This window comes from Sphingomonas hominis (assembly GCF_013328205.1).
Classification (GTDB): Bacteria; Pseudomonadota; Alphaproteobacteria; order Sphingomonadales; family Sphingomonadaceae; genus Sphingomonas; species Sphingomonas hominis.
Window position 1 is genome coordinate 514,523 of the sequence record NZ_JABULH010000002.1, and the last position, 111,448, is coordinate 625,970.

Here is a 111,448-nt window from a genome sequence, read left to right on the forward strand (position 1 = left end):
TCGGTGTCAGCGCGGTGGGTGCGGACGGTGCGGAGAGCCTAGTGACCTTCGCCGGGCGCGATCGCGGGTGAACCTGGGAGATCAGGCTGCCGCGTTTCGCGGGTTTGGTTGGGTTGGCGGCTCTGGACCTCACGGTGTGGAGCGGGCCGGATAGCTGAGGCGGGCGCGTGTACGATAGCATTCGGTGGTCTGTTGGTCCGGCACCGTAGTTGATCCGGTGTGCTGCAGCCATCTCGTTCGGCCCACGAAAGCAGCGGGATCCCGGATCAAGTCCGGGATGACGGGTAAGATGATGTTGCGCGCCGACCGCCAGCGTCGTTCGGTGCAGGGCCCCACAAATGACAACGCCGCCCGGCCGGTGATCGGCGGGGCGGCGTTGCGGTTGCGTCAGGCAGTGCGCGTCAGCAGTTGCACTTGCCCTTGTAGCGATAGCCTTTGGCGTGGCCGGAGGAGGCGTCCTCATACACTTCTTCCTCGACCACGCTCGATCCGGCGCCGCCCGAGACGGTGACGGTGGTGATCGTGGTGCCGGGATAATACCAGCCGTTGGCGTAATAGCCGGCCGATCCGGCGGTGCTCGACGTGGTCACGACGGCGCCGTTGCCCGCCACCACGGCGGAGCCGGGATAGGCGATGCGCGGGCCCGGTGCAGGAACGGGACCAGGGCCGTAGCCCTGCGGCGCGTAACCGGCACCGTCGGTGCTGTAGCGCGTGACGCCCGAGTAGGTGGTCCCGGCATAATCGCCGCCGTAGCGACCTTCCTGATAAGCGACCACGGGTGCGCCCTGGGCGGGGTAACCGCCTTGAGTTACGTAGCTGCCACCCTGCGCGGCGTAGCCGGCGCCGGGTGCCGCATAGGGTGCGCCGTAGCGCGGGCCGCCCGGCGGCGCGACCGGCACGCGGCCGGCGCGATCGTTGCGGTCGATCTCGCGTCCGACCAGCGCACCTGCACCCGCACCGATCGCGGTGCCGAGCAGGCGGTTGCCGCGCCCGGCGATGACGTTGCCGGCCACCCCGCCCGCAACGCCGCCGATCACCGCGCCACCCAGGCCACCGTCGCGGTCGCGCCTCGGACCGTCATAGCCGCGCCCGTCGACGTAGCCGTTGTCGTATTGACCGTCGGCGTAGCCGTTGTTGTACCGGCCATCGGCATAGCCGTTGCCGGCGTAACCGGCGGCATAATCGCCCTCGCGGTAGGTGTAGTCGACGCCCTGGCCGTCGAACTGATCCCAGCCGATCCCGCCGACGCTGTCGTACACCGACCCGCGACCGTCGACGAGCACCGCGTCGTCATAGTAGCGCGACCAGCTATAGCCCGCCGGCGGCGTGTAGAGGCCGTAGCCCGACCAGTCGTTGACGAAGAAGTTGGGCGACACCCAGTAGCTCGGCAGCACGTAACCGCGCACCGGACGACGATAAGCAGCGTAACCGCCCGGTGCGCGCATCCCGCCCCACCAGCGATTGTTGATGTGACCGCCCCAGCGCGGACGATTGACCGGGTGCGTACCATTCCAGCCACCCGGCCGCGGCGTGTTCCAGTGGCCGGCCGGGCGCGGCATATTCCAGCCACCGGGGCGCGGCACGTTCACGCCGCCTGGGTGAGGCATGTTCATGCCACCCGGACGCATCGGCCCCACGCCGCCGCGCGGGCCGGCCTGGGCGGGTACCGCGACGATGGCGGCGGTGGTGGCGGCGATCATCAGCAAGCGCATGGCCGTTCATTCCCTGTCAAGGTGATGCGCTGTCGAACGCGCTTCACGTTTACCGGTTGCTTACCAAGACGCAGATCGTCTCGCCACTGCAACGACCGTCCCGGATCGGGGCAGCCGAGCGCGGGGCATCAACCAGTTCTGTTAGGGAGTCTGGAAGGGCTCATGCTCTTGCCCCACGCTGTGTCCGAAAGAAGGAAGAAGCGGGATCCCGGCTCAAGGCCGGGATGACGGAGGGGAGGGTAGATTATCGGCGTAGTCGCGTGACGCGAGATCGAGGCTCGATCCAGCGTCATGCTGGGCGCAGCGTCAGACCGACGCGCCCGCGATGCGAGGGGCGAGCAGCGCCATCAGCCGTTCGCAGCCGGCGGCGTCCTCGGCATCGAAGCGGCCGGGCGCGGGGCTGTCGAGGTCGAGTACGCCGATCAGGCGACCATCGGCGACGATCGGCACGACCAGCTCCGACGCGCTGGCGACGTCGCAGGCGATGTGGCCGGGAAAGGCGTGGACGTCGTCGACCCACTGCGTCGTGCGCGTCGCCGCCGCGGTGCCGCACACGCCCTTGCCGAGCGCAATACGGATGCACGCCGCCTTGCCCTGAAACGGGCCGAGCACGAGTTCGTCGGCGAGCACGCGATAGAAGCCAGCCCAGTTGAGGTCAGGCAGATATTGCCAGACCAGCGCCGCGGCATTGGCCATGTTGGCGACCGCATCGGATTCGTTGGCGGTCAGTGCGTCGAGCGCGGCGTACAGGTCGTGGTACAACTCGGCCTTGGAGCCGGCGGCGATGTCGAAGGCGTACATGGGGACGACCTAGAACCGTGACGGCGTGGATGCCAGTGTCTGCTCGTATCCGAAGGGCGCTGGTGTTCGCGTGACATGGGTCGTAGCATCGAGGCATGATACCCCTCCGTTCTGCCCTGCCGATGCTCGCGCTTACGCTCGCGATAGCGCCGCCGTCCGGTGGAAGCGCGGCGGTCACGCTGCTGCCAGCGCAGATCGTGGCACAGGCCGATGCGCCCCTTGGCATCAAGAGCAGCCTTCGCGACCTGGGCCGTATCAATCCCGTCGATATCGCGGGCGTCGGCTCGAAGCAGGGGGCGGAGGTGGCGCAGACGCTCAGCCTGTTCGGCCGCGAAGATTTGATCGCCGCGCGAAGCAGCAACTATCGTGCGAATGGATGCGCCCCCTTGGCGGGGGCCGGCGATGTGCTGGACGAGATTGCGCGGCGTGCCAAGCAGACGTCGATCGTGATCGTCAACGAAAGTCACGAGCGTTCGGAACATCGCGGCTTCACGGCCGAAGTGGCCGAGCGGTTGCGGCCACTCGGCTACACGATCTTCGCCGCCGAAGCATTTTCCAACCCCGAGCCGGGCCAGCAGCGCTTTCTTCCGTCGTTCCTTACCCGACCGAAGCAGCCATATCTCGCATACGGCGACGGCCATTACATCGCGGAGGCAGGCTACGGACGCCTTGCACGCAGGGTGAAGGCGCTCGGTTACAGATTGGACCCTTACGAAATCACCTTCGATAAATTGCAGGCGAGCAGGGGCGGTGCCGACGAGCAGGTAGCGGTGCGTGAGGAAGAGGAAGCGCTGAACCTTCTCGCGATCATGAAGGCGCATCCGGGTGCCAAGATGCTGGTCCACGTCGGCTACTCGCACGCGATGGAGGTGCCGACCGAGCAAGGTGGGCGCCGGATGGCGATGCTGTTGAAGGCGAAGACCGGGGTCGATCCGCTGACGATCTCGCAGACGACGTGCCGCGGCGGGTCACCTGCGCGACGTCTCGCGGTCCTGCCGGCCGGCGAGCCTGCGGGCGCGTTCGACCTCGTCGTCGATCATCCAGCCGCGACCTTCGTGCGCGGGCGTCCGACCTGGCGGCAGCGCGCCGGCGACCGCATCGTCGAGATCCCGGCGTCGCTGCGTCCGACGTCGGGTTGGCGCGTGATCGAGGCGCGACCGGTGGGTGAGCCGACGACCTCGGTTCCGCTCGACCGTGTCGCGATCCGCGCCGGCGAGGATGTCGCGCTGATGCTGCCGACTGGTCGGTATGAACTGCGCGCGATCGCGGTGCCATACGTGAAGCCGGAGGCGTGAGGGTCAGTCCAGCCGGACCTTGCCGCGGCCGGCCTTGACCGCGCTGCGGCCTTTCTTCTCGTCGACGCGGCGGGCCTTGGCGGCGCGGGTCGGCTTCGTCTTCACGCGGCGGGCCTCGCGTTTCTCGGCCTCTGCCAGCAACTCGGCGAGGCGTGCGCGCGCGTCCTGTCGGTTGGCTTCCTGCGTGCGGTGGCGCCGCGCGACGAGGACCAGCGTGCCGGATGCGGTCAACCGGCTGCCGGCGAGGACGCGCAGGCGGCGGTAGGTCTCGGGCGAGAGGCCGAGGCGGAACACGTCGACGCGTAGCTGGCAGGCAGTGGCGACCTTGTTGACATTCTGTCCGCCAGGGCCTGTGGCGGCGAGGAAACGCTCGTCGAGCGCGTCCTCGGGTATCTCAACCATCGAAACCGAGCGAACGGAAACGCTCGGGCCAGGGTGCCTCGGCGACGATCGGTTCCTTGGTGCCGCGCGGCACGGTGAGCGCGGCGGCGTGCAGCATGGTGCCGCCGGCGTGCGCATTGCCGTAGGTCGGGTCGCCGGTGACAGGATGCCCTAGCCCCTCGAGCGCGTGGACGCGGATCTGGTGCGTGCGGCCGGTTTCGGGGCGGAACTCGACCAAGGCGCGGCCGTCGTGCGTGCCGAGCAGCGTCCAGGCGGTGCGCGCCGCCTTGCCGCGCGTGTCGCCGGTCATCCACCAACCGCGCTCGACGGTGGAATGTTTGACGAGCGGCAGGTCGATCATGCCGCTCTCACCCTCGGGCACACCGTCAAGGATTGCGACGTAGCGTTTCTGAACCGCGCCAGCCTCGAACGCCTGCTGGAACCGCGCGTGCGCCTTGGGGTTGCGAGACAGGAGCAGGCAGCCGCTGGTGTCGCGGTCGAGCCGGTGCACGGCTTGCGGCCAGCGCTGAAAGCCGAACGTAAGGGAGTTGAGGTGGTTTTCGAGAGAGATCGCGCCGTCGCGCGGGCGATCGACGGGGAGCCCGGCGGGCTTGTCGATCACCAGCGCTTCGCCGTCCAGAAACAATACGCGTTCGCCAAGCATGGTGTGCGCTGTGCCACCGGACTGGCGCGGCGGCTAGTGCTGTCGGTGTCGTCGATGCTGATCGCGGTACCGGCGGGCGCGCAGGTGTGTAGCGGAACGCCGCCGCCGATCGCCGCCGACGGGCGCGTGCTGGGGCATCTGCCGTACGGCGACGCGCCGCCGGACGAGCTTGTGGCGGTGCCGGCTGACGTGGCGGTGCGCGGCTGCGTGCTGAGGCGCGACGTGCTGCCCGATCTCCAGCGCCTGTTCGCGGCGGCGGCGGCGAGCCCGGAGGTCGGCGGGCGCGTGCTGGCGCTGTCGTGCCATCGGTCGTTGACGCGGCAGGGCGGGGTGTTCTGTCGCGAACCGGCGACGGACGCGGACACGCGCGCGGTATCAGTAGCACCGCCGGGGCACAGCGAGCACGCGACCGGTTACGCGCTCGACTTCGCGTTCCGGCCGCGGGTGAACGGTTGCCCCGATGCCGAGGCGTGCGTGGCGGCGACGCCCGCGTTCCGCTGGTTGCGCGCGAACGCGCCGCGCTACGGGTTCGAGATGTCGTTTCCGGTCAGCAACACGCAGCGGGTGAAATGGGAGCCGTGGCACTGGCGCTGGGTCGGCATGAGTGCATCCACGCCGGGTGCGGCGCGCGCGCGGCTGCTGTTCGCGACCGCGCGGCGGCGGTTCCCGGCCTCGCCGGGGGTCGACACGGCGATCGAGGTCGCGAACGTGCCGCCGCCGCCGGTGTATCTGTCGCTGCCGCCTTTTGCCGAGCCGAGGGGTAAGCGACGGCGGCGGCGGTGAGGACGGGCAGCACGCGAAGCCGGACCCCGCTTCCTTGCCTCTGCTGAGGAGACGCGAGACCCCGGATCAGGTCCGGGCGACCGGGGGGGGTAGGTACCGGTAAGGGCCGGGCGATCGTCTCGCCCGGCCGTGCACGTCACTTCAGCTTGGCGGCGAGTTCGGCGATGCGCTGGCCCTGATAGCGCGCGCCGGCGAGTTCCTGCTCGTGCGGCTGGCGGCTGCCGTCGCCGTCGGCGATCGTCGACGCGCCGTAAGGCGTGCCGCCGAGCACTTCGGTGACGCCCATCTGGCCCTTGAAGCCATAGTCGAGCCCGACGATCGTCATGCCGTGGTGAAGCAGGTTGGTCAGGATCGAGAACAAGGTCGTCTCCTGCCCGCCGTGCTGGCTGGCAGTCGAGGTGAATGCGCCGCCGACCTTGCCGACCAGCGCCCCGCGCATCCACAAGCCACCGGTCGTGTCCCAGAACGCCGCCATCTGGCTGGGCATCCGGCCGTAGCGGGTGGGGGCGCCGACGATGATCGCGTCGTAAGCGGCGAGCGCGTCGGGGCCCTCGATCTCGGGGTGCGCGGTGTCGGTCTTGAAATGCGCCGACTTCACGACCTCGGCCGGAGCAGTCTCCGCAACGCGGCGGATGTCGACCTCGGCACCACCGGCGCGCGCACCCTCGGCGACGGCATCGGCCATCTGCTCGACGTGGCCGTAGGAGGAGTAATAGAGAACGAGGACCTTGGTCATGGCGTTATCCTTGATGCAGGTTGGTTGAAACCATCCCGGCGACAATGCCGGGACAGCGGTTCGGTTCAGTGAGCGGCGCGATTAGAGCGAGTCGACCAGCACCAGCTCGGCGTCGGCGAGTGCGGTGATCGTCACCGTCTGCCCGCCGCTCAGCGCGATGCCGTCTCGCGCCTCGTAGCGCTCGCCGTCGATCTCGACCGCGCCGGTGGCGGGGACGAGGTAGGCATGGCGCCCGGCGCCGACTTCGTGGCTGATCCGCTCGCCGGCCTTCACGGTCGCGGCGAGCACGCGCGCCTCGGCACGGATCGGCAGTGCGTCGCCGTCGTCGGCGAAGCCGCTGGCGAGCGTCACGAACTTGCCCGAGCGCTCACCCTTGGGGAAGGGCTTGGCACCCCAGGACGGGCTGCCGCCAGTGCGGGTCGGCTCGATCCAAATCTGGAACAGCGTGGTGGGTTCAGCCTCGAGGTTGTATTCGGCGTGGCGGACGCCCGAGCCCGCGCTCATCACCTGCACGTCGCCCGCGGCGGTGCGGCCGGTGTTGCCCATCGAGTCCTTGTGCGTGATCGCGCCCGAGCGGACGTAGGTGATGATCTCCATGTCGCGGTGCGGGTGCGGGGGAAAGCCGCTGTTCGGGGCGATCGTATCGTCATTCCAGACGCGGATCGCGCCCCAGCTCATCCAATCGGGGTCGTAGTAATTGGCGAAGGAGAAATGGTGCCGCGCGTCGAGCCAGCCGTGGTCGGCGTGGCCGAGCGACGTGAAGGGACGGCGTTCGATAGAAGGGATATTGGCGGTACGGTTCGCGACTGCGGTGTCGGTCATGATAGCCTCCGTTGTTGCCGCAGAGATAAGCGGGCGCAGGGGGCGCGAAAACGGAAACGATTGAAACGCATCGTTTCACGAGCTAGCGAGGGAACATGCGACTACCCGATCTGGAAGCATGGGCGATCTTCGCCGCGGTGGCGGAGCACCGCTCGTTCAGCGGCGCGGCCGAGGCGATCGGGCTGAGCAAGGCGACGGTGTCGAAGGCGGTGTCGCGGCTTGAGGCGCATCTGGGTCAGTCCTTGTTCCATCGCACCTCGCGGCGGCTCGCCTTGACCGAGGTGGGCCGTCCGCTCGCCGAGCGCGCGGCGCGGATGGTGGCGGAGGCGCAGGGGGCGGAGGAGCTGGCGCGCGATGCGGCCTCCGCGCCGGTCGGGCGCGTGCGGATGGCGGCGCCGATGTCGTTCGGCATCTCCAACGTCGCGCCGCTGGTGGCCGAGTTCTTGGTGGCGCATCCGGGGATCGAGATCGAGCTGCACCTATCCGACGCGCGGGTCGACATCGTGGCGGAAGGTTTCGATGTCGCGCTCAGGATCGCGGACCTGCCCGATTCGTCGCTGCGCGCGCGGCGGCTGTGCACGGTGGCGGCGCATCTGGTCGCCGCGCCGGCTTACCTTGCCGAACATGGTACGCCGACGCACCCGGCGCAGCTCGGCGAGCATCGGCTGCTCGGTTACACCAACGTTAGCGGGCCGTGGCGCTTCCGCGGGCCGGGCGGGGCGGAAGTGTCGGTCAAGGCGGAGGGGCCGTTGTCGGCAAACTCTGGCGACGCGCTCGTGCCCGCGCTGGTTGCGGGCTTGGGGATCGCGCGGCTGCCGGCGTTCATCCTGGGCGACGCGCTGACATCGGGCAAGGTGGTGCCGATCCTGCCCGAGTGGATGCCCGCAGGGGTCGCGCTGCACCTGCTGACTCCGCCGAGCGCGCTCCGGCCGGCGCGGGTCGAGGCGCTGATCGCGTTCCTGGTCGAGCGGCTGCGGGACTAACCGCGGCGCGCGGCATAAGCGGCGACGGTGCGGAACAGCAGGTCGAGGTCGTCGCGCGACACGTCAAACGTTTCGCCTAGATCATCGAGTGCGCGGTCGATGTCCTCCGGGTGGGGTACGCCCAGCATCGGCGGTGCGTGGCCGGCGGCGGGAACGGGGCGGTGCGGGTAGCTGTGACCGGAGAAGCGGTGAAACAGCACGCCGGCGAGCACCAGCACGACCGCGTTTGCGGCGACCGGCACGAAGGCGAACGTCCAGCCCTGTGCCTGGACCGCGCTGCCGCCCAGCACCGCGAGCAGGGAGGCGGCGCCGCCCGGCGGGTGGAGCGAACGGGTGAGCGACATCAGCGCGATCGCCGCGCCGACCGCGACGCCGGCGGCGAGCGCGGGGTGCGGCACCACGCGCGCCACCGCGCTGCCGACCAGCGCGGACAGCAGGTTCCCGCCGATCACCGGCCACGGCTGCGCCAGTGGGCTCGCCGGCACCGCGAACACCAGCACCGCCGAGGCACCCATTGGCGCGACCAGCAGCAGCGCAGGTCCGGGCGGCAGCAAGGCGGTACACAACGCAGCCGTCAGCGCGATGCCGGCAAACGCGCCCAGCGCAGCGATCATGCGGTCGCGCAGGTTCGCGCCGGCGAGGATGGGGTGGAACAGGCTGATCATCGCGCGCGGCTATGCGGCGCGTGGGGTTCGGGTTCAATCGCCGCTGGTGTCGTTGGACGACGCGCGCCATGCTGCGGGCAGGGGAGGGACGTGCATGATGATCCTGGGGCTGTTGTGGCCGACGTTCGCGCTGGTGGCATTGGTGTTCGTTGTCTGGGGCACGCTGTTTGCGCAGCGCATGGCGCACATGCGGCGGCGCAAGCCGTCGCTCGACGATTTCGCCAGCGGCGAGGCGGCGCGACGGTACTTCCAGCCGGTCGAGATGCCGGCGAACAACCTCGCCAATCTGTTCGAGCTGCCGGTGCTGTATTTCGCGCTGGTGCCGTTGTTGATCGTGACCGGGCAGGCGCATCTGCCGCAGGTGGTACTCGCCTGGCTGTTCGTGTCTTTACGCGCGGCGCACAGTGACGTGCATATCGTGCTCAAGAAGGTGCCGTTGCGCTTCGTTCTTTATCTCGGGTCGTCGGCGGTGTTGATGGCGATGTGGATCGGCTTCTTCGTCGACGCAGTCGGCATGGCGGGGCCGTTGGCGCAACCCTGATCGCGCGCGCGGCGTTGGCGGGCGAACAAGGAGAATGCCCGATGGCCGACACGTCCGACGACCAGCAGAAGATCTACGCCGACTTCAACGATGCGGTGAACATGACCCCGGCCGAGCTGGAGACGTTCCTCGACAGCGACGACAGCAAGCGCGTCGGCTGGAAGGGCGAGGACGGCGACGGCAAGGGAGAGAGCGTCGGCCACAAATCGGGCAAGCGCATCGTCGAGATCAAGCGCACGAAGAAAGCCGATCTGAGCGACGACGATTACGCGCACATGAAGAAGGTCACCGGCTACGTCCACCGCCACCTGGCGCAGGGTGGCCCGGCGGAGGACAAGGAACATTCCGACTGGCGCTACTCGCTGATGAACTGGGGGCATGATCCCCAGAAGGACTGACATGGGCGTGGAGGCGGCGGCCGGGTGACGTGATCCGTTGATCGTGGTTAAAGGATCGCAGTCGTAACGATCCGGACCCCGCAATGCCTCGACGACCGACTTGCCACCGCCTGTTCTCGCTGCTGCCGCTGACCTTCGCGCTGGTCGCGGCGGCGCCGGCGGCACCACCGAATTATGGCGCGCGGCTGGAGCGGTTCGCCTACCCCTGGCCGGTCAAGATCATGCCACTGACGGTCGTCGGTGAGGTGGCGGAGATGGCCTATATGGACGTGGTGCCCGAGCGGCCGAACGGGCGCACGGTGGTGCTGCTGCACGGCAAGAACTTCTGCGGCGCGACGTGGGAGGCGACTGCACGGCCGCTGGTGGATGCCGGATACCGGGTGGTGATCCCCGACCAGCTCGGCTTCTGCAAATCGTCCAAGCCGCGCGCCGCACAATACAGTTTCGAAGGGCTGGCAAGCAACACCGACAAGCTGCTCAAATCGTTAGGGATCGCGCACGCAACGGTGGTCGGTCATTCGATGGGCGGGATGCTGGCGATGCGTTACGCGATCATGTTCCCGGCGGCGGTCGACCGGCTGGTGCTGGTCAACCCGTTGGGCCTGCGCGACCGGTCGGAGGATGGGCTGCCCTATACCGACGTGGATACGTTATGGGCGGGGGAGCGCCGCACGAGCGCGGCGTCGATCAAGGCGTATCAGCTCGACAATTACTATCACGGACAGCGGCGGCCGACCTATGATCGCTGGGTTGCGATGCAGGCGGGGATGTACGCGGGCGCCGGGCGTGATCAGGTGGCGCTCGCGCAGGCGAAGACGGCCGAGATGATCAAGACGCAGCCGGTCGCGCACGAACTCTACCGCATCAAGGCGCCGACCACGATCATCATCGGCACGCTCGACAAGACGGCGTTCGGGCGCGCGCAGATGCCGGCGTCATTGCGCGGGTTCCTGCAGGCGATCCCGCAGATCGCGCCGGAGGCGGCACGCAAGATCCCGCGCGCGAAGCTGGTGAAGATGGAGGGGCTGGGGCACTCGCCACAGGTCGAAGATGCGGGGCGGTTTAATCGTACGCTGATGGGCGTGCTGAACGAAGCGACGGGGAGCTGACGGTCGCGTAACGGTGAAGCGCGTACGGAGGGTAGCGGCCGGCGTCGTTGTCGTTCGCGGCCACCAGCGTAATAGTAGCACGTGATCTCGGCCAGTGCGCGGCCATCAGCGCCGATGCGGCGAACAACAGCCCGCACCACGGCGACCACGGTGCGGCGATCAGCGCGACGATGCCGGCGGCGCGAATGAGGTCGCGAGCGGAGGGGGCAGTCGAGAGGCTCCACGCGGTCGAGGTCGCGACTGCGCCGACCAGCAACACCAGCCACGGGCCAGTCAGCACCGGTGACCACGCCGCGAGTGCTCTCATGTCGATCCAGCCGATGCCGCACGCCAATCCGGTGAACAGCAACAGGATCGCGGCAGTACGCATACGCGTGCGCCAGAGCTGGGATGCGGCAAGCGGCAGCAACGTTAGCGCCACGGGCGTCACCGCGCACGCGATCGTCACGGCCAACCCGATCGCGAAAGCCCGACGCCGTGCCGCGGTTTGCCTGACCGTCAGCGCAATCGGGAGAGTGAGAAAGGCGCGCACCGCATCGTCGGTCGCACGACCCTGGTTGCCACCGGGTTAAGGATCGCAGGCGCGGCGCGGCATTGACGCTCGCGCCGCTCGCCCGTATAGGCGCGGCTGCTCGACCGGAGGCGACTCCGGCGAGCAAGCTTGAACATTGCTGGATGCTTGAAGGACCTCAGGGGCCGTGACCGGTCGCCTCTTGGTCCTTTTCGTATTCCACGTGCTGTTATGGCTCCAGCAAAGTAACCTATGGAAAGGTGAAGGCTTCAATGCCGACGATCAACCAGCTGGTCCGCAAGGGCCGCGAACCGCAGAAGGCCAAGTCGAAGGTCCCTGCGATGGAGCAGAACCCGCAGAAGCGTGGCGTTTGCACCCGTGTCTACACGACGACCCCGAAGAAGCCGAACTCGGCGCTGCGCAAGGTGGCCAAGGTCCGCCTGACCAACCAGCGCGAAGTCATCAGCTACATTCCGGGCGAAGGCCACAACCTGCAGGAGCACTCGGTGGTGCTGATCCGCGGCGGGCGTGTGCGCGATCTTCCCGGTGTGCGTTACCACGTGCTGCGCGGCGTGCTCGACACGCAGGGCGTCAAGGACCGCCGGCAGTCGCGGTCGAAGTACGGTGCGAAGCGGCCGAAGTAAGCCGCTTTCTCCGTTTCTTTTGTAGCTGTTGAAAGGTTCTCCTCATGGCGCGTCGTCGTCGTCCAGAAAAGCGTGAAATCCTGCCGGACCCCAAGTTCGGTGATGTCACCCTGTCCAAGTTCATGAATTCGGTGATGCTCGACGGCAAGAAGTCCGTCGCGGAAGGCATCGTCTACGGTGCGATGGAAACCGTTGAGACTCGCGCCAAGCGCGAGCCGCTCGGCGTGTTCCACGACGCGCTGACCAACATCGCGCCGGGCATCGAGGTCCGTTCGCGCCGCGTCGGCGGTGCGACCTACCAGGTGCCGGTTGAGGTGCGTCCCGAGCGCGCGCAGGCGCTGGCGATCCGCTGGCTGATCACCGCCGCACGTGCACGCAGCGAGAACACGATGGCCGCGCGGCTGTCGGGCGAGCTGCTCGACGCGTCGAACAACCGCGGCAACGCGGTGAAGAAGCGTGAAGACACGCACCGCATGGCGGAAGCGAACCGCGCGTTCAGCCACTACCGCTGGTAACGCCGGCGCTGGTAAGTGGTCGGACGCTGGCCGATTGGTTGGCGTCCGCGTTAACATATACTATATGGGAGCAGCGGGTTCGCCCGCACTCCCGATAGCCGTTTTCCTCCGCGACGGAGGTGTAGGGTCGAGCTTGGACAAGCTCGGCCCGAACGGCTAGGGGGCGACCTCGCAAACGTTGGCATCGCCGGGCTGATCCGGCACAGGAGTGAAGCATCATGGCCCGCAGCCATCCGCTCGAACTTTATCGTAACATCGGCATCATGGCCCACATCGATGCCGGCAAGACGACGACGACCGAGCGTATTCTTTATTACACCGGCAAGTCCTACAAGATCGGCGAGGTCCACGAGGGCACCGCGACGATGGACTGGATGGAGCAGGAGCAGGAGCGCGGCATCACGATCACGTCGGCCGCGACGACCTGCAAGTGGAAGGCCGAGGAAGGCAACGGCCCCGAGCATCTGATCAACATCATCGACACGCCGGGCCACGTCGATTTCACGATCGAAGTCGAGCGTTCGCTGCGCGTGCTCGACGGCGCGGTGGCGTGCTTCGACGGCGTTGCCGGCGTTGAGCCGCAGTCTGAGACGGTGTGGCGTCAGGCGGACAAGTACGGCGTGCCGCGCATGTGCTTCGTCAACAAGCTCGACCGTACCGGCGCCGATTTCTACTTCTGCGTGCAGTCGATCATCGATCGCCTGGGTGCGCGTCCCGCAGTGCTGTACCTGCCGATCGGCATCGAGGGTGGCTTCAAGGGCCTGGTCGACCTGGTCGAGAACCGCGCGATCATCTGGCTCGAAGAGTCGCTGGGCGCGAAGTTCGAATATCAGGCGATTCCCGACGACATGGTCGAGAAGGCCGAGAAGTATCGCAGCGAGTTGATCGAGCTTGCCGTTGAGCAGGACGACGACGCGATGGAAGCGTATCTGGAGGGCAACGAGCCCGACGCGAAGACGCTGAAGGCGCTGATCCGCAAGGGCACGCTGAATATGTCGTTCGTGCCGGTCGTGTGCGGCTCGGCGTTCAAGAACAAGGGCGTGCAGCCCCTGCTCGACGCGGTGGTCGACTTCCTGCCCAGCCCGCTCGACGTGCCCGCGATCAACGGCGTCAAGCTCGACGGCGTCACCGAAGATTCGCGTCCGTCGTCTGACGAGGCGCCGTTCTCGGCACTGGCGTTCAAGATCATGAACGACCCGTTCGTCGGCTCGCTCACTTTTGCCCGTATCTACTCGGGCGTCCTCACCAAGGGTGGTTACCTGAACTCGGTGAAGGACAAGAAGGAGAAGATCGGCCGTATGCTCCTGATGCACGCGAACTCGCGTGAGGACATCGATGAGGCACGCGCGGGCGACATCGTCGCGATCGCGGGCCTCAAGGAGACGACGACCGGCGATACTTTGTGCGATCCGGCACATCCGATCATCCTGGAGCGGATGGAATTCCCCGAGCCCGTGATCGAGCTGTCGGTGGAGCCGAAGACCAAGGCCGACCAGGAAAAGATGGGCATCGCGCTCAACCGCCTGGCTGCGGAGGATCCCTCGTTCCGCGTGTCGACCGATCACGAATCGGGCCAAACCATCATCAAGGGGATGGGCGAGCTCCACCTCGAGATCCTGGTCGATCGCATGAAGCGCGAGTTCAAGGTCGAGGCGAACGTCGGTGCGCCGCAGGTGGCGTATCGCGAGTACCTCAAGAAGCCGGTGGATATCGACTACACGCACAAGAAGCAGTCGGGCGGTACCGGCCAGTTCGGCCGCGTGAAGGTGAAGCTGACGCCGGGCGAGCGCGGCGAAGGCATCATCTTCAAGGACGAGATCAAGGGCGGTAACATTCCGAAGGAATATATCCCCGCGATCGAGAAGGGCTTCCGTGAGACGGCAGCCACGGGCTCGCTGGTCGGCTTCCCGATCATCGATTTCGAGATCCTGCTGTATGACGGCGCGTACCACGACGTCGACTCGTCGGCGCTGGCGTTCGAAATCTGTGCGCGCGGCGCGATGCGCGAAGCGGCACAGAAGTCGGGCATCACGCTGCTCGAGCCGGTGATGAAGGTCGAGGTCGTGACGCCCGAGGATTACCTCGGCGACGTGATCGGCGACATGAACAGCCGTCGTGGTCAGATCCAGGGCACCGACAGCCGCGGCAACGCGCAGACGGTCGAGGCGATGGTCCCGCTGGCCAACATGTTCGGCTACGTGAACTCGCTGCGCTCGTTCACGCAGGGTCGCGCGAGCTACTCGATGCAGTTCTCGCACTATGACGAAGTGCCGCAGAACGTGGCGGACGAGGTGAAGGCCAAGCTCGCCTAAGGTGCACGGGGGCAGGGCGACCTGCTCCCGAGAGACCGCAGGCCGGCCGACCTCGGGCCTGCCCGAGGATCGACGACGCGGAATTCACTTCCGCGTCGCCCCGTAACCGGGACGGTCCCGGCCAAGGGGTTTGCGCAACACGAATTCTGCCGCTATGGGGCCGCCTTCACGGCGGGTCCTGCGTGCGGCTCCAGTGACATCCAAGAAGGTAGGGAAACAATGGCTAAGGCTAAGTTTGAGCGGACCAAGCCGCACCTCAACATCGGCACCATCGGTCACGTCGACCACGGCAAGACCTCGCTGACGGCGGCGATCACCAAGGTGCTGGCAGAGAACGTTGCGGGTAACGCGGCGGTTGACTTCGCAAACATCGACAAGGCGCCGGAAGAGCGCGAGCGCGGCATCACGATCTCGACCGCACACGTCGAGTACGAGACGGCGAACCGCCACTACGCGCACGTCGACTGCCCGGGTCACGCCGATTACGTGAAGAACATGATCACCGGTGCCGCCCAGATGGACGGCGCGATCCTGGTCGTGTCGGCGACCGACGGTCCGATGCCGCAGACCCGCGAGCACATCCTGCTCGCCCGTCAGGTCGGCGTGCCGGCGATGGTCGTGTTCATGAACAAGGTCGATCTGGTCGACGACGAGGAAATCCTCGAGCTGGTCGAGCTGGAAATCCGCGAGCTGCTGAGCTCGTACGAGTTCCCGGGCGACGACATTCCGATCATCAAGGGCTCGGCCACTTGCGCGCTGTCGGGTTCGGACCAGAAGCTCGGCACCGACGCGGTGATGGAGCTGATGGCTCAGGTCGACGAGTACATCCCGCAGCCGGAGCGTCCGCTCGACAAGCCGTTCATGATGCCGATCGAGGACGTGTTCTCGATCTCGGGTCGCGGCACCGTCGTCACCGGCCGCGTCGAGACCGGCGTGGTGAAGGTCGGCGAGGAAGTCGAGATCGTCGGTATCCACCCGACCGTCCGCAAGACCACGGTCACGGGCGTCGAAATGTTCCGCAAGCTGCTCGACCAGGGTCAGGCCGGCGACAACGTCGGTGCGCTGATCCGCGGCGTGGCGCGTGACGAGGTGGAGCGCGGTCAGGTGCTGTGCAAGCCGGGCTCGATCAAGCCGCACACCGACTTCGCGTCGGAAGTGTACGTGCTGTCGAAGGACGAGGGTGGCCGTCACACGCCGTTCTTCGCCAACTATCGTCCGCAGTTCTACTTCCGCACGACCGACGTGACCGGCACCGTTGAGCTGCCCGAGGGCACCGAGATGGTGATGCCGGGCGACAACGTTGCCCTCGGCATCAAGCTGATCGCGCCGATCGCAATGGACGTCGGCCAGCGCTTCACCATCCGCGAGGGCGGTCGTACCGTCGGCGCAGGGGTTGTCAGCTCGATCGACAAGTAATATAGGCGCAAGCCATACGGAGATCGGTGGTTCGCCACCGGTCACCAGCAAGCGGCCCGCACCGGTTCACACCGGGGCGGGCCGTTCGCTTTTAAGTAGGGACACCCCCGCGCTGCGGCTCGCCGCCCGCGCTCGTGTGTCACGTCATTCGCGTTTTTAAACCAGCAAGAGCCGCTTCCGGCGGCCCGCTCTTTCGCATCGGTAGGGAACATGGACACCAACATCCGCATCCGCCTGAAGGCATTCGATCATCGCGTGCTCGACCAGGCGACCGGCGACATCGCCGACACCGCACGCCGCACCGGCGCGCTGATCCGTGGCCCGATCCCGCTTCCGACCCGCATCGAGAAGTTCACCGTCAACCGCGGCCCGCACGTTGACAAGAAGAGCCGCGAGCAGTTCGAGGTGCGCACCTACAAGCGCATGCTCGACATCGTGCAGCCGACCCCGCAGACGGTTGACGCGCTGATGAAGCTCGACCTCGCGGCCGGTGTTGACGTCGAGATCAAGCTGGCCTAATGCGCCGGCTCCCGCGGTTGACGCCAACTTGGTGAGTCCCGCGGGTTTGTCGTTTCCGCAGGTACGGGAACGACGGTGACGGCTCCGCCACGGCGGGGCTTGCCACAACAAAGAGATACCGCCGGCGGCAACGCCTCCGGGACAGCGTCTCCCGTCACGCTCCTGAAAAGGGGTGACCAGCCCGGGACGGGGGCACGCTTCGCTTATCCGGGTTGAACCGTCGTTCGTGCGAAAGTGCGAACGGCACAAGCACCTGCGGGATGGGCTCGTGGGTGCCTCTGTCAAGGAGCACAGATCATGCGCACTGGCGTGATCGCGAAGAAAATGGGCATGACGCGCCTGTTCCAGGATGATGGCCGGCACGTGCCCGTCACCGTTCTGCAACTCGAAGGCTTGCAGGTCATCGCCCGTCGCGAGATGGACCGTGACGGCTACACCGCCGTTCAGCTTGGCGCAGGCAGCGCCAAGGCCAAGAATGTTTCCAAGCCGCAGCGCGGCCACTTCGGCAAGGCCGAGGTTGAGCCGAAGGCAGTGGTGCACGAGTTCCGCGTGACCGAGGACAACCTCCTCGACGTCGGCGCCGAGCTCGCCGCCGATCACTACGTTGCCGGCCAGTACGTCGACATTCAGGGCCGTACGCAGGGCAAGGGTTTTGCCGGCGGTATGAAGCGCTGGAACTTCGGCGGTCTGCGCGCCACGCACGGCGTGTCGGTCAGCCACCGTTCGCTCGGTTCGACCGGTCAGCGCCAGGATCCGGGTCGCGTCTTCAAGAACAAGAAGATGGCCGGCCACATGGGCGACAAGAACCGCACGCAGCAGAACCTCGAGATCGTCGGCACCGACGTCGAGCGTGGCCTGATCTTCGTCAAGGGCTCGGTGCCCGGCTCGAAGGGCGGCTGGTTGTTCGTCAAGGACGCGGTCAAGCAGGATCGCCACGAGAGCGCGCCGTTCCCGGCCGGCCTGAAGCAGGCTGCCAACAACAACACCGCCGCGGACACGCCGGCCGAGATATCGGCCGACACGCAGGCGACCGACGGCCAGGAGGGCTGAACGTGAAGGTCAAGGTTTCCTCCTTTGCCGGCACCGATGCGAGCGAGATCGAGCTCAACGACGAGGTCTTCGGCCTCGATCCGCGTGCCGACATCCTGCACCGCGTCGTGACCTGGCAGCTCGAGAAGCGCCGTGCGACCGCACGCGGCACGCGTGAGCGCGCCGACGTTGCCCTCACCGGCAAGAAGTTCGGTCGCCAGAAGGGCGGCGGTACGGCACGTCACGGCGATCGCCGCGCGCCGGTGTTCATCGGCGGTGGTAAGGCGCACGGCGCCCGCGTCCGCGACTTCAATCCGGGGCTGAACAAGAAGGTTCGCGCGCTGGGTCTGAAGATGGCGCTGTCGAGCCACGCAAAGAACGGCTCGCTGATCGTCCTCGACGGCTTCTCGGTCGCCAAGACCGCAGAGCTGAAGGGTCACTTCGCGACGCTCAACGCCGGCAAGCGCACGCTGGTCATCGACGGTGACTCGGGCGAGGGCTTCCGCGCCGGTCGCAACCTCGTCGGCGTCGACCTGCTCCCCGCGGTGGGCGCGAACGTCTACGACATCATCAAGGCTGACACGCTGGTCCTGACCCGCGCGGCGGTCGAGAAGCTGGAGGCTCGCTTCAATGGCTAAGCAGGCAAAGGCGATCGACAACCGTCACTATGACGTGATTGTCGCGCCGCACATCACCGAGAAGGCAACCCTTCTCTCCGAGCAGAACGCAGTTGTGTTCAAGGTCGCGAACAAGGCAACCAAGCCGGAGATCAAGGCAGCGGTCGAGGCGCTGTTCGACGTGTCCGTGAAGAGCGTGAACACGATCGTGCAGAAGGGCAAGACCAAGCGCTGGAAGGGTGCACCCTATCAGCGTTCGGACATGAAGAAGGCGATCGTGACCCTTACCGAGGGTCAGTCGATCGACGTCACCGAGGGGGCCAAGTAAGATGGCACTCAAGCATTTCAATCCGACCTCGCCCGCGCAGCGCGGCCTGATCCTCGTCGACAAGTCGTCGCTGTGGAAGGGCAAGCCCGTCAAGGCGCTGACCGAGGGCAAGTCGAAGACCGGCGGCCGCAACAACAAGGGCCACGTGACCAGCCGCGGCATCGCGGGTGGCCACAAGCAGCGCTATCGCCACATCGACTTCAAGCGTCGCAAGTGGGACGCCGAGGGCACGGTCGAGCGGCTGGAATACGATCCCAACCGCACCGCGTTCATCGCGCTGGTGTCTTATGCGGACGGCGAGCAGGCCTACATCATTGCGCCGCAGCGTCTCGCGGTCGGTGACAAGGTGATCGCGGCAAAGAAGACCGACACCAAGCCCGGCAACGCGATGGAGATCGGTCAAGTCCCCGTCGGCACCATCGTCCACAACGTGGAGATGAAGCCGATGAAGGGTGGGCAGATCGCACGTTCGGCCGGCACCTACGTGCAGGTCGTGGGTCGTGACCGCGGCATGGTGATCGTTCGTCTGAACTCGGGCGAGCAACGCTACATTCGCGGCGAGTGCATGGCGACCGTCGGTGCGGTGTCCAACCCGGACAACCAGAACACCAACCTGGGCAAGGCCGGTCGTTCGCGCTGGATGGGCAAGCGCCCGCTGACGCGCGGTGTTGCGAAGAACCCGGTTGACCACCCGCACGGCGGTGGTGAAGGCCGGACCTCGGGCGGCCGTCATCCGGTCACGCCTTGGGGCAAGCCGACCAAGGGTGCGCGCACCCGCCACAACAAGTCTACGGACAAGATGATCATCCGTAGCCGTCACGCGAGGAAGAAGTAATGGCGCGCTCCGTCTGGAAGGGCCCGTTCGTCGAACTGAGCCTTCTCAAGAAGGCCGAAGCCGCGCAGGACGCGGGTGGCCGCGCACCGATCAAGACCTGGTCGCGTCGCTCCACCATCCTGCCGCAGTTCGTCGGTCTGACGTTCACCGTGTACAATGGCCGCAAATTCGTGCCCGTCTCGATCAACGAGGACATGGTCGGCATGAAGCTCGGCGAATTCGCGCCGACCCGTTATTTCCCGGGTCACGCGGCTGACAAGAAGGGCAAGCGCTGATGTCGAAGCCAGCATCCCCTCGCAAGGTCGGCGACAAGGAAGCCTTGTCCGTCGGCACGCAGATCCGCGGATCGGCGCAGAAGCTCAACCTGGTCGCGGGCCTGATCCGCGGCCGCAAGGTCGGTGACGCGCTGAACATCCTGCAGTTCTCGACCAAGGCGATGGCCGTGGACGCGCGCAAGGTGCTCGCATCCGCGATCGCCAACGCCGAGAACAACCACAACCTCGACGTTGACGCGCTCGTCGTCGCCGAGGCGTCGGTCGGCAAGTCGATCACCATGAAGCGGTTCGCCACGCGCGGCCGCGGCAAGTCCACCCGCATCCTGAAGCCGTTCTCGCGGTTGCGGATCGTCGTGCGCGAGCAGGAAGAAGCCTAATGGGTCACAAGAGCAACCCCATCGGTCTGCGCCTGCAGATCAACCGCACCTGGGACAGCCGCTGGTTCGCGGAAGGTCAGGATTACGGTCGCCTGTTGCTGGAGGATCTGAAGATCCGCAGCTACATCATGAAGACGCTGCCGCAGGCGGCGATCTCCAAGGTGGTGATCGAGCGTCCGGCCAAGCTGTGCCGCATCTCCGTCTTCGCTGCACGCCCCGGCGTGATCATCGGCAAGAAGGGCACCGACATCGAGCGTCTGCGCAAGGTGATCGGTGGCATGACGGCATCCGACGTGTCGCTGAACATCGTCGAGATCCGTAAGCCCGAGGTCGACGCCAAGCTCGTCGCGCAGGGTATCGCCGATCAGCTCGAGCGTCGTATCGCCTTCCGTCGTGCGATGAAGCGCGCGGTGCAGTCGGCGATGCGCCTGGGTGCCGATGGCATCCGCGTTGCCTGCGGTGGCCGCCTGGGCGGCGCCGAGATCGCGCGTTCGGAGAGCTATCGTGAGGGCCGGGTGCCGCTGCACACGCTGCGCGCCAACCTCGACTATGCCGAAGCGCAGGCGCACACCGCTTACGGTGTGTGCGGCGTCAAGGTGTGGGTGTTCAAGGGCGAGATCCTCGGCCACGACCCGATGGCGCAGGACCGGCTGATGATGGAGGCCCAGACCTCCGGCGTGCGCCCCGCGCGCGACGATCGCCGCTAAGGCTTAGGACAGAACATGCTGCAACCAAAGCGCACCAAGTTCCGCAAGGCGTTCAAGGGCCGTATCCACGGCGACGCCAAGGGCGGCACGGCCCTCAACTTCGGCTCGTACGGGCTGAAGGCGATGGAGCCGGAACGCATCACCGCGCGTCAGATCGAGGCGGCTCGCCGCGCGATCACGCGTCACATCAAGCGCCAGGGCCGTCTCTGGATCCGCATCTTCCCGGACGTTCCCGTTTCGTCGAAGCCGGCCGAAGTCCGCATGGGCTCGGGCAAGGGTTCGCCGGAGTTCTGGGCCGCCCGCGTCAAGCCGGGCCGGATCCTGTTCGAACTCGACGGCGTCGAGGGCAAGATCGCCGCGGAGGCGTTCGAGCGCGCCGCGATGAAGCTGCCGATCAAGACCAAGGTGGTGGCGCGTCTGGGCGACACGTCGCACCTGGGAGGCGAGTAAGATGGCGAAGAACAAGAGCGATTTCGCTGGTCAGACCGATGACCAGCTCGGCGAGAACCTGGGCCTGCTGAAGCGCGAGCAGTTCAACCTGCGCTTTCAGGCGGCGACCAACCAGCTCGAGAAGCCGAGCCGCGTGCGCGAGGTCCGCAAGGACATCGCCCGCATCAAGACCCAGCAGGCGCAGCGCAACGCTGCCGCTGGCAAGTAAGAGGACGAGAGACATGCCGAAGCGCGTGCTGACCGGGGTGATCGTCTCGGACAAGGGCGAGAAGACGGTGGTCGTCAACGTGGAGCGCAAGGTCAAGCACCCGCTCTACGGCAAGATCATCCGCCGTTCGAAGAAGTACCACGCCCATGACGAGGCGAACGAGTACAAGCAGGGCGAGACCGTGCGCATCGAAGAGACTGCGCCGATGTCGAAGCTCAAGAACTGGAAGGTGGTCGAGCGGGTCAACACCCATGCGACGCCGGAACGGGTCGACGTCGACGCATAATGCGTCGGGCGTGAGAGCCCTTGGCTCGTTTCGTGCAGGGTCTGCTTCGTGCAGAGACCACATGAGCGAACGAAGGGGCGACGTAGCGATCGAGGCGTAGGTCCACCGCGGGCTTGCGTTTCGTCGCCGGGGCGGTTACCGGACCGCTCCCCCTGGTGCAGGCCCGTCCAGAACGGTCGCCCGCGCCGGGGGTCGTTATTTTGGGCGGGGTTGGGTCGGTATCCACCCCATTGGACAAGGAATTGGGTCAATGATCCAGATGCAGTCGAACCTCGACGTCGCTGACAACAGCGGCGCGAAGCGTGTGCAGTGCATCAAGGTGCTGGGCGGCTCCAAGCGTCGTACGGCCGGCGTGGGCGACATCATCGTCGTCTCCGTCAAGGAAGCACAGCCGCGCGGCCGCGTGAAGAAGGGCGACGTTCACCGCGCCGTGATCGTGCGTACCGCCAAGGACATTCGCCGCGCCGATGGCTCGGTGATCCGCTTCGACGGCAATGCCGCGGTGCTGGTCAACAAGAACGAGGAGCCGATCGGCACCCGTATCTTCGGGCCGGTCGTGCGCGAGCTGCGTGGCCGCGGCCACATGAAGGTCATCAGCCTGGCGCCGGAGGTGCTGTGATGAGCAACGTGAAGATGAAGATCAAGAAGGGTGATCAGGTCATCGTCCTGTCGGGCAAGGACAAGGGCAAGACCGGTACGGTCACGCTCGCCAGCCCGCGCGACCAGAAGGTCGTGGTCGGCGGCATCAACGTCGCGACCCGCCACCGCAAGCCGAGCCAGGCGCAGCCGCAGGGCGGCCTGGAGCGCATCGAAGCGCCGCTGCACGTCTCCAAGGTCGCGCACGTGACCGCCGACGGCAAGCCGACGCGCGTGCGTTACGAGATGCAGGACGGGAAGAAGGTCCGCGTCGCGGTCAAGACCGGGAGCAAGATCGATGGCTGATTACAAGCCCCGCATGAAGTCGATGTACGACGACTCGATCGCGAAGGCGATGACCGAGAAGTTCGGGTACAAGAACGTGCTCGAGGTTCCGCGGATCGAGAAGATCGTGCTCAACATGGGCGTCGGTGAGGCGACCCAGGACAAGAAGAAGGTCGAGCAGGCAGCGTCCGAGATGGAGCTGATCGCCGGCCAGAAGCCTGTCATCACCAAGGCGAAGAAGTCGATCGCGCAGTTCAAGCTGCGTGAAGGTATGCCGATCGGCGTCAAGGTGACGCTGCGTCGCGAGCGCATGTACGAGTTCCTCGACCGCTTCATCACGATCGCGCTTCCCCGCGTCCGCGACTTTCGCGGACTCAACCCGAAGAGCTTCGACGGCCGTGGCAACTATGCGTGCGGCATTAAGGAGCAGATTGTGTTCCCCGAGATCAACTATGACCGCATCGACAAGGTGCGCGGCATGGACGTGATCGTCACGACCAGCGCGAAGACCGACGACGAGGCGCGCGAGCTGCTCCGTTTGTTCGGCTTCCCGTTCCCGCAGGAAGATGACTCGGCCGAAGCGCCGCGTCAGGCTGCGTAACAAAGAGAGCTTAAGTCCATGGCGAAACTGAGTTCCGTGAACAAGAACGAGCGTCGCAAGAAGCTCGTCAAGCAATATGCCCCGAAGTTCGCGAAGCTGAAGGCGATCGCGAACGACGAGTCGCTCGATGAGACCGAGCGTCTCATCGCGCGTCTCAAGATGTCCGAGCTGCCGCGCAACGCGAACCCGACCCGCATCCGCAACCGTTGCGAGATCACCGGGCGCCCGCGCGCTTATTACCGCAAGTTCCGTCTCGCTCGCGTCATGCTGCGTGATCTGGCCAACAAGGGCCTGATCCCCGGCCTCACGAAGTCGAGCTGGTAAGGACACGACAGATGGCAGTGACCGATCCCCTGGGTGATTTGCTCACCCGCATCCGCAACGGCCAGCGCGCGCGCAAGGACAGCGTCCTGTCGCCCGCCAGCAAGCTGCGGATCCGCGTTCTCGATGTGCTCCAGCGCGAAGGCTACATCCGTGGCTACAGCGACGAAGAGATGGGCCCCGCCAAGGGCGTCCGCATCGAGCTCAAGTATTTCGAAGGCCAGCCCGCGATCAAGCACGTGGCGCGTGTCTCGAAGCCCGGCCGCCGCGTCTACTCGGGCAGCCAGGAGCTTCCCCGCGTGATGAACGGCCTGGGCATCACCATCGTCTCGACGCCGCGCGGCGTGCTCTCGGATGCCGAGGCACGCGAGCAGAACGTCGGTGGCGAAGTGCTGGCGGAGGTGTTCTGATGAGCCGCATCGGTAAAAAGGCAGTTCCGGTTCCTGCCGGCGTTTCCGCCGACATCGCCGGCCGCGTGCTGAGCGTGAAGGGTCCCAAGGGCACCCTCACCATGCCGCTCGCCGACGAGATCACCTATGACGTCCAGCAGGACGGCATCTCGGTGCAGCCGGCAAACGACACGAAGCGCGCGCGCGCGTTCTGGGGCATGCAGCGTACGCTGGTGCAGAACCTGGTGACGGGCGTGACGACGGGCTTTTCCAAGAAGCTGGTCATCACCGGCGTCGGCTACCGTGCTGCTGCACAGGGCCGCAACCTGAAGCTGCAGCTCGGCTACAGCCACGACGTCAACATCGACGTGCCCGAGGGCATCGAGGTGAAGACGCCGGACGCCACCACCGTCGAGATCAGCGGTGCGGACAAGCAGAAGGTGGGCCAGCTCGCCGCCGAGATCCGCCGCTGGCGCAAGCCGGAGCCGTACAAGGGCAAGGGCATCAAGTACGACGGCGAGTTCATCTTCCGTAAGGAAGGAAAGAAGAAGTGACCAAGGGCCTTTCGCTTTTCGAGAAGCGGCGTCGCCGCAACCGCACCGCGCTGCGCGCGCGCGCGGGTACGCGTCCGCGCCTGTCGGTTCACCGTTCGGGCAAGCACATCTACGCGCAGGTCATTGACGACGAGGCCGGCCGCACGGTGGCTTCGGCTTCGACGCTGGAGAAGGACGTGCGCGACACGTCGGGCGCCAACATCTCGGCCGCAACCGACGTCGGTCGTCGCGTAGCCGAGAAGGCCAAGGCGGCGGGCGTGACGCAGGTCGTGTTCGATCGTGGCGGCTTCCTTTTTCACGGCCGGGTGAAGGCGTTGGCGGAAGCCGCGCGTGAAGCCGGACTGGAGTTCTAAGAACATGGCAGACGAGAACCAGCAGGCGGGCGAGCCGATGGCGGCAACCGCGCCGCAGGACGCCGGCCAGAGCGCCGGCACCAACGCCGGTGGCCAGGCCAATGGCGGCCAGGGTGGCGGCAACCAGGGCGGCGGCTACGGCGGCGGTCAGGGTGGCGGCAACCGCGGCGGCCAGGGTGGCGGTCGTGGCGGTCCGGGTGGCAACCGCGGTCGCGGTGGTCCGGGCGGCAACAACCGTGGTGGTCGTGGCGGCCCCGGTGGTCGTCGTGACGACCGTCGTGGCGGGCAGGACGATGGTGGCGAGGAGTTGATCGAGAAGCTCGTCCACATCAACCGCGTGTCGAAGACGGTGAAGGGCGGCAAGCGCTTCGGCTTCGCAGCGCTCGTCGTCGTCGGCGACGGCAAGGGCCGCGTGGGCTTCGGTCACGGCAAGGCGCGCGAGGTGCCGGAGGCAATCTCGAAGGCGACGGCCGCGGCGAAGAAGAAGATGCTGCGCGTTCCGCTCAAGGAAGGCCGCACGCTGCACCATGACGGCAACGGTCACTTCGGCGCAGGCCGCGTGACGGTCCGCTCGGCACCGTCGGGCACCGGGATCATCGCGGGCGGCCCGATGCGCGCCATCTTCGAGAGCCTGGGCGTTCACGACGTCGTGACCAAGTCGGTCGGCACGTCCAACCCGTACAACATGATCCGCGCGACGTTCGAGGCACTGGGCGAGCAGACCTCGCCCAAGGCCGTCGCACAGCGCCGCGGCAAGAAGATCGCGGACCTGCTCGGTCGCGGCGCCGGCGCTGACGCGCAGACCGCCGAGGCCGAAGCCGCGGCGATCGTGGAGTAACCAGACATGGCGACCATCAAGATCAAGCAGACCGGCTCGCCGATCCGCCGCACCGGCGACCAGCGCGCGACGCTGATCGGCCTCGGCCTCAACAAGATGCACAAGGTCTCGGAGCTGCAGGACAGCCCCGAGGTCCGCGGGATGATCCGCAAGGTGCACCACATGGTCGAGGTGCAGGAGGGCTGAGCCTTCCTCACCTTTATCGGTGACAGAATAAGGGAAGGGGGCTAAGCGGCCCCCTTCCTTTTCCTTTAGCGCGACAAAAGCGAAAGCGAGTGCATTTCATGAAGCTCAACGAACTCCGCGACAACGAAGGTGCCCGCAAGTCCCGCATGCGCGTGGGCCGTGGCATCGGCTCGGGCAAGGGCAAGACCGCCGGCCGCGGCCAGAAGGGTCAGAAGAGCCGCGAAGGCGTCTCGATCGCCGGCTTCGAGGGCGGCCAAATGCCGCTCCACATGCGTCTGCCGAAGCGCGGCTTCAACAACATCTTCGCCAAGGATTATGCCGAGGTGAACCTGGGCGCGATCCAGAAGGCGATCGAGTCGGGCAAGCTGACCGCGACCGACATCGACCATGCGGCGCTGAAGGCGGCCGGCTTGGCGCGCGGTGGCAAGGACGGCGTGCGTCTGCTCGGCAAGGGCGAGTTGACCTCGGCGCTGAACTTCACCGTGGCAGGCGTCTCCGCCGGCGCGCGTGAAGCGGTCGAGAAGGCCGGTGGCTCGGTCAACGTGCCCGAGATCGTGCCGGCCGCGGAGAAGGCCAAGGCCAAGCACCGCACCGGCCGCGCCGCCCCGCGCGCGTGATTGTTGCGCCCCGGCCACGCTGCCGGGGCAGACAACACCGGCCGCTCGGGCTCTAGAATAGACACGGCACGTGATGTGCCTATATGAGCGGCGGGGTGGCATGGGCTTCCCCGCCGCTTTTGTTTGGATTCGCGCGCCGTCGAGTGCCGCGACATCCCGGTTCCAGGACATGCGACAACGATGGCATCCGTAGCCAACAATATGGCCTCCAGCGTCAGTCTGGCGAAGTTCGCGCAGGCGACCGACCTCAAGAAGCGGCTGTGGTTCACGATCGGCGCGCTGATCGTCTTCCGCCTACTCAGCTACGTGCCGTTGCCGGGCGTCGACGCGACCGCGCTCGGCCTGCTGGCGGACCAGACCAAGGGCGGCGTGCTCGACTTCTTCAACACCTTCTCGGGTGGTTCGCTCAGCCGGATGAGCCTGATCGCGCTGGGTGTGATGCCGTACATCACCGCCTCGATCGTGGTGCAGCTCGCGACCTCGCTGTCGCCGCAGCTCGCCGCGATCAAGAAGGAAGGCGAGAGCGGGCGCAAGAAGCTCAACCAGTACACCCGCTACGGCACTGTCGCACTGACCGCGGTACAGGGGTATTTCATCGCCGTCGGCCTTGAGACGCTCGGCGCGAACTCCGGCATCCAGGCGGTGGTCGAGCCTGGCATGCTGTTCCGCATCAACGCGGTCGTGTCGCTGATCGGCGGTACGATGTTCCTGATGTGGATCGGCGAGCAGATCACCAGCCGCGGCATCGGCAACGGCGTCTCGCTGATCATCATGGCGGGCATCGTCGCGCATCTGCCGACGACGATCGTCAACCTGTTGGAGGGTGGCCGTTCGGGTTCGATGAGCGCGTTCGTGCTGATCGCGATCATCGCGGTCGTTGTCGGCCTCGTGCTGCTGATCTGCTTCATGGAGCGCGCGCAGCGCCGCATCCTGATCCAATACCCGAAGCGCCAGACGCAGCGCGGTATGCAGGCGGATCGCAGCCACCTGCCGCTCAAGATCAACACCGCGGGCGTGATCCCGCCGATCTTCGCGTCGTCGCTGCTGCTGATGCCGCTGACGATCACGCAGTTCGCCGGCAACCGCGTGCAGGGTGACAGCTGGTGGGGCGACGTAATCATCAGCCTGAACCAGTACCTCCAGCACGGCGCGCCGCTGTACATGGCGCTGTATGCCGCGGGCATCATCTTCTTCTCGTTCTTCTACACCGCGGTGGTGTTCAATCCCGAGGAGACGGCCGAGAACCTCAAGCGCTACGGCGGGTTCATCCCCGGCATTCGCCCGGGCAAGAACACCGAGAACTATTTCGATTACGTGCTGACGCGCATCACCGTGATCGGTGCGGCCTATCTGACGTTCATCTGCGTGGTGCCGGAATATCTCGTCTCGGCGCTGTCGATCCCCTTCTACCTGGGCGGCACCAGCTTGCTCATCGTCGTCAATGTAACCATGGACACGGTGACGCAGATCCAGTCGCACCTGCTGGCGCACCAGTATGGCGACCTAATCAAGAAGTCGAAGCTGAAGGGGGCGCGTCGCCGCTGACACGCGGGGACGGGCAGGCGACAAACGGGGAGATCGCGCGCGTGAACATCATCCTGCTGGGGCCGCCGGGTGCGGGCAAGGGCACGCAGTCGGAGCGGCTGGTGGCCGAGCGCGGCATGGTGCAGCTCTCGACCGGCGACATGCTGCGCGCCGCAGTGAAGGCGGGTACGCCGGTCGGCGTCCAGGCGAAGGCGGTGATGGACGCGGGCGAGCTCGTCTCCGACGCGATCGTCTCCGCGCTGATCGGTGAGCGGATGGACGCGGGTACCGGTACGGGCGCGATCTTCGACGGTTATCCGCGCACTGCGGCGCAGGCCGACGCGCTCGACCTGCTGCTCGCCGAGCGCGACCAGACGCTCGATCACGTCATCGAGCTCGAGGTGGACGAGGATGCGCTGGTCGAGCGGATCGTCGGACGCTTCACCTGCGCCAATTGCGGCGCGGGCTATCACGACAGGTTCAAGACGCCCAAAGCAGCGGGTGTGTGCGACGTGTGCGGATCGACCGAGTTCAAGCGCCGCCCCGACGATAACGAACAGACCGTGCGCACGCGCATGGCCGAGTATCGCGCCAAGACCGCGCCGATCATCCCGATTTACGAGGCGCGCGGACTCGTCCGCCGGGTCGACGGCATGGCCGACATCGGGGTGGTGACCGCCTCGATCGAGGCGATCCTCAACGCGGGTTGAAACGCGCCGCGACGACGATCGCGGCGCTGCCCAGCAGGATCATCGACACGCAGCTGCCGAGCCCGAGCAGGCCGCCTGGCGAGACAACGACCTTGGCGCGTACTTCCACTGTGCCGATGCTGACCCTCATGATCGCGCGTTGCTGATCCATGGGCCTCTAACGCTCGCAACCAACCGCAGTGCCGGCCACGACATGACAAAGAGTTCATGCGCAGGTCACCGCCGCGACAGCCGATCGGCGGTAGAAACGCTGCATCAGATCGCCGATCGCGATGCCGGGCACCACCCCCGCCAGGTACTCCCGCGGCTCTGACTACCCGCCGCCCACACTCCCGGTGGCGTCGGGTTCGCCGGCGGGGACCTCGCGCTCCCGCCGGCGCTTTCTCTCACCCATCCTCGACAAGCAGACCCTCGCATGGCAGCGGGGCGCGCATGGATGCGCTAACCCTGTTCGGCTTCGCGGCGGTGCTGTTCATGCTCGTCTGCTACGTGCTGGAGGATCGCGCACCGTTCTGGACCTTGCTGTTCGCGCTCGGCTGCGTGGCGAGCGGGGTGTACGGTTTCCTGCAAGGCGCCTGGCCGTTCGCCATGGTGGAGATCATCTGGACATTTGTCGCGCTCCAGCGGTGGATGAAACTGAAGCGGCGGGCGGAACCAGGTGCTTGACTTCGCGTTTGCGCGCGCCTAGCTGATCCAGCTTCCGATACACCGGTCCCGGCGGCGCTTCGTTGCGTGCGCCGCGCTTGTGCGTCATGCGACGTATGATCAGGGAAGGGTGCGGCGGAAGCGCAATGCGACGAGATGGGGCGCGTGGCAGCCATGCCGCACCCCGTGGAGCACAGGAGAACGAATTTCATGGCACGTATCGCGGGTGTCAACATCCCGACCAACAAGCGCGTGATCATCGCGCTGACCTACATCCACGGCATCGGCCCGGCGCACGCCAAGACGATTACCGAGAAGCTGAACATCGCGCCCGAGCGCCGCGTTCAGGACCTGACCGATCAGGAAGTGCTGCAGATCCGCGAAGCGATCGACGCCGATTACACCGTCGAGGGTGATCTTCGTCGCGAGACCGCGATGAACATCAAGCGCCTGATGGACCTGGCCTGCTACCGTGGCCTGCGTCACCGCAAGGGCCTGCCGGTCCGCGGCCAGCGCACGCACACCAACGCGCGCACCCGCAAGGGCAAGGCAAAGCCGATCGCCGGCAAGAAGAAGTAAATCGTCCGGGGGACGATTTACTCCGCCGGAGGCAGCGATCCCGGCAGCGCAACCTTGGTCGCGCTCCGGTCGATCGGCACCAAGCCGGCGTCACTTGGAATATAGGTCAGGAACTACCACATGGCTCAGGCACCGCAGCGCATTCGTCGGCGCGAGCGCAAGAACATCACCGCGGGCGTCGCGCACGTGAACGCCAGCTTCAACAACACCATGATCACCATCACCGACGCGCAGGGCAATGCGATCAGTTGGTCCTCCGCCGGCATGATGGGCTTCAAAGGTTCGCGCAAGTCGACCCCGTATGCGGCGCAGGTCGCGGCGGAAGACGCGGGCAAGAAGGCCGCCGAGCACGGCGTCCGCACGCTCGAGGTCGAGGTGAAGGGTCCGGGTTCGGGCCGCGAGTCGGCGCTGCGTGCGCTGCAGGCGGTCGGTTTCCAGATCACGTCGATCCGCGACGTGACCTCGATCCCGCACAACGGCGTTCGCCCGTCCAAGCGTCGTCGCGTCTGATGCTCTCGCGCGGCTGCTGACGAGTGGCCGCGTTTCTTACCAGGCGGTGTCGCGTGCGCACGCGTTCCGCCCAACCCCAGGGGACGAGATCTTGTCTGTCAATGCAAAGAACTGGCAGGAACTGAAGAAGCCCAGCGGCCTCGAGAAGAAGAGCGGCGACGGGAAGCGCAAGGCGACGTTCATCGCCGAACCACTGGAGCGCGGCTTCGGCCTGACGCTCGGCAACGCGCTGCGGCGCGTGCTGCTGTCGAGCCTGCAGGGCGCGGCAGTGACCTCGATCAAGATCGAGAACGTGCTGCACGAGTTCAGCAGCCTGGCGGGCGTCCGCGAGGACGTGACCGACATCGTGTTGAACGTGAAGCAGATCGCGATCCGCATGCAGGGCGAGGGCCCGAAGCGGCTCCAGCTCTCCGCCACCGGTCCGGCCGAGGTGAAGGCGGGCGACATCGCGGTGTCGGGCGACATCGAGGTGATGAACCCCGAACTGGTGATCTGCCACCTCGACGAAGGCGCGACGCTCAACATGGAGCTGACCGCCGACACGGGTAAGGGCTACGTCGCCGCGACCGCCAACCGTCCGGCTGACGCGCCGATCGGTCTGATCCCGGTCGACGCGCTCTACTCGCCGGTGCGCCAGGTGTCGTACAAGGTTGACCCGACCCGCGTGGGTCAGGACCTCGATTATGACAAGCTGACGCTGACGATCGAGACCGACGGCACCGTCACGCCCGAGGACGCGGTCGGCTATGCCGGTCGTATCCTGCAGGACCAGCTCGCGCTGTTCGTCCACTTCGACGATTCGTCGGTCACGCGTTCGGCCCCGGTCGGCGTCGCGGCCCCGGTGTCGGGTACGACGGAAGTCGCGGGCGATACCGCGCAGATCAACCGTTACCTGCTCAAGAAGGTCGACGAGCTCGAACTGTCGGTGCGTTCGGCCAACTGCCTCAAGAACGACAATATCATCTATATCGGCGATCTGGTCGGCAAGACCGAAGCCGAGATGCTGCGCACGCCGAATTTCGGCCGCAAGTCGCTCAACGAGATCAAGGAAGTGCTCTCCAGCATGGGGCTGCGCCTCGGCATGGAGATCCCCGGCTGGCCGCCCGAGAACATCGAGGAAATGGCCAAGAAGCTCGAGCAGGAAATTATGGGCTAAGCCGCATCGGCGTAGCGATGCTACGCCGAAGACGGCTCCAGCCCGGCCGGCGGAACGGCCCAGCCGATCCGTTCGACGTAAAGACGCGGGACTTGCTCCCGCGTCCCGGCCGCCAAATAGGGCTCCCCGTTAGGAGCGACGGCAAACCGGGTGGCCTCACCGTCCCACCTGTCCCGGGGTTCCGTGAAACGGCCCCCTGACGAACGAGAAGGAAGACACCATGCGTCACCGTGTAGGCGGTCGTAAGCTCCAGCGTACCTCGGCTCACCGCCAGGCCCTGTTCCGCAACATGTCGGCTGCGCTGATCAAGCACGAGCAGATCACCACGACCGTCGCCAAGGCGAAGGAGCTTCGCCCGTACATCGAGAAGCTGGTGACGCTCGGCAAAAAGGGTGGTCTGTCGAACCGTCGTCTGGCGCACGCGCGGCTGCTCGACGACGCGCAGCTGGTCAAGCTGTTCGACGTGCTGGCGACCCGCTACGCGTCGCGCAACGGCGGCTACACCCGCGTGATTAAGGCGGGCATCCGCGCGTCGGACGCCTCGCCGATGGCGATCATCGAGTTCGTCGACCGTGACGTGTCGGCGAAGGGCCAGGACTCGGGTCCGGTGATGACCGACGAGGATTTTGACGGCGAGTGAGCGCACGTGAGTAGCGAACGCTACTCACGAGACGCACTCGCCCGGCCAGCGGTGCACCGCACCGGCTGACGACGCGACTTTGCCGCGGCGGGGCTGACAAGAAGGGGCCGCTCCAGCGATGGAGCGGCCCCTTCTCGTATGAATACAGGGGATAGCAGATGACGCTTCACACCTGGTGGCTGTTCGTCGTCGCGGTGTTCCTGCTATGCGGCACGCCCGGCCCCAACATGCTCCACATTCTGTCACGCAGCGTCGAGGTCGGCGTGCGTCGCACGACCTTCGCGATGGCGGGGTGTCTATCGGCGATGCTGATCGTGCTCGCCGCCGCTGCAACGGGGTTGACGACGTTGCTGCGCGCGATCCCCGGCGCGTTCGACGTGCTGCGCTACGCGGGCGTCGCGTATCTGATCTATCTGGGCATCAAGGCGTGGCGCAGCGACGAGGCGCCGGTCGATGTTGGCGCGGGCACAGTACCGAAGACCGTGTCGAAGCGCGCGCTGTTTCGCGGCGGCTTCGCGATCGGGATCAGCAATCCCAAGCTGATCTTGTTCGCCGCGGCGTTCCTGCCGCAGTTCGTCTTGGCGAAGGCACCGCAGGCGCCGCAGTTCGCGATCCTCGTCGTCACCTTCGTCGCGATGGAGTGCCTGTGGTACGCGGCTTACGCGCTCGGCGGGCGGTCATTGTCGCGCTACATGGCGCGCGCCAGTGTGCGACGCGTGTTCGACCGCGTGACGGGGGCAATCTTCGTCGCGTTCGGCGTCGCGCTGTTCACCGCGCGGCTGGCGTAGCGGCTGTCCTACACGCGCGATCGGCATTTAGGCTGCCCGCGTCTTTCTCATGTCAAACGTCCCGCTCGCGCGCGCACGCATAGGGGTGTGACCTTTGCGACCTTCCACGCACGCCGCACAGTCGCTACACGCGAGCGGATGGAGCATCCCGACAGTATCCTCATCGTCGATTTCGGCAGCCAGGTAACCCAGTTGATCGCGCGCCGCGTGCGCGAAGCGGGCGTCTACAGCGAGGTCGCGCCGTTCAACTCGGCTGCGGAGGCGTTCGAGCGGATGCAGCCCAAGGGGATCATCCTGTCGGGTGGTCCCGCATCGGTAACGCTGGAGCACAGCCCGCGCGCGCCGCAGCATCTGTTCGAGGCGGGGGTGCCGATCCTCGGCATCTGCTACGGCCAGCAATTGATGAGCACGCAGCTCGGCGGCAACGTCGTGATCTCGGGCGACGGGGGCGAGTTCGGTCACGCGATGCTCGACGTGAAGGCCGAGTGTGCGCTGTTCGACGGGCTGTGGGAAGTCGGCTCGCGCCATCAGGTGTGGATGAGCCACGGTGACAAGGTCGACGCGCTGCCGCCGGGCTTCACGCCGGTCGCGACCTCGGAAGGCGCGCCGTTCGCGATGGTCGCCGACGAGGAGCGCCGCTTCTACGGCGTGCAGTTCCACCCGGAGGTCGTCCACACGCCCGACGGCGCCAAGCTGATCGCCAATTTCGCGCGTCACGTCTGCGGCCTCGCCGGCGACTGGACGATGGCGGAGTTCCGCGAGACGAAGATCGCGGAGATTCGCGAACAGGTCGGCTCGGGCCGCGTCATCTGCGGGCTGTCGGGCGGCGTCGACTCGGCGGTGGCGGCGGTGCTGATCCACGAGGCGATCGGCGACCAGCTGACCTGCGTTTTCGTCGACCACGGACTAATGCGCTCGGGCGAGGCGGAGCAGGTCGTCTCGCTGTTCCGCGGCGCGTACAACATCCCGCTGGTCCACGTGAACGCCGAGCCGCTGTTCATGGGCGGGCTCGCTGGCGTCACCGACCCGGAAGCGAAGCGCAAGTTCATCGGCAAGACCTTCATCGAGGTGTTCGAGGACGAGGCGAAGAAGATCGGGGGCGCGGATTTTCTCGCCCAAGGCACGCTCTATCCCGACGTGATCGAGAGCGTCAGCTTCACCGGCGGCCCGTCGGTGACGATCAAGAGCCACCACAATGTCGGCGGCTTGCCCGAGCGCATGAACATGAAGCTGGTCGAGCCCTTGCGCGAATTGTTCAAGGACGAGGTCCGCGAGTTGGGGCGAGAGCTGGGACTGCCCGAGCATTTCGTCGGTCGCCATCCGTTCCCCGGGCCGGGCCTCGCGATCCGTATTCCCGGCGAGGTGACCAAGGAGCGCTGCGACATCCTGCGCAAGGCGGACGCGATCTACCTTGAGGAGATCCGCAATGCCGGGCTGTACGATGCCATCTGGCAGGCGTTCGCGGTGCTGTTGCCGGTGCGCTCGGTCGGGGTGATGGGCGATGGGCGAACGTACGATTCGGTGCTGGCGTTGCGCGCGGTCACCTCGACGGACGGCATGACCGCGCAGGCGTTCGAGTTTCCGGGCGGGTTCCTCGCGCGGGTGTCGACTCGGATCGTCAACGAGGTGCGCGGCGTCAATCGCGTGACCTACGACTACACCTCCAAGCCGCCGGGCACGATCGAATGGGAATGACGCGGATAAAGCAGGCAGCCTGGGGCTGCCTGTCCGTGTCATTCGGCCGCGCAAGCGGCCGTGAGCGAGTAGGTACAACGATGCCACGGAAAGCGGGCATCACTCGTCCAGGCCGTACTCGCAGCGAAATCGCATCCGTGATCGCGGCGCTGATGCTGCCGGCGCTCGCGTCCGCGACGACGCCGAACCCGCCTGCATGGACGCGTTCCATCCAGCCGTTCCATCTCGTCGGATCGATCTGGTACGTCGGCACCGAGGGTCTCGCCGCCTATCTGATCAAGACGCGCGACGGTGCGATCCTGCTCGACGCGACGATGGCCGAGAATGTGCCGGCGGTGCAGCGCAGCATCCGCGCGGTCGTTGTGCCGCTCGACCGGGTCAAGCTGCTGCTCGTCAGCCACGCGCATTTCGACCATGCCGCGGGCGATGCAGCCATGGTGCGTGCGACCGGTGCCAAGGTCGTGGCGGGCGCAGGTGACGTCGCCGCGCTGGAAAGCGGCACATCGCCGGGTGAGACGAGTTACGGCGTGATCCGCTTCCCGGCGGTCAAGGTGACGCGGGCGGTGCGCGACGGCGATCAAGTCATGCTCGGCGGCGTGACGTTGCGCGCGATCGCGACGCCAGGACACACGCCCGGTTGCACGAGCTGGACGACGCGCGTGGTCGAGCGCGGCCGTTCGCTTGCGGTGATCTTCCCGTGCAGCGTGTCCGTGGCGGGCAACCGCCTGATCGGCAATCGGCGCTATCCCGGCATCGTCGCCGACCTGCGTGACAGCATCGCGCGGCTCGCGCGTGAGCCCGCCGATGTGGTGCTGCCGTTCCATCCCGAACAGGCCGATGTGCGTGCCCGCGCGGCGGGACAGCGGCTGGTCGCGCCGACGCTGCTGCCGGCATTGATGCGCGACGCTGCGCAGGATTTCGAGCGCGAGTTGGCGCGACAGGCGAAGGAAGCATGGTGAGCCAGCCGATGACCCAACCGGTGACGATGTACGGCATCCCCAATTGCGACACGATCAAGAAGGCGCGCTCGTGGCTGTCCGATCACGGTGTCGACTACATCTTTCATGATTATCGTAACAACGGCATCGACCAGGCTTTGCTCGACGACTTGATCGAGCGGGCGGGATGGCCGGCGTTGCTCAATCGCGCCGGCACCACGTTTCGCAAGCTGCCCGAGGCGGACCGCGCCGACCTCGATCGTGAGCGCGCCGCCGCGTTGATGCTGGCGCAGCCGGGCATGATCAAGCGACCGGTGCTGCTGGCCGGCGAGCGGACCGAGATCGGGTTCAAGCCCGATCGTTACGCCGCGCTGTTCGGCTGAAGGCGTTCACCACCGGGGCGGCTTGGTTTGGGGGAGGGGAGATGAGTAACGCATCGAAGCGTCCGCCGGTTTGGTTTCGCGTCGTCTCGGTCGCGCTGCTGCTCTGGGCGCTGGCGGGCTGCTACGCCTGCGTGCAGCAGTTTCGCCTCGGCGCGGAGGCGATGGGTCCGGCGAGCGACGCTGACCGCGCGCTCTACGCGTCGCTGCCGATCTGGTACAATGCGGTCTATGCGGTGACGGTTGGCTGCGGGCTGCTCGGCGCAGGTGCGCTGCTCGCGCGATCGGTACTGTCAATTCCGCTGACGTTTCTGTCGCTGCTGGGTGTCGTGATCCAGTTCGGCTGGCTGTTCGCCGCCACCGACATCGTCGCGATCAAGGGCGGGTCGACCGCGCTCTTTCCGCTGGTGATCGCGGGCGTCGCGCTCTTGTCGGTCCTGCTCGCACGGCACGCCCGCGCGCGCGGCTGGATCGCGTGACGCGAGCCGCGTAAGAGGGGCCATGTCCACCACCTTCACCATCGACACCTCGACCAGCCGCCCGACGCCGGTGTCCGCGCCAATGAAGCGGCTGACCGTGCCGGCACTGCGCGCGCGCAAGGCGGCGATCGCGCAAGGGCAGGGCGAGCCGCTCGTCATGCTGACCGCGTATACGGTGCGAATGGCGCAGTTGCTCGATCCGCATTGCGACATGCTGCTGGTCGGCGACAGTCTGGGGCAGGTGATCTACGGTCTGCCCTCGACGGTGCCGGTGACGCTTCAGATGATGGCGGCGCACGGCGCGGCGGTGGTGCGCGGCAGCTATCACGCGGTGGTGGTGATCGACATGCCGTTCGGCAGTTACGAGGCGTCGCCGCAGCAGGCGTTCGAGAGCGCGGCGTATCTGATGAAGGAAACGGGCGCGGCGGCGGTGAAGCTGGAAGGCGGCGCGGCGATGGCGCTGACGGTCGCCTTTCTGTCGGAGCGCGGCATTCCCGTGGTCGGCCACGTCGGGCTAACGCCGCAGGCGGTCAATGCGCTCGGCGGCTACGGCGCGCGCGGGCGATCGGACGCCGAGGCGCAGAAGATCGTCTCCGATGCAGAGAGCATCGCTGCGGCGGGCGCGTTCGCGGTGGTGATCGAGGGTGTGGTGGAGCCGATCGCGCAGGCGATCACGCGGGCAATCGCGGTGCCGACGATCGGCATCGGCGCGTCGGCCGATTGCGACGGGCAGGTGCTGGTCGCCGAGGACATGCTGGGGCTGTTCGAGCGCACGCCACGCTTCGTGAAGCGCTACGGCGACATGGCGGGCTACGTGTCGGAACGAGTCGAAACCTATGCGGCCGAGGTGCGCGCGCGCACGTTCCCCACGGCCGAGCAGACCTACGCGCCCAAGGGCTGAGGCAGCGCCCCTTTTGTTTCGGGCGGTGAACGGCTAAGCCGCCGCCGACTTTCCTGCATGTGGAGCAAGACGTGGCCCTGACGCCGCAGAATAACGAGGCGTTCCTGCGCGAGGTGGACGAGGAGTACCGCCGCGAGCAGATGATCGGGCTGTGGCAGCGCTACGGCCGCTGGATCGTGGTTGCGGTGGTCGCGATCTTGGTCGCGTTCGCCGCCTATCTGTTCTGGCAACATCGCCAGCGCGTGGCGGCCGAGAAGGAAGGCGAGACGCTCCAGACCGCCTACGATTACCTCGGTGCTGCCGACTTCAACGGCGCGGCAAAGCCGCTGGCCGAGCTCGCGCAATCGAAGCGCGATGGCTACCGCACGCTGGCACTGTTCTCGCAGGCCGACGTGCTGCTCGCCAAGAACGATTTGAAGGGTGCCGCGGCCAAGTTCGCGAGCGTCGCCAACGACATCAGCATCGCGAAGCCGTTCCGCGACCTCGCGCTGATCCGCCAGACCGCGGCCGAGTATGACACGCTCAAGCCCGACGTGGTGATCCAGCGGATGACCCCGCTCGCCGTCGGCGGCAGCGCGTATCTGGGCAGCGCGGGCGAGATGATAGGTGCCGCCTATCTGGCGCAAGGCAAGCGCGATCTTGCCGGGCAGACCTTCGCGCGGATCGCGCGCGACAAGACGGTGCCCGCGTCACTGCGTCAACGTGCGGTTCAGATGGCGGGCGTATTGGGGATCGACGCATTGCCGCAGGATGTCGCGGCCAGCAGGGGCATGACGGAATGAAGGTTGGCAAGGCGGCGCGCGTTGCGCTGGGCCCCATCACGCTGAGCATCGCGCTGACGCTGGGCGGATGCGGCATCTTCAAGGGCGCGCCGAAGAAGACGCCGACGGTGGGAAACCGCGTCGCGATCCTTGCCTCCGAGAACCGCGCCGAGGTCGACCCTTCGCTCGCCAGCGTGCAGGTGCTGCTGCCGACGCCGGAGGCCAACGCCGATTGGTCGCAGTCGGGCGGCAGCGCGGACAAGTCGATGGGGCATCTGGCGCTCGCCGCATCGCCCACGCGTGCCTGGACCGCGCAGATCGACGGCGGCAGCAATCGCCAGCGGCTCGGCGCGGCACCGGTCGTGGCGGAGAACAAGCTGTTCGTGGTCGACGTGGTCGCGACCGTTCACGCCTTCGCCGCCGATACCGGCGCCAAGCTGTGGACGGCGAGCGTGTCCGAAGGGGACAACAACCAGTCGGCGCGCTTCGGCGGCGGCGTCAGCTACGATGACGGCAAGGTCTACGCGACCGACGGGCTGGGCGACGTGGTCGCGTTCAATGCCGCGGACGGCAAGCAATTGTGGCGCGCCAAACCCGGCGGGCCGCTTCGCGGCGCACCGACCATCGCCAACGGCCAGGTCTACGTGCTGAGCCAGGACAACCAGATTTTCGCGCTCGACCTCGCCGACGGCAAGGTGGTGTGGACGCAGAGCGCGAGCCTGGAGACGCAAGGCCTGTTCGGCGTCGCGGCTCCCGCGGCGAGCTCGGGCACGGTGGTCGCGGGTTTCTCGTCGGGCGAACTCAACGCCTATCGCTACGAGAACGGCCGCAACCTGTGGCAGGACGCCTTGTCGCGCACCGCAATCTCGACCTCGGTGTCGAGCCTGGCGGACATCAATGCCGACGCGGTGATCGAGGGCGGCCGCGTCTACGCGATCGGTGAGGGCGGACGGATGGTCGCGCTCGATCTGGGCACTGGGCAGCGGCTGTGGGAGCAGAATTTCGCCGGCATCTCGACCCCGTGGCTGGCGGGCGAGTGGTTGTTCGTCGTGACCGACGACTCGCGCGTCGTCAGCCTGTCGCGTGCCAACGGCAAGGTGCGCTGGATCGGGCAGTTGCGCGCGTACAAGAACGAAAAGAAGAAGCAGGACGCGTTCAACTGGTTCGGCCCGGTGCTGGCGGGTGAGCGGCTGTGGTTGACCAACTCGCGCGGCGAATTGGTCGCAGTGTCGCCAGCCGACGGCAGCGAGCAGAGCGTGATCGCAGCCGGCAACGCTTTCTCGCTGCCGCCGATCGTCGCCAACAACACGCTCTACGTGCTCGACAACAAGGGACAGCTCTCCGCCTATCGCTGAGCGCGGTGGTTGGATGCGAGGTGACGTGAACGGCATGATGCGCTAGGCACGCGCGCATCATGTCCCGTTTACCTGTGGTCGCGATCGTCGGCCGTCCCAACGTCGGCAAGTCGACGCTGTTCAACCGCCTTGTCGGCAAGAAGCTCGCGTTGGTCGATGATCGTCCCGGCGTCACGCGCGACCGGCGCGAGGGCGAGGCGCATCTGCTCGGCCTCGACTTCCGCATCATCGACACCGCGGGCTACGAGGACGAGGACCCGGACACGTTGCCCGGGCGGATGCGTCGCCAGACGCAGGCCGCGGTCGACAGCGCCGATGTCGCCTTGTTCCTGTTCGATTCGCGCGCGGGGGTCATTCCGCTCGACGAGGAAATCGCGCGCTGGTTGCGCACGTCGGACACGCCGATCATCCTCGTCGCGAACAAGGCCGAAGGACGTAGCGGCGAGCAGGGTATCCTCGAATCGCTCGCGCTCGGCTTCGGCGATCCGGTGCAGCTCTCCGCCGAACACGGCGAAGGTGTCGCCGACCTGTTCGAGGCGCTGTTGCCGCACCTCGAGCGCGAGGACGATCTGGTCGAGGACGAGGAAGACGACAGCCCCGACGCGCCGCTTAAGCTCGCGATCGTCGGGCGTCCGAACGCGGGCAAGTCGACGCTGGTGAACCGGATGCTCGGCGAGGACCGGATGATCACGGGGCCTGAGGCAGGGATCACGCGCGATTCGATCGCAATCGATTGGGAATGGCTCGGCAGTCCGACGGGGCCGCGCAAGGTGCGGCTGATCGACACGGCGGGCATGCGCAAGCGCGCCAAGGTGCAGGACAAGCTGGAAAAGCTCTCGGTCGCCGACGCGCTCCACGCGGTCGATTTCGCCGAGGTCGTGGTGCTGCTGCTCGACGCGACGCTTGGATTGGAATCGCAGGATTTGCGCATCGCGGACCGCGTGCTGGAGGAAGGCCGCGCGCTCGTCATCGCACTCAACAAATGGGACGTGTCGGAAGAACCGTCGAAGACGTTCAACGGCGTCAAGGCGGCGCTCGACGAAGGGCTGGCGCAAGTGAAGGGTGTGCCGCTGCTGACCGTGTCGGCGGCCACCGGCAAGGGCATCGACCAGTTGATCGCCGCCGCGTTCGAGACGCGCGACGCCTGGTCGCGCCGCGTCGGCACCGGCGAGCTCAACCGCTGGTTCGAGCGCGCGATCGAGGCCAATCCGCCGCCCGCGCCCGGCGGCAAGCGGATCAAGTTGCGCTACCTGACTCAGGCGAAGACGCGTCCGCCGGGCTTCGTGCTGTTCGGCACCCGCGTCGATCAGCTGCCGATGAGCTATCAGCGATATCTCATCAACGGCATCCGGCGCGAATTGGGGTTCGGTGCTGTCCCGGTGCGGTTGATGCTGCGCGCGCCCAAGAACCCGTTCGACAATTGATGCGATTGTAGAAAAGCGCGCGTCACTCCTTACCGCTCGTTTACCCCCGCACGGCTAAGGTCGATCCGACGACGGTTCGAGAGTGCGAGGAGACGACGGTGTCGTTTGACGGAGGAGTGCTGGTTGACCGTGCGGCGCTGGCGCGAACGCGTGCCGAGCTTGGCGCGGATTTCGCGCGCATTCTGGGCTATTTCCGCGAGGACGGGTTGAAGTCGCTCGACGCGATCGAGGCGGCATCGCGCGATCAGGACGCAACCGCGCTGGTGCTGCCCGCGCACACGCTGAAGGGCGAGGCGAGCCAGTTCGGGGCAAGCCCGCTCGCCGCGCTGGCGGAGAAGCTGGAAACGCTCGCGCGCGAGTGCGTCGAATCGCATGCAAAGCCGACCGCCGGGGTGCCCGATGTGCTGGCGCTGCGGCCACTGTTCAACGCGACGCTCGCCTATCTCGAACGCGAGGCGCAGCCGCCTCTCGTGCGGCGTCCCGGCGGTTTCGGCCGCCGCATCGGCTAGGATCGGAGCGCGGCAGGCCGTCCATCTACCAAGCTGCGCCACAGCCATTCGAGCGGTCCGTAGCGGTAGCGCGCCAGCCAGGCGGGTGACCAGACCAGCATCAGCGCCCACACCGGCGGTACGAGCGCGTAGAGCCAGGCGCGTCCGATCGCGCCGAATTGTCCCAGCCCCCAGCCGGTGAATATCAGGTCCATCAGCAAGGTGGTGCCGAGATAGTTGCTGAATGCCATGCGCCCGGTAGCAGCGATCCGCGCAGCCAACCGCCCGCCCGGCTGGGTGAGCAGGATGATCACCGCGGCATAGCCGACATAGCCGATCATGCGCAGTGGCAGGCTGAGCACCAGTGACCCTGTATAGACCCAGCGCTGGTCGAAGCCGCTTGCCATCGTGTGCCAACCGATCGCGGCATAGCCGATCCACGACAGCGGCACGCAGGCGAGCGCCGTGCGCTGGTAGGCGGCACGTGACCAGCGCCCCGTCACGAAGCCCGAGCGCAGCCCCGCCATGCCCAGCAGCATCGCGCCCAGCGTGTCGGGTGCGACGATCGGCAACAAGGTGAGGGGACTGGTCGCGTGCTGCCAACGCCATGCCGCCGCCTCACCGAAGCTGCCGCGCATCGCCGCGATTTCACGAAGCAGCTCGCCGCGCGGCGGTACGCCGAACGCGGAGGCGAAGCCGTTCCACACCGCCACGTCGGCGGGTGTCGTGCGATCGGCCGCGGCGAACAGCGCAGCGGCGCTCGCGGTGTTCAGCACCATTGATACCAGCAGCATCAGCAGCGCGAATGCGAGCAACGTCCGCGCGCGTGCCTGGTGGAAGAACAAGGCGATCACGCCGCACAGCGCATAGTGCGTCAGGATGTCGCCCCACCAGAACAGGTAGAGGTGGACGTAGCCGATCGCGAACAGCCAGAACATGCGCCTGAGATGCAGTGCCACGCCGTTCTCGCCGCGCGCGTCGGCGCGATCGATCACCAGCAGCATCGAGGCGCCGAACAGCGCGGAGAACAGTCCGCGCATCCGGCCTTCGACGAAGACGAAGTTAAGCAGCCACGCTGTCTTTGCCGCTACACCGGCCCCGCCCCAAGCAAGCGGCGAGAAATAGGCTGCGCCCGGCAGTCCGAACGCGACGATGTTGGCGAGCAGGATGCCCATCACCGCAACGCCACGCACGACGTCGAGCGAGGGGTGACGCGCATCCAGCGTCACCCGCTCGCCAATCTCATCCGGCGCGATCAGAGTGCGGGCTCGGTCGCCATCAGCGTGGGAAAGAAGCCCTCGTGCGCGCTGCGCAGGTCGGCGAGCGACACGGCATAGTCGCCGTCACGCAGCTCGAAGATCACGCGCGTGCCGATCGCACGGCCGAGCGGCTCGGCATCGATCCCGGCGTCGAGCGCGGATTGCAGGAAGTCGAGCAAAGCATGGTCGTGGACGGTCGCGACATAGACGCCCTGATCCTCGGCGAACAGCGAGGCGGCGGTATCGAACGGCAGGGCGCGATCGATCATCGCGCCGATGTTGCCCGCGAGCGCCATCTCCGCGATCGTGACCGCGAGGCCACCGTCGGACACGTCGTGCACCGCGGAGAGCTGCCCTGCGTCGATCGCGCGGCGGACGAAGTCGCCGGTGCGGCGCTCCGCATCAAGGTCGACGCGTGGCGGCGGACCTTCCTCGCGCGCGTGCAGTTCGCGCAGCCACAGCGACTGGCCGAGGTCACCGCGGCGGCGGCCGATGACGATGATGATGTCGCCGGCCTGTTTGAACGCGATCGTCGCGCTCTTGTCCCATGCCTTCAGCAAGCCGACGCCGCCGATCGCGGGGGTTGGCAGGATCGCCGAGCCGCCGCCGGTCGCCTTCGATTCGTTGTACAGGCTGACGTTGCCCGATACGATCGGGAAATCGAGCGCGCGGCACGCCTCGCTCATCCCCTCCAGGCAGCCGACGATCTGGCCCATGATCTCGGGGCGCTGCGGGTTGGCGAAGTTGAGGCAGTTGGTGACCGCGAGCGGGGTCGCGCCGACGGCGGTCAGGTTGCGCCATGCCTCCGCGATCGCCTGCTTCCCGCCCTCGACCGGGTCGGCGTAGCAGTAGCGCGGGGTGCAATCGGTGGTCATCGCCAGCGCCTTGTCCGTCCCGTGGACGCGCACCACGGCGGCGTCGCCGCCCGGGCGCTGCACCGTGTCGGCGCCGACCATGTGGTCGTATTGCTCCCAGATCCAGCGTCGGCTGGCGATATCCGGCGAGGCCATCAGCGCGAGCAGGTCGGCGGCGGGATCGCGGCACTCGGGCACATCGACCAGCGCCTTGGCCGGCGGAGTCGCGACGTGCGGGCGATCGTAGAGCGGCGCGTCGTCGGCAAGCGGACCGAGCGGGATGTCGCACACCGTTTCGCCCTGCCATTTCAGCACCATGCGTCCGGTATCGGTCACGTGGCCGATCACTGCGAAGTCGAGTTCCCACTTATCGAAAATGGCTTGCGCGAACGCCTCCCGGCCGGGTTTCAGCACCATGAGCATGCGCTCTTGGCTTTCCGACAGCATCATCTCGTACGGCGTCATGCCGGTTTCGCGCTGCGGTACGTCGTCCATGATCAGCTCGATGCCGACGCCACCCTTGGACGCCATCTCGACCGACGATGAGGTGAGGCCGGCCGCGCCCATATCCTGAATCGCGATGATCGCGTCCGACGCCATCAATTCGAGGCAGGCCTCGATCAACAGCTTCTCGGTAAAGGGATCGCCGACCTGGACGGTCGGGCGCTTGGCATCGGCATCCTCGCCGAAGTCGGCCGAGGCCATCGTCGCGCCGTGGATGCCGTCGCGCCCGGTCTTGGAGCCGACGTAGACGATCGGATTGCCGACGCCGCTGGCGGCCGAATAGAAAATCTTGTCGGTATCCGCGACGCCCACGGTCATCGCGTTGACCAGGATGTTGCCGTCATAGGCCGGGTGGAAGTTCACCTCGCCACCCACAGTCGGCACCCCGACGCAATTGCCGTAGCCGCCGATGCCGTGGACGACACCCGAGATCAGGTGGCGCATCTTGGGGTGATCTGGCCGGCCGAAACGCAGCGCGTTCAGGTTCGCGATCGGGCGCGCGCCCATCGTGAACACGTCGCGCAGGATGCCGCCCACCCCGGTCGCCGCACCCTGATAGGGCTCGATGTAGGACGGGTGGTTGTGCGACTCCATCTTGAAGATCGCGGCCTGACCGTCGCCGATGTCGATCACGCCGGCATTCTCGCCCGGACCGCAAATGACCCAGGGGGCTTCGGTCGGTAGTTTTTTCAGGTGGATGCGGCTCGACTTGTACGAGCAATGCTCGCTCCACATCACCGAGAAGATGCCGAGTTCGACCAAGTTCGGCTCGCGGCCGAGTGCGTTGAGTACGCGGTCGTACTCCTCGGGCGAGAGGCCGTGTTCGGCGACGAGTTCGGGGGTGATGGTCGAAGCTTTGCTGTCGGTCATGTGCGCGCGCATAGCGGGGGTGGCGCGTCGATGCCAGCGCGGCCGATCACGTCGGCGCGCTGACTTGGCCGAGGGGCCCGCTCCATGAACGGACCTGCGGAGCCGATGGCGGATAATTCGCCGACGAATATGTCGACGCGTTGGTCGATCAGCAGCGAGCGCGGCGATGGCCTAGGATCGATCAGCGGCGACGGTGGCGCCGCAACCGGCGCAGCAGGCCCCGCTTCTCGAACGCCTCGAACATCTCGGCCGGGCCTTCGGGATCGAGCACCTCATTCTCAGCGAGCCATGCCTCGACCGCGTTGAGTTCGGGCACTTCATAGGGGATCAGGGTCTTGCCGCGCCCACGCAACCGTTCGATCGTCGCGATCAGCCCGTCGCGCGCCAGCCCATCGCTGACCTGCGCCGGCTCGACCGCGAGATGTTCGGCGATCAGGTCGTCGCGGATCGTGGCGATGCTGGAGCCATCGTCGGCGATCGTCACATCGCACTCGGTGTCGAGCCGCAGCGAACGGTTGTTGAAGTTCGACGAGCCGATGCGGATCACGTCGTCGTCGACCACCATCACCTTGGCGTGGCAGTAGATGCCGGTGCCGTCGGTCGTGACCGGATGGTACATACGGAACCGCTTGGCGTGGTCGCGGCGCTGCAATTCGGCGACGAGCCGCGCGCGTGCGGTGTCCATCGCGATCGGTTCCAGCCAGCCTTGCGCCGTTGTCGGGTTGATGACGACGATTTCGGGCGGGTCGGGTTCGACCAGCCGCTTGGCGATCGCCTCGGCGATGCGGCGCGAGGCGAAATATTGGCTCTCGGCGTAGATGCGGCGCTTCGCGCGCGCGATCAGTGCGAGGTAGAGTTCCTCGATCTCAAGCAGCTCTTCCTGACCCTCGTGCTTGGGCTGCGAGCGCGAGATCGCGACGTCGACGTCGGTGAAGGCGACCGGCAGGCTGGCGGGCCAGCACTCGCCGGTGTGCGAAGGTGCGGCGATCTCCGCGCCGCCCGCGATCTTCCAGCGGGCGCGACACAAGTCGCCCAGCGCGCGCGCGACCGGGCCTTGCAGTGCGGTGGTCACGTCGTGCCACGGCTTGTACGAGAAACCGTTGGGCGAGCGGCGGCGCTCGTCGTCGGCAACGTGGTCGCGCGTGTCCCAGCGCTCGTCGGTCATGTCGATCCCGCCGCAGAACGCCATGCAATCGTCGATCACGACGACTTTCTGGTGCTGCGACGCGGCGGTCGGGTGGTGGCCGTCGAGTTTCAGGTTGATGCGCTTCTCACGGAAACGCCAGCGCGTCAGCATCCACAAGGTGCGTCCACGGAACAGCGTCTTGATCGCGCCCTTGTCCCAGCGCAGGATATAGACCTGGAGCGTCGGGGTGCGCTTCACCAGCCAGTCGATGAAGTCGCCGACCGTGGTGGGCGCCTCGGGATGGTCGTCCTCGTAGGCGAGCGTGATGCGGGCGTCGAAATCCCAGCCGACCAGCATGATCTGCTGCTTGGCGTTCAGCATCGCCTCGCGCGCGACGCGGAAATAGGCGTCGGCGTCGATGATCACCGCCGCCTTGGTTGCGCGTTCGACGCGCCAGCGGGTCTTCTCAGGCAGGGTCACAGGACGTCCTTGATCGCGGAAGGCGGACGGCAGAGGCGTACGCCCTTGTCGGTCCCGACTAGCGGGCGCTCGATCGTGCTCGGGTCAAGAACCATCAGATCGAGTGCGGCGGCGTCGTTAGCGACCTTGGGCGCATCCTTGCGCAGGCCGTCACGCGGGCTCACCCCGGCGCGCGCGTACAATCGCGCGAGTTCGTTCCGCGTCGGCGGATGCTCGAGATAATCGATCACGCTCACTTCGGCCCCGGTCTCGTGTAGGATCGCGAGCGCCTCGCGCGACTTGGAACAGCGCGGGTTGTGGAGGATCGTCGCCTTCATCGCGGGGTCTTCTGCATGACGCCTTCTACCGCGCGCGCGGCGTCGGTCCAGTGCGCGAACGAGGGAGGCGCCGGCCGAGTAGCGGCCTCAAGGAAAAGCCGGAGCAAACACATGGGTTTACTCCGGCGCATAATCTTTCGTGTCGACCAGTCAGGCGTCCTGCCGCGCCAGCCAGTCCTCCAGCCACTTGATCGTGTAATCGCCCGACTGAAATTCGGGATCGTCGAGCAATGCCTGATGCAGTGGAATGGTGGTCTTCATTCCCTCGATCACGAACTCCTCCAGCGCGCGGCGCAGGCGGCGGAGCGCGCCCTGGCGGGTCGTGCCATAGACGATCAGCTTGGCGATCATGCTGTCGTAGTAAGGCGGCACCTTGTAGCCGGCGTAGAGCCCCGAATCGACGCGGACGTGCATCCCGCCGGGCGCGTGATATTGCTTCACCAGACCGGGCGAGGGCGCAAAGGTGCGCGGGTCCTCGGCGTTGATGCGGCACTCGATCGCGTGGCCGCGGAAGACGACATCTTCCTGGCGCAGCGTCAGCGGTTCACCCTCGGCGATGCGGATCTGCTCGCGGACCAGGTCGAGCCCGGTGATCGCCTCGGTCACCGGATGCTCCACCTGCAGGCGGGTGTTCATCTCGATGAAGTAGAACTCGCCGTTTTCCCACAGGAACTCGATCGTGCCCGCACCGCGATAGCCCATGTCGGCCATCGCACGCGCGCAGATGCCGCCCATGCGCGCGCGCTCCTCGGGCGTGATGACGGGGGAGGGCGCTTCCTCAAGCACCTTCTGGTGGCGGCGCTGGAGCGAACAGTCGCGCTCGCCCAGGTGGATCGCATTGCCCTTGCCGTCGCCGAAGATCTGGAACTCGATGTGGCGCGGGTTGCCGAGATACTTCTCGATATAGACGGTGGCGTCGCCGAACGCGGCCTTCGCCTCGCTGCCCGCCTGCGCGATCAGCGTTTCGAGCTGGTCGGGGCTGGTGCAGACCTTCATGCCGCGCCCGCCGCCGCCCGAGGCGGCCTTGATGATGACGGGATAGCCCGCGCGTTCGGCGATCGCCTTCGCCTCATCCACGTTGCTGACCGCGCCGTCTGATCCGGGAACGAGCGGCAGGCCGAGTGCGCCCGCGGTACGCTTCGCCTCGATCTTGTCGCCCATCGTGCGGATGTGCTCGGGCTTGGGCCCGACGAAGATCAGGTTATGCAGCTCGACGATCTCGGCGAACTTGGCATTCTCGCTGAGAAAGCCGTAACCGGGATGGATCGCGTCGGCGCCCGAGATCTCGGCTGCAGAGATGATGTTGGGGATGTTGAGGTAGCTCTCGGCCGCGGACGGCGGGCCGATGCAGATCGCCTCGTCGGCGAGCCGGACGTGCATCGCGTCGGCATCGGCGGTGGAGTGCACCGCGACCGTCTTTATCCCCATTTCGTGGCACGCGCGATGGATGCGCAGCGCGATCTCGCCGCGGTTGGCGATCAGCAGCTTCTTGATCTGCGGCACCGATGCTTACTCGACCACCACGAGCGGCTGGTCGAACTCGACCGGCTGGCCGTTCTCGACCAGCACCGCCTTGACCGTGCCGGCCGAGGGCGCGGTGATCGGGTTCATCACCTTCATGGCCTCGACGATCAGCAGCGTGTCGCCGGCGGCGACGGTCTGTCCGACCGCGGCGAACGGCTTGGCGCCCGGCTCGGCGGCGAGATAGACGGTGCCGACCATCGGCGAGCGGACCGCGTTGGCGTCGCTCGGCGCCGAGGGCCCGGCGATGTCGACCTGCGGCGCGGCGGCGGGTGCCGCGGCCTGTGTGGGCGCAGGTGCGGCGGCATAATGCATCGGCGTGGCGGCGACCTGCGCTGCCTTGCGCGCGACGCGGATCTTGCGATCGCCGTCCTCGACCTCGATCTCGGTCAATTGCGTGGTGTCGAGCAGCTCGGCGAGCTGGCGCACGAGGTTCACGTCGACCTGCATCGCGCCACCCCCATTTGCTTCGTTCATGTCGGCCATCAGCCTTGATTCCCCTTCAAGGGCGCGCGCTGTGTCAGAACTGTGCCGCCGCTTCAAGCGCGAGGGCGTAGGATAGCGCGCCGAATCCCGCAATGGTTCCGCGTGCGGCACGACCGACGAACGAGGTGTGTCGGAAATCCTCGCGCGTGTGCGGATTGGATAGATGCACCTCGATCACCGGCGTGCGGATCGCCTTGATCGCGTCGTGGAGCGCGATCGATGTGTGCGTGAACGCGCCCGCGTTCAGGATCACCGCACGTGCGTCATACGCCTGCGCCTCGTGCAGCCAGTCGACCAGATGCCCTTCGTGGTTCGATTGCCGCATGTCGATGCTGAGCCCCAGGTCGCGCGCGCGATCCTCCAGCCGCCCGGCAATGTCGTCGAGCGTGTCGTGACCGTAGATCTCCGGCTCGCGCGTGCCGAGCAGGTTGAGGTTGGGGCCGTTCAATACATACACTGTGGCGTTATCGGGTGCGGGCATGGGCTGCTTTCTTGAACAAGGGGCAGGCGGAGACTAGGTGCCGGTGCAGCACCGCTCTAGCCCGCTCGCCCGTCGCTTGTCGAAGGGACGCGCTTCGTTTCGCCGGGAAGGCGGAGCGCGGGGCCAGCGATCATCCAGCCCGACAACGGACGGGGGCGCACGCCCTCGATGCACATAACCATGCCCCATTCCGACGGAACCGTCTCGATTGTCGTCAACGGCGAGCACAAGCGCGTCAAGGCGGGGCTGACGATCGCCGCGCTCGCCGAGCAACTGGGGCTGGTGCCCGAGAAGGTGGCGGTGGAGCGCAATCTGGAGATCGTACCCCGCTCGACGCTGGGCGATGTCTGCGTCGAGGACGGCGACGAGCTGGAGATCGTGCATTTCGTCGGTGGCGGCGACCATGCGAAACCGATCGCCGAGGACACTTGGACCGTAGCGGGTAAGACGTTCCGATCGCGCCTGATCGTCGGCACCGGCAAGTACAAGGATTTCGCGCAGAACGCCGCCGCGCTCGAGGCGTCGGGGGCGGAGATCGTCACGGTCGCGGTGCGCCGCGTCAACGTGTCCGATCCCAAGGCGCCGATGCTGACCGACTTCATCGATCCCAAGCGCGTGACCTACCTGCCCAACACCGCGGGCTGCTTCACCGCCGACGAGGCGATCCGCACGCTCAGGCTGGCGCGCGAGGCGGGCGGCTGGGATCTGGTCAAGCTGGAGGTACTGGGTGAGGCGCGCACGCTCTACCCCGACATGCGTGAAACGTTGAAGGCGACCGAGGTGCTGGTGCGCGAGGGCTTCAAGCCGATGGTTTACTGCGTCGACGATCCGATCGCGGCGAAGCAGTTGGAGGAGGCCGGCGCGGTCGCGATCATGCCGCTCGGCGCGCCGATCGGGTCTGGCCTCGGTATCCAGAACCGCGTCACGATCCGGCTGATCGTCGAGGGCGCCAAGGTGCCGGTGCTGGTTGACGCGGGCGTCGGCTGCGCGTCGGACGCGGCGGTGGCGATGGAGCTCGGCTGCGACGGCGTGCTGATGAACACCGCCATCGCGGAAGCCAAGGACCCGATCATGATGGCGGCGGCGATGAAGGCGGCGGTCGAGGCGGGGCGGATGAGCTACCGCGCCGGACGCATGGGACAGCGCCGTTACGCCGACCCGTCGAGCCCGCTCGCCGGCCTGATCTGAATCAGGCCGAACGCGGAACAACCCGCAGAAACCCTCGTTTCTTGTTCACTGAGTTCAATCAGCCTGAAACGAAGGAGTAATCGCGATGGGTGAACTGACCGACAAGATCAAGGGCGGCGTCAACGAGGCCATTGGCAAGGCCAAGGAAGCGATCGGCGAGCACAACAACGATGCCAGCCTCGCCGCGGAAGGTGAAGCGCAGCAGGCCAAGGGCAAGGGCGAGCAGATGAAGGGCAGCGTCAAGGGCGCGCTCGGCGACAACATCTGATTTCTGCCATACGGTAATTGGAAGGGTCGTTCCGAACATCGGGGCGGCCCTTTTCATTTGTTGAGAAGCAGGCCGGTGCCGATCGTGACTGCGGCGACGGCGAGCGCACTTGCCGCGATCATCAGCACGCCGTCGCGCACAGTCAGCGCGAGGCCGAACGCCGCGATGGCCAGCATCGGCGCGGTGGTGGCGAGCGGCAGGAGTTCGAGTGGCGGCACGCACATCGCCATGACGATGCATCCGACCGCCGCCGCGCGCACGAACGGACCCTTGGTCAGCGCGGGCAGACGGCCGTGGAACCAGCGATCGAGGAAGCGGGCCACGCCGCGAACCTTCTTCGTAGCCTTCTTCACCTTGCCCGACGTGATTGCGCGGCGCTCAACGAAAGCGGGCAACCACAGGTGCTTGCGCCCGAGTGCCATCTGACCTGCGATCAGCACGACGATGATCGCCATCGCGGTCGGCAGCCCCGGAATGCTGCCGATCGGTGAGATGTCGATCAGCGGAATGACGACCAGGAAGGGGCCGAAGCCGCGACTGCCGAGCGCTTCGACGACATCGCCGACAGCAACTTTGTCACTGTTGTCCGCAAGATCGTTGATCGCGTCGAGGATATCGGAAACGCTGTGCGGATCGTCTGCCATGGCTCCTCAACCTCGCAGCCGGTCAGCGGTTGCGGATCGCCTCAAGGGTGGTCGCGGCGGTGATGACCTCGACGTCGGTTTTGAGGTGAAGCAGCCGCACGCCGCCTTGCGCCATCGCGCGGTCGAGCGCGGGGGCGAAGTCGACGGTCGCCTCAACCGTTTCAGCCCAGCAGCCATAGGCACGCGCGAGCGCGGCGAAGTCGGGATTGTGCAGCCGCGTGGCCGACACCCGCCGCGGGAACTCGCGCTCCTGGTGCATGCGGATCGTGCCGTATGCGCCGTTGTCGACGACGATCACGAGAAGCGACGCGTCGTGCTGGACCGCGGTCGCGAGTTCCTGTCCGTTCATCAGGAAGTCGCCGTCGCCCGCCACTGCGACGACGGTTCGCTCGGGCCGACGCAGGCTTGCCGCTACCGCTGCGGGCACGCCGTAGCCCATTGCGCCGCTGGTCGGGGCAAGCTGCGTACCTGGCCCAGCGTAGCGCCAGTAGCGGTGCCACCAGCCGGAAAAATTGCCAGCGCCGTTGCAGATGATCGTGTCGGCGGGCAGCCGATCGCGCATCGCCGCGACGCACGGGCTGAGATCGAGCGCGACGCCGTCGCGGGGGGCGGGCGTGGTCCATGCCTCATAGTCGGCGCGTGCCTCGGGCGCGGTCGGGTGCGCGGGGCCGTCGATCGCCAGCAGCGCTTCGGCGAACTCCGCCATGCCGGCGCAGATCGCGAGATCGGTGCGGTAGGTCATGCCGAGCTCGTTCGCGTCCGGGTGGACGTGGACGAGGCGCTGACCCGGATGCTCGGGCGTGATCAGCGTATAACCGTCGGTCGTCGCCTCGCCGAGTCGCGGGCCGACCACCAGCAGCAGGTCGGCGGCCTTCACCCGTGCGACGAGCTTGGGGTTAGGGCCGTAGCCGAGATTGCCGGCATAGGCGGGGCAGTCGTTCGGCACCGCGTCCTGCCGCCGGAACGCGGCGACCAGCGGTACGCCGACGCGGTCGGCCCAAGCGGCGATGTCCTCCGCCGCGCGTTCGTCCCATCCGACACCGCCGACGATCGCCACCGGCCGCTCGGCCGTGGCGAGCAGGTCGGCGAGCTGCGCCACCCCGTTCGCGTCGGGCGCTTGCGCGGCGCGCTCGACGCGCGGGCGGTCGATCGCCTCGACGCGGTCGAGCAGCATGTCCTCGGGCAGCGCCAGCACAACCGGGCCGGGGCGTCCGTTCATCGCGACCGCGTAAGCGCGCGCGACATATTCGGGGATGCGGCGCGCGTCGTCGATGCGTGCGACCCACTTCGCGACGGGCGCGAACATCGCTTCGAAGTTGATCTCCTGAAACGCCTCCCGGTCGCGCGTGCCGCGGTCGACGTCGCCGACGAACAGGATCATCGGCTGCGAATCCTGCCGGGCGACGTGGACACCGATGCTGGCGTTGGTCGCGCCCGGCCCGCGCGTGACGAACGCAACGCCGGGACGGTGCGTCAACGCACCGTCGGCACAGGCCATGAACGCGATCCCGCCCTCTTGCCGGCACACCACCGTGTCGATCGCCGGCACGTCGTGCAGCGCATCGAGCACAGCGAGAAAACTCTCCCCCGGCACGGTGAAGATCCGCTCGCACCCTTGCGCGACGAGTTGGTCGACGAGGATGCGGCCGCCGGTCCGGCTCTGCTGGGTTTCGATGCTCTCCATGGTTGAGGCCTAGCCCGCGCGGCGTCGTGGCAGCAAGCGCTTGCGCTTGGTCCGGTGATGATCAATCCTTTGCGGCAAAAGAGCGAGAGGATCAGGATCATGGCGGCATTCGAGCTGGTGGCGGACGGGTTGCGTTTTCCCGAGGGCCCGGTCGTCATGCCCGACGGCAGCGTGATCCTGGTCGAGATCGAGCCTGGCCGAATCACGCGCGTGACGCCCGACGGGCGCAAGGAGGTGGTGGCGACACCCGGCGGCGGGCCGAACGGCCTCGCACTCGGGCCCGACGGGATGCTCTATTGCTGCAACAACGGCGGCTTCCACTATGTCGAGAATAACGGAATGCTCGTGCCCCACGGCATCGCGGCGGATTATTCTGGCGGTCGGATCGAGCGGATCGACCCCGCTACGGGACGCGTCGAGGTGCTGTACAAGTCTGGCGATCACGGGGTCAGCTTGCGCGGGCCCAACGACATCGTGTTCGACGCGCACGGTGGGTTCTGGTTCACCGACCACGGCAAGGTGGACTATACGACGCGCTGCCACGACGTCGTCGGCATCTTCTACGCGCGTGCGGACGGCAGCTTCATCGAGGAGGTGATCTTTCCGTCGATGAACCCTAACGGCATCGGCCTCTCGCCCGACGGCACCACGCTTTACGCCGCGGAAACCTACACCTGCCGGCTGATGAAGTTCAACATCACCGCACCAGGCAAGGTGGCGGCAGACGCTGGGCCGGGCGGTCCCGGCATCCCGCTGTATCGCCCGGCCGGATACAAGTTCTTCGACTCGCTAGGCATGGAGGCGTCAGGCAACATCTGCGTCGCGACGATCGGCGAATGCGGCATCAGCGTCGTCTCGCCTGCCGGCGAGTTGGTCGAGTTCGTCTCGACGGACGACATATTCACCACCAACATCACCTTCGGCGGCACCGACTTGATGGACGCGTATATTACGCTGTCGGGCACGGGACGGCTGGTCAAGACGCGCTGGGCGCGACCTGGATTGAAGCTGCTACATTGAGCACGTGGACAAGCGCACGCAGAGCGACGATGAGCACCCGATAACGGACAGGGGAGCGAGCGGGTGCGCGATACGGTGATCTTCGACTTCGGCGGCGTGATCACGTCGTCGCCCTTCGAGGCGTTCGCGCGGATGGAGCGCGAGCGTGGGTTACCGCAAGATATGATCCGCCGCATCAACGCGACCGACCCCGACACCAACGCCTGGGCGAGGTTCGAGCGCGCCGAGATCGATGCGGCGGGGTTCGATGCCGACTTCGCCGAGGAAGCGCGCGCGTTGGGGCATGAGGTCCGCGGCGAGGATGTGCTGGCGCTGCTCTCGGGCGACATCCGCCCGCGCATGGTCCACGCGCTCGATTGGCTCAAACGAAACGGCTATCATCTCGGCTGCATCACCAACAACGTGCCCGCCGGCGACGGCGCGGGGATGTCGCGCACGGCTGAGAAAGCCGCACTGGTCGCCGAGGTGCTGGAGCGGTTCGATCACGTGATCGAATCGAGCAAGGTGGGGGTGCGCAAGCCCGATCCGAAAATATACCGCATGATGCTGGACACGCTCGGCAAGGCGGCGGACCAGTGTGTCTACCTCGACGATCTGGGCATCAACTGCAAACCGGCGGCCACACTCGGCATGACCGCGATCAAGGTCGAGAGCGAGGGGCAGGCGCTCGACGATCTCTCGCGCGTGCTGGGGGTGATGCCGGGGTCCTTCTGACGTGTTGACCGGTTCGCCCGCGCGTCGCTAAGCGGCGACGCGAGAGAGAGGCGGCGGCGATGAAGAAGCTTTACCCCGATGCGGCGGCGGCGCTGGAAGGCCTGTTGTTCGACGGCATGACGATCTGCGCCGGCGGCTTCGGCCTGTGCGGCGTGCCCGAGCGGTTGATCGACGCGATCCGCGACGCAGGCACGCGTGACCTGACGATCGCGAGCAACAACGCCGGGATCGACGGAGAGGGGCTCGGCAAGCTGCTGCGCACCCGCCAAGTGAAAAAGATGATCTCGAGCTACGTCGGCGAGAACAAGGAGTTCGAGCGGCAGTATCTGAGTGGAGAGCTGGAGGTCGAGTTCTGCCCGCAAGGGACGCTGGCTGAACGCTGCCGCGCGGGTGGCGCGGGCATTCCCGGCTTCTACACCAAGACGGGCGTCGGCACGCTGGTGGCCGAGGGCAAGGAGGTGAAGGCGTTCGACGGCGAGGACTATATCCTCGAACGCGGCATTCGCGCCGACATCTCGATCATCAAGGGGTGGAAGGCGGACGAGAGCGGCAATTTGATCTTTCGAAAGACCGCGCGCAACTTCAACCAGCCGATGGCGACCGCGGGCCGCGTCTGCGTTGCCGAGGTCGAAGAAGTGGTGCCGGTCGGCAGCCTCGACCCCGATCACATCCATCTGCCGGGTATCTACGTGAAGCGGATGATCGTCGGTACGCCCTACGACAAGAAGATTGAGTTTCGCCTGACGCGTCCGCGGCCCGAAGCGAGGCCGGCGGCGGTAGGCAGCGAGGTTTGACGCGGTGCGCTTCGCGCTGATCGGGATGCTGGCGGGCGCGACGGCTCTGGTCGGGTGCGCGACGGCTCCTGCGCCGCGTGCCGGTCCGATCGAGCATATGCCGATCATCGACACCGGCCCGCCGCCTGGCATGGCGTACCTCTACGGCTCGGCCGAGGCGGATGCGCTCAGCGAGCAGGCGTATAACGGTATGCTCGGCTACGTCCGCGCGCTGCTCGACCGCGCGCGCGATGAACGCGGGCGGCTTCCGCATCAGCGCGCCGGCGGTACGCTGCCGCGCTGGCCGGCGACCGCGTCGGCGGTGCTGGCGGCAGGGTCGACCGCCGCGGTGCCGCAGCCGGTGTCGTGCGGTGCGCTGCCGCCCGCGGTGGTGCTCGATATGGACGAGACGACCGTCTTGAACCTCGGTTACGAGTATAACGACGCGAAGACCGGGCAGGGGTACGATGCGAAGCGCTGGGACGCGTGGGAGCGTGGCGGCGCGGACAAGGTCGTCGCGGTGCCCGGCGCGGTGGCCGCGTTCCGGCAGCTGCGTGCGATGGGCGTCGCGGTCGTTATCAACACCAATCGTAGCGCGGCCAATACCGCCGACACCGCACGCGCGCTCGCGAACGCCGGCCTGGGCACGTTCGAGCACGGCACGACCCTGTGGCTGAAGGGCGACGTCGACGGCAAGTCGGGCAAGGACGGCCGGCGACAGGCGATCGCCGCGCGTTTTTGTGTGCTGGCACAAATGGGCGACCAGCTCGGCGATTTCGCCGATTTCTTCAACCCGCCCGGACCCGCGCCCGCCTCGGGCCGCCGCCTGCTACCGAGCACCAGTCGCTTGGTCGCGCGCTGGGGCGCGGGGTGGTTCATCCTGCCCAATCCCGTTTACGGCACCGGGCTCGGCTCGGGCTGGGATGACACCTTTCCCGCGGCGCGCCGCTGGAGCCAGATGCCCGAAGGAGTGAAGTGATGGCTGACCTGAAGAGGGTTGATGTGGCGGGCTGGGACCGCAACGGCATGGCCGCGCGCGCGGCGAAGGAGCTGCAGGACGGCTTCTACGTCAACCTGGGCATCGGCATTCCGACTTTGGTCGCGAACAACATTCCCGACGGCATGACCGTGACGCTCCAGTCGGAGAACGGGATGCTCGGCATCGGACCTTTCCCGTACGAGGGGGAAGAGGACGCCGACCTGATCAACGCAGGGAAACAGACGATCAGCGAGCTGCCGCAATCGGCCTATTTCGGCTCGGAGCAGAGCTTCGCGATGATCCGCGGTGGGCACATCGACCTGACCGTGCTGGGTGCGATGGAGGTGGCGGAGAACGGCGACATCGCCAACTGGATGATCCCGGGCAAGATGATCAAGGGCATGGGCGGCGCGATGGATCTTGTCGCTGGTGTCAGGAAGATCATCGTTGTGATGGAGCACACCTCCAAGGACGGCAGCCCGAAGTTCATTCCGGCGTGTTCGCTGCCGCTGACGGGCCGGAACGTGGTCGACATGATCGTGACTGACTTGGCGGTGTTCCAGCGCCCCGATCACCAGTCGCCGTTCCGGCTGATCGAGTTGGCGCCCGGCGTCACCGCGGAGGAGGTCGCGGCGAAGACGACGGCCCATTACATTTCCTGATCCGAGACGCGCGGCGGTGATCTGGCGCTGGCTGGTCGGGGGCGTTGCCGCGCTGACCCTGGCGGCGGCAGCGATCTACCTGTTCGTGCCTGCGCCGCGCGTGCTGAGCTGGCTCGACGCCGCGGTGGGCGGCGGGCGCGGGGTCGAGCTGGTCGGCGACGCGGTGCGGTTCGGGCGTGACAGGCAGACGCTCGACGTCTGGCGCCCGGCTGCGACTGCGATGGGCAAGCGGCCGGTGATCGTGTTCATCTACGGCGGCGGGTGGGCAAACGGGGATCGACGCAGCTACGCCTTTGCCGCCCGCGCGTTCGCGCGCGCCGGGTTCGTCGTCGTCGTGCCCGATTACCGCAAGGTGCCCACGGTGCGTTTCCCCGCCTTTGTTCAGGACGGCGCGGCGGCGGTGCGGTGGGTACGCGACCACGTTGCCGATTATGGCGGCGATCCGGAACGCGTCGCGCTCGCAGGGCATTCGGCGGGCGCGTACAATGCGGTGATGCTGGCGCTCGATCGTCGCTGGTTGCGCGCGGAGGGGGTCGACCCGGCGATCGTCAAGGCAGCGGTGGGGCTGAGCGGACCGTACGATTTCTACCCTTTCGACAAGCCGCGTTCGCGCGCGGCGATGCTGGGGGTCACTGACCCGATGGCGACGCAGCCGATCAGCTTCGCGCGCGCCGCCGCGCCGCCGCTGTTGCTCGTCACCAGCAGCCGCGACACGCAGGTGCGGCCGTATAACGCTTATCACCTGTTCGAGCGCGTGAAGGCGGCGGGCGGGCGTGCCAAGCTGGTCGAGCACGACGGGCTCAGCCATGAGAATGTCGTCATGGCGCTATCGGTGCCGTTCCGACGACTCGCGCCGGTGCTGGAGGAGAGCGTCTCCTTTATCGATGCGGCGATGGGGCGGGGTGAGCCTATAGTGAAATAAAGAAACGAATACTGCTGCTTCGGCATTCTTTCCTTTCACCTGCCGGCGATCACGGTTAAGGCGCGCGCGATGTCACACCAACCGCGCACCTTGTACGAGAAGGTTTGGGACGCCCATGTCGTGGAGCGTCGCGACGACGGCTCCTGCCTGATCTACATCGACCGTCACCTCGTCCACGAAGTCACCAGCCCGCAGGCGTTCGAGGGGCTGCGCAGCGCAGGGCGCCGCGTGCGCCGGCCCGACCTGACGCTGGCAGTGCCCGACCACAATCTGCCGACCACTGCGCGCGTCGATGCCAAGGGGCGCGAGCTGCCGATCGCGGACGCCGAGAGCGCGGAGCAGCTCGGCGCACTGCGCACCAACGTCGCCGAGTTCGGCGTGCCGTATATCGACGCGCTCGCCGCCGAGCAGGGGATCGTCCACGTCGTGGGGCCGGAACAGGGCTTCACGCTGCCCGGCACCACTGTCGTGTGCGGCGACAGTCATACTTCCGCCCACGGTGCGCTCGGCGCGCTCGCGTTCGGGATCGGGACGAGCGAGGTCGAGCATGTGCTGGCCACGCAGACGCTGATCCTGTCGCCGTCGAAGACGATGGAGGTGCGCGTCGACGGCACACTCGGCTTCGGCGTGTCGGCGAAGGACGTCGTGCTCGCGATCATCAGGCGGATCGGCGCGGCGGGTGGCACCGGCTACGTGATCGAATTCACCGGCGAGGTGATCCGCAATCTGTCGGCGGAGGGGCGGCTGACGATCGCTAACATGAGCATCGAGGGTGGCGCGCGCGCCGGCATGATCGCGCCCGACGAGACGACCTTCGCCTACCTGAAGGGTCGCGCGATGGCGCCGAAAGGGGCCGACTGGGACCGCGCGGTCGAGTGGTGGCGCACGCTGCCGAGCGACGCGGGCGCGCGCTACGATCGGGTCGTCACGCTGTCGGCGAGCGATATCGCGCCCGCGCTCACCTGGGGCACCAGCCCGGAGGATGTGGTGCCGATCACCGGCGTCGTGCCCGCGCCCGAAAGCTTCGCCGATCCGTCGAAGCAGGCCGCGGCGCGCAAGTCGCTCGATTATATGGGTCTCGTGCCGGGCACGCGGATGCAGGACGTGGCCGTCCAGCACGTCTTTATCGGCAGTTGCACCAACAGCCGAATCGAGGATCTGCGTGCCGCGGCGCATGTCGCCACCGGCCGCCGCGTGGCGGACGGCGTACGCGCGATGGTCGTGCCCGGATCGGGGCTGGTCAAGCGACAGGCCGAGGCCGAGGGGCTCGACCGGGTCTTCACCGAGGCCGGGTTCGAATGGCGCGAGCCGGGATGTTCGATGTGCCTGGCGATGAACCCCGACAAGGTGCCGCCGGGCGAGCGCTGCGCGTCGACGTCGAATCGAAATTTCGTCGGGCGGCAGGGTCCCGGCGCGCGCACGCATCTGCTATCGCCGGCGATGGCGGCGGCGGCGGCGGTCAGCGGTCGGTTGACCGACGTGCGCGAGCTGATCTGAGAGAACACAAACGGGGTCTTTCCATGAAGATGGTTCTGGCATTCCTCGTCGCGGGTGCGGCGGTGAGCGGCGTTGCGGCCTATGCGGCGGTGGCGAAGACGTACGCGGGGCCCGCGCCTGCACGACCCGCCAAGCCGTCGCGCTGACACGATGGAGCCGGTGACGCACGTTTCGGGGAGCGCCTATCCCTGGGGGCAGAAGAACGTCGACACCGACGTGATCATTCCCGCGCACTGGCTCAAGACGATCAAGCGGTCGGGGCTGGGGCGCGGCGCGTTCGAGACCGTACGCGCGCAAGCGGGCAACATCTTCGACGATCCCCGTTATGCCGGTAGCCCGATCCTGATCGCGGGCGATAATTTCGGCTGCGGCTCCAGTCGCGAGCATGCCGCGTGGGCGCTCGCCGACATGGGCGTGCGCGCGGTGATCGCGCCGAGCTTTTCCGACATTTTCTCGGGCAACGCATTCAAGAACGGGATCGTCGCGGTCGTGCTGCCGCAGGAGGCGATCGATCGGCTGCTCGCGGTGGCGCAGGATCAACCGGTCACGGTCGATCTGGAGACGATGACGGTCACGACGCCGTTCCAAGATCGCTTCACCTTCGCGCTCGACCCCTTTCGGCGGCGCTGCCTGATGGAAGGGCTGGACGAGGTCGGGCTGACGCTGGCAAAGGATACCGCGATTTCGAAATTCGAGGAGGCGATGCACCAGCAGCGCCCCTGGATCGAGCAAAGGAGCGGAAATGCGGGCATTGCTGTCGAAGGCGCCGGGCGGACCTGAAACTCTGGAGGTCGGCGAGCTGCCCGATCCGACACCGGGCACGGGCGAAGTCGTGATCGCGGTCAAGGCGTGCGCGATCAACTATCCCGACGTGCTGGTGATCGAGGACAAATACCAGTTCAAGCCGCCGCGCCCGTTTGCGCCGGGCGGCGAGGTGTCGGGCGTGGTCGAGCAGGTCGGCGAGGGCGTGATGCGGCTGAAGGTCGGCGATCGCGTCATGGGCAATACCGGCATGGGTGGGCTGTCTGAGCGGTTGTTGTTCAAGGAAGCAGCGCTCTACCCGATCCCCGAAGAGCGCAGTTTCGAGGAAGCCGCCGCGCTGCTGCTAACCTACGGCACGACGATCCACGCGTTGGTCGATCGCGGGCACATCAAGGAAGGCGATAACCTTCTGGTGCTGGGCGCCGCCGGCGGGGTCGGGCTCGCCGCGGTCGAGCTCGGCAAGGCGTTCGGCGCACGCGTGGTCGGAGCAGTGTCGAGCCAGGAGAAGGCGCAGGCGGTACGCGACGCGGGCGCGGACGAGGTCATCATCTACGGTCGCGGGCCGTTCGGGAAGGACGAGTCGAAGGCGCTCGCCGAGCAGTTCAAGGAGAAGGGCGGCAAGGCCGGATACCAGTTGATCTACGACGCGGTGGGCGGCGACTATGCCGAGCCGGCGCTGCGCTCGATCGGCTGGGAAGGGCGCTACCTCGTGATCGGTTTTCCCGCGGGGATCCCGAAGCTGCCGCTCAACCTGACGCTGCTCAAGAGCTGCGACGTGTGCGGCGTGTTCTGGGGTGCGTTCGCGGCGCGAGATCCCGAGGCCAACCGCGCCAATATCCAGCGCTTGTTCGACCTGTGGAAGGACGGGCGGATCGCACCGCGCGTAACCGAGGTCTTCCCGTTCGAGCGCGGCGGGGAGGCGATCGCGAAGATGGCGGCGCGCGCCGCCATCGGCAAACTGGTCGTGCGCGTCGCCGACTGAGCGATCGGCCAGGCGGGGTAGCCCCGTTGCTTGTGCGGGCGGCGCGTTCTATTTCCGCGAACACGAGCAACGGGAGCTGCCATGACCACCTTCGACGACCGCGAGCGCGGGTTCGAGAACCAGTTTTCGCGCGACGAGGAAATGGCCTTTCGCGTCACCGCGCGGCGCAACCGCCTGGTCGGGCAATGGGCCGCGGCGCTGATGAAGCTGACGCCCGAGGAGACCGACGCGTACGCCAAGTCGGTCGTCCAGGCCGATTTCGAGGAAGCGGGCGATGAGGACGTGGTGCGCAAGCTGCTGGGCGATCTGACCGCGGCGGGGGTCGAGATCGACGAGGCGGCGGTGCGCCAGGCACTGACGCAGGAAACGATCGAGGCGCGTCGTCAGCTCCTCAAGGCGGAGTAGGCGCGATGCCGATGGAAGGTGAGGAAATTGCCGCGCTGATCCGCGCCGGCATCCCCGATGCAGAGGTCGAGATGACCGATCTGGCGGGCGACAAGGATCACTGGTCGGCGCGCGTGACCAGCGCGTCCTTCGCCGGCATGCCGCGCGTGCGCCAGCATCAGGCGGTCTATGCCGCGCTCGGCGGGCGGATGGGCGGGGTGCTGCACGCCTTGCAGCTCACCACTGCCGTACCGAAGTAAAAGGCGCATCAGGCAGATAGCCTTCGATAGGAACGAGCAGACCATGACCGACGACACCAACGCCCGCATCGACGCCGTTGTGAAGAACAACCCAGTGGTGTTGTTCATGAAGGGTACGCCGCTGTTCCCGCAGTGCGGCTTCTCCAGCCGCGCGATCGCGATCCTGGAGCGGCTGGGCGTCGAGTTCGAGAGCGTCGATGTGCTGCAGGATCAGGGTATCCGGCAGGGCATCAAGGCCTATTCGGAGTGGCCCACGATCCCGCAGCTGTATGTCAACGGCGAGTTCGTCGGCGGCTCGGACATCATGATGGAGATGTACGAGAGCGGCGAGCTGGCCGAGCTGTTCGCCGGCAAGGCTGCTGCGCAATAAGACGATTGAACGGCGGGCGCTGCTGCGGCGGCGCCCGTTCACCGACGCTCAGGTGCGCGCGTGCGACTCGGGGGCAAATCGCGGGGAAGACCGGGTTGGACGGGCGCCGCGAGATCGAGAAAGCGGCGGCCCGTCCAGCTGAAGCGTCGATGCGCTCGGTAGCGCGACATACCTAGCACCAAGCGTGCCAAACCGCCCAAGCCGCGGTTTTCCTGACCCAAAATGGTTAAGCCACGTGCGCCTGAGCAGTTAGGTGTAACGCCGTTCGACACTTCCTGCGCTCCGTTGACAACAATTGTAGTCGGTGCAACAAGACTACATCTGTAAGCGGAACAAGGATGGCGCCGATGGCCGAGCGGATCAGTGATGCCGAACACGCGGTGATGGAGGTGCTGTGGGACGAGAGCCCGCTCACCGCTCAGGACGTGACCGAGCGCGTCGATCCCAACCGCGCGTGGAGCGCCGCCACCGTCAAGACATTGCTCGGGCGTTTGCTCGGCAAGGGCGCAGTGCAGCACGAGGTTGACGGCCGCCGCTACCTCTACTCGCCCGCGGTTGCGCGCGAGGATTATGTTGCGGGGGAATCGCGGAAGCTGATCGACCGGCTGTTCGGCGGCAAGCTGACCCCGCTCGTCGCGCATCTGGCCGAGCGTGACGAACTGTCGCGACAGGACATCGCCGAGATCGAGGCGTTGCTCAAGGCGTTGAAACAATGATCGCGCTGGCCGTGGAGGCGCTGGTCGCCTCGACTGCGCTGATGCTGCTGGTCCTCGCACTGCGTGGACCGGTGCGACGCGCCTTTGGTGCCGAGATGGCGTATCTGCTGTGGCTGCTGCCGGTGCTGCGGCTGCTGCTGCCGCCGCTGCCGAGCGGGTGGAGTCCGCTGAGTGCCGCGCCGATCAGCGACGTGAGCGGGCGCGCCGCCGTGCTGATGAGCCCGGTCGTGCCGGCAGATGTTGCCGCGCTCGTGACGCCCGATGCGCCGACGAGCGGCGCGATGCCGTGGATAGCGCTTCTATGGCTAGCGGGTGCGGTCGCGATCTTGGGTTTCCAGCTGGTCCGATACCTGCGTTTTCGCGCACGCGTGCTGCGCAGCGCCCAGGCGGTAACGCGCATCGGCTCGGTTGAGGTGGTGGAAAGCGCAGGCGCGAGCGGGCCGCTCGCCTTCGGGCTCATCCGCCGCGTCGTCGCGTTTCCGCGCGACTTCGCCGAGCGGTACGACGCGCAGGAACGCGAACTCGCGCTGGCGCACGAGATCGGGCATCACCGCCGCGGTGACCTGTGGGCGAACTGGGTCGCGCTCGCGCTGCTTGCGCTGCACTGGTTCAATCCGATCGCCTGGATCGCGTTCCGCGCCTTTCGCGCCGATCAGGAAATGGCGAACGACGCCGGCGTGCTCGCCCGCGCGGGTGCCGCGCAGCGCCATGCCTACGGCTGTGCGATCGTGAAGGCGGCGCATGGTCGCGCGCTGACCCCGGCGTGTCACCTGAACACGATCAACGACCTGAAAGGGCGGCTGCGGATGCTGGCGCGCCAGCGTGTATCGGGTCGGCGGGTGGCGGCGGGCGGCGCGGCGATCACCGCACTCGCGGGCGCAGGGCTGGTGCTGACCGCGTCGGGGATGCCGGCGGCCGCGCGCGTGCGCGCCGGGGTCGAGCAGGTGACGGGCGTGCCGCTCGGCTCGTTCGATCGCACCTTTGCCGAGGTGATGGCGCCGATCACGCGCGTCCGCACGACGCACCGGGTGACGATCATCGAGAATGGTCGCGCAAGCGTGCTGAGCGGCGACGAGGCCGCCGCTTATGTCGCGGCGCATCCGGTGCATGTTACGCCGGTACCGCCGGCCCCTCCCATGCCGCCGGTGCCGAGCGACGGCCACGTGTCGCCCGCAACACCCGCGCCGCCGGCGGTCCCGGCGGCGGTGAGCGTCAGCCGCGGCGGCTGCGATGATGACGCGGCGATCGTCACTCGTGCGGGCAACGGCCGCGTGGTGGTGGTCTGCAACACCGGGAGCGAGGGCGATGCGTCGAACATCCGCCGCGAAGCGATGAGCGAAGCGCACGAGGCGCGGCAAGCCGCGATGGAGGCACGCCGCGAAGGGCTGCGCGCCAGCATGGAGGCGCAGCGGGAGGCAATGGAGGTGCAGAAGGAGGCACAGCGCGAGGCCACGCGCGCGAGAAGCGAGGCTCAGCGTGAGGCGATAGATGCGCAGCAGGAAGCGCTACGCGAGCAGAAGGTGGCGTTGCGCGAGAGCCAATCCGCTTTGCGCTCTACGATGGCGGACCTCGCAAGGACGCGAGTCAGCTTGGTAGAGGACCGCGACCTAAGCGGTGAGATCCGTGCCAAGGCGCTGCGTAAGGTCGACAAGGCACTCGCCAACGTGCGCGCGCAGATGGCGGCGATCGACTAAGGACGGGTCGGGCGCGGCGCTTGCGTCGCTGCGCCCGACCCGCCATCTCGTTGTGCAATGAACGACGCGCCACCGCCGCCGACCGGGCTCGCGATCGAGCTCGAGCCGCTCGTCACCCGTGTGCTGGCGCCCAATGCCTCGCCCTACACGTTCACGGGGACGCAGACGCATCTGGTCGGGACGACCGACCTTGCCATCATCGATCCCGGGCCCGCGGACGAGGCGCATCACGCCGCGCTGCTGCGGACAATCGCGGGACGCCCGGTGCGCGCGATCGTCATCACGCATCACCACCGCGATCACAGCCCTGGTGCGCGGCGGCTGGCGCACGAGACGGGCGCACCGATCATGGGCGCGGCTCCCTTCGCGCTAAGCGACGATGGTCCGCGCGCCGATGCGGCGTTCGATGCCGATTACGCACCCGATCGCGTGCTGGCCGAGGGTGAGCGGGTGAGCGGGGAGGGGTGGGCGCTGGAGGCGATCGCGACGCCCGGCCACACCAGCAACCATCTCGCCTTCGCGCTTTCCGAGACGGGCGCGCTGTTCTCGGGCGATCACGTGATGGGCTGGGCGACCAGCGTCGTCTCGCCGCCCGACGGCGATATGGGCGACTATATGGCGAGCCTGGAGAAGCTGCTCGGACGCGGTGACCGCGTTTATTATCCCGGCCACGGGCTCGAGATCGAGCGACCGCAGCGGCTGGTGCGCGGGTTGCTCGGGCATCGCAAGCAGCGCGAGGGGCAGATCCTGCGGCTCTTGGGCGAGGGGGTCGGCACCGTGCCGCGCATGGTGGAGCGGATGTACGTCGGGCTCGACCGGCGCCTGCTGCCCGCGGCCGAGCGGTCGGTGCTGGCGCATCTGATCGACCTCGATTGCCGCGCGCTGGTGCGGGCCGATGGTGAGGCGTGGAGCATCGTGTCGTCGTGAACAATCTGGTGAAGACCGCGCTGGGGCTCGCGCTGGCCGTGGTGATCGTCGTGGTCTCGGTCGCGGGTTATCGGCGTTATACCGACAGCTACACCGTCGCGACCGACGAGAACGGCTTGGCGGTCGCGCGCGTCGTGACGGGCAAGCTGTACGGCAGCAGCGACCTGCGCGTCAGCCGTCTGTCAGGCATCGTGCAGGCGACCGCGGCGACCAGCCGTTTGTGGGGATGGCTGAAGTCGACCCGCGTGGTGAAGGCGCCGTACGAGGTCGATTATTACGTCGCGCTGCAATCGCTGTCGCCGCGCGACTTCCGCTACGACGAGGCCAATCGCCGCCTGCTGGTCGAGGTGCCCGACGTGGTGGTCGGGCGTCCCAACGTTGACGAAGCAAACGTGACGATCGACCAGACCAGCGGCGCATTCGTCTCGCGCGATGCGATGACCGAATTGCAGCGCCGCGTTTCGGGCACGGCGACGCATGTGGTCGCCGCCAAGGCGCGCGAGCCGCAGAACATCGTGAAAGCGCGCGAGAACGGACGTGCCGCGCTCGAACGATTGTTCGGGGGAACGCTGGCGGCGGCGGGGCTGCCGGTCAGCGTGCAGGTGCGCTTTCAAGGAGAGCCGCGCAGTAGTGATGCGACGCAATGGGACCTGACCCGCAGTTTGGAAGAAGTGCTCGGCAACGGCCGCTGACTTGATCGGGCGCGTGCGCTGGGCCACATCGGCGCGCATGGAACAGCCCACCAACCTCTCCGGCCTCGACCTGCGCGCCGAGATCGACCGCCTCCGCCGTGAGCGCAACGCGGTGATCCTCGCGCATTACTACCAGAAGCCCGAGATTCAGGATCTGGCCGATTTCGTCGGCGACAGCCTCGACCTCAGCCGCAAGGCGGCGGACACCGACGCCGACGTGATCGCGTTCTGCGGCGTGCGCTTCATGGCGGAGACGGCGAAGATCCTGAGCCCGCAGAAGACGGTGGTGCTACCCGACATGGACGCAGGGTGCAGCCTGGAGGACTCTTGCCCACCCGAGCAGTTCGCGGCCTTCCGCGCGCAGCACCCGGACGCGATCGCGCTGACCTACATCAATTGCTCGGCCGAGGTGAAAGGCCTGTCTGACGTCATCGTGACGAGCAGCTCGGCCGAGAAGATCCTGAGCCAGATCCCGGCGTCGCAGCCGATCATCTTCGGCCCCGATCGCAACCTGGGCGGGTATCTCGCGCGGAAGACCGGGCGCGACCTGATCCTGTGGCCCGGCGTGTGCATCGTGCACGAGGCGTTCAGCGAGACCGAGCTGCTGAAGCTCAAGGCGCAGCACCCCGGCGCGCCGGTCGCGGCGCATCCCGAATGCCCGGCGGTGATCCTCGACCACGCCGATTACGTCGGCTCGACGCGCGGCATCCTGGATTACGCAATGGCGATGCCTGGCGACACGCTGATCGTCGCGACCGAGCCGCATATTATCCACCAGATGGAGAAGGCGCTACCGAACAAGACCTTCATCGGTGCGCCGGGGGCGGACGGGAACTGCAACTGCAACATCTGCCCGTACATGGCGCTCAACACGATGGAGAAGCTCTACGTCGCGTTGCGTGACCTGACGCCCAGGATCGAAATCGAGGAAGGGCTGCGGCTGCGCGCCAAGAAGAGCCTGGACGCGATGCTGGCGATGGCGAGCGGGTCGGTGGGGCTTGGTGATTTGGGACCGGTTCGCGTCACCGGCGACTGAGGCGTTTGCGCCGAAAGGTCACGCGAAGGTCACACCAAGACGGCCGGTGGCAGGCGGTCAAGGATAGGTCGTCGGGCGTCTCGATGCGGAAGGTCACACGAGGGCACGCCTACGCACGTTGCGGTAGCTGTGCCGTTCAGACTGGTTTGTTAGCTATCAAGTCGCTGTCATCCCGGCCTTGAGCCGGGATCCCGCTGCCTTCTTCTGCCTCTGCGGAGAAGCGGGACGCCGGATCAGGTCCGGAGTGACGAAAGAAGGTGCGTCGAGCTGGCCGGAGAACGCTGCAACCCAGTAGGCAAGAGCTGAGGGGTGGCATAAGCGCGCACTTGTTGGAAGCTTAGCTTACCTCACGGCGCGCAACAGGATGTCAGCTGTGTTGGTGAGCGGGTGCGCCAGCTTCGCCAAGCATGAGATTGCCGGTCGATCTGCCGGACGGCGTCTTGGTTTGCGGCGATGAGAAAGAGTGTGAGCAGCGTGGTACGAGCGGTCTGGGACCGATGTTATGCACCGTCAGCCCGGACTTTATATCCGGGAGCCCGCTTCTTCACCGCACCTCAAGTGAAGCGGGACCCCGGATCAGGTCCGGGGTGACGGGAGGATGCCGTAGCGCCACTGACAGGTTGTAGGACAGCCCGGCAGGTGCGCTATTTTGCCAGCCGCCCGTCCTTCAGCGCGTCGAGCTCGAACGGGAACAGCACGTCGGGGTCGGGTTGCTTGATGTCGTGCGCGATCTCGTCGTCAGCGATCTCGTGGAGCAGGTGGCGGATCACCGCCTTGTGCGCCTTGGGCTTGTCATTGGCGCGTACGCAGGTCCACGGCGCCCACACGCTGTGCGTGCGTTCGAGCATGGTGTCGCGCGCGACGGAATAGTCGCTCCATTTGTCCTGCGCGACGGCGTCGAGCGCGGACACTTTCAAGGCCTTCAGCGGATTGGTGCGGCGCTTCTCGAGCCGGCGCGCCTGCTCGTCCTTGTCGATGTCGAGCCACACCTTGACGAGCTTGATCCCGTTCTCGACCAGCATGCGCTCGAAATCTGGCACATCGCGCAGGAACTGCGTTTGTTCGGCGTGGGTGGAAAAGCCGTTAACCACCTCGACGCCCGCGCGATTGTACCAGCTGCGGTTGAAGATCACGAGTTCGCCCGCGGCCGGCAAATGCGCGACGTACCGCTGCAAATACCATTGCGACTGCTCGCGATTGTTCGGTTTCGGCAGTGCGACGACGCGGGTGTTGCGGACCGACAGATGCTGGGTGATCGCCTTGATCGTGCCGTCCTTGCCGGCGGTGTCGCGCCCTTCGAGCACGACCACCGCGCGCTCCCCGGTGTCCGCCATCGCGGCCTGCATGTGGACGAGGCCGAGTTGCAGTTCGTGATCGTGCTTTGACTTGCCCACGTCGCCTCCTTGTTAACGCCGCGACGCGCCCGGTTGAGCGGATGCGACGGGGAGGCTACGCATCGGCGATGAAATCGCTCCTTCCGCTCGTCTCGCTCCTCACTGTCGCCGCTGCGCCGATCGCGCCCGATCCGTACGCCTGGTTGGAGGATATCGAGGGCAGGCGCGCGCTGGATCAGGTCAAGGCGTGGAACGCGGAGACCGAGCAGTCACTCACGCGCGACCCGCGCTACGAACAGGACCGCGCGCGTGCCAAGGCGATCCTCGATGACCAGGCGCAGATCGCCGAGCCCGAGAGCATCCTGGGCGACCGCGTCACCAATTTGTGGCGCGATGCGGCGCACCCGCGCGGGCTATGGCGGGTGGCGAGCCTTGCCAGCTACACGGCGGGGAAGCCCGAGTGGCGCACGCTGATCGACGTCGATGCGCTGGGCAAGGCGGAGGGCAAGAGCTGGGTCTGGCACGGCGCGCAGTGCCTGGAGCCCGATTATACGCGCTGCATGGTGGCGCTGAGCCCCGGGGGTACCGACGCGCAGGTGGTGCGTGAGTTCGACCTGACGACGGGCGCGTTCGTGCCCGGCGGCTTCGTGCTGCCCGAGGCGAAGAGCCGTTATACCTGGGTCGACCGCGACCACCTGCTGGTGGCGAGCGACTGGGGCGCGGGATCGCTGACCGTGTCGGGCTATCCGCGGATCGCCAAGGTTTGGACGCGCGGCACGCCGATCACTGCGGCGAAGGTGGTGCACGAGGCGCCCAGGTCGATCGTCGGGCTGGAAGTGCGCGGGCCGGTCGACGCCAGGCAGCGCTGGCCGATCGTCGCGGTCAACACGACATTTTTCCAGAGCGATTACATCGTGCGGATGCCCGATGGCCGGTTCGTGCCGATGCCATTGCCGCAGGGGGCGGATGTGCGCGACGTGATCGATGGGCGCGCGATCGTGTCGTACAGCAAACCCGCGAACGGGTTCGAGGCGGGGGTGCTGGTCGCCTACTCGCTCGCCGACGTGGCGGCGGGGCGGCGCGCCGCGCCCGAGCTGGTGATGGCGCCGAGCGCGAGCCAGGCGGTTGAGGAGGTGAGCGCCACCGACCACGTGCTGTGGGTCAAGGTGCTGGACGACGTGTCGGGCAAGTTGCTGGCGCTGCGCCGCGGTTCGGATGGGCGCTGGGGGCAGCGCGCGATGCCGCTGACCGCCAACAGCACGGTGCATATCGTCGGCAGCTCGGGCGGGCGCGACCTGGCGTTCGCGACTGTCGAGGGGATGCTGACCCCACCGACGCTCTACGCGGTCGGCGCCGACGCGAAGGTGACGGCAGTGCAGTCGCTGCCGGCCAAGTTCGACGCGCGGCAATATGCGGTGGCGCAGCATTTCGCGACGTCGAAGGACGGCACGCGGGTGCCGTATTTCCTCGTCACCAAGAAGGGCTCGACCAGCCCTGCGCCCGCGCTGATCCACGCTTACGGCGGTTTCCGCAACGCGCAGACTCCGACCTATTTGACCGATCAGCCGTATCGCGCCGGGCCGCTGGGGCTGTTCTGGGTCGAGCAGGGCAATGCCTTCGTGCTCGCCAATTTGCGCGGCGGCGGCGAATATGGTCCGCGCTGGCATCAGGCGGGGTTGCGCGAGAAGCGGCAGAACGTGTTCGACGACCTGCACGCGGTCGCGGAGGATCTGGTCAAGACAGGGGTGAGTGCGCCCAAGAAAATCGCGATCTCCGGGCGGTCGAACGGCGGCTTGCTGGTCGGCGTGGCGATGCAGCAGCGGCCCGATCTGTACGGTGCGGTGATCGCGGGGTCGCCGCTGGAGGACATGCAGCGCTACTCGCATCTGTCCGCGGGTGCCTCGTGGATCGACGAGTACGGCGATCCTGACAAGCCGGCTGATTGGGCGTTCATCAGCCGCTACTCGCCGTATCAGAATGTGCGCAGCGGCGTGCGCTATCCGCCGGTGCTGTTCTACGGGTCGACCAAGGACGACCGGGTGCATCCGGGGCATGCGAGGAAGCTGGCGGCATTGCTGAAGGCGAACGGCAACACCGTCTATTTTCATGAATATCTCGAAGGCGGGCACGCGGTCGGGGCCGACCATGCCGAGGACGCGCGGCGCGCGGCACTGCTCGACGCGTTCCTGCGGCGCGAACTGATGGGGAAATAGGCACCCGCATGGCCGTTCGCGCGTTGTGAGCGGCCAAGGGAGGCCAAGATGACCAAGCTGTTCCACGTCAGCGACGTGCATTTCGGGGCCGAGGACCCGGCGGCGATCGCCTGGTTCGGTGAGCGTGTGGCGGCGGAGAAGCCCGACGCGGTCATCATGACCGGCGACCTGACGATGCGCGCCAAGCCGGACGAGTTCCAGGCTGGCGGCGACTGGCTGCGTTCGCTCGGCGTGCCGGTGACGCTGGAGGTCGGCAACCACGACATCCCTTATTATTGGGACCCGCTGCGGCGGCTGTTCTCGCCTTACTCGCGATATGCCGCGGTGGAGAAGATGATCGAGCGCCCGCTCGACATTCAGGGGATCGCGGTGATCCCGCTCAAGACCACCGCGCGCGCGCAGTGGCGCTGGAACTGGTCAAAGGGACGGGTGAGCTCTGGATCGCTCAAGCGCTCATTGTCGCTGATCGCGGACGTGCCGAAGGATCATCTGATCATCGTGGCGGGGCACCATCCGTTGATCGAGGGGCCGACCAAGGGAACCGCCAAGACGAAGTACGGCGATCAGGCGCTGGTCGCGCTGGCGGAGGCGGGGGCAGATGCGGTATTGTCCGGCCACGTCCACGATCCGTTCGACGTACCGTTCGCGCATAACGGCCGCACGGTTCGGCTAATCGGGGCGGGGACGCTGTCGAAACGCGTGCGCCAGTCGCCGCCGGCGTTCAACGAATTGCGCGTCGAGGGTGGCGTGATCAGCACGATCGTGCGGACAATGGACGGCGACCGCGCGATGCCGGTCGGCGAGCGGGTGCACGAGCCGGCGTGATGCGCTGGATCTACGCGCTGCCGCTGCTGCTGATCGCGGCGGCGCCGGTGGACCGTGCAGGACCGTCGCGCGCCGACAAGCGGCTCAAGGCCGATGTGCTGCGCGGCATGCAGCGATACGTGACGGCCGCATACCGTTGTTCGCGGTTGAGCGACGTGCAGGCGGCGGCGCTGCCGGCGAGCTTCCGGCGCGGCTCGGTGGTGTATCGGCGCAAGGGGCATTGGGAGGGTTGGTCGGCGCGCGCGTGCGGGCAGCGCCGCAGCTTCGCGGTCGCGATGTGGCCGAGCCGGCGTGGTGGCGTGGACTTCACGATCGAGCCGCAACGCGGGCCGGGCAAGCGTCGCTGACGTTCGCTGGGGGTGCGCGTGTGCAAGCAGCCGCGACCTGCTTGGCAGCACTGAGGTGGTTCGCCGCACATCCGCTGCAAACGAAGTGGCGCTAGCGTCAGACCCTCGTCGATGATGTGTGTGGGAAGCATGAGTGACAGCCGCTGACGACGTTAGGCAAATGGTGGGGCAGGGGCGGCGTTGGCGCGTGTCGGCAGCATGAGTGAAGCGCGTCCATCGACGCTACGCCAGTGGCCGGGAAAGGTGACGCAGTAACTCGCTTTTACCCAACACGAGCTTTGATCAACGATTCGTAAGGGCGAGCCGAGCTTGTAGACGCGTGGCGGACCGCAGTTGGTGCAGGTGAGGCGCGAACGGGTTGGCATGAACCGATTATTCCAGGAGCCGATCGCCTTGGGCCTGCTGGATGCACTTCTACACCGCAATCGGTCACGTAAGCGGGCAGGCGAGTTCCTGCTTGGACGCCATGAGCTAGGTCACCAATAATTGATGTCGAGGCACGCGCGGCCGCCTTGCGGCTTCGGTTACGCAACCGGCTGGGTGACGGACCACGTCGCTTCTGCTCGCGCGTGATCACGGTTTACCACTGCACAAACGGAAACCGCCGCCCGGTTGCCCGGACGGCGGCTCCTCGTTCACGTCGTGATCCGAACGATCAGTCGTTCAGATACTCGCCCGCATCGGCGTCGGTGCCGGTGCCCGAGGGCACGACCTCGGCGAGCGGATCGCTGCCGGTGCCGGTGTCGTCGCGGGTCGAGCGCGCGTCCTCGGCGGCCTTCACCTGTGCCGCGGTGCCGGCGACGATCATCGCTTCCTGCAACTTGCGCTGCTGGACACGGAGCGCCGCGTCACGCGACGAGGCAGCGACGCGCAGGCGGTTCATGCCCGCGCCCGTGCCCGCCGGGATCAGGCGACCGACGATCACGTTCTCCTTCAGGCCCATCAGCGTGTCCTGCTTGCCCTGGACCGCCGCCTCGGTGAGGACGCGGGTGGTTTCCTGGAACGACGCGGCCGAAATGAACGAACGCGTCTGCAAGCTCGCCTTGGTGATGCCGAGCAGGACCGGCTTGCCCTGTGCCGGGTTCTGGCCCTTCTCGAGCTTGCTGTTCACCTCGTCCATCTCGTCACGATCAACCTGCTCGCCGGCCAGCAGCGTGGTGTCGCCGCCGTCGGTGATCTCGACCTTTTGCAGCATCTGACGAACGATCGTCTCGATGTGCTTGTCGTTGATCTTCACGCCCTGAAGTCGGTAAACTTCCTGAATTTCCGCGACGAGGTATTCCGCGAGCGGCTCGATGCCGAGCACCTCGAGAATGTCGTGCGGATCGGGCGAGCCGCCGATCAGATTGTCGCCGCGCTTGACATAGTCGCCTTCCTGAACGTCGATCACCTTCGACTTCGGGATCAGATACTCGACGACCTCGCCGCCATCCTCGGGCTGGATGCCGATCTTGCGCTTGGCCTTGTAGTCCTTGCCGAACACGACACGCCCCGAAACCTTGGCGATGATCGCGTTCTCCTTGGGCTTGCGCGCCTCGAACAGCTCGGCGACGCGCGGCAGACCACCGGTGATGTCGCGGGTCTTGGCGGACTCGCGCGCAACGCGGGCGAGCACGTCGCCGGCCTGGACCGTCGCATTGTCCTCGACCGACAGCACGGCGCCCGAGGCGAGCATGTAGCGCGCCGCTTCACCCGAACCCTCGTCGAGCAGGGTCATGCGCGGACGCAGATCCTCTTTCGACTTGGTGGTGGTGCGGTGCTCGGTCACGACGCGCTGGGCGATGCCCGTCGCTTCGTCGACCTGCTCGGTCAGCGTCTTGCCCTCGACCAGATCCTGGAACTTAACCGTGCCGCCGGTCTCGGTGATGAGCGGCATGGTGAACGGATCCCACTCGGCCATGCGGTCGCCCTTGGACACGATGTGACCGTCGTCGAACATGACGTACGCACCGTATGGGATGCGATCGACCGCGAGCTCGCGGCCGTCCATGTCCTTGATCACGATCTCGCCCGAACGGCTGAGCACCACGCGGCGGCCGCGCTGGTCGACGATCACGCGCAGGTCGCGGTATTCCGCAGTGCCGTCGGCGTGCGCCTCCAGGTTGGACGTCTCGTTGAGCTGCGCCGCACCGCCGATGTGGAAGGTGCGCATCGTCAGCTGCGTGCCCGGCTCACCGATCGACTGCGCGGCGATGACGCCGACCGCCTCACCGATGTTGACCGGCGTACCGCGCGCGAGGTCGCGGCCGTAGCACTTGCCGCAGACGCCGATCTTGCTCTCGCAGACCAGCGGCGAGCGGATCTTCATGCCCTGCACGCCCATGCCTTCGATCTGCGCGACCATCGGCTCGTCAAGCAGCGTGCCAATCGGGATCACCACCTTGCCGTCCTTGTCGACCACGTCCTCGGCCGTGGTGCGGCCCAGAATACGCTCGCCGAGCGACGCGATGGTCGAACCACCCTGAACGATCGCCTTCATCTCCAGCGCGCGCTCGGTGCCGCAATCCTCCTCGATGATGACGCAGTCCTGCGACACGTCGACGAGGCGGCGGGTGAGGTAGCCCGAGTTCGCGGTCTTCAACGCCGTATCCGCGAGGCCCTTGCGCGCGCCGTGGGTCGAGTTGAAATACTCAAGGACGGTCAGACCTTCCTTGAAGTTCGAGATGATCGGCGTTTCGATGATCTCGCCCGACGGCTTCGCCATCAGACCGCGCATGCCCGCGAGCTGCTTGATCTGCGCCTGCGAACCACGCGCACCCGAGTGGGCCATCATGTAGATCGAGTTGATCGGCTTCTCGCGACCCGCGTTCTCGCCCGCGTCGTCACCGAAGTGACGCACGGCCTTGATCTCGTTCATCATCGAGTTCGCAACCTGGTCACCGCAGCGCGACCAGGCGTCGATCACCTTGTTGTACTTCTCCTGCTGCGTGATCAGGCCGTCCTGATATTGCTGCTCGAAGTCCTTCACCTGATCGCGCGTCTCGTCGACCAGCGCGTCCTTGTCGGGCGCGACCAGCATGTCGTCCTTGCCGAACGAGATGCCTGCCTTGAACGCGTGACGGAAACCAAGCGCCATGATCGCGTCGGCGAACAGCACCGTCTCCTTCTGACCGGTGTGACGATACACCTCGTCGATGACGTCGCCGACGTCCTTCTTGGTCAGCAGGCGGTTGACGACGTCGAACGGCACCTTGTGGCTGTGCGGCAGGGTTTCACCCAGCAGCATACGGCCCGGCGTCGTCTCGAAACGCTTGAGGTACTGCTTGCCGTTCTCATCGGTCTGCGGAACGCGGCTGATGATCTTGGTGTGCAACGTGACCGACCCGGCGTTGAGCGCCTGATGCACCTCCGACATGTCGGAGATCATCATGCCTTCACCCGGCTCCTTCTCCTTCATCATGGAGAGGTAGTAGAGACCCAGCACCATGTCCTGCGACGGCACGATGATCGGCTTGCCGTTCGCCGGGCTGAGGATGTTGTTGGTCGACATCATCAGCACGCGCGCTTCCAGCTGCGCCTCAAGGCTCAGCGGAACGTGGACGGCCATCTGGTCACCGTCGAAGTCGGCGTTGAACGCCGAGCAGACCAGCGGGTGTAGCTGGATCGCCTTGCCCTCGATCAGCACCGGCTCGAACGCCTGGATGCCCAAGCGGTGGAGCGTCGGTGCGCGGTTGAGCATGACCGGATGCTCGCGGATCACCTCGTCCAGGATGTCCCAGACTTCCTTGCGCTCCTTCTCGACCCACTTCTTCGCCTGCTTGAGCGTCATGCTCAGGCCCTTGGCGTCGAGACGCGCGTAGATGAACGGCTTGAACAGCTCGAGCGCCATCTTCTTCGGCAAGCCGCACTGGTGCAGCTTGAGCTCCGGCCCGGTCACGATGACCGAACGGCCCGAATAGTCGACGCGCTTGCCGAGCAGGTTCTGGCGGAAGCGGCCCTGCTTGCCCTTGAGCATGTCGGACAGCGACTTGAGCGGACGCTTGTTCGCGCCGGTGATCGTGCGACCGCGGCGACCGTTGTCGAACAAAGCGTCGACCGCCTCCTGCAGCATGCGCTTCTCATTGCGGACGATGATGTCCGGCGCGCGCAGCTCCATCAGCCGCTTCAAGCGGTTGTTGCGGTTGATGACGCGGCGGTACAGGTCGTTCAGATCCGACGTCGCAAAGCGGCCACCGTCGAGCGGCACCAGCGGGCGCAGCTCGGGCGGGATGACCGGCACGACCTCGAGGATCATCCACTCGGGACGGTTGCCCGATTCAAGGAAGCTCTCAACGACCTTGAGGCGCTTAATGATCTTCTTGGGCTTGAGTTCGGACTTGGTGGTGGCGAGCTCTTCGAGCAGCGCGACCTTCTCGCCCTCGAGATCGAGGTTCTCGAGCATGTTGCGCACGGCCTCGGCGCCGATGCCAGCGGAGAAGGCGTCCTCGCCATACTCGTCCTGCGCCTCGAGCAGCTCATCCTCGGTGAGGAGCTGATACTTTTCGAGCGGGGTCAGGCCCGGCTCGATCACGATATACGCCTCGAAGTAGAGCACGCGCTCGAGCTGCTTCAGCTGCATGTCGAGCAGCAGGCCGATGCGGCTCGGCAGCGACTTCAGGAACCAGATGTGCGCGACGGGCGCGGCGAGCTCGATATGGCCCATGCGCTCGCGGCGGACCTTCGACACGGTGACTTCGACGCCGCACTTCTCGCAGACGATGCCCTTGTACTTCATGCGCTTGTACTTGCCGCACAGGCATTCGTAATCCTTGATCGGACCGAAGATGCGCGCGCAGAACAGGCCGTCACGCTCGGGCTTGAACGTGCGATAGTTGATCGTTTCCGGCTTCTTGATCTCGCCGAACGACCACGAACGGATGCGATCGGGCGATGCGATGCCGATCTGGATCTGGTCGAAGGTTTCCGGCTTCGCGAGCGGATTGGCGAAATTGGTCAGTTCGTTCATGGATATGAACCTCTTAGATTTCGTAGCCCTCTCCCCGCCGGGGAGAGGGGTGGGTGAGGGGTGCTTGCTGGCGGAACGTCTCTGCGAGACGCCGACCCCTCACCCCGACCCTCTCCCCGGCGGGGAGAGGGAGGAAGGCAGTTACTCCGCGGCCTCGGCTAGCCCATCGTCCTCGGACTCTTCCATCGACTTAAGATCGACGTTGAGGCCCAGCGAGCGCATTTCCTTGACCAGCACGTTGAAGCTCTCGGGAATGCCGGCCTCGAACGTGTCGTCGCCCTTGACGATCGCCTCGTAGACCTTGGTGCGGCCGACGACGTCGTCCGACTTCACCGTCAGCATCTCCTGCAACGTATAGGCGGCGCCGTAGGCCTGGAGCGCCCAGACCTCCATCTCGCCGAACCGCTGCCCGCCGAACTGCGCCTTGCCGCCCAGCGGCTGCTGGGTGACGAGGCTGTACGGCCCGATCGAACGCGCGTGGATCTTGTCGTCGACCAAGTGGTGGAGCTTCAGCATGTAGATGATGCCCACGGTCACCTTGCGGTCGAACTTGTCGCCGGTGCGTCCGTCGAACAGGTCCGACTGACCCGAGCTGTCGAGCCCCGCGAGCGCCAGCATGTCCGACACGTCCTTCTCGACCGCGCCGTCGAACACCGGGGTGCCCATCGGAACGCCGCCGCGCAGGTTCTGCGCCAGCTCGACGATCTCGTCGCCCGAGCGGGCCTGGATGTCGTCGAGATAATGCTCGCCGTAGACTTCCTCCAGCCGCGCCTTGACCGCGTCGGGCATCGCGCCCGCCGCCGCATCGGGATTGGCCTCGCGCCACTCGTCGAGCTGCTGTGCGATCTGTTGACCCAGACCACGCGCCGCCCAGCCGAGGTGCGTCTCGAAGATCTGCCCGACGTTCATGCGCGACGGCACGCCCAACGGATTGAGCACGAGGTCGACCGGCGTCCCGTCGGCGAGGAACGGCATGTCCTCCGCCGGCAGGATACGGCTGATGACGCCCTTGTTGCCGTGACGGCCGGCCATCTTGTCGCCCGGCTGCAGCTTGCGCTTCACCGCGACGAACACCTTGACCATCTTGAGCACGCCCGGCGGCAGCTCGTCGCCACGCTCCAGCTTCTCGCGGCGATCCTCGAACTTGTCGCGGATACGCTTGGCCGCCTCGTCGTACTGGCCCTTCACGGCTTCCAGGTTCGCCTGCACGGCATCGTCCTGCACCGCGAACTTCCACCATTCGTGGCGGTCGACCGAGTCGAGCAGGTCCATGTCGATGGTCGAGCCCTTCTTGACGCCCTTCGGCGCCGCAGTCGCGACCTGATCCAGCAGCATCTCGCGCAGACGGCTCCACGTCGCACGATTGAGGATCGTGCGCTCGTCGTCCGAGTCCTTCTTCAGACGCTCGATCTCCTCGCGCTCGATCGCCATCGCGCGCTCGTCCTTGTCGATACCGTGACGATTGAAGACGCGCACGTCGACGATCGTACCGGCAACGCCTGGCGGCAGGCGCAGCGACGTGTCGCGCACGTCCGATGCCTTTTCACCGAAGATCGCGCGGAGCAGCTTCTCTTCCGGCGTCATCGGCGACTCGCCCTTGGGCGTGATCTTGCCGACCAGGATGTCGCCCGGCTCGACCTCGGCACCGACATAGACGATGCCCGCCTCGTCGAGGTTGCGCAGCGCCTCCTCGCCGACGTTGGGGATGTCGCGCGTGATGTCCTCCGGCCCGAGCTTGGTGTCGCGGGCCATCACTTCGAACTCGTCGATGTGGATCGACGTGAACACGTCGTCCTTCACGATCCGCTCGGAGATGAGGATCGAGTCCTCGTAGTTGTAGCCGTTCCACGGCATGAACGCGACGAGCGCGTTACGGCCGAGCGCCAGCTCGCCGAACTCCGTCGACGGGCCATCGGCCAGCACGTCGCCCGCCTTCACCACGTCGCCCACCTTCACCAGCGGACGCTGGTTGATGCAGGTCGACTGGTTCGAGCGCTGGAACTTCATGAGCGTGTAGATATCGACGCCGCTCTCGTTCGCGTCGACCTCACCGGTCGCACGGATGACGATGCGGGCCGCATCGACCTGATCGACGACGCCGGCGCGCTTGGCCGAGATCGCGGCGCCCGAATCGCGCGCCACCGTCTCTTCCATGCCGGTGCCGACGAACGGTGCCTCAGCCTTGACCAGCGGCACCGCCTGGCGCTGCATGTTCGAGCCCATCAGCGCGCGGTTCGCGTCGTCGTTCTCCAGGAACGGGATCAGCGAGGCCGCGACCGACACGAGCTGCTTGGGGCTGACGTCCATCAGCGTCACCGTCTCGGGCAGCGCCATCAGGAACTCGCCTGCCTGACGTGCCGACACCAGCTCCTCGGCGAACGAACCGTCCTCGTTGAGCTCGGCCGACGCCTGCGCGACGGTGTGCTTCTGCTCTTCCATCGCCGACAGGTAGACGACGTCGCCCGTCACCTTGCCGTCGACGATCTTGCGGTACGGCGTCTCGATGAAGCCGTACTTGTTGACGCGCGCGAAGGTCGACAGCGAGTTGATCAGACCGATGTTCGGGCCTTCCGGCGTCTCGATCGGGCAGATGCGGCCGTAGTGCGTCGGGTGAACGTCGCGAACTTCGAAGCCCGCGCGCTCACGCGTCAGACCGCCCGGCCCGAGCGCCGAGACGCGACGCTTGTGCGTCACTTCGGACAAGGGGTTGGTCTGGTCCATGAACTGCGACAGCTGCGACGAACCAAAGAACTCGCGCACCGCGGCGACCGCGGGCTTCGCGTTGATCAGGTCGTTCGGCATCACGGTCGACACGTCGACCGAAGACATGCGCTCCTTCACCGCGCGCTCCATACGGAGCAGGCCGACGCGGTACTGGTTCTCCAGCAGCTCGCCGACCGAACGCACGCGGCGGTTGCCGAGATTGTCGATGTCGTCGATCTCGCCCTTGCCGTCCTTGAGGTCGACCAGCGTCTTCACGACCGCGAGGATGTCCTCGGTGCGCAGCGTCGTCACCGTGTCCTCGGCATCGAGGTCGAGGCGCATGTTGAGCTTGACGCGGCCGACCGCCGACAGGTCGTAACGATCGGGGTCGAAGAACAGGCCGGCGAACAGCGACTCCGCCGTCTCCAGCGTCGGCGGCTCGCCGGGGCGCATCACGCGGTAGATGTCGGACAGTGCCTGCTCGCGCTCCTCGGCCTTGTCGGCCTTGAGCGTGTTGCGGATCCACGGACCCGTCGTGACATGGTCGATGTCGAGCAGCTCGAGCCGGTCGATGCCGGCGCGGTCGAGCTTCTCCATGCTGTCGGGACCGATCTCATCACCGGCCTCGACGTAGATCTCGCCCGTCTGCTCGTTGATGAGGTCGTAGGCCGAATAGCGACCATAGACTTCCTCGGTCGGGATCAGCAGCGTCTCCAGACCGTCCTTCGCGGCCTTGTTGGCGGCGCGCGGGGTGATCTTGGTGCCGGCGGCGAAGATCACCTCGCCCGACTTCGCGTCGACGATGTCGAACGACGGCTTCACGCCGCGCCAGTTCTCCGCGCCGAACGGAATCTGCCAGCCGCCCTGACCGCGCACGAAGGTGACGCGGTTGTAGAACTGGTTGAGGATTTCCTCGGAATTGAGGCCGAGCGCGTAGAGCAGTGCCGTGACCGGCAGCTTGCGCTTACGGTCGATACGGACGTTGACGATGTCCTTGGCGTCGAACTCGAAGTCGAGCCACGAGCCGCGGTACGGGATCACGCGCGCGGCGAACAGGAACTTGCCCGACGCGTGCGTCTTGCCGCGGTCATGGTCGAACAGAACGCCCGGCGAACGGTGCATCTGACTGACGATCACGCGCTCGGTGCCGTTGATGAAGAACGTGCCGTTCTCCGTCATCAGCGGCATGTCGCCCATGTAGACGTCCTGCTCCTTGATATCGAGCACCGAGCGGGTTTCCGTATCGGGGTCCACCTCGAACACGATCAAGCGCAGCGTGACGCGCATCGGAGCTGCGTAGGTGATGCCGCGCTGACGGCATTCCTCAACGTCGAACTTCGGCGGTTCGAGCTCGTAATTGACGAAGTCGAGTTCGGCGGTGCCGGCGAAATCGCGGATCGGGAACACGCTGCGCAGCGTCTTCTCCAGACCCGAGACGTAGCCGATCGACGCGTCGGAGCGCAGGAACTGCTCGTAGCTTTCGCGCTGCACCTCGATCAGGTTCGGCATCTGCACCACTTCGTGGATGTTGCCGAATACCTTGCGGATGCGGCGCTTGCGCGTCCCGCCGGTGGTGTCGCGCCGGGCGGTGCCCGCGTCGATCGCCTTGGTTGCCATGTTGACTGTTGCCTCGTCAGCCGAAGAAAATCACGAAGCGCAAAGAACGGCAAAAGGCCGCACGTCTGATCCCGTGATGGGAGACGGCAGCCTCAAGCGTCCTGTTCCCGCACTCCTATCCGTACGAGGCACTGCGCGACGGCACCCCATGTCCCGGAACTGCGGAAGAGGTCGCGATATAGGCGAGGGGGTGGCTTGCGTCAACGTCGTGGCGGCTAACAACTCACATGCGACGCAGACGATCCGCTCGCGTCGGCGCTCACGCGCGGCGGATCGGCGGTTGGGACCGCGTAAATGGTTGACCTTCGCGGCATTGCGGGTAGCGCGAGCCGCCATGATCGTATGGCGTCGTTTCCGCAGCCTGTCGGCGTTGCTGCTCCTTACCGTTTCTCCCCACGCCCTGGCGCAGACGGCGGCGCCGGATGCGAGCGCGACGGTGCCGCCGATCATCTACTCGCTGCCGGGCACGCCGACCCCGACGCCTGTGTCCACTCCGGCGCCGGTCGACACCCCGACGCCAGCGGCCAGCGCTACCCCGCGGAGCGCGCCGACGCCGCGCGCTACGACGACCCCGCGTACGGCTCCGCTGGCGCGGCCCACCGCGACGCCGGAGCCGCGCGCCACCGCGGCCGTGACGCCGTTGACGGTAGAGCCAGCGTCATCACCCACGCCGGTCGTCGCCACGACGCCGCTGCCAACGCCGACCATCGTGGCCGCGAGCCCGGCACCAGTCGCAACAGCCGCGACGGGTGTGGGTGCGGGTGCGAGTGAGGGTACGGGTGCCGGATGGTTGCTGCCGATCGGCGTCTTGCTTGCGCTCGGCGCGGCCGGTGCCTGGTTGTGGTCGCGTCGGCGTCGCGATGTGGGAGGCGAGGCTGCTGCGATCGAGCGGGTGGTGGCGCCAGCGCCGGCGCCGGAACCCGACATCGTCGATGAAGAGCCGGGTTCTGCGGTTCCCGTCGCCGCTGCCGCGCCGCGCATGTTGTCGCGGCGCAGCGCGGCGCCGGTCGCGCCTGCGATCCCGGCCGATCGCGCGTGGATCGAATTGGAGCTGCGGCCGCGCCGTGCCGGGCTCAACATGCTGACCGCTACTGCCGACGTCGACGTGCTGGTGCGCAATCGTGGAAGCGCTGACGCGGTCAACGTCCGGCTCGATGCGCGGCTGACCAGCGCGCGCGCGGACCAGGATGCGGAACTGGGGCAAATCTTCGCCGACACCCGCGGCCGAACCGCGGCATCCCCGTTCACGCTGGCGCCTGGCGGCGAGCGCGTGGTCCGCGCGGTGGTGACGCTGCCGCGCGAGGCGATCAACGTGCTGACCGCGGCACAACGGCCGATGTTCGTGCCGGTGGTAACGCTCAACGCGCGCTACGCGCTGGGCAGCGCAGGCGAGGGGCAGACCGCTCAGGCATTCGCGCTGGGGATCGAGCGTGCTGGTGCGGCGAAGCTCGCGCCGTTCTGGCTCGACGCGCCGTCGCGCATGTTCGAGGCGGTTGCGGCGCGTCCGCACGCACTGGCGATCACCAGCTGAGCACAGGCTGCATCGACAACGCGCGAGGGATCACCAGAAGACGCGTGCGCCCTCGATGATAATCGCCCACAGCATCGCCGAGATGACCGCCATCGCGATGACCGACCATGCGCGTCGCCGCTCGGCAGCGTCGGACGTCACGTAAGCCATTCCACCCTCCCCATGTTTGTTGTTGCCGTAACGATTGCCGCAGCATTCAACAAACGCACCGCTGCGATGAAGGTGATCGTCTCACTCGTTCACCGCCGTGTCGATTACCCGTTCGGGTGATGGGTGCGGGAGGGGTGGAATAAGAAAAGGGCGGCACCGCTGTTGCGGGCCGCCCTTTTCTTGTTGGCTTCGGCCGTCACGCGAGCAAGTCCCGTGACGTCGGACGCGGCTTTGGCCGCGCCGGCCGGCCTTGTGGGGGCGGGCATCGCCCGCGCCCACTGCGGCTTACTTGAGCTCGACGGTCGCGCCGGCGCCTTCCAGCTGCGCCTTGACCTTCTCGGCCTCGTCCTTCGACACGCCTTCCTTGACGGCCTTCGGCGCGCCCTCGACGAGTGCCTTCGCCTCGGTCAGGCCGAGACCGGTGATCGCGCGGACTTCCTTGATGACGTTGATCTTCTTGCCACCGTCGCCGGTCAGGATCACGTCGAACTCGGTCTTCTCTTCAGCGGCCGGAGCGGCGGCGCCGCCAGCTGCCGGCGCTGCTGCAACCGCTGCTGCGGCCGAGACGCCCCACTTCTCTTCGAGCATCTTCGAGAGCTCAGCGGCCTCGAGGACGGTCAGTTCGCTCAGCTGGTCAACCAGCGCGTTCAGGTCTGCCATGTTACTTTTCCCAGTTTATCGGGGACCAACGGTCCCGTTCGTCAACAAAATGAACTCGCCCGAGAGACTCAGGCGGCTTCCTTCTCGGCATAGGCCGACAGGACGCGCGCGATCTGAGCCGCGGGTGCCTGCGTGATCGTCGCCAGCTTCGTGGCGGGTGCCACGACGAGACCGATGATCTTGGCGCGCAGCTCGTCGAGCGAGGGCAGCGTCGCCAATGCCTGGACGCCCGCCAGGTCGAGTGCGGTGGCGCCCATCGCGCCGCCGACGATCTCGAACTTGTCGGTCGTCTTCGCGAAATCGACGGCGACCTTTGCCGCCGCGACCGGATCGGTCGAGGTGGCGAGGCCGACCGGACCGGTCAGCATGTCGCCGATCGAGCCATAGTCGGTGCCGTCGAGCGCGATCCTGGCAAGCTTGTTCTTCGAGACCTTGTATACCGCGCCGGCATCCCGCATCCGGTTGCGCAAGTCGGTCGACTGCGCGACCGTCATGCCGAGGTTGCGGGTGACGACCACCACACCGACCTCGGAGAAGGTGCTGTTCAGCGCGGCAACGGCTGCGCTTTTCTGCGCACGATCCATGCCATTCTCCACGTTCATAGGCGCTCGGCCGAAGCCGCACGCCCGGTTGCTTGTCCCGCGCGCGCCGAACGGCACGAACGGTGTGTCCGACGATGGGGAAGGGGACGCCCGCTGGGAGCAGGCACGACGAACGCGCAGTTCGGCGTGCAATCAAATCCTGTTTCCCCGTCTCGGTGGGGGATTAAGCCGCGGCAGATCCGCGGCACCCACTGTCTTGGACGGATGAGCCGAACAAAGCGCGAGCAATGTCCGGATCGAGCGCGCCTTTAGCAGATCGCAGCGACGGTGCAAGCCATTGTCTCGTGTCGCGAAACTGCAACGCCGTCGTCACCGATCCATCATCGAACTGCCACCGCATTGTCGCGCGAAGCCGTCACATGGGCGACGTGGCGTCGTGGGAGCGGCGCGATCCGGGGGATTATTCGTGATGACCGAGCTCAGCCTCACCACCATCGGCTACGACGACGGTGACGTCGATACCAACGCCAGCCGCAATCTGCACCTGAACGACATCGTCCAGCAGCGCTACTCGCGCCGCCAGACTTTGTTCGGTGGCCTGTCGGCGATGACCACCGCGGCGTTCGGCTCGGTTCTGTTGTCGGCGTGCGGCGGCGACGAGCTCGACGATCCGGGCGTGGTGGTGAGCGCGGGCGAGTCGATCACGACGTCGTCGGGCAAGACGGTAACGCTGAACGGCATCGCGGGCGACAATGCGACCACCTCGGGCTTCACGCAGGTGAGTGGCCCGACCGTGACGCTCAGCACCGCGGGCGGCGTGACCACCTTTGTCGCACCCGCCGTCGCCGCCGCGACCGCGCTGGTGTTCCGCTTCTCCGCATCGGGCAAGAACGGCCAGACGAGCAGCGCCGACACGACCGTGACGGTCAATCCAGCGACGCTCGCCTTCACGGCGGTGTCGAAGAACCTCAATGACATCGTGACCGTGCCGGAGGGTTACTCGGTCGCGGTGCTGTACCGGCTCGGCGATCCGATCGCCGCTGGTGTCAGTGTCTACGGCAACGACGGGCAGGACACCAATTTCGCGCAGCGCGCCGGCGACCAGCATGACGGCATGAGCTTCTTCGGTCTGGCCGCGAGTGGCAACACGCCCGATGCGCTGAACAACAGCCGCGGCATCCTGGCGCTCAATCATGAGAACATCGTGCCGGCCTATATGCACGCGAACGGCCCGACCACGGTTGCCGGTCGTCGTCCCGAGGCCGAGGTCATCAAGGAGATCGAGGCGCACGGCGTGTCGACGATCGAGGTGACGCGCGCCAGCGGTGGTGCGTGGAGCTACGTTCAGGCATCGGCGCTAAACCGCCGCATCACGCCCAACACGCCGATGGTGTTCAACGGACCGGTGCGCGGCGCGGCGCAGTTGCGCACGTTGTACTCGAACGACGCGACCGCCGGTCGCGGCACGATCAACAATTGCGCCAACGGCCAGATGCCATGGAACACGTACCTGACCAACGAGGAAAATTGGGCGGGCTATTTCCGGCGGACGGCTGGCGACGCGGCGGTGCGTAGCGCAGCCGGCCTCGCCAAGCAGAACATCTCGCTGACCCGCTACGGCATCCGTGAGGGTGCTGGCGGCAATTACAATTGGACCACCGTGCAGCCCTCCACCGCGGGCGACACGCGCTTTGCCAAGTGGAACGCGACCGCGACCGCCGGGCTTGCCGCCGACGGCACCGCCGATTTCCGCAACGAGCCGTTCCAATATGGCTGGGTGGTCGAGATCGATCCGTTCAACCCCGCCGCCGCGCCGCGCAAGCGCACCGCACTCGGCCGCATGAACCACGAGGGTTGCTGGCCCGGCCGTACGATCGCCGGCACGCGCCCGGCATTCTACATGGGGGACGATGCGCAGAACGAATATATCTACAAGTTCGTGTCGACCGCGGTCTGGGCCGATGCGGATGCGACCAACGCCGACCGGCTGGCGATCGGCGACAAGTATCTCGACACCGGCACGCTCTACGTCGCGAAGTTCAACGCGGATGGCTCGGGCCAGTGGCTGCCGCTCGTGTTCGGGCAGAACGGGCTGACTGCGGCGAACACGACCTATCCGTTCGCCGATCAGGCCGACGTGCTGATCAACACGCGCCTCGCCGCCGACGTGCTGGGCGCGACCAAGATGGACCGGCCCGAGTGGACCGCGGTCAACCCGGTCAACGGCGAGATGTACTGCACGCTGACCAACAATTCGTCGCGCACGCCCGCCAACACCGATGCGTCCAACCCGCGCGCCTATACCGATCCGAAGCTGCCGCAGGGTGACGTCGTCAACGCCGATCCGCCCACCACGGCGCAGGCGACCCGCGGCAACGCCAACGGCCACGTGATCCGCGTGCGCGAGAGCGGCGACACGACCGAGGCGACCACCTTCACCTGGGACGTCTACGCCTTCGGCTCGGGCGCCGACCTCGATCGCACCAACATCAACCTGTCGGGGTTGGACGCGTCGAACGACTTCTCCTCGCCCGACGGCCTGTGGTTCGGCCGCAATACCAACGTGACGGGCCAGGTCGCGCCGGTGCTGTGGATCCAGACCGACGACGGCGCCTATACCGACGTCACCAACTGCATGATGCTGGCCGCACTGCCGGGCCGGGTCGGCGACGGCGGGACGCGCACGGTCAACAACACGCTGACGACCGCCGCGGGCGTGACCACCACCAGCACGACGACGACGCGGATCGGTGCGGCGCCGGGCGCGAACCTCAAGCGCTTCCTGGTGGGGCCGAAGGAGTGCGAGATTACCGGCATCACCTCCACGCCGGACGGCCGCTCGCTGTTCGTCAACATCCAGCATCCCGGCGAGAACGGTAACGTCGGCAACATCACGTCGAGCTGGCCGGCGTCGCAGTCGGGGCAGGCGGGCACCAGCCGTCCGCGCTCGGCCACCATCGTCATCACCAAGAACGATGGCGGGATCGTCGGTATCTGATCGATCAAGGGGAGGACGTCGGGCCGACGTCCTCCCGCCAACGTTTGTGGCATATCCGTGACGTAAATGGCCGGCTCGGTCGTGCTATGGACTTGGCCGTTCATCCGGCGTACAACTACCCTCACGGACCGGGTGACCCCGGACAGGTGGCCCCGGCTCCGCGATGGAGAGGATGAGCCATGGGCACGATCAAGCAAGTTGGACACAGGAGCGGCGTCGTCGTGGCGGCGACCGGTTTCGCCGCGGCAGCGGTTATCTTCGCGCAGGCGACCGCGACCGCGATGATCTACGTCGGTGAACTCCTGATTCGATGAAGCCGCGTGGTCCGGGTAGCTGCCGCAGGCAGTGCCCGGTCCGCCTCACTCGCGCTCGACCCACCAGCGCTGCTGCCAGCCGCGCCGTTCGCTGACCGGCGAGCCCGCGGCGTCGCGGGCGGGAGTGTAGCGGAAGCGTGCCTCGATCAACTGACAGGTGATTCGGTCTAGCGCCGGGTTGCCGCTCGACCGTGTCACCGCGCATCCGTCAACATGTCCATCGGTTCTGACGGTGAAGGCGACCGTCACCACGCCGCCGACCCGCGCCGACCGCTCCGCCTTTGGATAGTCGCGCGGCCCGATCGTGCCCGCCACCAACTGCGCGCGGGTGCCGCTGCCAGCGCCCGCACCATCACCCGCGTTGCCGCTGCCCACGCCGTCACCACGCTGGCCGTCGCCCGCGCCCACGCCTGTCGCGGCGGCTCCGCCGACGATCGCCGTACCATCCTGCGGTGATACCGGTGCGGACAGCGGTAACGGCGGCACGATGAGCGGGATCGGTGCTGCGACCGCGCTGCGGACTGCTTTGACGCCGCTCAACCCGCCGCGACCCGTTCGGCGGTCGGTGTGACTGGCGCGAGGCGGCGGCGGTGGTGCGGGCGGCGGCGGCGTGATCTCGAACGTGGCGAGCGAGGTCGTCGAAGTCGCAAGTTGCGTTGGCTCGCGCGCGTGCAGCAGGAGCCACAAGGCGCCGACGTGCAGCAGGACCACGCTGCCCGCACTAATCGCCCGGTCGCGTCCGCTCGCTCGCATCACCTGTCCCTAGCTCAATCGACGGCTGGAACGTAGCCCGGTCGCGCGGCGTTGCCGGGCAGTTCAATACAAATACTTGGCTAAAGGATTGATTACATGCCGCTTTCCGCCGATCCGGTCTGGTTCGTGACCGGTTGCTCGACCGGCTTCGGCCGCGCGCTCGCCGAACGGGTGATCGCGCGCGGGTGGCGCGTGATCGCGACCGCGCGCGGGGCAGGCCGCGTCGCCGACCTAATATCACTGGCGCCGGCGCGGGTGCTCGCGGTCGACCTCGACGTGACCGACGCGGCGCAGGTCGCTGCCGCCGTCGCTGCCGCGAACGAGCGGTTCGGTCGTATCGATGTACTCGTCAACAATGCGGGCTACGGTTACCAGTCGAGCATCGAGGAGGGCGATGAGGCGGAGATCTGCGCACAGTTCGACGCCAACGTGTTCGGCCTGTTCGCGATGACGCGCGCGGTGCTGCCGGGCATGCGGGCGCAGCGCGGCGGCGCGATCGTCAACGTCACCTCGGTTGCGGGGCTCGTCGGCTTTCCCGCCTCGGGCTATTACGCGGCGTCGAAGCACGCGGTGGAGGGCTTCTCCGACTCGCTCGCCGCCGAGGTCGCGCCGCTCGGCATCTCGGTCACCTGCATCGAGCCGGGGCCGTTCCGCACCGACTGGGCGGGGCGCTCGCTCAAGCAGACTGCGAGCACGATCGCGGACTATGCCGACACTGCCGCTGCACGCATGGCGCAGACCAGCGGTTATTCGGGGCAGCAGCCCGGCGACCCAATCCGCGCGGCCGAGGCGATGATCGATGCGGTCGTACGCGAGCATCCGCCGCGTCACTTCGTGCTCGGCAGGTTCGGGATCGACGCGGTCACGGAGCGGCTGCGCGCGCGGTTGAACGAGATCGAGGCGCAGCGCGCGGCGAGCCTCGCGACCGACTTCCCCGACGGCGAGGGTTGAGGCTCAGCGATCGGTCCGCGTCGCTCCGGCGGCGCGGACCGCGTTCAGATCGGGCAGGCCGTTGACCGCCATCAGCAGGTCCGCTTCTGCCAGGATTGAGCGCAGCACGTGCGCGCACCCGTCCGCGCCGCCCAACGCCAGGCCGTAGCTATAGGGCCGGCCGACCCCGACCAGATCGGCGCCGAGTGCGACCGCCTTGATCACGTCGGTGCCCGAGCGGATGCCGCTGTCGAACAGCACCGGCACGCGGCCCGCCACTGCATCGGCGACAGGGGCGAGCATGTCGATCGCCGCGATCCCGCCGTTTGCCTGCCGCCCGCCGTGGTTGGACACGTAGATGCCGTCCGCACCCGTATCGATCGCGCGGCGCGCATCATTGGGGTGGCAGATGCCTTTCAGCACGATCGGCAGCGCGGTGAGCGACTTAAGCCACGCCATGTCGTCCCAGGTCAGCACCTTGCCGAAGGTCGCACCCCAAGTGCCGATCGCGGCGCGCAGATCTTCCTCGGGCGGTTTGGCGAGCAGGCGGCGAAAGGCGGGGTCGCTGAAGTAGTTCTGCAGCACGTGGCCGCGCAATTGTGGGAAGTTCGATACGTTCAGGTCGCGCGGACGCCAGCCGGTCACCCATGTATCGAGCGTGACGACAATTGCTTTGTACCCTGCGGCCTCCGCCCGTGAGACGAGGCTGGCGGCCACGTCCTTGTCGCGCGGGGTGTAGAGCTGGAACATCGCAGGCGTGTCCCCGCACGCGGCGTGCACGTCCTCCAGCGTGTCGTTCGACAGCGTGGAGGCGGTCAGCGGCACGCCGGTCGCGGCACTCGCGCGCGCGGCGGCGAGGTCGCCGTGGCCGTCCTGCGTGCAGATGCCGGTCACCCCGATCGGCGCCATGAACAAGGGCGACGCGAGCGACATGCCGAACGTTTGTGTCGAGAGGTCGCGCTGCGTGCAATCGACCATCATGCGCGGCACCATGCCCCAGTGCCGGAACGCGCGCGCATTCTCGTCCTGCGTCCACTCGTCGCCGCAGCCGCCCTGGACGTAGTTGAGCACCGATGGAGGCATCGCCGCCTCCGCGCGCGTCTTCAGTGTCGCATAGTCGACCGGCCAGGTCGGCTGCATGCCCGACAGGCCGGCATAGTAGATCGCGTTCTGGAAATCGCCGAAATGCGCCATGCGCGCCTCTCCCATCTTGTCGGGCGAGCATGGCGGCAGCAGGATGGCTTGTCGAGGCGCCAGGGCAGGGCGCCGTCAGGGCGAGCGGGGGGCGAGCATCGACGCCCGCCGCCCGCTCGGGTCAGGTCAGAAGGTGAAGCGTCCGCCGAGCGACAGCACGACGGCGTGCGCGTCCTCCAAACGGCCGTTCGTCAAAATCGGCGTCTGCGCCGCAGTGCCGGCATAGGCGGCGGTGACGCGGTCGATCGTCTCGTCCTTGAAGTCGACGTAATTGGCCGCGGCGTCGATGCCGAAGCGTGGGGACAGCTGGAAGGACAGGCCGCCGCCGTAGTTCCAGCGGTTCGCGTCGGGCACGCGCGGATCGCGCTCGCCGTCGCGTGTCGGGGTGATCGCACGCTGAACGCCCGCGCGCAGCGTGAGCGCCGGCGAGACGGCATAGTCGAGGCCACCCGCGTAGCTCCAGCTGTTGCGGTAGTTCTCAGGAATGGCGGTGTTGAGCGGCGCGCCGAGCCGGATCGCGTCGAATTTGTCCCAAGTGTAGCGCACCACCTGCGCATTGAGCGTCAGCGCGGACCCTGCGCGCTGGCGCACGCCGAGAATGATCTGCGCCGGCGTGTAGAAGCGCGCCTTGACCCCCGAGAGATCGGCATTGGAACCCGCGAGCGGCCCGACCAGTCCGCTGATCGTCAGATCGCCCTTCAACGTGTGCTTGATCGCCGACTTGTAGCTGAAGCCGACCGTGGTGTTCTCATTGTGCATCTGGAACCCGGCGCTCCAGCCGAGGTCCCAGCCGTCGCCTTCCAGCTTCTGGCTGCCGTCGGGCAGCGAGGCGAGCACGTTGGGCAGCGCGTTGCTGAGGCTCGCGTCGGTATATTCGACGTTGGCCGCGCCACCGACGCGCAGCCAGTCGGTCACCGCGACCGCAATGCCAGGCTGGATGTCGACCGTCAGCAGGTGCGTGCGATCCGCGCCGTAGCGCGCCCAGCTACCCGTCTCGTAATTGGTGGTGAAGCTATACGGAGAGGTGACGGCGACGCCGAGCGCGACACGGTCGTTGATCGGCAAAGCGAACGCGCCCGAGGGCAGCACGCCGTTGTTGATCGGATCGCGCGATACCCCATTGCCGCCGACGGGCGCGAACGGCTGGCCGGGGCGACGGATCACGGTGCCGTTGTCGACAACCTTGCCCTTGGGCAGGATCGCCGCGGCGCTGACCGCAGCCTCCGCATCGGTGCTGCCCGCGATCGCTGCCGGGTTCCACCACAAGGAGGCGGCGCCGGTGTCGGCGACCTCACCGGAGAAAGCGCGCCCGGCGCCGCGCGCCGACTGCTCTTGAAGATAGAAGGCCTGCGCGTGCGCGGCACTGGCGAAGCCGGCTGACAAGGCGAGCGCCGTCACGGCGGCGGAAACACGATAACGCGAGAACATGCGCGCTGACTCTCCAAGGATGTACGGCGCGAACACGCCGCTGCCGGGCTGGTCGGCTAGCGAGAAAAGGTCAGTGTTACAAACCTTTTCCGCGGTGCGTGAGGCGCTCGAGGTTGGTTGGCGTACGATCGTCGGCGCATTGTGGCGCGGGGACCACAAGGGGGTTGTTGATTAGTCCTTCTTACGTTCGTTACCCCGGACTTGATCCGGGGTTCCGCTCCTTTGCACGCTGCGACAAGAAGCGTGATCCCGGCTCAAGGCCGGGACGACGGGGAGTGAAGGACCGGACGCGTGAGGCGTGAGCCGCTACGGTAGCCAGTCCGAGCGCCGTGCTGGCATACACACACGAGAAAGGGGCCGGAGACGTGTGCCTCCGACCCCTCGATCATCTCAGCGATGTCGCCGCGCTTACGCGCCGGCGATCTCCGCCACGTCGACCTTGATCCCCGGGCCCATCGACGAGCTGACCGCGACCTTGCGGACGTACTTGCCCTTGGCACCCGACGGCTTCGCGCGGACAACGGCCTCGACCAGCGCGTCGAAGTTGCGACGCAGGTCTTCCTGCGCGAACGACGCCTTGCCGATGCCGGAGTGGATAATGCCGGCCTTCTCGACGCGATACTCGACCTGGCCGCCCTTGGCTGCCTTGACCGCTTCGGTGACGTTCATCGTCACGGTGCCGAGCTTCGGGTTCGGCATCAGGCCCTTGGGACCCAGTACCTTACCCAGACGGCCGACGATGCCCATCATGTCGGGGGTCGCGATGCAGCGATCGAACTCGATCTTGCCGCCCTGGATTTCCTCCATCAGGTCCTCGGCACCAACGACGTCCGCACCGGCGGCGCGCGCCTCGTCAGCCTTGGGGCCGCGCGCGAACACGCCGACGCGCACCGTCTTGCCGGTGCCGGCCGGCAGCGTCACGACGCCGCGGACCATCTGGTCGGCGTGACGCGGGTCGACGCCCAGGTTCAGCGCGACTTCGATCGTCTCGTCGAACTTCGACGTGGCATTGGTCTTCGCCAGACCGATCGCCTCGTCAACGCCGTGCAGCTTCTCGGCGTCGATCGTCCAGGTCTTCTGCTTCTTGGTCAGCTTGCTCACGTGCTCAGCCCTCCACCACTTCGAGGCCCATTGCGCGGGCCGAGCCTTCGATGATCTTCGTCGCCGCTTCGATGTCGTTGGCGTTCAGATCCTTCATCTTCGCCTGCGCGACCTCGACCAGCGCCGAGCGCTTGATCTGTCCGGCCGACACCTTGCCCGGCTCCTTCGAGCCCGACTTGAGGTTCGCGGCCTTCTTGATCAGGAAGGTCGCCGGCGGCGTCTTCGTGATGAACGAGAACGAGCGGTCGGCGTAGACGGTAATGACGGTCGGGAGGGGCGAGCCCTTCTCCATGTCGCCGGTCTGCGCGTTGAACGCCTTGCAGAATTCCATGATGTTGACTCCGCGCTGACCCAGCGCCGGGCCGATCGGCGGCGACGGGTTCGCGGAGCCCGCGGGCACCTGCAGCTTGATGTAACCTGTGATCTTTTTCGCCATGTCACTCTCTTCAGTTTAGCGGTGCTAGCGGCGCCTAAAAGGTGCCTCCCGCGGCTTGTCACTGGCCGACTGGGTCGACCGTGTGATTTCGTGTGGCCTCCCGAACGTGGAGGCCGACACGGGAGTTAATCCCGTGTCGTCAGTCCTCGGCTTGGCCGAGGCTGGCCGGTCGAGCGCTGATCGCGAGTAAGCCTTGGCTTACTTGCTGCGCTCGACCTGATCGAACTCCAGCTCCACCGGCGTGGATCGACCGAAGATCGACACCGACACCTTGACGCGGCTGCGGTCGAAATCGAGTTCCTCGACCGTGCCGTTGAAGCTCGCGAACGGGCCTTCCAGCACCTTGACCGCGTCGCCGATCTCGTAATCGACCTTGACCTTCTGCTTCGGCGCAGCGGCTGCTTCCTCCTTGGAGTTGAGCATGCGCGCAGCTTCGGCCTCCGAGATCGCCTGCGGCTTTCCGAACGAGCCGAGAAAGCCGGTCACCTTGGGCGTGTTGCGCACCAGGTGGTAGACGTCGTCGGTCATCGCCAACTTGGCGAGCACGTAGCCGGGCATGAACTTGCGCTCCACCGCGATCTTCTTGCCGCGGCGTGCCTCGGTCACCGTCTCGGTCGGTACCTCGATCTGCTCGACCAGCTGCTCCAGGCCGAGGCGCTGCGCCTCCGCCATGATCGAGTCGCGAACCTTGCCCTCGAAGCCCGAGTAAGCGTGGATGATGTACCAGCGTGACATCGTGTTGTGCGTTCCGCCTTTTACTTGGCCAGGCTCAACAACGTCTTCACGATCGCGTTGAACACCGAGTCCACCGCGAGGAAGAAGAGCGCGAGCACCGTGGTCATGATGACGACCATCACACCCGTCATCACCGTTTCGCGGCCCGTCGGCCACACCACCTTCGCGGTTTCGGCGCGAACCTGGTTGATGAATTCGATCGGGGTCGTCTTCGCCACGCGTGTTGAACCTTCGATTTTCGCCCGGCATGAGCCTTCCATCGCTACCTCCGGGCGAGGTAGCGATGTTGGCCGTCCGTGCTGTCGGATGTGAGCGGGACTTAGCGAAGCGGACGCGGGAACACAAGGGTGGTCTGGGTAAGCTGCCCCCATGCGGAACTATGCCGCCGCGCCCGCGATAGCATTGGCCATCGGCCGCGCGAGGGATTATACGAGACGGCGTGACACACGCGGCCCCGCATCGCTTTCCGATCGGTATCGATCCGACCGACATCGACTTCATGGGGCACGTCAATAATGCCAGCTACCTGAAATGGGTACAGGAAGCGGTGATCGACCATTGGCGCGCGCTCGCGCCCGCCGACGCGGTGGCGCAGCACCTGTGGGTCGCGCTGAAACACGAGATCACCTACCGCAAGCCGACCTTCCTGGGCGACGACGTGGTCGCCACCGTGCTGCTGGAAAAGGTCCAGGGCGCGCGCGCTTTCTACGAAACGGTTATCCGGCGCGGTGAGGACGTGCTCGCCGAGGTAAAGTCGAGCTGGTGCTGCCTCGACGCAGACACCTTGCGCCCGGCGCGGCTGGCGCGCGAGATCGTGCAACACTTCTTCCCGGCGAGCGCCAAAGGCTGACGGCACGAAGCGGCGGCGCGAACGTTACGGTCTCGGATCAAGCAGGAGGCCGTGATGAACATCGTCCGTCTACCCGAAGGCGAGCTGGCGCCGCCCGAAGCGGATTGCATCACGATCGAACGCCGCGAGGACGGCAAGTTCATGCTGAACGGCACCGCGCTGATGGCGTGCGGCGATACCGACGAGGCGGAATCGATCTCGATGATCGGCAGCCAGCCCTACGACAGCTATGACGACGCCGAAGCCGCCGGGCTCGCCTGGGCGGCGGAACATTGCGCGGGCGAGGTGCAGGTCAGCTCGATCGCGTAATTGCCACGCGGTGCTTCCAAGTCAGTGCTGATGCTGGCAGGGGAGCTCGGACTCGAACCGAGGGCCTTCGGTTTTGGAGACCGACGCTCTAACCAACTGAGCTACACCCCTGTGCGGGTGCGGCTATTGTCGCAAGCACGGCGCTTCGTCAACCACCGATCGTCGTCACGCCGCGCGCGCGTTGGTCGAGCCGCGACGGATCACCTCGCGCGCCTCGGCAACGGGTAGCGGACGGCCGAAATAATAGCCCTGGATGTTCGAGCAGCCGAGCTCGCGTACCATCGCAAGCTCGGCCTCGGTCTCGACGCCCTCGGCGGTGGTCGCCATGCCGAGGCTGCGTGCCAGCGCCACGACTGCGCGGATGATTGCCAGCGGCTCCGGAACACCCTTGGCGGCGGAAACGACGAAGCTGCGGTCGATCTTGATCGACGAGAAGCGCGTGCGGCTGAGATAACCGAGCGAGGAATAACCCGTGCCGAAGTCGTCGAGACTGAGGCGTACGCCCAGGTCGAGCACCTGTTCGAGCACGCGCGTCGCCCCGGTGCCTTCGCGCATGAACACACCCTCGGTCACCTCCAGCTCGAGGCGGTGCGCGGGCAAGCGGCTCTGCACGAGCGCCGACGCGATTACCGTGACGAAATGAGGATTGGTGAGCTGCTCCGGCGACACATTCACTGCGACCCGCAGGTCACCCGGCCAGCGCGCCGCTTCCTCGCACGCGGTGCGCGCGACCCATTCGCCGATCGGCGAGATCAGCCGCGTTTCCTCGGCAATCGCGATGAACCGGTCGGGTCCGATCGATCCGAGCCGCGGGTGATTCCAGCGCAACAGCGCCTCGAACCCGCGCAGCGTGCCGGAGGCGGCTTCGACCACCGGCTGATAGTGTAACGCGAGCTGCCTGCGCTCGAGCGCCTGGCGCAGCTCCAGTTCGAGCACACGGCGTTCTTCGGCATCGGCGTGAAGCTGCGGCTCATAGGCGTGGAAGACGCCGCCGCCGCGATCCTTCGAGCGGTACAAGGCGAGATCGGCGGAGCGGATCAGCGTTTCCGCGGTGCGCCCGTCGCGCGGGCTGGTGGCGACACCGACCGATGCGCCGATGAACAACGTGTGCTGGTCAACCTCGTACGGGCGCGACAGCGTGTCGATGATGGTGCGTGCGAGCCGTTCGACGCGCTGCGGGTCGGACGCGTCGCGCACCACGACCGCGAACTCATCGCCGCCCAATCGACCGATCAGTTCGTTGTCGCTCATCAACTGGCTTAACCGTTCGGACACGCGGCCCAGCAGGCGGTCGCCGATCGGGTGGCCGAGCGTATCGTTGACCGCCTTGAAGCGATCGAGGTCGATCATCATGAAGCCGGCACGCGAGCGCCAGCGCTCGGCATCGTCGAGCGCGCGCGACAGCGTCTCGTTGACGTGCAAGCGGTTGGGCAAGCCGGTCAGCGTGTCGAACCGCGCCATGCGATAGATCCGGTCGGCGGAGGCGCGCTGCTCGGTCACGTCGGAGCCGACGCCGCGAAAACCCAGGAACGTACCATCGGCGTCGTAGCGCGGGCTGGCGGCGATCTCCCACCAGCGCTCCTCGCCGTCGATGATGATCGGCAGCGCGAGATCGCGGAAACTCCCGCGCTGCTTCAGCTTCTCCGCCAACTGCCGCAGACCGGCTGAAAAGTTGCCAGCTTCCCAGGTCGGACCGGCGAGCACCTGGAGGAACGGCATGCCGTTCATCGCATCGGGCGACAGGCGGCAGGCGTGCGCGAAGCGCGGGCTGGCGCGCACGATCCGACGGGCGGCATCGACTTCCCACAGCCAGTCGGCCCGCGAGTCTTCGAACTCACGCAGCAGCAGGCTGACCGTCTCGTCGCGCTCGCTCAGCGTCAGCTCCGACATGTGCAATGCAGCGAAGTTCCGCGCACGGATCGCGGACGCGTAGATCAGTAAACCAGCGAACATCGTGGTCGCAGCCGCCGCGACATAAGCGTGTGAGAAGATCAGCGGGATCGCCACCGCAACCGCGAGCACGCCGATGAAGGCGAGCGTCGCGAGCATCAACGGTGACAGTGCGAGCGCCGCGGCGATCATCAGCACCGACAGCACCATCCACAATCCCAGCTCGGTCGGCGGCGCGGTGTAGCGCGCGAACAAGAGCGGAGCTGCGCCCCATGTCGCGGCGAGCGCGAGTCCATCGAACAAGGTGGTGCGAACGGTGTCGAGCGTGGCGGAGTTGCCGGAACGATCGGGCGTTCGCAGGCGCCGAAATGCGACAGCTACCGCTGCTGCAGCAAGCAATGCCGCCCAGACCAGAAGCTGCCACAAGGCAACGACGGGCGAGAGCATCATGACGACCAGCGCGGCGCCGATCAGATTAGCCGCCAGCAGGAACAAAGCGAGTTCACGGCCGGCCAGCAGTTGCGCGGCGCGGATACGGCCCCAGGTCTGCACGTCCTCGCCCTCGCGCAAGCCGAGCAGGGTGGCGACCGAGATAGGCGGCAGCGAGGAAGGGATCGGCGGCGTCGTCACCCTTTGGGACTAGGCCGCCGCAGGTTGATTAATGGTTTAACCGACGTCCGATTGTTCGAAAGCTGCGGCGCACGGTTGGGTCAAGCGGCGATATCGTACGGCTTGATCTCTCCGGCGAGATAAAGATTGCGCGCCTTCGCGCGGCTGAGCTTGCCCGAGCTGGTGCGGGGCAGGGTGCGCGGCGGGATCAGCTCCACGACGCAGTTCATGCCGGTGACCGAGCGAACCCGGTCGCGGATCTCGTCGCGCAAGCGCGTGCGCTCGCCATCGTCCGAGCTGCGGCATTGCACCAGCACCGCGGGCGTTTCCTCGCCGCCAGGCGTGGTGATTGCAAAGGCGGCGATGTCGCCCGCCTTGAAACCGGGAAGCTGTTCCACCGCCCATTCAATATCTTGCGGCCAATGGTTGCGACCATTGATGATGATCATGTCCTTGGCGCGGCCGACGATGTAGATGTAGTCGTTCGACAAATACGCCATGTCGCCGGTGTCGAGCCAGCCGTCGACCAGGCAAGCGTCGGTCGCATCCTGATCGCGGAAATAGCCGACCATCACCGACGGGCCGCGACACCACAATTTGCCGATCGCGCCGTCGGGCAGCGGGGTGCCGTCCTCCTCGCGTACCACGACCTCCATGTCGCGCACCGGCTTGCCGCAATTGACGATCGCGCGGTAGCGTTGCGGGCGGTCCTCGCCGTGGCTCATGCCCGACAGCTCGGTTTCCTCGACCAGCTCGACGCGAATGCCCTCGCCCGGCGGCATCAGCGACACCGCCAGCGTCGCCTCGGCCAGGCCGTAGCTCGGCAAAAACGCGCTGGCCTTGAACCCGGCGCTGGCGAATGCGTCGACGAACGCCTGCATCACGTCCGGCCGGATCATGTCGGCACCGTTCCCCGCCACGCGCCAGCGCGACAGGTCGAAGCGGTCGGACGCCTTGGTCTGGCTCGAAATGCGGCGCGCGCAGATATCGTAGCCGAAGGTCGGCGAGTAGGAGAGGGTGGTGCCTGCGTTGCGGCTGACGAGGTCGAGCCACGACAGCGGACGACGCGCGAAATCCTCGGTCTTCAGGTAATCGGTCGATACCTGGTTCGCCATCGGGGACAGGAAGCAGCCGACCAGTCCCATGTCGTGGTACCACGGCAGCCACGACACGCAGCGGTCGTCCGCCGCGATCTGCATGCCGTGCGCGTGCGCGGCGAGATTGCTCAGCAACGCGCGATGCGTGATCGCGACGCCGTGCGGGAAGCGCGTCGAACCGCTCGAATATTGCAGGTAGCAGATGTCGTCCGCGCTCGCCGTCGGCAGCGTGACCGGTTCGGCCGGCCGCGCGAGCAGTTCGCTCCAGTCGACGCCCGTCACGCCTTGCGCGTCCGCCGCCGCCCCTGCCATCTGGTCGAGTTCGGTCGGGAAGATCAGCATGCGCGGGTCGCAGCTCGATAGCTGATTGCGCAACTGGTCGATGTACGAGTCGCGCCCGCCGAACGAGGTCGGCAGCGGCAGCGGCACCGGCCACGCACCCGCCAGCACGGTGCCGAAGAACAACTGCGCGAACTCGGCACTCGTCTCGGCCACCAAGGCGACGCGGTCGCCGGGCACGATCCCGGCGGCGATCAAGCGATAAGCGGCGGCGCGCGCATCGTCGCGCAACTGCGCGTACGAATAGACGCGGACCAGTGTCGCGCGCGCGTCGTGGAAGTTCAGCCCGCGCGCGCCGCTCGCCGCATAGTCCAATGCTTCGCCCAACGTGCCGAAATCGGAGAACCGGCGCGGCAGCGCATCGGCAGTCGGCGTCGGCTGGAGCGGGGCGAGGTCACTGGTCATTCACGTTGGTCCTGTCGCGGCGCCTTCGCGCACGTGCATGGATCATGAGCGGGGTTCATGAGCGGGCGGCTAAACCCGAACGTTCAAAATCCTTCTTTACTGTGGCACAATCAAGGCGTGGACGGTTCATCGAACAACAGGCGATCATCGCGTGCGCGAACGGGTGATGACGACACGCGCGACGATCGATCGCGCCGGGCGGGCGGCGCACGCGAACGCCGCACCGTTCCGCCTTTGACCGCCGTGTCGCTCGAAGGATTGGCGCTCCGGTACGTTGAACGGTTCGCGACGACGCGCGGCAAGTTGAGCGATTATCTGCGGCGCAAGATCCGCGAGCGTGGCTGGGAAGGCGAGGCGGCGGACGTTACCGCGCTCGCCGAACGGTTCGCAGAGCGAGGCTATGTCGACGATCGGGCGTACGCCGAGATGAAGACCGCCTCGCTCGCGCGTCGCGGGTTCGGCGAACGCCGCATTTCGGCCGCGCTGCACGCTGCGCGGGTCGAGGCGAACGATGCGGCCGAGGCGGTGGAGCAGGTACGCGACGGCGCGTTCGAGCAGGCCATGGCGTTCGCGCGGCGCAAGCGGATCGGACCGTTTGCGCGCCATCCGGTCGACGACGATCAACGGCGCAAGCAACTCGCCGCGATGCTGCGCGCGGGACATTCGTTCACGCTGGCGAACAAAATTGTACGATCATGTGCCGATCCCGACGGGAACGACGATTGACGCGAGCGTTAATAGGCTGAATCATTGTGCGGCGCATGATCGTCGCTGTGCATGCGAAGGGGAGTTCGAACAAACGGTGCCGGAAGGAACGCCCTTGGCCGATGGCAGGGACGAGCACGCACGTGTCCTCGGCGACGCGGGCGAGGCTTTGACCGTTTCCGGTACGTTGAAATGGTTCGACGCGACGCGTGGCTTCGGGTTCCTGGTCGCGGACGACGAGCGGATCGGTGACGTGCTGATCCACTTCAGCGTGTTGCAGCAACATGGGCGTCGCACATTACCTGAGGGCACGCGGATGGACGTGTCCGCCATCCAGCGCGCGCGCGGTTATCAGGCGACGGCTGTGCACGAGATCGACGTGGCCGCTGCGGCAAGCGTGGTGCGCGACCGCGATCGCGACCGGATCGATCCGGAGCATGCGGTGGACGATGCCGGCGACTGGCAGGGCGTAGTCGTAAAATGGTTCAACCGGCTGAAGGGCTACGGCTTTCTCGTCCGTGACGATGCGCCTGGCGACATCTTCGTGCACATGGAAACGCTGCGCCGTGCCGGCGTCGCCGAGGTCGAGCCCGACCAGCCGTTGCTCGCGCGGATCGTCGACGGGCGCAAGGGGCCGCTCGCGGTGGCGGTCGCGGTGCCGGACGGGGGTGAGGTGGTTTACCCCGTTGAAGCGGGCGCGCGCGACGGGTAAGCGGGCCAGCGATGGGCATCAATCTCAATCCGTTCACCTGGTGGAACGGCGCAACGATCGGCACGATGATCTACGGCCTGCGCGGCAAGCGTCAGGTCGGCGAGGACGCGCTGGGCAACACCTATTGGGAAGGTGGCACCACGCCGCAGGGAACCACGCGGCGCTGGGTGATCTACCAGGGTGCGAACGATACCAGCCGGGTGCCACCCGATTGGTTCAGCTGGCTGCACCATCAGATCGCCGACGTGCCCGACCAGTCGCTGCCCGCGCCGCGCCAGTGGCAGAAGCCTGCCGTGCCCAACATGACCGGCACCGCGCTGGCCTATCGCCCTTCGGGCGCGCTCGAGAAGGGCGGTAATCGTGCCTCTGCCACCGGCGATTACGAGGCGTGGAGCCCCGACGCGTGAGGCGCGCGGCCGCGGTCGGCGGCCTGGCGGTGCTTGCGGCGGGTGGCGGCGCGGTGTGGTACGGCATCGACCACAGCCTGATCGGCGCGCCGGTCGTCGCGCGCGCGACGGTGAGTCGCCCCGTGCCTAACGCATCGCGGCGTTCGGCACCTGAGGAGGTCGCGAACGGCGCTTCCGACGTGGTCGAGACGGTGAAGGATGCAGCGGTCGACGCGGGCACCACGCCGATGAACCAGCGCGTTGCGGTGCTCGGCCTGCTCAACAAGCGGAACGGCGTCAGCCGCGACCTGACGCTCAAGCCGGGACAAGCGGTGCGCGTCGGCGACGTCGTGGTGCGAATGTCGGCGTGCGAGCAGACCGCGCCGTGGGAGCAGCAGACGCTGACCGGCGCGTTCGTGCAATTGGACGTGCAGAATGTCGAGCGGCGCTGGCAGCGCGTCTTCTCGGGCTGGCTCTACAAGGAGCGGCCGCAGCTCAACGTCGTGCTGCACCCGATCTACGACGTGTGGACCAAAAGTTGCGCGATGAGCTTCCCTGGCACCGAGCCTGTCGCCGCGCCGTTGCCCGCCGCCAAGCGGTCGAGCGCGCCGAAATCGGCTCGGTCGTCGCTGCCCAACGAAGCCGATGACACGCCGAGCGCGGCGGTCAACAACGCCTTATAAGCGCTGCGGCTGATCTCCACCGCGCCAAGCGAGGCGAGGTGATCGGTCATGAACTGGCAGTCGAGCAAGGCATAGCCGCCGGCGCGCAGACGCGCGACCAGCGCGGCGATCGCGACCTTGGATGCGTTGGTGGCGCGGCTCACCATGCTCTCGCCGAAAAAGGCGCGGCCGATCGATAGGCCGTACAGGCCGCCGACCAGTTCGTCGCCCAGCCAGCATTCCACCGAGTGTGCATGTCCCATCGCGTGCAATTGGCCGAACGCGTGTTCGATCGACTCGTTGATCCACGTCTCGGGTCTGTCGGCGGCACTTTCGGCGCATAAGCGCAGGATCTGCTCGAACGCGCGATCGCTGGTGACGCGGAAGCGATCGGCGACCAGAACCTTGCGCAACGAGCGCGACAGGTGGAAGCGGTCGAGCGGCAGGATCGCGCGGCGGCGTGGTTCGACCCAGTAGACGCTGTCCGCATCGCGGCTGTCCGCCATCGGGAACACGCCCACCGAATAGGCACCAAGCAGTAGGGCGGGATCGAGCCGCTGCACCATCACGCGAGCCGTTTCTCGATTCTGGTCCACAATTCGGCAAAGGCGATCGCCGCAACCGAGCGTGGGGCGATCGCGCCCAGGCAGCGCCGGCTGGTGGCGGCGCTCTCGACCGCGCTCGCCATTGGAATGATCGGCCAGTCGGGATGGCGTGCCAGCGCGTCGGCGTGGAGTGCGCGTCGGCGATCGACCATGACGTGGACCGGCAGCGTGCGCGTGCGCCCGCCCAGGTGCCGGTCGACCTCGACCCAGGCGCGCTCGGACAAGGCCGAGGGAACGACGGGCACGACGATCAGGTCGGCGGCGCGCGCAACTTGATCCGCGGTTTCGGTCAGCCCGGGCGGGCAGTCGAGCAGCACGCGGTCGTGATCGCCCAATTCGTCCAGCAGTCGTTCGAGCCGACGCTTCTTGGCCAAAGTGCGGAACAGGTGATTGAGATCGCGCAACGACGCGTCGGCGGGCAGCAGGTCGAGCCGCTCGACCGGCGTGACGCGGATCAGCCGCGCGGGCGGCACGTGGCGCGCGAACACGGCATGCGCGCGCTCACCACCGCCATCCTCGCCGAGCATCCAGCTCGATGCGGCCTGCGGATCGAGGTCCCATAGCAAGGTGCGCCGCGACGACAGGGTCGCGGCGCACCAGGCCAGGTTGACGGCGAGCGTCGATTTGCCGACGCCGCCTTTCAGGCTGTAGATCGCAATCGTCGCCATGGCAGCGTCAGGCTAAGCTGCTCGCTCCGCCATGACAACGGCCACAATGGTCCCGATTTGACGGAACCCTGCTTAGGCGTGGCAGGCGAGCGCGCCCTTGCCGGGCTGGGTCAACGCGACCGCAGTGGTGTTGCCGGTCATCGACCAACCGCCCTCGGCGGTCAGCGGCTTGCCGGCCTCGGCGCTCTTCAGCACGGTCGGCGTTCCATCCTTGGCGGTGCGCACCACCGCCTGCTTGTCGCCCTGGAAGAAGGTGACGTAGACGAGGCTGCCGTCCTTGCAGCGCATCGTCTTGTCGGCCTTGATCGCGGGCGGCAGCTCGACCGGTGCGGCCTTGGCGAGGTTGGCAGCCATAGGATCGGGGTTCATGTCGACCACTTCGGGGCTCGACTGCGAATTGCATGCCGCGAGCGCTAACAGAGCGGTGGCGGCGAGCGGGGGGAGGAGGCGGGTTACCATAACGCGGCGGCGCTTCGCGCATGCGCAAAAGCGCGTCAAGTCTCTGCTGCGATGCGACACGATGAGACGTACGGCGGCAAGGTTCGCGGTCGCCCCGGCAATGCTTTGGCGCCGCAAAGCCGCGCTTGCTTGCGGGCGGCGGGGTGGACCCCCTATGTCGTCGCGATGGAAACTATCCCCGGCACGCTCGCGCTCATCGGCAACACCCCGCTCGTCCGTCTGGCAGGTCCGAGCGCGGCGACCGGTTGCGACATCTTCGGTAAGTGCGAGTTCGCCAATCCGGGCGCCAGCGTGAAGGATCGTGCCGCGCTGTCGATCGTCGAGGATGCGGAGGAACGCGGGTTGCTGGCACCCGGCGGCACCATCGTCGAGGGCACAGCGGGCAATACCGGGATCGGCCTCGCGCTGGTCGCCAATGCCAAGGGCTATCGCACGATCATCGTCATGCCCGACACCCAGTCGAAGGAGAAGATGGACACGCTGCGCGCGCTTGGCGCGGAATTGGTGACGGTGCCGGCCGCGCCTTATTCGTCGCCGTGCCATTTCGTGCACACGTCACGCCGGATCGCCGAGGAAACGCCGGGCGCGGTGTGGGCCAACCAGTTCGACAATATCGCTAATCGTCGCGCGCACGTCACCGGCACCGCCGAGGAGATCTGGGCGCAGATGGACGGGCGCGTCGACGGCTTCACCTGCGCCGCGGGCACCGGCGGCACGATCGCGGGTGTCGGGCTCGGCCTCAAGGCGAAGGACGAGCGCGTGTGCATCGCGCTCAGCGATCCGCACGGCGCGGCGCTCTACGAATATTACGCGCACGGCGAACTGCGCTCGGAAGGGTCGTCGGTCGCCGAAGGGATCGGGCAGGGGCGGATCACCGCCAACCTCGAAGGCGCGCCGATCGACACGCAGTTTCGCATCTCCGATCAGGAAGGCTATGATTGGGTCGATCGCTTGTTGCGCGAGGAAGGATTGTGCCTCGGCCTATCGTCAGGAATCAATGTAGCGGGCGCGGTTCGGCTCGCGCGGCATCTTGGGCCGGGGAAGCGCGTCGCCACGATCCTGTGCGATACCGGCTTTCGCTATCTGTCTACCTTGCACGATCCCACCTGGCGCGCCGCCAAGGGCTTGCACCGTACGGCGTGAGCCGAGCGGGGGGCGTTGGCAGGTTCGACATGATGGCGACGATCCGTTATACCCGTGCGACAGGATGAAGCAGCAACCCAATCCTCGCGACGTGGCGGAGCAGGCGCGCCAGCGTATCCGGGTCGGCATGATCGGTCTCGCCGCGGTCGTGCTGCTGATTGGGCTGGCGAGTGCGATCTTCTCCACCGTGACGCGCGATCGACCAGTGGCCGACGCTGCGTCGCGCGGTGCCGTCGTGGCGCAAGCGGGCGCACCCGCGGCAGCGCCGTCCGCGGGCAACGAGCCCTTGGCCGAACTGGGGGTCACGCCCAGCATCGGCAACAGCGATGCGGGCTCAACCGGGAAGTAGGCGGTCGTTGTTAGAGTGGGTGTGTAATGCCGACGCGACGCGGAAATAGTCTGATATTCTGACCTTTTTTCCTAGCGATCAACATGCGTTAGCGGAGCGGATAAGAACAAATAAGGAACATAAACTCGCCTGTTGCAGGCACATCACGCTAATCCAATACCTTGCGCGATTTCCCCGAATTTCCCCGGAAATCCCTTCCGATCCCACCGCAACTTTGCTACGCCTCCTGTGACATTGGGGGCAGCACCAACGTTGTTTGCAGACAGGCTTGAGCGCGGGGCGATGATGGTCGTTCCGCGGGCAACCCGGTCATGTACCCCGAGTGCGAGGTGGGTGTGGCCGAACGGGTGGATTATCAGGGAAAGGGGCTTGGTCTTGTCGACGACAAGGGCCGGGTCGCGATTCCCAACACCCTTCGCGCAGCGCTAGCCAAGAACAGCCCGCGCGACGACGGCAAGGACGGCGGCACCGTTATCATCGCCGCGCACCCGGCCTACCGCTGCCTGATCGCCTACGACCCGAACTTCGTGCCGATCCACAAGGCCGAACTGAAGGCGCGCGAAGCGGCGGACGAGGCCAAGGAAGGCCGCACCGACTGGAACATCCTCGACCGTGCCGGCGCGGCCGAGCCGCTGCCGTTCGATGGGTCGGGCCGTTTCATCATGCCCGCGTTCGAGCGCCGCTACGCGCGGATCGGCGGCGCGGCGGTGTTCCTGGGATCGTTTAACTGGATTACGATCTGGGCGCCCGCGCTGCTACTGGAAGCGACGGACGTCGACCCGTTCATCCGCGAGTTCGTGGAGTTCACCTGCGAGGAAAAGGGGATCGCGCTGTGACCCAATCCCCGCATGTTCCCGTGCTGCTGGGCGAAGTGATCGCCGCGCTCGCGCCCGCACCCGGCGAGCGTCACGTCGACGCGACCTTTGGTGCCGGCGGCTATACCCGCGCGCTGCTGGCGGCGGGTGCGGAGGTGATCGCATTCGATCGCGATCCCGCAGCGATTGCTGCCGGTCGCGCGCTGGAGGCGGCCGAGCCGCGCCTCACTTTGGTAGCGGGCGATTTCTCCACAATGGAGCAAGCGCTGACGGAACTCGGCAAGTTGCCGGTCGATGGCGTCACGATGGACATCGGCGTATCATCGATGCAGCTTGATCAGGCGGAGCGCGGCTTCTCGTTCCAGTCCGACGGTCCGCTCGACATGCGGATGAGCCAAGACGGACCGAGCGCGGCCGATTTCCTCAACACCGCCGACGAGGGGGAGATCGCCGACGTGCTCTACCGCTACGGCGACGAGCCCAAGTCGCGACGCGTCGCACGCTTCGTGGTGGCGGCGCGGCCGCTAACCACGACGGCGCAGTTCGCCAGCGTCGTGCGTCGCGCGCTCGGGCATCGTCCGCACGAGAAGAAGGATCCTGCGACGCGCGCGTTCCAGGCGGTGCGCATCCACGTCAACCGCGAGCTCGACGAACTGGCGGACGGGCTGTCCGCGGCCGAGCGCGTGCTGGCACCGGGCGGACGCTTGGCGGTGGTCAGTTTCCACAGCCTGGAGGATCGCATGGTGAAGCGCTTCCTGCGCGAGCGCGGCGGTGCCGCGCCGGCGGGGTCGCGCCACCTGCCGATGGCCGCGGCGGCAGCGCCGGCGGCGTTCGAGAATCTGTCCCGCGCGATCCGCGCGGGTGAGGCGGAGCTGGCGGCGAACCCGCGCGCGCGCTCCGCGACCCTTCGTGCCGCTCGGCGTAGCGCGGCATCTGTTCCTGTGTTGGAGGCGTAACGTGGTGGCATTGTACCGCTTGAAAGGGCTCGGGTGGCTGTCGAGCTGCGCGCTGGTCGCGATCGGCTTCTACCTCGTTTCCTCGCAGGTCGCCGCCGAGCGAAAGCGGTTGCAGATGATCGACGTCAAGATCGCGAGCGCGGAGCGCGATATTCGTGCGCTAGAGACCGAGTTCGACGTCCGCTCCAACCTGGCGCAGCTCGAGCGTTGGAACGGCAACACGCTGGCGCTGACCGTGCCCACCACGCGGCAGTTCGTGCGCGATCAGGTCGCGCTCGCCGGATTGTCGCCGCGCGACATGATGCCGCTGCACCCAGGCAGTGAAGGCGCGGTTCAGACTGCGTCGCTGATCGTACCGTCCTCGCCGATGACGGTCGCGCCGCCCGCCGCCACGCCGGGCGCCGCGCCGACGATCGTCAAGGCGGTGATCACCAAGCCCGTGGCCGCACCGCGCTACGATGCGGTGAAGGTCGCGCACGTCGTGCCCGCAGGCCCTGCCGTCATCGCGCGTCCCGCGCCGGCGATCGCCACCGCGCGCGTGCTGATCCGCCAGGCGATCGCCAAGGCGGGCGAGCGTCCGCGCAGCCCCGACCGCAACGTCCGCTCGGTCGCGATGATCGACAATTCGCTGTTGAGCGCGGGCACGCTCGGCGATCTCGCCAGCGGCGCACGCGCGGAACGGAACCGCTTGCGGTGACCACGCTGGTCGCACGTCCGATCCGCCCCACCAAGAACGTCGATCAACGCCACGCCTTGGTCGCGACGCAGCACATGCGCCTGATGGTGCTGATGCTGTTGTTCGCGGCCGGGGTGTTCGCGGTCATTGTCCGCCTCGCGCTGCTCGGCATCCTGTCGAGCGGCGACGAGCATCTGTCCAACCGGCTGACCGCGCCGCGCGGCGACATCGTCGACCGCAACGGGCAGCAGCTCGCGCGCACGATCGACGCGTGGACGATCGCGGTTCACCCGCGCAAGCTGATCGGCGACCCGAGCGAGATCGCGCAGCGCCTGGCCGACCTGATGCCCGATCGCGGCAACCAGGCGTGGTTCTACGCGCAGCTCACCAAATCATCGAGCTTCGCCTATCTCAATCGCCGCGCGAGCCCGGCGCTGGTCGAGGCGGTGAATGCGATCGGCGAACCCGGCATCGTGTTCGAGCGTGAGACGCAGCGGCTGTACCCGCAGAGCTCTCTCGCCGCGCACGTGCTGGGCTTCATCAGCAACGGCACCGGCATGAGCGGGATCGAGCGCGCGCTGAACGATCGGCTCACCAACCCTGCGACGCAGAACCAGCCGGTCGCGCTGTCGATCGACACGCGCGCGCAGGCAGCGATGGAGAGCGAACTCGGTCGCGCGATGACGACCTTCTCCGCGCGCGGCGGCGGCGGCATCGTGCTCGACGTGGCGACCGGCGAGGTGATCGCGATGGTGTCGCTGCCGACGTTCAACCCCAACCGGGTCGGACGCGCCGGGCTCGACCAGTTGCGCAACGTGACGACGCAGAGCGTGTACGAGCTCGGTTCGACCTTCAAGCCGATCACCATGGCGACCGCGATCGACAACGGCGTCGTCACCTCGATGCAGCGCCGCTTCGACGCGACGCACCCATTGCAGGTCGGCCGCTTCACAATTCACGACGAGCGCGGCGATCCGAAGCGCTGGCTCAACATGGCGGAAACGCTAATATATTCCTCCAACGTCGCCACCGCGCGCGTGGCGGACGAGGTCGGGCCGGCGCGGATGCAGGCGATGTTCAAGAAGCTTGGTTTCGACACGCCGCCCGATATCGAGTTGCGCGAGAAGGGCCGCCCGCTGCTGCCGAGCTATTGGGCGCGCACCACGACGATGACGACCGCCTATGGTCACGGCATCGCGGTGACGCCGCTGCACCTCGCCAGCGCTTATGCCGCACTCGTCAACGGCGGCACGTGGCGGCCGGCGACGCTGCTGAAGGTCGCGCCCGGCCATCAGGTCGCGGGGCGCCGCGTCATCAGCGAGCAGACCAGCGCGCGGATGCGGCAGATGCTGCGGTTGATCGTGATGCGCGGCACCGGGCGCAAGGGCGATGCGCCGGGCTACCGCGTCGGCGGCAAGACCGGCACCGCCGAGGCCGCGGTCGCAGGCGGATACGACCGGTCGCGCAACGTGGCGACCTTTGCCGCCGCCTTCCCGATGGATGCGCCGCGCTACGTCGTGGTCGCGATGCTCGACTCGCCGCTCGGCACCAAGGAAACCTATGGCTGGAAGACCGCGGCGTGGAACGCGGCACCCGTGGTTGGGCGCACGATCTCGCGGATCGGCGCGATGCTGGGCGTGACGCCCGACGACACGCGCGACGTTGACGTGTCGGACATTCTGCCGACATTGTGGCAGGACCCCTCGCGCGCGCCGACGAGTGGCGGGCAGTGAAGGCGGGAGCCGCGGGTTGTACGGAGTTGAACGATTGAAGGGGCAGGGCGAATGAAATTGTCGGCCCTGACCGATACGGCCGGCGCGGCAGGTGACGCAACCGTCACCGGTTTCGCGATCGACCATCGCAAAGTCGCGCCCGGTACGATCTTCGGCGCGTTCGAGGGCGCGCGCGTGAACGGCGAGGACTTCATCCCCGCCGCCATCGAGGCTGGCGCGATCGCGGTCGTCGCGCGGCCCGAGGCGCGGGTCGAGGGCGCGCTCCACATCGCCGACCATTCACCGCGCGAGTATTTCGCGAAGCTCGCCGCGCGTTTCTTCGCGCCGTTTCCGCCGGTGACGGTCGCGGTGACCGGCACCAACGGCAAGACTTCGTGCGTCGAGATGACGCGGCAATTGTGGCGCATGGCAGGGCATCACGCCGCCTCGGTCGGGACGCTGGGCGTCACCACCGCGGACGAGCGCGTCCTGACGGGGCTGACCACGCCCGACGTGGTCACCTTCTTGTCGAACGTCGCCGGGCTGGCGCGCGAGGGCGTGACGCACCTGTCGTTCGAGGCGTCGAGCCACGGGCTCAGCCAGTATCGCACCGAGGGACTGCGTGTGGCCGCGGCGGCATTCAGCAATCTCAGCCGCGACCATCTCGATTACCACGGCGACATGGCAGCCTATTTCACCGCCAAGCTGCGGCTGTTCTCCGAAGTGCTCGCCGACGATGGCACCGCGGTCGTTTGGGCCGACGATCCGCAGTCCGAGCGCGTGATCGACCTCGCGCGCGAGCGCGGCAACCGGGTGATGACGGTAGGCGAGCACGGCGACGACCTGCGCCTCGTTGCACGCACGCCGACCTTGCTCGGGCAAGGGCTGGTGATCGCCACTGCCGACGGAACCGAGCACCGCGTCAACCTGCCGCTGATCGGCGGATATCAGGCGGCGAATGCGCTGCTGTCGGCGGCGCTGGTCATCGCGACGGGCGGCGACGCGGCGGCGACGCTTGGCGGGCTCGCGCGGTTGCAGCCGGTGCGCGGCCGGTTGGAGCGCGCGGCGATCGCCACGTCCGGCGCACCGATCTACGTCGATTACGCGCACACCCCCGACGCGCTCGAGGCGGCCATTGCGGCGCTGCGCCCGCACGTCACCGGGCGGCTGATCCTCGTCTTCGGCGCCGGCGGCGACCGCGATCAGGGTAAGCGCGCGCCGATGGGCAAGGTCGCGGCCGCGCAAGCCGATGTGGTGATCGTCACCGACGACAATCCGCGCGGCGAGGATGCGGCGGCAATCCGCCGTGACGTGCTGGAGGGTGTGCCGGACGCCACCGAGATCGGCGATCGTCGCGCCGCGATCGCGCACGCGGTGGAGCTCGCGCGGCCTGAGGACATCGTGCTGGTCGCGGGCAAGGGGCACGAGCAGGGACAAATCGTCGGTGACATGGTGCTGCCGTTCGACGATGTGGCGGTCGCGCGCGAGGTGGCCGCGTGAGCCTGTGGACCGCCGCCGAGATAGCCGCCGCGACGGACGGCCGCGCCAGCGCCGACTTTGCGGTTGAGGGCGTCGCGTTCGATTCGCGTGAGGTGGGGCCA

The 111,448-nt window shown here is 66.9% G+C and carries 124 protein-coding genes, 1 tRNA gene and 1 pseudogene (2 of these 126 cut by a window edge); 90 read left to right on the top strand and 36 right to left on the bottom strand.

Annotation, left to right across the window (positions count from 1 at the left end; all coding sequences use genetic code 11):
- Positions 1-71: the 3' portion of a M20/M25/M40 family metallo-hydrolase gene (locus HRV97_RS07465; RefSeq protein WP_174193495.1), read on the top strand. It extends 1,264 nt beyond the left edge of the window; 71 of the gene's 1,335 nt are visible here — the last part of the coding sequence; its start codon lies beyond the left edge, outside the window; the stop codon is at positions 69-71.
- Positions 72-401: 330 nt separating this feature from the next.
- On the opposite strand, the gene HRV97_RS17360 is transcribed toward HRV97_RS07465, so the two are convergent.
- Both HRV97_RS17360 and HRV97_RS07480 read right to left on the bottom strand, forming a co-directional pair.
- Positions 402-1,712 carry an RcnB family protein gene (locus tag HRV97_RS17360; protein WP_246248588.1) on the bottom strand — a complete coding sequence of 437 codons (1,311 nt, stop codon included), beginning with the start codon at positions 1,710-1,712 and terminating at the stop codon, positions 402-404.
- A gap of 306 nt (positions 1,713-2,018) precedes the next feature.
- Complete coding sequence (locus tag HRV97_RS07480) at positions 2,019-2,513, bottom strand: GAF domain-containing protein (RefSeq protein WP_174193497.1); 495 nt, start codon at positions 2,511-2,513, stop codon at positions 2,019-2,021.
- Between the two features lie 95 nt (positions 2,514-2,608).
- On the opposite strand from HRV97_RS07480, the gene HRV97_RS07485 reads away from it, so the two are divergent.
- Entirely contained in the window at positions 2,609-3,808 is a 1,200-nt protein-coding gene (locus HRV97_RS07485; protein ID WP_174193499.1) for a hypothetical protein, read from the top strand.
- A 3-nt stretch (positions 3,809-3,811) separates the two neighbouring features.
- Here HRV97_RS07485 and arfB read toward each other — a convergent pair whose 3' ends face one another.
- Both arfB and HRV97_RS07495 read right to left on the bottom strand, forming a co-directional pair.
- The gene (gene arfB / locus HRV97_RS07490; protein ID WP_174193501.1) at positions 3,812-4,210 is read right to left on the bottom strand and encodes an alternative ribosome rescue aminoacyl-tRNA hydrolase ArfB; all 399 of its coding nucleotides are present in this window, start codon (positions 4,208-4,210) and stop codon (positions 3,812-3,814) included.
- Positions 4,203-4,853: an RluA family pseudouridine synthase gene (locus HRV97_RS07495; protein ID WP_174193503.1), complete on the bottom strand. Its 651-nt coding sequence runs from the start codon at positions 4,851-4,853 to the stop codon at positions 4,203-4,205. Before HRV97_RS07495 ends, arfB begins: the two co-directional genes overlap by 8 nt.
- 3 nt (positions 4,854-4,856) lie before the next feature.
- On the opposite strand from HRV97_RS07495, the gene HRV97_RS07500 reads away from it, so the two are divergent.
- Entirely contained in the window at positions 4,857-5,636 is a 780-nt protein-coding gene (locus tag HRV97_RS07500; protein WP_343044459.1) for a M15 family metallopeptidase, read from the top strand.
- A gap of 136 nt (positions 5,637-5,772) precedes the next feature.
- On the opposite strand, the gene wrbA is transcribed toward HRV97_RS07500, so the two are convergent.
- Entirely contained in the window at positions 5,773-6,372 is a 600-nt protein-coding gene (gene wrbA / locus HRV97_RS07505) for an NAD(P)H:quinone oxidoreductase (protein WP_174193505.1), read from the bottom strand.
- Positions 6,373-6,453: 81 nt separating this feature from the next.
- The gene (locus HRV97_RS07510) at positions 6,454-7,194 is read right to left on the bottom strand and encodes a pirin family protein (protein ID WP_174193507.1); all 741 of its coding nucleotides are present in this window, start codon (positions 7,192-7,194) and stop codon (positions 6,454-6,456) included.
- Positions 7,195-7,289: 95 nt separating this feature from the next.
- On the opposite strand from HRV97_RS07510, the gene HRV97_RS07515 reads away from it, so the two are divergent.
- A complete protein-coding gene (locus HRV97_RS07515; protein WP_174193509.1) occupies positions 7,290-8,177 on the top strand; it encodes a LysR family transcriptional regulator in 888 nt (295 codons plus the stop codon).
- Here HRV97_RS07515 and HRV97_RS07520 read toward each other — a convergent pair.
- A complete protein-coding gene (locus HRV97_RS07520) occupies positions 8,174-8,839 on the bottom strand; it encodes an HPP family protein (protein ID WP_174193806.1) in 666 nt (221 codons plus the stop codon). The two genes, HRV97_RS07515 and HRV97_RS07520, sit on opposite strands and share 4 nt — an antisense overlap.
- Before the next feature lie 97 nt (positions 8,840-8,936).
- Here HRV97_RS07520 and HRV97_RS07525 point away from each other — a divergent pair, with 97 nt between their 5' ends.
- The 3 genes from HRV97_RS07525 (at position 8,937) to HRV97_RS07535 (ending at position 10,890) form a co-directional block, all read left to right on the top strand.
- Positions 8,937-9,383 (top strand): MAPEG family protein, encoded by a 447-nt coding sequence (locus HRV97_RS07525; RefSeq protein WP_174193511.1) that lies wholly within the window; start codon positions 8,937-8,939, stop codon positions 9,381-9,383.
- Between the two features lie 41 nt (positions 9,384-9,424).
- Entirely contained in the window at positions 9,425-9,781 is a 357-nt protein-coding gene (locus tag HRV97_RS07530; protein WP_174193513.1) for a DUF3140 domain-containing protein, read from the top strand.
- An 83-nt stretch (positions 9,782-9,864) separates the two neighbouring features.
- Complete coding sequence (locus HRV97_RS07535) at positions 9,865-10,890, top strand: alpha/beta fold hydrolase (protein WP_174193515.1); 1,026 nt, start codon at positions 9,865-9,867, stop codon at positions 10,888-10,890.
- On the opposite strand, the gene HRV97_RS07540 is transcribed toward HRV97_RS07535, so the two are convergent.
- Positions 10,844-11,338: a hypothetical protein gene (locus HRV97_RS07540; protein WP_174193517.1), complete on the bottom strand. Its 495-nt coding sequence runs from the start codon at positions 11,336-11,338 to the stop codon at positions 10,844-10,846. The genes HRV97_RS07535 and HRV97_RS07540 overlap by 47 nt on opposite strands.
- A gap of 335 nt (positions 11,339-11,673) precedes the next feature.
- On the opposite strand from HRV97_RS07540, the gene rpsL reads away from it, so the two are divergent.
- The 27 genes from rpsL (at position 11,674) to HRV97_RS07675 (ending at position 28,933) form a co-directional block, all read left to right on the top strand.
- Positions 11,674-12,045, top strand: a complete 372-nt coding sequence (gene rpsL / locus HRV97_RS07545) for a 30S ribosomal protein S12 (protein WP_029936467.1) — start codon at positions 11,674-11,676, stop codon at positions 12,043-12,045.
- Between the two features lie 44 nt (positions 12,046-12,089).
- Positions 12,090-12,560 (top strand): 30S ribosomal protein S7, encoded by a 471-nt coding sequence (rpsG, locus tag HRV97_RS07550; RefSeq protein ID WP_174193519.1) that lies wholly within the window; start codon positions 12,090-12,092, stop codon positions 12,558-12,560.
- Between the two features lie 218 nt (positions 12,561-12,778).
- The gene (gene fusA / locus HRV97_RS07555) at positions 12,779-14,872 is read left to right on the top strand and encodes an elongation factor G (RefSeq protein WP_174193521.1); all 2,094 of its coding nucleotides are present in this window, start codon (positions 12,779-12,781) and stop codon (positions 14,870-14,872) included.
- Between the two features lie 219 nt (positions 14,873-15,091).
- Entirely contained in the window at positions 15,092-16,288 is a 1,197-nt protein-coding gene (gene tuf, locus HRV97_RS07560) for an elongation factor Tu (RefSeq protein ID WP_174193523.1), read from the top strand.
- A 210-nt stretch (positions 16,289-16,498) separates the two neighbouring features.
- Entirely contained in the window at positions 16,499-16,807 is a 309-nt protein-coding gene (gene rpsJ, locus HRV97_RS07565) for a 30S ribosomal protein S10 (protein WP_019516011.1), read from the top strand.
- Between the two features lie 297 nt (positions 16,808-17,104).
- Complete coding sequence (gene rplC, locus HRV97_RS07570; RefSeq protein WP_174193525.1) at positions 17,105-17,857, top strand: 50S ribosomal protein L3; 753 nt, start codon at positions 17,105-17,107, stop codon at positions 17,855-17,857.
- Between the two features lie 2 nt (positions 17,858-17,859).
- Complete coding sequence (rplD, locus tag HRV97_RS07575; RefSeq protein WP_174193528.1) at positions 17,860-18,474, top strand: 50S ribosomal protein L4; 615 nt, start codon at positions 17,860-17,862, stop codon at positions 18,472-18,474.
- Positions 18,467-18,781 carry a 50S ribosomal protein L23 gene (locus HRV97_RS07580; RefSeq protein ID WP_019516014.1) on the top strand — a complete coding sequence of 105 codons (315 nt, stop codon included), beginning with the start codon at positions 18,467-18,469 and terminating at the stop codon, positions 18,779-18,781. Before rplD ends, HRV97_RS07580 begins: the two co-directional genes overlap by 8 nt.
- Position 18,782: 1 nt before the next feature.
- Entirely contained in the window at positions 18,783-19,616 is an 834-nt protein-coding gene (rplB, locus tag HRV97_RS07585; RefSeq protein ID WP_174193530.1) for a 50S ribosomal protein L2, read from the top strand.
- Positions 19,616-19,891, top strand: a complete 276-nt coding sequence (rpsS, locus tag HRV97_RS07590; protein WP_019516016.1) for a 30S ribosomal protein S19 — start codon at positions 19,616-19,618, stop codon at positions 19,889-19,891. Before rplB ends, rpsS begins: the two co-directional genes overlap by 1 nt.
- Positions 19,891-20,268: a 50S ribosomal protein L22 gene (gene rplV / locus HRV97_RS07595; RefSeq protein WP_174193533.1), complete on the top strand. Its 378-nt coding sequence runs from the start codon at positions 19,891-19,893 to the stop codon at positions 20,266-20,268. Before rpsS ends, rplV begins: the two co-directional genes overlap by 1 nt.
- Positions 20,268-20,975 carry a 30S ribosomal protein S3 gene (gene rpsC, locus HRV97_RS07600; protein ID WP_174193535.1) on the top strand — a complete coding sequence of 236 codons (708 nt, stop codon included), beginning with the start codon at positions 20,268-20,270 and terminating at the stop codon, positions 20,973-20,975. The genes rplV and rpsC overlap by 1 nt, the downstream gene beginning before the upstream one ends.
- A gap of 15 nt (positions 20,976-20,990) precedes the next feature.
- Positions 20,991-21,425, top strand: coding sequence for a 50S ribosomal protein L16 (rplP, locus tag HRV97_RS07605; RefSeq protein WP_019516019.1), 435 nt, complete (start codon positions 20,991-20,993; stop codon positions 21,423-21,425).
- A gap of 1 nt (position 21,426) precedes the next feature.
- Positions 21,427-21,633: a 50S ribosomal protein L29 gene (gene rpmC / locus HRV97_RS07610; protein WP_174193537.1), complete on the top strand. Its 207-nt coding sequence runs from the start codon at positions 21,427-21,429 to the stop codon at positions 21,631-21,633.
- Positions 21,634-21,646: 13 nt separating this feature from the next.
- A complete protein-coding gene (gene rpsQ, locus HRV97_RS07615; protein ID WP_019516021.1) occupies positions 21,647-21,919 on the top strand; it encodes a 30S ribosomal protein S17 in 273 nt (90 codons plus the stop codon).
- A 250-nt stretch (positions 21,920-22,169) separates the two neighbouring features.
- Positions 22,170-22,538: a 50S ribosomal protein L14 gene (gene rplN / locus HRV97_RS07620; protein ID WP_019516022.1), complete on the top strand. Its 369-nt coding sequence runs from the start codon at positions 22,170-22,172 to the stop codon at positions 22,536-22,538.
- Positions 22,538-22,861, top strand: a complete 324-nt coding sequence (gene rplX / locus HRV97_RS07625; protein WP_246248589.1) for a 50S ribosomal protein L24 — start codon at positions 22,538-22,540, stop codon at positions 22,859-22,861. Before rplN ends, rplX begins: the two co-directional genes overlap by 1 nt.
- Entirely contained in the window at positions 22,854-23,441 is a 588-nt protein-coding gene (rplE, locus tag HRV97_RS07630; protein WP_174193539.1) for a 50S ribosomal protein L5, read from the top strand. Before rplX ends, rplE begins: the two co-directional genes overlap by 8 nt.
- A gap of 18 nt (positions 23,442-23,459) precedes the next feature.
- A complete protein-coding gene (gene rpsN / locus HRV97_RS07635) occupies positions 23,460-23,765 on the top strand; it encodes a 30S ribosomal protein S14 (RefSeq protein WP_026325812.1) in 306 nt (101 codons plus the stop codon).
- An 11-nt stretch (positions 23,766-23,776) separates the two neighbouring features.
- Positions 23,777-24,172 carry a 30S ribosomal protein S8 gene (gene rpsH / locus HRV97_RS07640; RefSeq protein WP_174193541.1) on the top strand — a complete coding sequence of 132 codons (396 nt, stop codon included), beginning with the start codon at positions 23,777-23,779 and terminating at the stop codon, positions 24,170-24,172.
- The gene (gene rplF / locus HRV97_RS07645) at positions 24,172-24,705 is read left to right on the top strand and encodes a 50S ribosomal protein L6 (RefSeq protein WP_174193543.1); all 534 of its coding nucleotides are present in this window, start codon (positions 24,172-24,174) and stop codon (positions 24,703-24,705) included. Before rpsH ends, rplF begins: the two co-directional genes overlap by 1 nt.
- On the top strand, positions 24,702-25,058 hold the full coding sequence (rplR, locus tag HRV97_RS07650; protein ID WP_174193545.1) for a 50S ribosomal protein L18: 357 nt from the start codon (positions 24,702-24,704) through the stop codon (positions 25,056-25,058). Before rplF ends, rplR begins: the two co-directional genes overlap by 4 nt.
- Positions 25,059-25,062: 4 nt before the next feature.
- A complete protein-coding gene (rpsE, locus tag HRV97_RS17365; RefSeq protein WP_246248590.1) occupies positions 25,063-25,896 on the top strand; it encodes a 30S ribosomal protein S5 in 834 nt (277 codons plus the stop codon).
- Between the two features lie 6 nt (positions 25,897-25,902).
- The gene (rpmD, locus tag HRV97_RS07660) at positions 25,903-26,082 is read left to right on the top strand and encodes a 50S ribosomal protein L30 (protein WP_174193547.1); all 180 of its coding nucleotides are present in this window, start codon (positions 25,903-25,905) and stop codon (positions 26,080-26,082) included.
- Positions 26,083-26,180: 98 nt separating this feature from the next.
- Positions 26,181-26,699 (top strand): 50S ribosomal protein L15, encoded by a 519-nt coding sequence (rplO, locus tag HRV97_RS07665; protein WP_174193549.1) that lies wholly within the window; start codon positions 26,181-26,183, stop codon positions 26,697-26,699.
- Positions 26,700-26,879: 180 nt separating this feature from the next.
- Positions 26,880-28,244, top strand: a complete 1,365-nt coding sequence (gene secY, locus HRV97_RS07670) for a preprotein translocase subunit SecY (RefSeq protein WP_174193551.1) — start codon at positions 26,880-26,882, stop codon at positions 28,242-28,244.
- A 41-nt stretch (positions 28,245-28,285) separates the two neighbouring features.
- Positions 28,286-28,933 (top strand): adenylate kinase, encoded by a 648-nt coding sequence (locus HRV97_RS07675; protein ID WP_174193554.1) that lies wholly within the window; start codon positions 28,286-28,288, stop codon positions 28,931-28,933.
- On the opposite strand, the gene HRV97_RS07680 is transcribed toward HRV97_RS07675, so the two are convergent.
- Positions 28,920-29,063, bottom strand: a complete 144-nt coding sequence (locus HRV97_RS07680) for a hypothetical protein (RefSeq protein WP_174193556.1) — start codon at positions 29,061-29,063, stop codon at positions 28,920-28,922. The two genes, HRV97_RS07675 and HRV97_RS07680, sit on opposite strands and share 14 nt — an antisense overlap.
- Before the next feature lie 302 nt (positions 29,064-29,365).
- Between HRV97_RS07680 and HRV97_RS07685 the strand changes: the two genes are divergently transcribed.
- From HRV97_RS07685 to HRV97_RS07755, 15 genes are all read left to right on the top strand, one after another.
- Positions 29,366-29,599 (top strand): hypothetical protein, encoded by a 234-nt coding sequence (locus tag HRV97_RS07685; protein WP_174193558.1) that lies wholly within the window; start codon positions 29,366-29,368, stop codon positions 29,597-29,599.
- Positions 29,600-29,788: 189 nt separating this feature from the next.
- Entirely contained in the window at positions 29,789-30,157 is a 369-nt protein-coding gene (gene rpsM / locus HRV97_RS07690) for a 30S ribosomal protein S13 (protein ID WP_174193560.1), read from the top strand.
- A gap of 120 nt (positions 30,158-30,277) precedes the next feature.
- Positions 30,278-30,667: a 30S ribosomal protein S11 gene (gene rpsK, locus HRV97_RS07695; protein WP_019516037.1), complete on the top strand. Its 390-nt coding sequence runs from the start codon at positions 30,278-30,280 to the stop codon at positions 30,665-30,667.
- Positions 30,668-30,758: 91 nt separating this feature from the next.
- Positions 30,759-31,823, top strand: coding sequence for a DNA-directed RNA polymerase subunit alpha (locus HRV97_RS07700; protein WP_174193562.1), 1,065 nt, complete (start codon positions 30,759-30,761; stop codon positions 31,821-31,823).
- 220 nt (positions 31,824-32,043) lie between these two features.
- Positions 32,044-32,463, top strand: a complete 420-nt coding sequence (gene rplQ / locus HRV97_RS07705) for a 50S ribosomal protein L17 (protein ID WP_174193564.1) — start codon at positions 32,044-32,046, stop codon at positions 32,461-32,463.
- Positions 32,464-32,621: 158 nt separating this feature from the next.
- Positions 32,622-33,251, top strand: a complete 630-nt coding sequence (locus HRV97_RS07710; protein WP_174193567.1) for a LysE family translocator — start codon at positions 32,622-32,624, stop codon at positions 33,249-33,251.
- Positions 33,252-33,389: 138 nt separating this feature from the next.
- Complete coding sequence (guaA, locus tag HRV97_RS07715; RefSeq protein ID WP_174193809.1) at positions 33,390-34,946, top strand: glutamine-hydrolyzing GMP synthase; 1,557 nt, start codon at positions 33,390-33,392, stop codon at positions 34,944-34,946.
- Positions 34,947-35,083: 137 nt separating this feature from the next.
- On the top strand, positions 35,084-35,905 hold the full coding sequence (bla, locus tag HRV97_RS07720; protein ID WP_174193569.1) for a subclass B3 metallo-beta-lactamase: 822 nt from the start codon (positions 35,084-35,086) through the stop codon (positions 35,903-35,905).
- Positions 35,899-36,267 (top strand): ArsC family reductase, encoded by a 369-nt coding sequence (locus tag HRV97_RS07725; protein WP_246248591.1) that lies wholly within the window; start codon positions 35,899-35,901, stop codon positions 36,265-36,267. The genes bla and HRV97_RS07725 overlap by 7 nt, the downstream gene beginning before the upstream one ends.
- Before the next feature lie 41 nt (positions 36,268-36,308).
- The gene (locus HRV97_RS07730) at positions 36,309-36,743 is read left to right on the top strand and encodes a hypothetical protein (RefSeq protein ID WP_174193571.1); all 435 of its coding nucleotides are present in this window, start codon (positions 36,309-36,311) and stop codon (positions 36,741-36,743) included.
- A 22-nt stretch (positions 36,744-36,765) separates the two neighbouring features.
- Positions 36,766-37,644, top strand: coding sequence for a 3-methyl-2-oxobutanoate hydroxymethyltransferase (panB, locus tag HRV97_RS07735; RefSeq protein WP_174193572.1), 879 nt, complete (start codon positions 36,766-36,768; stop codon positions 37,642-37,644).
- A gap of 71 nt (positions 37,645-37,715) precedes the next feature.
- Entirely contained in the window at positions 37,716-38,426 is a 711-nt protein-coding gene (locus HRV97_RS07740) for a tetratricopeptide repeat protein (RefSeq protein ID WP_174193573.1), read from the top strand.
- On the top strand, positions 38,423-39,760 hold the full coding sequence (locus HRV97_RS07745) for an outer membrane protein assembly factor BamB family protein (protein WP_174193574.1): 1,338 nt from the start codon (positions 38,423-38,425) through the stop codon (positions 39,758-39,760). The genes HRV97_RS07740 and HRV97_RS07745 overlap by 4 nt, the downstream gene beginning before the upstream one ends.
- 59 nt (positions 39,761-39,819) lie before the next feature.
- Positions 39,820-41,184, top strand: coding sequence for a ribosome biogenesis GTPase Der (gene der, locus HRV97_RS07750; RefSeq protein ID WP_174193575.1), 1,365 nt, complete (start codon positions 39,820-39,822; stop codon positions 41,182-41,184).
- Between the two features lie 98 nt (positions 41,185-41,282).
- The gene (locus HRV97_RS07755; protein WP_174193576.1) at positions 41,283-41,693 is read left to right on the top strand and encodes an Hpt domain-containing protein; all 411 of its coding nucleotides are present in this window, start codon (positions 41,283-41,285) and stop codon (positions 41,691-41,693) included.
- Here the strand turns inward: HRV97_RS07755 and HRV97_RS07760 are convergent.
- The 7 genes from HRV97_RS07760 to aroQ all read right to left on the bottom strand — a co-directional run bounded on the left by HRV97_RS07760 (position 41,690) and on the right by aroQ (position 49,570).
- Positions 41,690-42,901: a DUF418 domain-containing protein gene (locus tag HRV97_RS07760; RefSeq protein WP_343044460.1), complete on the bottom strand. Its 1,212-nt coding sequence runs from the start codon at positions 42,899-42,901 to the stop codon at positions 41,690-41,692. The genes HRV97_RS07755 and HRV97_RS07760 overlap by 4 nt on opposite strands.
- Positions 42,902-42,927: 26 nt before the next feature.
- Positions 42,928-45,159 carry a phosphoribosylformylglycinamidine synthase subunit PurL gene (gene purL / locus HRV97_RS07765; RefSeq protein ID WP_174193577.1) on the bottom strand — a complete coding sequence of 744 codons (2,232 nt, stop codon included), beginning with the start codon at positions 45,157-45,159 and terminating at the stop codon, positions 42,928-42,930.
- Positions 45,160-45,340: 181 nt separating this feature from the next.
- Complete coding sequence (locus HRV97_RS07770; protein ID WP_174193579.1) at positions 45,341-46,765, bottom strand: phospholipase D-like domain-containing protein; 1,425 nt, start codon at positions 46,763-46,765, stop codon at positions 45,341-45,343.
- Entirely contained in the window at positions 46,762-47,082 is a 321-nt protein-coding gene (locus HRV97_RS07775) for an ArsC/Spx/MgsR family protein (protein ID WP_174193581.1), read from the bottom strand. The genes HRV97_RS07770 and HRV97_RS07775 overlap by 4 nt, the downstream gene beginning before the upstream one ends.
- Before the next feature lie 150 nt (positions 47,083-47,232).
- Complete coding sequence (gene accC, locus HRV97_RS07780) at positions 47,233-48,585, bottom strand: acetyl-CoA carboxylase biotin carboxylase subunit (protein WP_174193583.1); 1,353 nt, start codon at positions 48,583-48,585, stop codon at positions 47,233-47,235.
- A gap of 6 nt (positions 48,586-48,591) precedes the next feature.
- Positions 48,592-49,080 (bottom strand): acetyl-CoA carboxylase biotin carboxyl carrier protein, encoded by a 489-nt coding sequence (gene accB / locus HRV97_RS07785; RefSeq protein WP_174193812.1) that lies wholly within the window; start codon positions 49,078-49,080, stop codon positions 48,592-48,594.
- A gap of 43 nt (positions 49,081-49,123) precedes the next feature.
- Positions 49,124-49,570 carry a type II 3-dehydroquinate dehydratase gene (gene aroQ / locus HRV97_RS07790; RefSeq protein ID WP_174193585.1) on the bottom strand — a complete coding sequence of 149 codons (447 nt, stop codon included), beginning with the start codon at positions 49,568-49,570 and terminating at the stop codon, positions 49,124-49,126.
- Between the two features lie 180 nt (positions 49,571-49,750).
- Between aroQ and thiS the strand changes: the two genes are divergently transcribed.
- Entirely contained in the window at positions 49,751-50,758 is a 1,008-nt protein-coding gene (gene thiS, locus HRV97_RS07795) for a sulfur carrier protein ThiS (protein WP_174193587.1), read from the top strand.
- Positions 50,759-50,843: 85 nt separating this feature from the next.
- Positions 50,844-51,026: a CsbD family protein gene (locus tag HRV97_RS07800; protein ID WP_174193589.1), complete on the top strand. Its 183-nt coding sequence runs from the start codon at positions 50,844-50,846 to the stop codon at positions 51,024-51,026.
- 53 nt (positions 51,027-51,079) lie between these two features.
- Here the strand turns inward: HRV97_RS07800 and HRV97_RS07805 are convergent, their stop codons facing one another.
- Together HRV97_RS07805 and HRV97_RS07810 are read right to left on the bottom strand one after the other, a co-directional pair.
- Positions 51,080-51,670, bottom strand: a complete 591-nt coding sequence (locus HRV97_RS07805) for an exopolysaccharide biosynthesis protein (RefSeq protein WP_174193592.1) — start codon at positions 51,668-51,670, stop codon at positions 51,080-51,082.
- A gap of 22 nt (positions 51,671-51,692) precedes the next feature.
- Complete coding sequence (locus HRV97_RS07810) at positions 51,693-53,354, bottom strand: thiamine pyrophosphate-binding protein (protein WP_174193594.1); 1,662 nt, start codon at positions 53,352-53,354, stop codon at positions 51,693-51,695.
- Between the two features lie 99 nt (positions 53,355-53,453).
- Between HRV97_RS07810 and HRV97_RS07815 the strand changes: the two genes are divergently transcribed.
- From HRV97_RS07815 to nadA, 18 genes are all read left to right on the top strand, one after another.
- The gene (locus HRV97_RS07815) at positions 53,454-54,374 is read left to right on the top strand and encodes an SMP-30/gluconolactonase/LRE family protein (RefSeq protein WP_174193596.1); all 921 of its coding nucleotides are present in this window, start codon (positions 53,454-53,456) and stop codon (positions 54,372-54,374) included.
- Positions 54,375-54,437: 63 nt separating this feature from the next.
- Positions 54,438-55,088, top strand: a complete 651-nt coding sequence (locus HRV97_RS07820; protein WP_174193598.1) for an HAD-IA family hydrolase — start codon at positions 54,438-54,440, stop codon at positions 55,086-55,088.
- Positions 55,089-55,147: 59 nt separating this feature from the next.
- Positions 55,148-55,882: a CoA transferase subunit A gene (locus HRV97_RS07825; protein WP_174193600.1), complete on the top strand. Its 735-nt coding sequence runs from the start codon at positions 55,148-55,150 to the stop codon at positions 55,880-55,882.
- A gap of 130 nt (positions 55,883-56,012) precedes the next feature.
- A complete protein-coding gene (locus tag HRV97_RS07830) occupies positions 56,013-56,840 on the top strand; it encodes an HAD family acid phosphatase (RefSeq protein ID WP_174193813.1) in 828 nt (275 codons plus the stop codon).
- Positions 56,840-57,502, top strand: a complete 663-nt coding sequence (locus HRV97_RS07835) for a CoA transferase subunit B (protein WP_174193602.1) — start codon at positions 56,840-56,842, stop codon at positions 57,500-57,502. The genes HRV97_RS07830 and HRV97_RS07835 overlap by 1 nt, the downstream gene beginning before the upstream one ends.
- 16 nt (positions 57,503-57,518) lie before the next feature.
- Positions 57,519-58,424, top strand: a complete 906-nt coding sequence (locus HRV97_RS07840) for an alpha/beta hydrolase fold domain-containing protein (protein ID WP_174193605.1) — start codon at positions 57,519-57,521, stop codon at positions 58,422-58,424.
- A gap of 69 nt (positions 58,425-58,493) precedes the next feature.
- Positions 58,494-59,921: a 3-isopropylmalate dehydratase large subunit gene (leuC, locus tag HRV97_RS07845; protein WP_174193607.1), complete on the top strand. Its 1,428-nt coding sequence runs from the start codon at positions 58,494-58,496 to the stop codon at positions 59,919-59,921.
- Positions 59,922-59,944: 23 nt separating this feature from the next.
- Entirely contained in the window at positions 59,945-60,067 is a 123-nt protein-coding gene (locus HRV97_RS17640; RefSeq protein ID WP_281356788.1) for a hypothetical protein, read from the top strand.
- A 4-nt stretch (positions 60,068-60,071) separates the two neighbouring features.
- Positions 60,072-60,701, top strand: coding sequence for a 3-isopropylmalate dehydratase small subunit (gene leuD / locus HRV97_RS07850; RefSeq protein ID WP_174193609.1), 630 nt, complete (start codon positions 60,072-60,074; stop codon positions 60,699-60,701).
- On the top strand, positions 60,664-61,665 hold the full coding sequence (locus tag HRV97_RS07855) for an NADPH:quinone oxidoreductase family protein (RefSeq protein ID WP_174193611.1): 1,002 nt from the start codon (positions 60,664-60,666) through the stop codon (positions 61,663-61,665). The genes leuD and HRV97_RS07855 overlap by 38 nt, the downstream gene beginning before the upstream one ends.
- Before the next feature lie 81 nt (positions 61,666-61,746).
- Positions 61,747-62,070, top strand: coding sequence for a DUF1476 domain-containing protein (locus HRV97_RS07860; RefSeq protein ID WP_174193613.1), 324 nt, complete (start codon positions 61,747-61,749; stop codon positions 62,068-62,070).
- Positions 62,071-62,075: 5 nt separating this feature from the next.
- Complete coding sequence (locus HRV97_RS07865) at positions 62,076-62,309, top strand: BolA/IbaG family iron-sulfur metabolism protein (RefSeq protein ID WP_174193615.1); 234 nt, start codon at positions 62,076-62,078, stop codon at positions 62,307-62,309.
- Between the two features lie 43 nt (positions 62,310-62,352).
- A complete protein-coding gene (grxD, locus tag HRV97_RS07870) occupies positions 62,353-62,679 on the top strand; it encodes a Grx4 family monothiol glutaredoxin (protein WP_174193617.1) in 327 nt (108 codons plus the stop codon).
- Between the two features lie 347 nt (positions 62,680-63,026).
- Positions 63,027-63,395, top strand: coding sequence for a BlaI/MecI/CopY family transcriptional regulator (locus HRV97_RS07875; protein ID WP_093006035.1), 369 nt, complete (start codon positions 63,027-63,029; stop codon positions 63,393-63,395).
- On the top strand, positions 63,392-65,089 hold the full coding sequence (locus tag HRV97_RS07880) for a M56 family metallopeptidase (protein WP_174193620.1): 1,698 nt from the start codon (positions 63,392-63,394) through the stop codon (positions 65,087-65,089). Before HRV97_RS07875 ends, HRV97_RS07880 begins: the two co-directional genes overlap by 4 nt.
- Positions 65,090-65,146: 57 nt before the next feature.
- Entirely contained in the window at positions 65,147-66,016 is an 870-nt protein-coding gene (locus tag HRV97_RS07885; RefSeq protein WP_174193622.1) for an MBL fold metallo-hydrolase, read from the top strand.
- Entirely contained in the window at positions 66,013-66,708 is a 696-nt protein-coding gene (locus HRV97_RS07890) for a DUF4230 domain-containing protein (protein ID WP_174193624.1), read from the top strand. Before HRV97_RS07885 ends, HRV97_RS07890 begins: the two co-directional genes overlap by 4 nt.
- A gap of 37 nt (positions 66,709-66,745) precedes the next feature.
- Positions 66,746-67,744, top strand: coding sequence for a quinolinate synthase NadA (gene nadA / locus HRV97_RS07895; RefSeq protein WP_174193626.1), 999 nt, complete (start codon positions 66,746-66,748; stop codon positions 67,742-67,744).
- A gap of 644 nt (positions 67,745-68,388) precedes the next feature.
- On the opposite strand, the gene ppk2 is transcribed toward nadA, so the two are convergent.
- Positions 68,389-69,138: a polyphosphate kinase 2 gene (ppk2, locus tag HRV97_RS07900; protein WP_174193628.1), complete on the bottom strand. Its 750-nt coding sequence runs from the start codon at positions 69,136-69,138 to the stop codon at positions 68,389-68,391.
- Positions 69,139-69,206: 68 nt separating this feature from the next.
- Between ppk2 and HRV97_RS07905 the strand changes: the two genes are divergently transcribed.
- Genes HRV97_RS07905 through HRV97_RS07915 form a run of 3 tightly spaced genes read left to right on the top strand, consistent with a single transcriptional unit; the run spans position 69,207 to position 72,463 of the window.
- On the top strand, positions 69,207-71,291 hold the full coding sequence (locus HRV97_RS07905) for a prolyl oligopeptidase family serine peptidase (RefSeq protein ID WP_174193630.1): 2,085 nt from the start codon (positions 69,207-69,209) through the stop codon (positions 71,289-71,291).
- Positions 71,292-71,339: 48 nt separating this feature from the next.
- Positions 71,340-72,116 (top strand): metallophosphoesterase family protein, encoded by a 777-nt coding sequence (locus HRV97_RS07910; protein WP_174193632.1) that lies wholly within the window; start codon positions 71,340-71,342, stop codon positions 72,114-72,116.
- On the top strand, positions 72,116-72,463 hold the full coding sequence (locus HRV97_RS07915) for a hypothetical protein (RefSeq protein ID WP_174193634.1): 348 nt from the start codon (positions 72,116-72,118) through the stop codon (positions 72,461-72,463). Before HRV97_RS07910 ends, HRV97_RS07915 begins: the two co-directional genes overlap by 1 nt.
- 655 nt (positions 72,464-73,118) lie before the next feature.
- Here the strand turns inward: HRV97_RS07915 and rpoC are convergent.
- Both rpoC and rpoB read right to left on the bottom strand, forming a co-directional pair.
- On the bottom strand, positions 73,119-77,408 hold the full coding sequence (gene rpoC, locus HRV97_RS07920) for a DNA-directed RNA polymerase subunit beta' (protein ID WP_174193636.1): 4,290 nt from the start codon (positions 77,406-77,408) through the stop codon (positions 73,119-73,121).
- A 141-nt stretch (positions 77,409-77,549) separates the two neighbouring features.
- Positions 77,550-81,728, bottom strand: a complete 4,179-nt coding sequence (gene rpoB, locus HRV97_RS07925) for a DNA-directed RNA polymerase subunit beta (RefSeq protein WP_174193638.1) — start codon at positions 81,726-81,728, stop codon at positions 77,550-77,552.
- Positions 81,729-82,062: 334 nt separating this feature from the next.
- Here rpoB and HRV97_RS07930 point away from each other — a divergent pair, with 334 nt between their 5' ends.
- Positions 82,063-83,259, top strand: a complete 1,197-nt coding sequence (locus tag HRV97_RS07930) for a hypothetical protein (RefSeq protein WP_174193640.1) — start codon at positions 82,063-82,065, stop codon at positions 83,257-83,259.
- A 435-nt stretch (positions 83,260-83,694) separates the two neighbouring features.
- Here HRV97_RS07930 and rplL read toward each other — a convergent pair whose 3' ends face one another.
- Together rplL and rplJ are read right to left on the bottom strand one after the other, a co-directional pair.
- The gene (gene rplL, locus HRV97_RS07935; RefSeq protein WP_174193642.1) at positions 83,695-84,069 is read right to left on the bottom strand and encodes a 50S ribosomal protein L7/L12; all 375 of its coding nucleotides are present in this window, start codon (positions 84,067-84,069) and stop codon (positions 83,695-83,697) included.
- A 68-nt stretch (positions 84,070-84,137) separates the two neighbouring features.
- Positions 84,138-84,653: a 50S ribosomal protein L10 gene (rplJ, locus tag HRV97_RS07940; protein ID WP_174193644.1), complete on the bottom strand. Its 516-nt coding sequence runs from the start codon at positions 84,651-84,653 to the stop codon at positions 84,138-84,140.
- A gap of 427 nt (positions 84,654-85,080) precedes the next feature.
- Between rplJ and HRV97_RS07945 the strand changes: the two genes are divergently transcribed.
- Positions 85,081-87,609 carry a PhoX family protein gene (locus tag HRV97_RS07945; RefSeq protein ID WP_174193646.1) on the top strand — a complete coding sequence of 843 codons (2,529 nt, stop codon included), beginning with the start codon at positions 85,081-85,083 and terminating at the stop codon, positions 87,607-87,609.
- Positions 87,610-87,788: 179 nt separating this feature from the next.
- Positions 87,789-87,923, top strand: coding sequence for a hypothetical protein (locus tag HRV97_RS17645; protein WP_281356789.1), 135 nt, complete (start codon positions 87,789-87,791; stop codon positions 87,921-87,923).
- A 45-nt stretch (positions 87,924-87,968) separates the two neighbouring features.
- Here the strand turns inward: HRV97_RS17645 and HRV97_RS17650 are convergent, their stop codons facing one another.
- On the bottom strand, positions 87,969-88,676 hold the full coding sequence (locus tag HRV97_RS17650; RefSeq protein WP_174193648.1) for an energy transducer TonB: 708 nt from the start codon (positions 88,674-88,676) through the stop codon (positions 87,969-87,971).
- A 96-nt stretch (positions 88,677-88,772) separates the two neighbouring features.
- Between HRV97_RS17650 and HRV97_RS07955 the strand changes: the two genes are divergently transcribed.
- Positions 88,773-89,627 (top strand): oxidoreductase, encoded by an 855-nt coding sequence (locus HRV97_RS07955; protein WP_174193650.1) that lies wholly within the window; start codon positions 88,773-88,775, stop codon positions 89,625-89,627.
- Between the two features lie 3 nt (positions 89,628-89,630).
- Here HRV97_RS07955 and HRV97_RS07960 read toward each other — a convergent pair whose 3' ends face one another.
- The 6 genes from HRV97_RS07960 to secE form a co-directional block, all read right to left on the bottom strand.
- Complete coding sequence (locus HRV97_RS07960; protein ID WP_174193652.1) at positions 89,631-90,800, bottom strand: alpha-hydroxy-acid oxidizing protein; 1,170 nt, start codon at positions 90,798-90,800, stop codon at positions 89,631-89,633.
- Positions 90,801-90,926: 126 nt separating this feature from the next.
- Complete coding sequence (locus HRV97_RS07965) at positions 90,927-92,228, bottom strand: OmpP1/FadL family transporter (protein WP_174193654.1); 1,302 nt, start codon at positions 92,226-92,228, stop codon at positions 90,927-90,929.
- Positions 92,229-92,636: 408 nt separating this feature from the next.
- Complete coding sequence (gene rplA, locus HRV97_RS07970) at positions 92,637-93,329, bottom strand: 50S ribosomal protein L1 (RefSeq protein WP_174193656.1); 693 nt, start codon at positions 93,327-93,329, stop codon at positions 92,637-92,639.
- A 4-nt stretch (positions 93,330-93,333) separates the two neighbouring features.
- On the bottom strand, positions 93,334-93,765 hold the full coding sequence (gene rplK / locus HRV97_RS07975; RefSeq protein ID WP_174193658.1) for a 50S ribosomal protein L11: 432 nt from the start codon (positions 93,763-93,765) through the stop codon (positions 93,334-93,336).
- A 198-nt stretch (positions 93,766-93,963) separates the two neighbouring features.
- Positions 93,964-94,500, bottom strand: coding sequence for a transcription termination/antitermination protein NusG (gene nusG / locus HRV97_RS07980; RefSeq protein ID WP_174193660.1), 537 nt, complete (start codon positions 94,498-94,500; stop codon positions 93,964-93,966).
- A gap of 20 nt (positions 94,501-94,520) precedes the next feature.
- Entirely contained in the window at positions 94,521-94,718 is a 198-nt protein-coding gene (gene secE / locus HRV97_RS07985; RefSeq protein WP_174193662.1) for a preprotein translocase subunit SecE, read from the bottom strand.
- Between the two features lie 221 nt (positions 94,719-94,939).
- Here secE and HRV97_RS07990 point away from each other — a divergent pair, with 221 nt between their 5' ends.
- Positions 94,940-95,350, top strand: a complete 411-nt coding sequence (locus tag HRV97_RS07990; protein WP_174193664.1) for a thioesterase family protein — start codon at positions 94,940-94,942, stop codon at positions 95,348-95,350.
- Positions 95,351-95,404: 54 nt separating this feature from the next.
- A complete protein-coding gene (locus HRV97_RS07995) occupies positions 95,405-95,659 on the top strand; it encodes a hypothetical protein (RefSeq protein WP_174193666.1) in 255 nt (84 codons plus the stop codon).
- A 34-nt stretch (positions 95,660-95,693) separates the two neighbouring features.
- Here HRV97_RS07995 and HRV97_RS08000 read toward each other — a convergent pair.
- The 3 genes from HRV97_RS08000 to HRV97_RS08010 form a co-directional block, all read right to left on the bottom strand.
- Positions 95,694-95,770, bottom strand: a tRNA-Trp gene (locus HRV97_RS08000).
- Positions 95,771-95,824: 54 nt separating this feature from the next.
- Positions 95,825-98,179, bottom strand: coding sequence for an EAL domain-containing protein (locus tag HRV97_RS08005; protein ID WP_174193668.1), 2,355 nt, complete (start codon positions 98,177-98,179; stop codon positions 95,825-95,827).
- Positions 98,180-98,259: 80 nt separating this feature from the next.
- Complete coding sequence (locus HRV97_RS08010) at positions 98,260-99,999, bottom strand: fatty acyl-AMP ligase (protein WP_174193670.1); 1,740 nt, start codon at positions 99,997-99,999, stop codon at positions 98,260-98,262.
- 243 nt (positions 100,000-100,242) lie between these two features.
- Between HRV97_RS08010 and HRV97_RS08015 the strand changes: the two genes are divergently transcribed.
- The 4 genes and pseudogenes from HRV97_RS08015 to HRV97_RS17845 all read left to right on the top strand — a co-directional run.
- A complete protein-coding gene (locus HRV97_RS08015; RefSeq protein WP_343044464.1) occupies positions 100,243-100,725 on the top strand; it encodes a regulatory protein RecX in 483 nt (160 codons plus the stop codon).
- A gap of 94 nt (positions 100,726-100,819) precedes the next feature.
- Positions 100,820-101,416: a cold-shock protein gene (locus HRV97_RS08020; RefSeq protein ID WP_223176658.1), complete on the top strand. Its 597-nt coding sequence runs from the start codon at positions 100,820-100,822 to the stop codon at positions 101,414-101,416.
- An 11-nt stretch (positions 101,417-101,427) separates the two neighbouring features.
- On the top strand, positions 101,428-101,823 hold the full coding sequence (locus HRV97_RS08025) for an NADH:ubiquinone oxidoreductase subunit NDUFA12 (RefSeq protein WP_174193677.1): 396 nt from the start codon (positions 101,428-101,430) through the stop codon (positions 101,821-101,823).
- Between the two features lie 227 nt (positions 101,824-102,050).
- Positions 102,051-102,284 (top strand): annotated as a pseudogene (locus HRV97_RS17845) (DUF2155 domain-containing protein); the annotation flags it as partial.
- A gap of 35 nt (positions 102,285-102,319) precedes the next feature.
- On the opposite strand, the gene aat reads toward HRV97_RS17845, so the two are convergent.
- The 3 genes from aat to HRV97_RS08045 all read right to left on the bottom strand — a co-directional run bounded on the left by aat (position 102,320) and on the right by HRV97_RS08045 (position 104,196).
- Positions 102,320-103,030: a leucyl/phenylalanyl-tRNA--protein transferase gene (gene aat, locus HRV97_RS17385; RefSeq protein ID WP_174193680.1), complete on the bottom strand. Its 711-nt coding sequence runs from the start codon at positions 103,028-103,030 to the stop codon at positions 102,320-102,322.
- On the bottom strand, positions 103,030-103,737 hold the full coding sequence (locus HRV97_RS08040; RefSeq protein ID WP_174193682.1) for a ParA family protein: 708 nt from the start codon (positions 103,735-103,737) through the stop codon (positions 103,030-103,032). Before HRV97_RS08040 ends, aat begins: the two co-directional genes overlap by 1 nt.
- 72 nt (positions 103,738-103,809) lie before the next feature.
- Positions 103,810-104,196 (bottom strand): hypothetical protein, encoded by a 387-nt coding sequence (locus HRV97_RS08045; RefSeq protein WP_174193683.1) that lies wholly within the window; start codon positions 104,194-104,196, stop codon positions 103,810-103,812.
- A 165-nt stretch (positions 104,197-104,361) separates the two neighbouring features.
- On the opposite strand from HRV97_RS08045, the gene HRV97_RS08050 reads away from it, so the two are divergent.
- From HRV97_RS08050 to HRV97_RS08085, 8 genes are all read left to right on the top strand, one after another.
- On the top strand, positions 104,362-105,339 hold the full coding sequence (locus HRV97_RS08050) for a cysteine synthase A (RefSeq protein ID WP_174193814.1): 978 nt from the start codon (positions 104,362-104,364) through the stop codon (positions 105,337-105,339).
- 64 nt (positions 105,340-105,403) lie between these two features.
- Entirely contained in the window at positions 105,404-105,688 is a 285-nt protein-coding gene (locus HRV97_RS08055) for a hypothetical protein (protein WP_174193684.1), read from the top strand.
- Between the two features lie 335 nt (positions 105,689-106,023).
- On the top strand, positions 106,024-106,524 hold the full coding sequence (locus tag HRV97_RS08060; protein ID WP_174193685.1) for a division/cell wall cluster transcriptional repressor MraZ: 501 nt from the start codon (positions 106,024-106,026) through the stop codon (positions 106,522-106,524).
- Positions 106,521-107,459, top strand: a complete 939-nt coding sequence (gene rsmH, locus HRV97_RS08065; protein ID WP_174193686.1) for a 16S rRNA (cytosine(1402)-N(4))-methyltransferase RsmH — start codon at positions 106,521-106,523, stop codon at positions 107,457-107,459. The genes HRV97_RS08060 and rsmH overlap by 4 nt, the downstream gene beginning before the upstream one ends.
- A 4-nt stretch (positions 107,460-107,463) precedes the next feature.
- The gene (locus HRV97_RS08070; RefSeq protein ID WP_343044462.1) at positions 107,464-108,156 is read left to right on the top strand and encodes a hypothetical protein; all 693 of its coding nucleotides are present in this window, start codon (positions 107,464-107,466) and stop codon (positions 108,154-108,156) included.
- Positions 108,153-109,868: a penicillin-binding transpeptidase domain-containing protein gene (locus HRV97_RS08075; protein WP_174193688.1), complete on the top strand. Its 1,716-nt coding sequence runs from the start codon at positions 108,153-108,155 to the stop codon at positions 109,866-109,868. Before HRV97_RS08070 ends, HRV97_RS08075 begins: the two co-directional genes overlap by 4 nt.
- Before the next feature lie 51 nt (positions 109,869-109,919).
- On the top strand, positions 109,920-111,347 hold the full coding sequence (locus HRV97_RS08080) for a UDP-N-acetylmuramoyl-L-alanyl-D-glutamate--2,6-diaminopimelate ligase (protein WP_174193689.1): 1,428 nt from the start codon (positions 109,920-109,922) through the stop codon (positions 111,345-111,347).
- On the top strand, positions 111,344-111,448 hold the beginning of the coding sequence (locus tag HRV97_RS08085) for a UDP-N-acetylmuramoyl-tripeptide--D-alanyl-D-alanine ligase (protein ID WP_174193691.1). 1,278 nt of this gene lie beyond the right edge of the window; the window shows 105 of its 1,383 coding nt (coding positions 1-105); the start codon lies at positions 111,344-111,346; its stop codon lies beyond the right edge, outside the window. The genes HRV97_RS08080 and HRV97_RS08085 overlap by 4 nt, the downstream gene beginning before the upstream one ends.

Bases quoted from the DNA above. Each gene is read 5' to 3' on its own strand.
- HRV97_RS07875 (WP_093006035.1), top strand. From the start codon at position 63,027: ATGGCCGAGCGGATCAGTGATGCCGAACACGCGGTGATGGAGGTGCTG.
- HRV97_RS07915 (WP_174193634.1), top strand. From the start codon at position 72,116: ATGCGCTGGATCTACGCGCTGCCGCTGCTGCTGATCGCGGCGGCGCCG.
- rplP (WP_019516019.1), top strand. From the start codon at position 20,991: ATGCTGCAACCAAAGCGCACCAAGTTCCGCAAGGCGTTCAAGGGCCGT.
- rplN (WP_019516022.1), top strand. From the start codon at position 22,170: ATGATCCAGATGCAGTCGAACCTCGACGTCGCTGACAACAGCGGCGCG.
- rplJ (WP_174193644.1), bottom strand. From the start codon at position 84,653: ATGGATCGTGCGCAGAAAAGCGCAGCCGTTGCCGCGCTGAACAGCACC.
- rpsC (WP_174193535.1), top strand. From the start codon at position 20,268: ATGGGTCACAAGAGCAACCCCATCGGTCTGCGCCTGCAGATCAACCGC.
- HRV97_RS07725 (WP_246248591.1), top strand. From the start codon at position 35,899: ATGGTGAGCCAGCCGATGACCCAACCGGTGACGATGTACGGCATCCCC.
- HRV97_RS08080 (WP_174193689.1), top strand. From the start codon at position 109,920: ATGAAATTGTCGGCCCTGACCGATACGGCCGGCGCGGCAGGTGACGCA.
- wrbA (WP_174193505.1), bottom strand. From the start codon at position 6,372: ATGACCAAGGTCCTCGTTCTCTATTACTCCTCCTACGGCCACGTCGAG.
- rpoB (WP_174193638.1), bottom strand. From the start codon at position 81,728: ATGGCAACCAAGGCGATCGACGCGGGCACCGCCCGGCGCGACACCACC.
- HRV97_RS07495 (WP_174193503.1), bottom strand. From the start codon at position 4,853: ATGCTTGGCGAACGCGTATTGTTTCTGGACGGCGAAGCGCTGGTGATC.
- HRV97_RS07855 (WP_174193611.1), top strand. From the start codon at position 60,664: ATGCGGGCATTGCTGTCGAAGGCGCCGGGCGGACCTGAAACTCTGGAG.
- HRV97_RS07480 (WP_174193497.1), bottom strand. From the start codon at position 2,513: ATGTACGCCTTCGACATCGCCGCCGGCTCCAAGGCCGAGTTGTACCAC.
- HRV97_RS07510 (WP_174193507.1), bottom strand. From the start codon at position 7,194: ATGACCGACACCGCAGTCGCGAACCGTACCGCCAATATCCCTTCTATC.
- rplB (WP_174193530.1), top strand. From the start codon at position 18,783: ATGGCACTCAAGCATTTCAATCCGACCTCGCCCGCGCAGCGCGGCCTG.
- HRV97_RS07930 (WP_174193640.1), top strand. From the start codon at position 82,063: ATGATCGTATGGCGTCGTTTCCGCAGCCTGTCGGCGTTGCTGCTCCTT.
- HRV97_RS07945 (WP_174193646.1), top strand. From the start codon at position 85,081: ATGACCGAGCTCAGCCTCACCACCATCGGCTACGACGACGGTGACGTC.
- rplL (WP_174193642.1), bottom strand. From the start codon at position 84,069: ATGGCAGACCTGAACGCGCTGGTTGACCAGCTGAGCGAACTGACCGTC.
- HRV97_RS08040 (WP_174193682.1), bottom strand. From the start codon at position 103,737: ATGGCGACGATTGCGATCTACAGCCTGAAAGGCGGCGTCGGCAAATCG.
- HRV97_RS07515 (WP_174193509.1), top strand. From the start codon at position 7,290: ATGCGACTACCCGATCTGGAAGCATGGGCGATCTTCGCCGCGGTGGCG.
- der (WP_174193575.1), top strand. From the start codon at position 39,820: ATGTCCCGTTTACCTGTGGTCGCGATCGTCGGCCGTCCCAACGTCGGC.
- rpsN (WP_026325812.1), top strand. From the start codon at position 23,460: ATGGCGAAACTGAGTTCCGTGAACAAGAACGAGCGTCGCAAGAAGCTC.
- HRV97_RS07580 (WP_019516014.1), top strand. From the start codon at position 18,467: ATGGCTAAGCAGGCAAAGGCGATCGACAACCGTCACTATGACGTGATT.
- rplV (WP_174193533.1), top strand. From the start codon at position 19,891: ATGTCGAAGCCAGCATCCCCTCGCAAGGTCGGCGACAAGGAAGCCTTG.
- guaA (WP_174193809.1), top strand. From the start codon at position 33,390: ATGGAGCATCCCGACAGTATCCTCATCGTCGATTTCGGCAGCCAGGTA.
- HRV97_RS07730 (WP_174193571.1), top strand. From the start codon at position 36,309: ATGAGTAACGCATCGAAGCGTCCGCCGGTTTGGTTTCGCGTCGTCTCG.
- aroQ (WP_174193585.1), bottom strand. From the start codon at position 49,570: ATGCCCGCACCCGATAACGCCACAGTGTATGTATTGAACGGCCCCAAC.
- HRV97_RS07995 (WP_174193666.1), top strand. From the start codon at position 95,405: ATGAACATCGTCCGTCTACCCGAAGGCGAGCTGGCGCCGCCCGAAGCG.
- HRV97_RS07815 (WP_174193596.1), top strand. From the start codon at position 53,454: ATGGCGGCATTCGAGCTGGTGGCGGACGGGTTGCGTTTTCCCGAGGGC.
- rpoC (WP_174193636.1), bottom strand. From the start codon at position 77,408: ATGAACGAACTGACCAATTTCGCCAATCCGCTCGCGAAGCCGGAAACC.
- HRV97_RS07860 (WP_174193613.1), top strand. From the start codon at position 61,747: ATGACCACCTTCGACGACCGCGAGCGCGGGTTCGAGAACCAGTTTTCG.
- HRV97_RS07680 (WP_174193556.1), bottom strand. From the start codon at position 29,063: ATGAGGGTCAGCATCGGCACAGTGGAAGTACGCGCCAAGGTCGTTGTC.
- HRV97_RS07710 (WP_174193567.1), top strand. From the start codon at position 32,622: ATGACGCTTCACACCTGGTGGCTGTTCGTCGTCGCGGTGTTCCTGCTA.
- HRV97_RS07835 (WP_174193602.1), top strand. From the start codon at position 56,840: ATGGCTGACCTGAAGAGGGTTGATGTGGCGGGCTGGGACCGCAACGGC.
- HRV97_RS07535 (WP_174193515.1), top strand. From the start codon at position 9,865: ATGCCTCGACGACCGACTTGCCACCGCCTGTTCTCGCTGCTGCCGCTG.
- rpsM (WP_174193560.1), top strand. From the start codon at position 29,789: ATGGCACGTATCGCGGGTGTCAACATCCCGACCAACAAGCGCGTGATC.
- rpmC (WP_174193537.1), top strand. From the start codon at position 21,427: ATGGCGAAGAACAAGAGCGATTTCGCTGGTCAGACCGATGACCAGCTC.
- rpsH (WP_174193541.1), top strand. From the start codon at position 23,777: ATGGCAGTGACCGATCCCCTGGGTGATTTGCTCACCCGCATCCGCAAC.
- HRV97_RS07800 (WP_174193589.1), top strand. From the start codon at position 50,844: ATGGGTGAACTGACCGACAAGATCAAGGGCGGCGTCAACGAGGCCATT.
- HRV97_RS07960 (WP_174193652.1), bottom strand. From the start codon at position 90,800: ATGGCGCATTTCGGCGATTTCCAGAACGCGATCTACTATGCCGGCCTG.
- nusG (WP_174193660.1), bottom strand. From the start codon at position 94,500: ATGTCACGCTGGTACATCATCCACGCTTACTCGGGCTTCGAGGGCAAG.
- rpsS (WP_019516016.1), top strand. From the start codon at position 19,616: ATGGCGCGCTCCGTCTGGAAGGGCCCGTTCGTCGAACTGAGCCTTCTC.
- rplF (WP_174193543.1), top strand. From the start codon at position 24,172: ATGAGCCGCATCGGTAAAAAGGCAGTTCCGGTTCCTGCCGGCGTTTCC.
- HRV97_RS07525 (WP_174193511.1), top strand. From the start codon at position 8,937: ATGATGATCCTGGGGCTGTTGTGGCCGACGTTCGCGCTGGTGGCATTG.
- HRV97_RS08045 (WP_174193683.1), bottom strand. From the start codon at position 104,196: ATGGTAACCCGCCTCCTCCCCCCGCTCGCCGCCACCGCTCTGTTAGCG.
- HRV97_RS07775 (WP_174193581.1), bottom strand. From the start codon at position 47,082: ATGAAGGCGACGATCCTCCACAACCCGCGCTGTTCCAAGTCGCGCGAG.
- nadA (WP_174193626.1), top strand. From the start codon at position 66,746: ATGGAACAGCCCACCAACCTCTCCGGCCTCGACCTGCGCGCCGAGATC.
- HRV97_RS07885 (WP_174193622.1), top strand. From the start codon at position 65,147: ATGAACGACGCGCCACCGCCGCCGACCGGGCTCGCGATCGAGCTCGAG.
- rpsQ (WP_019516021.1), top strand. From the start codon at position 21,647: ATGCCGAAGCGCGTGCTGACCGGGGTGATCGTCTCGGACAAGGGCGAG.
- arfB (WP_174193501.1), bottom strand. From the start codon at position 4,210: ATGGTTGAGATACCCGAGGACGCGCTCGACGAGCGTTTCCTCGCCGCC.
- rplC (WP_174193525.1), top strand. From the start codon at position 17,105: ATGCGCACTGGCGTGATCGCGAAGAAAATGGGCATGACGCGCCTGTTC.
- panB (WP_174193572.1), top strand. From the start codon at position 36,766: ATGTCCACCACCTTCACCATCGACACCTCGACCAGCCGCCCGACGCCG.
- HRV97_RS07965 (WP_174193654.1), bottom strand. From the start codon at position 92,228: ATGTTCTCGCGTTATCGTGTTTCCGCCGCCGTGACGGCGCTCGCCTTG.
- HRV97_RS07530 (WP_174193513.1), top strand. From the start codon at position 9,425: ATGGCCGACACGTCCGACGACCAGCAGAAGATCTACGCCGACTTCAAC.
- HRV97_RS07880 (WP_174193620.1), top strand. From the start codon at position 63,392: ATGATCGCGCTGGCCGTGGAGGCGCTGGTCGCCTCGACTGCGCTGATG.
- aat (WP_174193680.1), bottom strand. From the start codon at position 103,030: ATGGTGCAGCGGCTCGATCCCGCCCTACTGCTTGGTGCCTATTCGGTG.
- HRV97_RS07485 (WP_174193499.1), top strand. From the start codon at position 2,609: ATGATACCCCTCCGTTCTGCCCTGCCGATGCTCGCGCTTACGCTCGCG.
- rplQ (WP_174193564.1), top strand. From the start codon at position 32,044: ATGCGTCACCGTGTAGGCGGTCGTAAGCTCCAGCGTACCTCGGCTCAC.
- rpsK (WP_019516037.1), top strand. From the start codon at position 30,278: ATGGCTCAGGCACCGCAGCGCATTCGTCGGCGCGAGCGCAAGAACATC.
- HRV97_RS08010 (WP_174193670.1), bottom strand. From the start codon at position 99,999: ATGACCAGTGACCTCGCCCCGCTCCAGCCGACGCCGACTGCCGATGCG.
- HRV97_RS17360 (WP_246248588.1), bottom strand. From the start codon at position 1,712: ATGCGCTTGCTGATGATCGCCGCCACCACCGCCGCCATCGTCGCGGTA.
- HRV97_RS08055 (WP_174193684.1), top strand. From the start codon at position 105,404: ATGAAGCAGCAACCCAATCCTCGCGACGTGGCGGAGCAGGCGCGCCAG.
- leuD (WP_174193609.1), top strand. From the start codon at position 60,072: ATGGAGCCGGTGACGCACGTTTCGGGGAGCGCCTATCCCTGGGGGCAG.
- thiS (WP_174193587.1), top strand. From the start codon at position 49,751: ATGCCCCATTCCGACGGAACCGTCTCGATTGTCGTCAACGGCGAGCAC.
- rplK (WP_174193658.1), bottom strand. From the start codon at position 93,765: ATGGCGAAAAAGATCACAGGTTACATCAAGCTGCAGGTGCCCGCGGGC.
- HRV97_RS07910 (WP_174193632.1), top strand. From the start codon at position 71,340: ATGACCAAGCTGTTCCACGTCAGCGACGTGCATTTCGGGGCCGAGGAC.
- HRV97_RS07745 (WP_174193574.1), top strand. From the start codon at position 38,423: ATGAAGGTTGGCAAGGCGGCGCGCGTTGCGCTGGGCCCCATCACGCTG.
- HRV97_RS08025 (WP_174193677.1), top strand. From the start codon at position 101,428: ATGGGCATCAATCTCAATCCGTTCACCTGGTGGAACGGCGCAACGATC.
- leuC (WP_174193607.1), top strand. From the start codon at position 58,494: ATGTCACACCAACCGCGCACCTTGTACGAGAAGGTTTGGGACGCCCAT.
- rpsJ (WP_019516011.1), top strand. From the start codon at position 16,499: ATGGACACCAACATCCGCATCCGCCTGAAGGCATTCGATCATCGCGTG.
- purL (WP_174193577.1), bottom strand. From the start codon at position 45,159: ATGACCGACAGCAAAGCTTCGACCATCACCCCCGAACTCGTCGCCGAA.
- HRV97_RS07825 (WP_174193600.1), top strand. From the start codon at position 55,148: ATGAAGAAGCTTTACCCCGATGCGGCGGCGGCGCTGGAAGGCCTGTTG.
- HRV97_RS07805 (WP_174193592.1), bottom strand. From the start codon at position 51,670: ATGGCAGACGATCCGCACAGCGTTTCCGATATCCTCGACGCGATCAAC.
- HRV97_RS17645 (WP_281356789.1), top strand. From the start codon at position 87,789: ATGGGCACGATCAAGCAAGTTGGACACAGGAGCGGCGTCGTCGTGGCG.
- rpsG (WP_174193519.1), top strand. From the start codon at position 12,090: ATGGCGCGTCGTCGTCGTCCAGAAAAGCGTGAAATCCTGCCGGACCCC.
- HRV97_RS07955 (WP_174193650.1), top strand. From the start codon at position 88,773: ATGCCGCTTTCCGCCGATCCGGTCTGGTTCGTGACCGGTTGCTCGACC.
- accB (WP_174193812.1), bottom strand. From the start codon at position 49,080: ATGAACGAAGCAAATGGGGGTGGCGCGATGCAGGTCGACGTGAACCTC.
- HRV97_RS17650 (WP_174193648.1), bottom strand. From the start codon at position 88,676: ATGCGAGCGAGCGGACGCGACCGGGCGATTAGTGCGGGCAGCGTGGTC.
- HRV97_RS07685 (WP_174193558.1), top strand. From the start codon at position 29,366: ATGGATGCGCTAACCCTGTTCGGCTTCGCGGCGGTGCTGTTCATGCTC.
- secY (WP_174193551.1), top strand. From the start codon at position 26,880: ATGGCATCCGTAGCCAACAATATGGCCTCCAGCGTCAGTCTGGCGAAG.
- fusA (WP_174193521.1), top strand. From the start codon at position 12,779: ATGGCCCGCAGCCATCCGCTCGAACTTTATCGTAACATCGGCATCATG.
- rpsE (WP_246248590.1), top strand. From the start codon at position 25,063: ATGGCAGACGAGAACCAGCAGGCGGGCGAGCCGATGGCGGCAACCGCG.
- rpsL (WP_029936467.1), top strand. From the start codon at position 11,674: ATGCCGACGATCAACCAGCTGGTCCGCAAGGGCCGCGAACCGCAGAAG.
- tuf (WP_174193523.1), top strand. From the start codon at position 15,092: ATGGCTAAGGCTAAGTTTGAGCGGACCAAGCCGCACCTCAACATCGGC.
- HRV97_RS07865 (WP_174193615.1), top strand. From the start codon at position 62,076: ATGCCGATGGAAGGTGAGGAAATTGCCGCGCTGATCCGCGCCGGCATC.
- HRV97_RS17640 (WP_281356788.1), top strand. From the start codon at position 59,945: ATGAAGATGGTTCTGGCATTCCTCGTCGCGGGTGCGGCGGTGAGCGGC.
- HRV97_RS08050 (WP_174193814.1), top strand. From the start codon at position 104,362: ATGGAAACTATCCCCGGCACGCTCGCGCTCATCGGCAACACCCCGCTC.
- rplE (WP_174193539.1), top strand. From the start codon at position 22,854: ATGGCTGATTACAAGCCCCGCATGAAGTCGATGTACGACGACTCGATC.
- rplX (WP_246248589.1), top strand. From the start codon at position 22,538: ATGAGCAACGTGAAGATGAAGATCAAGAAGGGTGATCAGGTCATCGTC.
- HRV97_RS07905 (WP_174193630.1), top strand. From the start codon at position 69,207: ATGAAATCGCTCCTTCCGCTCGTCTCGCTCCTCACTGTCGCCGCTGCG.
- rplO (WP_174193549.1), top strand. From the start codon at position 26,181: ATGAAGCTCAACGAACTCCGCGACAACGAAGGTGCCCGCAAGTCCCGC.
- HRV97_RS07830 (WP_174193813.1), top strand. From the start codon at position 56,013: ATGGCGTACCTCTACGGCTCGGCCGAGGCGGATGCGCTCAGCGAGCAG.
- grxD (WP_174193617.1), top strand. From the start codon at position 62,353: ATGACCGACGACACCAACGCCCGCATCGACGCCGTTGTGAAGAACAAC.
- HRV97_RS07810 (WP_174193594.1), bottom strand. From the start codon at position 53,354: ATGGAGAGCATCGAAACCCAGCAGAGCCGGACCGGCGGCCGCATCCTC.
- rpmD (WP_174193547.1), top strand. From the start codon at position 25,903: ATGGCGACCATCAAGATCAAGCAGACCGGCTCGCCGATCCGCCGCACC.